The organism is Pyrococcus horikoshii OT3 (assembly GCF_000011105.1).
In the GTDB taxonomy this organism is placed as follows: Archaea; Methanobacteriota_B; Thermococci; order Thermococcales; family Thermococcaceae; genus Pyrococcus; species Pyrococcus horikoshii.
In genome coordinates this window covers 683,688-797,461 of record NC_000961.1, presented here as the reverse complement: position 1 = coordinate 797,461, position 113,774 = coordinate 683,688, and the positions used below count along the sequence as shown (strand labels likewise).

At 41.4% G+C, this 113,774-nt stretch carries 120 protein-coding genes and 1 other RNA gene (2 of these 121 cut by a window edge); 50 read left to right on the top strand and 71 right to left on the bottom strand.

Going from position 1 to position 113,774, the window contains the following annotated elements; genetic code table 11:
• The 3 genes in view from PH_RS04215 to PH_RS04205 are tightly spaced (at most 6 nt apart) and all read left to right on the top strand, a layout consistent with a single transcriptional unit that may run on beyond the window.
• Positions 1–406 carry the 3' end of an aldehyde ferredoxin oxidoreductase family protein gene (locus PH_RS04215; protein WP_231833724.1) on the top strand. Its footprint begins 1,418 nt before the window's first position, so 406 of the gene's 1,824 nt are visible here — the last part of the coding sequence; its start codon lies beyond the left edge, outside the window; it ends in the stop codon at positions 404–406.
• Positions 407–412: 6 nt separating this feature from the next.
• Positions 413–2,158 carry an aldehyde ferredoxin oxidoreductase family protein gene (locus PH_RS04210; protein ID WP_010884983.1) on the top strand — a complete coding sequence of 582 codons (1,746 nt, stop codon included), beginning with the start codon at positions 413–415 and terminating at the stop codon, positions 2,156–2,158.
• Positions 2,155–3,348, top strand: a complete 1,194-nt coding sequence (locus PH_RS04205) for an NAD(P)/FAD-dependent oxidoreductase (protein ID WP_010884982.1) — start codon at positions 2,155–2,157, stop codon at positions 3,346–3,348. Before PH_RS04210 ends, PH_RS04205 begins: the two co-directional genes overlap by 4 nt.
• 27 nt (positions 3,349–3,375) lie before the next feature.
• Here the strand turns inward: PH_RS04205 and PH_RS04200 are convergent, their stop codons facing one another.
• Genes PH_RS04200 through PH_RS04185 form a run of 4 tightly spaced genes read right to left on the bottom strand, consistent with a single transcriptional unit; the run spans position 3,376 to position 6,014 of the window.
• Positions 3,376–3,744 carry a putative zinc-binding protein gene (locus PH_RS04200; protein WP_010884981.1) on the bottom strand — a complete coding sequence of 123 codons (369 nt, stop codon included), beginning with the start codon at positions 3,742–3,744 and terminating at the stop codon, positions 3,376–3,378.
• Between the two features lie 3 nt (positions 3,745–3,747).
• Positions 3,748–4,758, bottom strand: coding sequence for an arsenic resistance protein (locus PH_RS04195; protein WP_231833723.1), 1,011 nt, complete (start codon positions 4,756–4,758; stop codon positions 3,748–3,750).
• A gap of 58 nt (positions 4,759–4,816) precedes the next feature.
• A complete protein-coding gene (locus tag PH_RS04190) occupies positions 4,817–5,131 on the bottom strand; it encodes a hypothetical protein (protein WP_048053251.1) in 315 nt (104 codons plus the stop codon).
• Between the two features lie 40 nt (positions 5,132–5,171).
• Complete coding sequence (locus PH_RS04185) at positions 5,172–6,014, bottom strand: sulfite exporter TauE/SafE family protein (RefSeq protein WP_010884978.1); 843 nt, start codon at positions 6,012–6,014, stop codon at positions 5,172–5,174.
• 138 nt (positions 6,015–6,152) lie between these two features.
• Here PH_RS04185 and PH_RS04180 point away from each other — a divergent pair, with 138 nt between their 5' ends.
• Positions 6,153–6,482: a helix-turn-helix domain-containing protein gene (locus tag PH_RS04180; RefSeq protein ID WP_010884977.1), complete on the top strand. Its 330-nt coding sequence runs from the start codon at positions 6,153–6,155 to the stop codon at positions 6,480–6,482.
• A 133-nt stretch (positions 6,483–6,615) separates the two neighbouring features.
• A complete protein-coding gene (tdt, locus tag PH_RS04175) occupies positions 6,616–7,608 on the top strand; it encodes a tellurite-resistance/dicarboxylate transporter (protein ID WP_010884976.1) in 993 nt (330 codons plus the stop codon).
• A gap of 8 nt (positions 7,609–7,616) precedes the next feature.
• Here the strand turns inward: tdt and PH_RS04170 are convergent, their stop codons facing one another.
• Positions 7,617–8,570 carry a SufB/SufD family protein gene (locus PH_RS04170; RefSeq protein WP_048053250.1) on the bottom strand — a complete coding sequence of 318 codons (954 nt, stop codon included), beginning with the start codon at positions 8,568–8,570 and terminating at the stop codon, positions 7,617–7,619.
• Positions 8,567–9,280, bottom strand: a complete 714-nt coding sequence (locus tag PH_RS04165; RefSeq protein ID WP_010884974.1) for an ABC transporter ATP-binding protein — start codon at positions 9,278–9,280, stop codon at positions 8,567–8,569. The genes PH_RS04170 and PH_RS04165 overlap by 4 nt, the downstream gene beginning before the upstream one ends.
• 136 nt (positions 9,281–9,416) lie before the next feature.
• On the opposite strand from PH_RS04165, the gene PH_RS04160 reads away from it, so the two are divergent.
• Positions 9,417–9,851: a putative zinc-binding protein gene (locus tag PH_RS04160; RefSeq protein WP_052265090.1), complete on the top strand. Its 435-nt coding sequence runs from the start codon at positions 9,417–9,419 to the stop codon at positions 9,849–9,851.
• Positions 9,852–9,936: 85 nt separating this feature from the next.
• Here the strand turns inward: PH_RS04160 and PH_RS04155 are convergent, their stop codons facing one another.
• The 3 genes from PH_RS04155 to PH_RS04145 form a co-directional block, all read right to left on the bottom strand.
• Positions 9,937–10,287 carry a NifB/NifX family molybdenum-iron cluster-binding protein gene (locus PH_RS04155; RefSeq protein ID WP_010884972.1) on the bottom strand — a complete coding sequence of 117 codons (351 nt, stop codon included), beginning with the start codon at positions 10,285–10,287 and terminating at the stop codon, positions 9,937–9,939.
• Positions 10,288–10,399: 112 nt separating this feature from the next.
• Entirely contained in the window at positions 10,400–11,503 is a 1,104-nt protein-coding gene (gene hypD, locus PH_RS04150; protein ID WP_010884971.1) for a hydrogenase formation protein HypD, read from the bottom strand.
• Complete coding sequence (locus PH_RS04145; RefSeq protein ID WP_010884970.1) at positions 11,504–11,731, bottom strand: HypC/HybG/HupF family hydrogenase formation chaperone; 228 nt, start codon at positions 11,729–11,731, stop codon at positions 11,504–11,506. It abuts the gene before it with no gap.
• A 247-nt stretch (positions 11,732–11,978) separates the two neighbouring features.
• Here PH_RS04145 and PH_RS04140 point away from each other — a divergent pair, with 247 nt between their 5' ends.
• The 3 genes from PH_RS04140 to PH_RS04130 are packed head-to-tail and all read left to right on the top strand — an operon-like array spanning position 11,979 to position 15,145.
• Complete coding sequence (locus PH_RS04140; protein ID WP_048053249.1) at positions 11,979–12,827, top strand: sulfide/dihydroorotate dehydrogenase-like FAD/NAD-binding protein; 849 nt, start codon at positions 11,979–11,981, stop codon at positions 12,825–12,827.
• The gene (gltA, locus tag PH_RS04135) at positions 12,828–14,246 is read left to right on the top strand and encodes an NADPH-dependent glutamate synthase (protein WP_010884968.1); all 1,419 of its coding nucleotides are present in this window, start codon (positions 12,828–12,830) and stop codon (positions 14,244–14,246) included.
• Between the two features lie 56 nt (positions 14,247–14,302).
• Positions 14,303–15,145: an MBL fold metallo-hydrolase gene (locus tag PH_RS04130; RefSeq protein ID WP_010884967.1), complete on the top strand. Its 843-nt coding sequence runs from the start codon at positions 14,303–14,305 to the stop codon at positions 15,143–15,145.
• Here PH_RS04130 and PH_RS09990 read toward each other — a convergent pair.
• The 9 genes from PH_RS09990 to PH_RS04080 form a co-directional block, all read right to left on the bottom strand.
• Positions 15,138–17,495: an McrB family protein gene (locus tag PH_RS09990; protein WP_231833722.1), complete on the bottom strand. Its 2,358-nt coding sequence runs from the start codon at positions 17,493–17,495 to the stop codon at positions 15,138–15,140. The genes PH_RS04130 and PH_RS09990 overlap by 8 nt on opposite strands.
• Positions 17,485–18,987, bottom strand: a complete 1,503-nt coding sequence (locus tag PH_RS04120; RefSeq protein WP_010884965.1) for a DUF2357 domain-containing protein — start codon at positions 18,985–18,987, stop codon at positions 17,485–17,487. Before PH_RS04120 ends, PH_RS09990 begins: the two co-directional genes overlap by 11 nt.
• Before the next feature lie 78 nt (positions 18,988–19,065).
• Entirely contained in the window at positions 19,066–19,278 is a 213-nt protein-coding gene (locus PH_RS04115) for a hypothetical protein (protein ID WP_010884964.1), read from the bottom strand.
• Between the two features lie 68 nt (positions 19,279–19,346).
• Entirely contained in the window at positions 19,347–19,709 is a 363-nt protein-coding gene (locus PH_RS04110; RefSeq protein WP_010884963.1) for a hypothetical protein, read from the bottom strand.
• A gap of 12 nt (positions 19,710–19,721) precedes the next feature.
• A complete protein-coding gene (locus PH_RS04105; RefSeq protein ID WP_048053248.1) occupies positions 19,722–19,991 on the bottom strand; it encodes a hypothetical protein in 270 nt (89 codons plus the stop codon).
• 14 nt (positions 19,992–20,005) lie between these two features.
• A complete protein-coding gene (locus PH_RS04100; protein ID WP_010884962.1) occupies positions 20,006–20,242 on the bottom strand; it encodes a hypothetical protein in 237 nt (78 codons plus the stop codon).
• Positions 20,243–20,625: 383 nt separating this feature from the next.
• The gene (locus PH_RS04095; protein WP_010884961.1) at positions 20,626–21,123 is read right to left on the bottom strand and encodes a stage II sporulation protein M; all 498 of its coding nucleotides are present in this window, start codon (positions 21,121–21,123) and stop codon (positions 20,626–20,628) included.
• A gap of 559 nt (positions 21,124–21,682) precedes the next feature.
• Positions 21,683–22,048, bottom strand: a complete 366-nt coding sequence (locus PH_RS04085) for a hypothetical protein (protein WP_048053247.1) — start codon at positions 22,046–22,048, stop codon at positions 21,683–21,685.
• Between the two features lie 44 nt (positions 22,049–22,092).
• Positions 22,093–22,362, bottom strand: coding sequence for a hypothetical protein (locus PH_RS04080; RefSeq protein ID WP_143522650.1), 270 nt, complete (start codon positions 22,360–22,362; stop codon positions 22,093–22,095).
• A 148-nt stretch (positions 22,363–22,510) separates the two neighbouring features.
• Here PH_RS04080 and PH_RS04075 point away from each other — a divergent pair, with 148 nt between their 5' ends.
• A complete protein-coding gene (locus PH_RS04075; protein WP_010884957.1) occupies positions 22,511–23,479 on the top strand; it encodes an ABC transporter permease in 969 nt (322 codons plus the stop codon).
• A 149-nt stretch (positions 23,480–23,628) separates the two neighbouring features.
• Positions 23,629–24,411, top strand: a complete 783-nt coding sequence (locus PH_RS04070; protein ID WP_048053245.1) for a transcription initiation factor IIB — start codon at positions 23,629–23,631, stop codon at positions 24,409–24,411.
• On the opposite strand, the gene PH_RS04065 is transcribed toward PH_RS04070, so the two are convergent.
• The gene (locus PH_RS04065; protein ID WP_048053244.1) at positions 24,412–26,310 is read right to left on the bottom strand and encodes a S9 family peptidase; all 1,899 of its coding nucleotides are present in this window, start codon (positions 26,308–26,310) and stop codon (positions 24,412–24,414) included. It abuts the gene before it with no gap.
• Between the two features lie 114 nt (positions 26,311–26,424).
• Between PH_RS04065 and PH_RS04060 the strand changes: the two genes are divergently transcribed.
• From PH_RS04060 to PH_RS04050, 3 genes are read left to right on the top strand one after another with little or no spacing between them, the layout of a single operon-like run.
• Positions 26,425–26,871, top strand: coding sequence for a hypothetical protein (locus tag PH_RS04060; protein ID WP_010884954.1), 447 nt, complete (start codon positions 26,425–26,427; stop codon positions 26,869–26,871).
• Positions 26,872–26,876: 5 nt separating this feature from the next.
• Entirely contained in the window at positions 26,877–27,341 is a 465-nt protein-coding gene (locus PH_RS04055; protein ID WP_173026576.1) for a hypothetical protein, read from the top strand.
• Complete coding sequence (locus tag PH_RS04050) at positions 27,338–27,562, top strand: hypothetical protein (protein WP_048053243.1); 225 nt, start codon at positions 27,338–27,340, stop codon at positions 27,560–27,562. Before PH_RS04055 ends, PH_RS04050 begins: the two co-directional genes overlap by 4 nt.
• Here the strand turns inward: PH_RS04050 and PH_RS04045 are convergent.
• Positions 27,528–28,193 carry a DUF257 family protein gene (locus tag PH_RS04045; RefSeq protein WP_010884952.1) on the bottom strand — a complete coding sequence of 222 codons (666 nt, stop codon included), beginning with the start codon at positions 28,191–28,193 and terminating at the stop codon, positions 27,528–27,530. The two genes, PH_RS04050 and PH_RS04045, sit on opposite strands and share 35 nt — an antisense overlap.
• Positions 28,194–28,331: 138 nt before the next feature.
• Here PH_RS04045 and PH_RS04040 point away from each other — a divergent pair, with 138 nt between their 5' ends.
• The 5 genes from PH_RS04040 (at position 28,332) to PH_RS04025 (ending at position 33,703) form a co-directional block, all read left to right on the top strand.
• Positions 28,332–30,104, top strand: coding sequence for a ribosome biogenesis/translation initiation ATPase RLI (locus PH_RS04040; protein ID WP_010884951.1), 1,773 nt, complete (start codon positions 28,332–28,334; stop codon positions 30,102–30,104).
• Positions 30,105–30,308: 204 nt separating this feature from the next.
• The gene (locus PH_RS04035) at positions 30,309–31,385 is read left to right on the top strand and encodes an aspartate kinase (RefSeq protein WP_231833721.1); all 1,077 of its coding nucleotides are present in this window, start codon (positions 30,309–30,311) and stop codon (positions 31,383–31,385) included.
• The gene (locus tag PH_RS09805) at positions 31,360–31,503 is read left to right on the top strand and encodes a hypothetical protein (protein WP_158298158.1); all 144 of its coding nucleotides are present in this window, start codon (positions 31,360–31,362) and stop codon (positions 31,501–31,503) included. Before PH_RS04035 ends, PH_RS09805 begins: the two co-directional genes overlap by 26 nt.
• A gap of 267 nt (positions 31,504–31,770) precedes the next feature.
• Positions 31,771–32,955 carry a threonine synthase gene (thrC, locus tag PH_RS04030; protein ID WP_010884949.1) on the top strand — a complete coding sequence of 395 codons (1,185 nt, stop codon included), beginning with the start codon at positions 31,771–31,773 and terminating at the stop codon, positions 32,953–32,955.
• A gap of 229 nt (positions 32,956–33,184) precedes the next feature.
• Entirely contained in the window at positions 33,185–33,703 is a 519-nt protein-coding gene (locus PH_RS04025) for a flavin reductase family protein (protein ID WP_010884948.1), read from the top strand.
• Between the two features lie 127 nt (positions 33,704–33,830).
• Here the strand turns inward: PH_RS04025 and PH_RS04020 are convergent, their stop codons facing one another.
• Positions 33,831–34,769 carry a GNAT family N-acetyltransferase gene (locus PH_RS04020; RefSeq protein WP_010884947.1) on the bottom strand — a complete coding sequence of 313 codons (939 nt, stop codon included), beginning with the start codon at positions 34,767–34,769 and terminating at the stop codon, positions 33,831–33,833.
• 89 nt (positions 34,770–34,858) lie between these two features.
• Between PH_RS04020 and ridA the strand changes: the two genes are divergently transcribed.
• The gene (gene ridA, locus PH_RS04015) at positions 34,859–35,239 is read left to right on the top strand and encodes a 2-iminobutanoate/2-iminopropanoate deaminase (RefSeq protein WP_048053242.1); all 381 of its coding nucleotides are present in this window, start codon (positions 34,859–34,861) and stop codon (positions 35,237–35,239) included.
• On the opposite strand, the gene PH_RS09575 is transcribed toward ridA, so the two are convergent.
• An RNA gene (locus PH_RS09575) (C/D box small nucleolar RNA) lies at positions 35,239–35,294 on the bottom strand. The two genes, ridA and PH_RS09575, sit on opposite strands and share 1 nt — an antisense overlap.
• Positions 35,295–35,925: 631 nt before the next feature.
• Here PH_RS09575 and purB point away from each other — a divergent pair.
• The 3 genes from purB to PH_RS04000 all read left to right on the top strand — a co-directional run bounded on the left by purB (position 35,926) and on the right by PH_RS04000 (position 39,077).
• Positions 35,926–37,278: an adenylosuccinate lyase gene (gene purB / locus PH_RS04010; RefSeq protein WP_010884945.1), complete on the top strand. Its 1,353-nt coding sequence runs from the start codon at positions 35,926–35,928 to the stop codon at positions 37,276–37,278.
• A 70-nt stretch (positions 37,279–37,348) separates the two neighbouring features.
• Positions 37,349–38,701 (top strand): RsmB/NOP family class I SAM-dependent RNA methyltransferase, encoded by a 1,353-nt coding sequence (locus PH_RS04005; protein WP_010884944.1) that lies wholly within the window; start codon positions 37,349–37,351, stop codon positions 38,699–38,701.
• 40 nt (positions 38,702–38,741) lie between these two features.
• Positions 38,742–39,077: a hypothetical protein gene (locus PH_RS04000; protein WP_010884943.1), complete on the top strand. Its 336-nt coding sequence runs from the start codon at positions 38,742–38,744 to the stop codon at positions 39,075–39,077.
• Here the strand turns inward: PH_RS04000 and PH_RS03995 are convergent, their stop codons facing one another.
• Positions 39,078–40,400, bottom strand: coding sequence for a TldD/PmbA family protein (locus tag PH_RS03995; RefSeq protein ID WP_048053241.1), 1,323 nt, complete (start codon positions 40,398–40,400; stop codon positions 39,078–39,080).
• A gap of 10 nt (positions 40,401–40,410) precedes the next feature.
• Complete coding sequence (locus tag PH_RS03990; protein ID WP_048053240.1) at positions 40,411–41,832, bottom strand: TldD/PmbA family protein; 1,422 nt, start codon at positions 41,830–41,832, stop codon at positions 40,411–40,413.
• 124 nt (positions 41,833–41,956) lie between these two features.
• Between PH_RS03990 and PH_RS03985 the strand changes: the two genes are divergently transcribed.
• Entirely contained in the window at positions 41,957–42,820 is an 864-nt protein-coding gene (locus PH_RS03985; protein ID WP_010884940.1) for a dihydrodipicolinate synthase family protein, read from the top strand.
• 137 nt (positions 42,821–42,957) lie between these two features.
• On the opposite strand, the gene PH_RS03980 is transcribed toward PH_RS03985, so the two are convergent.
• The 4 genes from PH_RS03980 to PH_RS09850 all read right to left on the bottom strand — a co-directional run bounded on the left by PH_RS03980 (position 42,958) and on the right by PH_RS09850 (position 45,692).
• The gene (locus PH_RS03980) at positions 42,958–44,328 is read right to left on the bottom strand and encodes an ATP-binding protein (protein WP_010884939.1); all 1,371 of its coding nucleotides are present in this window, start codon (positions 44,326–44,328) and stop codon (positions 42,958–42,960) included.
• A 662-nt stretch (positions 44,329–44,990) separates the two neighbouring features.
• On the bottom strand, positions 44,991–45,140 hold the full coding sequence (locus PH_RS09800) for a hypothetical protein (protein WP_158298157.1): 150 nt from the start codon (positions 45,138–45,140) through the stop codon (positions 44,991–44,993).
• Positions 45,137–45,352, bottom strand: a complete 216-nt coding sequence (locus PH_RS09470) for a DUF234 domain-containing protein (RefSeq protein ID WP_231833720.1) — start codon at positions 45,350–45,352, stop codon at positions 45,137–45,139. The genes PH_RS09800 and PH_RS09470 overlap by 4 nt, the downstream gene beginning before the upstream one ends.
• Positions 45,353–45,374: 22 nt before the next feature.
• On the bottom strand, positions 45,375–45,692 hold the full coding sequence (locus tag PH_RS09850) for an ATP-binding protein (protein ID WP_162465518.1): 318 nt from the start codon (positions 45,690–45,692) through the stop codon (positions 45,375–45,377).
• Between PH_RS09850 and PH_RS03970 the strand changes: the two genes are divergently transcribed.
• The gene (locus PH_RS03970) at positions 45,691–46,092 is read left to right on the top strand and encodes a hypothetical protein (protein WP_010884935.1); all 402 of its coding nucleotides are present in this window, start codon (positions 45,691–45,693) and stop codon (positions 46,090–46,092) included. The two genes, PH_RS09850 and PH_RS03970, sit on opposite strands and share 2 nt — an antisense overlap.
• Here PH_RS03970 and PH_RS10085 read toward each other — a convergent pair.
• From PH_RS10085 to PH_RS03945, 4 genes are all read right to left on the bottom strand, one after another.
• Complete coding sequence (locus tag PH_RS10085; RefSeq protein ID WP_394295103.1) at positions 46,081–47,028, bottom strand: ATP-binding protein; 948 nt, start codon at positions 47,026–47,028, stop codon at positions 46,081–46,083. The genes PH_RS03970 and PH_RS10085 overlap by 12 nt on opposite strands.
• A 71-nt stretch (positions 47,029–47,099) precedes the next feature.
• Positions 47,100–47,453 carry an AAA family ATPase gene (locus PH_RS10105; RefSeq protein WP_010884933.1) on the bottom strand — a complete coding sequence of 118 codons (354 nt, stop codon included), beginning with the start codon at positions 47,451–47,453 and terminating at the stop codon, positions 47,100–47,102.
• A gap of 380 nt (positions 47,454–47,833) precedes the next feature.
• Entirely contained in the window at positions 47,834–49,018 is a 1,185-nt protein-coding gene (locus PH_RS03955; protein ID WP_048053238.1) for an ATP-binding protein, read from the bottom strand.
• 963 nt (positions 49,019–49,981) lie between these two features.
• Positions 49,982–52,552 (bottom strand): alpha-mannosidase, encoded by a 2,571-nt coding sequence (locus PH_RS03945; protein ID WP_010884931.1) that lies wholly within the window; start codon positions 52,550–52,552, stop codon positions 49,982–49,984.
• A 116-nt stretch (positions 52,553–52,668) separates the two neighbouring features.
• Here PH_RS03945 and PH_RS03940 point away from each other — a divergent pair, with 116 nt between their 5' ends.
• From PH_RS03940 to PH_RS03925, 4 genes are all read left to right on the top strand, one after another.
• The gene (locus tag PH_RS03940; protein WP_010884930.1) at positions 52,669–54,384 is read left to right on the top strand and encodes a pyruvate/oxaloacetate carboxyltransferase; all 1,716 of its coding nucleotides are present in this window, start codon (positions 52,669–52,671) and stop codon (positions 54,382–54,384) included.
• Between the two features lie 433 nt (positions 54,385–54,817).
• Positions 54,818–56,179 (top strand): ATPase domain-containing protein, encoded by a 1,362-nt coding sequence (locus PH_RS03935; protein ID WP_143522680.1) that lies wholly within the window; start codon positions 54,818–54,820, stop codon positions 56,177–56,179.
• Entirely contained in the window at positions 56,172–56,471 is a 300-nt protein-coding gene (locus tag PH_RS03930; protein WP_048053236.1) for a NitrOD5 domain-containing protein, read from the top strand. Before PH_RS03935 ends, PH_RS03930 begins: the two co-directional genes overlap by 8 nt.
• Before the next feature lies 1 nt (position 56,472).
• A complete protein-coding gene (locus PH_RS03925; protein ID WP_048053235.1) occupies positions 56,473–57,144 on the top strand; it encodes a hypothetical protein in 672 nt (223 codons plus the stop codon).
• 332 nt (positions 57,145–57,476) lie between these two features.
• Here the strand turns inward: PH_RS03925 and PH_RS03920 are convergent, their stop codons facing one another.
• The 3 genes from PH_RS03920 to PH_RS09880 all read right to left on the bottom strand — a co-directional run bounded on the left by PH_RS03920 (position 57,477) and on the right by PH_RS09880 (position 59,428).
• The gene (locus PH_RS03920) at positions 57,477–58,586 is read right to left on the bottom strand and encodes an ATP-binding protein (RefSeq protein WP_231833719.1); all 1,110 of its coding nucleotides are present in this window, start codon (positions 58,584–58,586) and stop codon (positions 57,477–57,479) included.
• On the bottom strand, positions 58,562–58,846 hold the full coding sequence (locus PH_RS09975) for an AAA family ATPase (protein WP_231833718.1): 285 nt from the start codon (positions 58,844–58,846) through the stop codon (positions 58,562–58,564). Before PH_RS09975 ends, PH_RS03920 begins: the two co-directional genes overlap by 25 nt.
• Positions 58,847–59,281: 435 nt before the next feature.
• Positions 59,282–59,428 carry a hypothetical protein gene (locus tag PH_RS09880; RefSeq protein ID WP_231833717.1) on the bottom strand — a complete coding sequence of 49 codons (147 nt, stop codon included), beginning with the start codon at positions 59,426–59,428 and terminating at the stop codon, positions 59,282–59,284.
• Between the two features lie 291 nt (positions 59,429–59,719).
• On the opposite strand from PH_RS09880, the gene PH_RS03915 reads away from it, so the two are divergent.
• Entirely contained in the window at positions 59,720–60,004 is a 285-nt protein-coding gene (locus PH_RS03915; RefSeq protein WP_143522649.1) for a hypothetical protein, read from the top strand.
• Positions 60,005–60,136: 132 nt separating this feature from the next.
• Here the strand turns inward: PH_RS03915 and PH_RS03910 are convergent, their stop codons facing one another.
• The gene (locus PH_RS03910; RefSeq protein ID WP_010884924.1) at positions 60,137–60,487 is read right to left on the bottom strand and encodes a gamma-glutamylcyclotransferase family protein; all 351 of its coding nucleotides are present in this window, start codon (positions 60,485–60,487) and stop codon (positions 60,137–60,139) included.
• A 638-nt stretch (positions 60,488–61,125) separates the two neighbouring features.
• Positions 61,126–62,781 (bottom strand): radical SAM/SPASM domain-containing protein, encoded by a 1,656-nt coding sequence (locus PH_RS03905; RefSeq protein ID WP_048053233.1) that lies wholly within the window; start codon positions 62,779–62,781, stop codon positions 61,126–61,128.
• 138 nt (positions 62,782–62,919) lie between these two features.
• On the opposite strand from PH_RS03905, the gene PH_RS03900 reads away from it, so the two are divergent.
• Positions 62,920–63,237, top strand: coding sequence for a hypothetical protein (locus PH_RS03900; RefSeq protein WP_010884922.1), 318 nt, complete (start codon positions 62,920–62,922; stop codon positions 63,235–63,237).
• 72 nt (positions 63,238–63,309) lie between these two features.
• On the top strand, positions 63,310–63,777 hold the full coding sequence (locus tag PH_RS03895; RefSeq protein WP_048053232.1) for a GbsR/MarR family transcriptional regulator: 468 nt from the start codon (positions 63,310–63,312) through the stop codon (positions 63,775–63,777).
• Between the two features lie 22 nt (positions 63,778–63,799).
• On the opposite strand, the gene PH_RS03890 is transcribed toward PH_RS03895, so the two are convergent.
• Complete coding sequence (locus tag PH_RS03890) at positions 63,800–64,813, bottom strand: arsenic resistance protein (RefSeq protein WP_048053231.1); 1,014 nt, start codon at positions 64,811–64,813, stop codon at positions 63,800–63,802.
• Positions 64,779–65,282 (bottom strand): universal stress protein, encoded by a 504-nt coding sequence (locus PH_RS03885; protein ID WP_048053230.1) that lies wholly within the window; start codon positions 65,280–65,282, stop codon positions 64,779–64,781. The genes PH_RS03890 and PH_RS03885 overlap by 35 nt, the downstream gene beginning before the upstream one ends.
• Before the next feature lie 168 nt (positions 65,283–65,450).
• On the opposite strand from PH_RS03885, the gene PH_RS03880 reads away from it, so the two are divergent.
• Positions 65,451–65,816 (top strand): NifB/NifX family molybdenum-iron cluster-binding protein, encoded by a 366-nt coding sequence (locus PH_RS03880; protein ID WP_010884918.1) that lies wholly within the window; start codon positions 65,451–65,453, stop codon positions 65,814–65,816.
• Here the strand turns inward: PH_RS03880 and PH_RS03875 are convergent.
• Together PH_RS03875 and PH_RS03870 are read right to left on the bottom strand one after the other, a co-directional pair.
• The gene (locus PH_RS03875; protein ID WP_048053229.1) at positions 65,813–66,553 is read right to left on the bottom strand and encodes an ABC transporter permease; all 741 of its coding nucleotides are present in this window, start codon (positions 66,551–66,553) and stop codon (positions 65,813–65,815) included. The genes PH_RS03880 and PH_RS03875 overlap by 4 nt on opposite strands.
• Positions 66,546–67,475: an ATP-binding cassette domain-containing protein gene (locus PH_RS03870; RefSeq protein WP_048053228.1), complete on the bottom strand. Its 930-nt coding sequence runs from the start codon at positions 67,473–67,475 to the stop codon at positions 66,546–66,548. The genes PH_RS03875 and PH_RS03870 overlap by 8 nt, the downstream gene beginning before the upstream one ends.
• 239 nt (positions 67,476–67,714) lie before the next feature.
• On the opposite strand from PH_RS03870, the gene PH_RS03865 reads away from it, so the two are divergent.
• Positions 67,715–69,085 carry a B12-binding domain-containing radical SAM protein gene (locus PH_RS03865; RefSeq protein ID WP_048053227.1) on the top strand — a complete coding sequence of 457 codons (1,371 nt, stop codon included), beginning with the start codon at positions 67,715–67,717 and terminating at the stop codon, positions 69,083–69,085.
• On the opposite strand, the gene PH_RS03860 is transcribed toward PH_RS03865, so the two are convergent.
• Both PH_RS03860 and PH_RS03855 read right to left on the bottom strand, forming a co-directional pair.
• Positions 69,063–69,485 carry an OsmC family protein gene (locus PH_RS03860; protein WP_048053226.1) on the bottom strand — a complete coding sequence of 141 codons (423 nt, stop codon included), beginning with the start codon at positions 69,483–69,485 and terminating at the stop codon, positions 69,063–69,065. The two genes, PH_RS03865 and PH_RS03860, sit on opposite strands and share 23 nt — an antisense overlap.
• Before the next feature lie 79 nt (positions 69,486–69,564).
• A complete protein-coding gene (locus tag PH_RS03855) occupies positions 69,565–69,813 on the bottom strand; it encodes a hypothetical protein (RefSeq protein WP_010884913.1) in 249 nt (82 codons plus the stop codon).
• Between the two features lie 597 nt (positions 69,814–70,410).
• On the opposite strand from PH_RS03855, the gene PH_RS03850 reads away from it, so the two are divergent.
• The 5 genes from PH_RS03850 (at position 70,411) to PH_RS03830 (ending at position 73,298) form a co-directional block, all read left to right on the top strand.
• Complete coding sequence (locus PH_RS03850) at positions 70,411–70,863, top strand: hypothetical protein (protein ID WP_048053225.1); 453 nt, start codon at positions 70,411–70,413, stop codon at positions 70,861–70,863.
• On the top strand, positions 70,853–71,959 hold the full coding sequence (locus tag PH_RS03845; protein WP_010884911.1) for an anion transporter: 1,107 nt from the start codon (positions 70,853–70,855) through the stop codon (positions 71,957–71,959). Before PH_RS03850 ends, PH_RS03845 begins: the two co-directional genes overlap by 11 nt.
• Positions 71,960–72,022: 63 nt before the next feature.
• Entirely contained in the window at positions 72,023–72,202 is a 180-nt protein-coding gene (locus PH_RS03840; RefSeq protein ID WP_010884910.1) for a hypothetical protein, read from the top strand.
• Positions 72,203–72,207: 5 nt separating this feature from the next.
• Positions 72,208–72,669 (top strand): hypothetical protein, encoded by a 462-nt coding sequence (locus tag PH_RS03835; protein WP_010884909.1) that lies wholly within the window; start codon positions 72,208–72,210, stop codon positions 72,667–72,669.
• 29 nt (positions 72,670–72,698) lie between these two features.
• On the top strand, positions 72,699–73,298 hold the full coding sequence (locus tag PH_RS03830; RefSeq protein ID WP_010884908.1) for an adenosylcobinamide amidohydrolase: 600 nt from the start codon (positions 72,699–72,701) through the stop codon (positions 73,296–73,298).
• 38 nt (positions 73,299–73,336) lie between these two features.
• Here PH_RS03830 and PH_RS03825 read toward each other — a convergent pair whose 3' ends face one another.
• From PH_RS03825 to PH_RS03790, 8 genes are all read right to left on the bottom strand, one after another.
• Positions 73,337–74,500 carry an amidohydrolase gene (locus tag PH_RS03825; RefSeq protein ID WP_048053223.1) on the bottom strand — a complete coding sequence of 388 codons (1,164 nt, stop codon included), beginning with the start codon at positions 74,498–74,500 and terminating at the stop codon, positions 73,337–73,339.
• Positions 74,501–74,505: 5 nt separating this feature from the next.
• A complete protein-coding gene (locus PH_RS03820) occupies positions 74,506–75,651 on the bottom strand; it encodes an amidohydrolase (RefSeq protein ID WP_010884906.1) in 1,146 nt (381 codons plus the stop codon).
• Between the two features lie 11 nt (positions 75,652–75,662).
• Complete coding sequence (locus PH_RS03815; protein WP_010884905.1) at positions 75,663–76,634, bottom strand: ABC transporter ATP-binding protein; 972 nt, start codon at positions 76,632–76,634, stop codon at positions 75,663–75,665.
• Positions 76,631–77,614, bottom strand: coding sequence for an ABC transporter ATP-binding protein (locus tag PH_RS03810; protein WP_010884904.1), 984 nt, complete (start codon positions 77,612–77,614; stop codon positions 76,631–76,633). Before PH_RS03810 ends, PH_RS03815 begins: the two co-directional genes overlap by 4 nt.
• Positions 77,615–78,466 (bottom strand): ABC transporter permease, encoded by an 852-nt coding sequence (locus PH_RS03805; RefSeq protein ID WP_010884903.1) that lies wholly within the window; start codon positions 78,464–78,466, stop codon positions 77,615–77,617.
• Positions 78,467–78,477: 11 nt separating this feature from the next.
• Positions 78,478–79,449 (bottom strand): ABC transporter permease, encoded by a 972-nt coding sequence (locus PH_RS03800; RefSeq protein WP_010884902.1) that lies wholly within the window; start codon positions 79,447–79,449, stop codon positions 78,478–78,480.
• A gap of 41 nt (positions 79,450–79,490) precedes the next feature.
• Complete coding sequence (locus tag PH_RS03795; protein WP_010884901.1) at positions 79,491–81,284, bottom strand: ABC transporter substrate-binding protein; 1,794 nt, start codon at positions 81,282–81,284, stop codon at positions 79,491–79,493.
• A gap of 174 nt (positions 81,285–81,458) precedes the next feature.
• Positions 81,459–81,905 (bottom strand): LEA type 2 family protein, encoded by a 447-nt coding sequence (locus PH_RS03790; protein WP_010884900.1) that lies wholly within the window; start codon positions 81,903–81,905, stop codon positions 81,459–81,461.
• 85 nt (positions 81,906–81,990) lie between these two features.
• Here PH_RS03790 and PH_RS03785 point away from each other — a divergent pair, with 85 nt between their 5' ends.
• Positions 81,991–82,449 carry a hypothetical protein gene (locus PH_RS03785; RefSeq protein ID WP_010884899.1) on the top strand — a complete coding sequence of 153 codons (459 nt, stop codon included), beginning with the start codon at positions 81,991–81,993 and terminating at the stop codon, positions 82,447–82,449.
• Here the strand turns inward: PH_RS03785 and PH_RS03780 are convergent.
• Together PH_RS03780 and PH_RS03775 are read right to left on the bottom strand one after the other, a co-directional pair.
• Positions 82,446–83,273 (bottom strand): helix-turn-helix transcriptional regulator, encoded by an 828-nt coding sequence (locus tag PH_RS03780; protein WP_010884898.1) that lies wholly within the window; start codon positions 83,271–83,273, stop codon positions 82,446–82,448. The genes PH_RS03785 and PH_RS03780 overlap by 4 nt on opposite strands.
• Positions 83,270–83,602 (bottom strand): DUF134 domain-containing protein, encoded by a 333-nt coding sequence (locus tag PH_RS03775; RefSeq protein WP_010884897.1) that lies wholly within the window; start codon positions 83,600–83,602, stop codon positions 83,270–83,272. The genes PH_RS03780 and PH_RS03775 overlap by 4 nt, the downstream gene beginning before the upstream one ends.
• 68 nt (positions 83,603–83,670) lie before the next feature.
• Between PH_RS03775 and PH_RS03770 the strand changes: the two genes are divergently transcribed.
• From PH_RS03770 to trmBL2, 3 genes are all read left to right on the top strand, one after another.
• Positions 83,671–84,090: a PPC domain-containing DNA-binding protein gene (locus PH_RS03770; RefSeq protein WP_048053222.1), complete on the top strand. Its 420-nt coding sequence runs from the start codon at positions 83,671–83,673 to the stop codon at positions 84,088–84,090.
• A 110-nt stretch (positions 84,091–84,200) separates the two neighbouring features.
• Entirely contained in the window at positions 84,201–89,075 is a 4,875-nt protein-coding gene (gene rgy, locus PH_RS03765; protein WP_010884895.1) for a reverse gyrase, read from the top strand.
• 210 nt (positions 89,076–89,285) lie between these two features.
• Positions 89,286–90,080 (top strand): HTH-type transcriptional regulator TrmBL2, encoded by a 795-nt coding sequence (gene trmBL2 / locus PH_RS03760; RefSeq protein WP_048053221.1) that lies wholly within the window; start codon positions 89,286–89,288, stop codon positions 90,078–90,080.
• Between the two features lie 13 nt (positions 90,081–90,093).
• Here the strand turns inward: trmBL2 and PH_RS03755 are convergent, their stop codons facing one another.
• The 12 genes from PH_RS03755 to PH_RS03700 form a co-directional block, all read right to left on the bottom strand.
• The gene (locus tag PH_RS03755; RefSeq protein WP_010884893.1) at positions 90,094–91,044 is read right to left on the bottom strand and encodes a hypothetical protein; all 951 of its coding nucleotides are present in this window, start codon (positions 91,042–91,044) and stop codon (positions 90,094–90,096) included.
• A 7-nt stretch (positions 91,045–91,051) separates the two neighbouring features.
• Positions 91,052–92,716: a hypothetical protein gene (locus tag PH_RS03750; protein WP_010884892.1), complete on the bottom strand. Its 1,665-nt coding sequence runs from the start codon at positions 92,714–92,716 to the stop codon at positions 91,052–91,054.
• Positions 92,701–93,717 carry a DUF4855 domain-containing protein gene (locus tag PH_RS03745; protein WP_010884891.1) on the bottom strand — a complete coding sequence of 339 codons (1,017 nt, stop codon included), beginning with the start codon at positions 93,715–93,717 and terminating at the stop codon, positions 92,701–92,703. Before PH_RS03745 ends, PH_RS03750 begins: the two co-directional genes overlap by 16 nt.
• 647 nt (positions 93,718–94,364) lie before the next feature.
• A complete protein-coding gene (locus PH_RS03740; RefSeq protein WP_010884890.1) occupies positions 94,365–94,577 on the bottom strand; it encodes a hypothetical protein in 213 nt (70 codons plus the stop codon).
• Positions 94,574–94,891 (bottom strand): Sjogren's syndrome/scleroderma autoantigen 1 family protein, encoded by a 318-nt coding sequence (locus PH_RS03735; protein ID WP_010884889.1) that lies wholly within the window; start codon positions 94,889–94,891, stop codon positions 94,574–94,576. Before PH_RS03735 ends, PH_RS03740 begins: the two co-directional genes overlap by 4 nt.
• Positions 94,888–95,601: an arginase family protein gene (locus PH_RS03730; RefSeq protein ID WP_010884888.1), complete on the bottom strand. Its 714-nt coding sequence runs from the start codon at positions 95,599–95,601 to the stop codon at positions 94,888–94,890. The genes PH_RS03735 and PH_RS03730 overlap by 4 nt, the downstream gene beginning before the upstream one ends.
• Positions 95,602–95,625: 24 nt before the next feature.
• Positions 95,626–96,462, bottom strand: a complete 837-nt coding sequence (locus tag PH_RS03725; protein ID WP_010884887.1) for a tRNA(Phe) (4-demethylwyosine(37)-C(7)) aminocarboxypropyltransferase Taw2 — start codon at positions 96,460–96,462, stop codon at positions 95,626–95,628.
• Complete coding sequence (locus PH_RS03720) at positions 96,459–96,977, bottom strand: NTPase (protein ID WP_010884886.1); 519 nt, start codon at positions 96,975–96,977, stop codon at positions 96,459–96,461. Before PH_RS03720 ends, PH_RS03725 begins: the two co-directional genes overlap by 4 nt.
• A 30-nt stretch (positions 96,978–97,007) precedes the next feature.
• Positions 97,008–97,724, bottom strand: a complete 717-nt coding sequence (locus PH_RS03715; RefSeq protein WP_048053219.1) for an ABC transporter ATP-binding protein — start codon at positions 97,722–97,724, stop codon at positions 97,008–97,010.
• Entirely contained in the window at positions 97,717–98,712 is a 996-nt protein-coding gene (locus tag PH_RS03710) for a FecCD family ABC transporter permease (RefSeq protein ID WP_010884884.1), read from the bottom strand. The genes PH_RS03715 and PH_RS03710 overlap by 8 nt, the downstream gene beginning before the upstream one ends.
• Before the next feature lie 19 nt (positions 98,713–98,731).
• Positions 98,732–101,182 (bottom strand): tRNA(Met) cytidine acetyltransferase TmcA, encoded by a 2,451-nt coding sequence (locus PH_RS03705; RefSeq protein ID WP_010884883.1) that lies wholly within the window; start codon positions 101,180–101,182, stop codon positions 98,732–98,734.
• 40 nt (positions 101,183–101,222) lie between these two features.
• Positions 101,223–101,774 (bottom strand): HTH domain-containing protein, encoded by a 552-nt coding sequence (locus PH_RS03700; RefSeq protein WP_010884882.1) that lies wholly within the window; start codon positions 101,772–101,774, stop codon positions 101,223–101,225.
• Between the two features lie 102 nt (positions 101,775–101,876).
• Here PH_RS03700 and PH_RS03695 point away from each other — a divergent pair, with 102 nt between their 5' ends.
• Positions 101,877–102,068: a class III signal peptide-containing protein gene (locus PH_RS03695; protein WP_048053218.1), complete on the top strand. Its 192-nt coding sequence runs from the start codon at positions 101,877–101,879 to the stop codon at positions 102,066–102,068.
• 41 nt (positions 102,069–102,109) lie between these two features.
• Positions 102,110–102,304: a class III signal peptide-containing protein gene (locus PH_RS03690; RefSeq protein WP_010884880.1), complete on the top strand. Its 195-nt coding sequence runs from the start codon at positions 102,110–102,112 to the stop codon at positions 102,302–102,304.
• Here PH_RS03690 and PH_RS03685 read toward each other — a convergent pair.
• From PH_RS03685 to PH_RS03670, 4 genes are all read right to left on the bottom strand, one after another.
• Entirely contained in the window at positions 102,294–104,303 is a 2,010-nt protein-coding gene (locus tag PH_RS03685; RefSeq protein WP_010884879.1) for an ArnT family glycosyltransferase, read from the bottom strand. The genes PH_RS03690 and PH_RS03685 overlap by 11 nt on opposite strands.
• Complete coding sequence (locus PH_RS03680; RefSeq protein ID WP_231833716.1) at positions 104,300–106,327, bottom strand: DUF6541 family protein; 2,028 nt, start codon at positions 106,325–106,327, stop codon at positions 104,300–104,302. The genes PH_RS03685 and PH_RS03680 overlap by 4 nt, the downstream gene beginning before the upstream one ends.
• Before the next feature lie 65 nt (positions 106,328–106,392).
• Positions 106,393–106,683: a MazG nucleotide pyrophosphohydrolase domain-containing protein gene (locus PH_RS03675; protein WP_048053216.1), complete on the bottom strand. Its 291-nt coding sequence runs from the start codon at positions 106,681–106,683 to the stop codon at positions 106,393–106,395.
• A complete protein-coding gene (locus PH_RS03670; RefSeq protein ID WP_048053215.1) occupies positions 106,656–107,498 on the bottom strand; it encodes a DNA-3-methyladenine glycosylase family protein in 843 nt (280 codons plus the stop codon). Before PH_RS03670 ends, PH_RS03675 begins: the two co-directional genes overlap by 28 nt.
• A gap of 114 nt (positions 107,499–107,612) precedes the next feature.
• On the opposite strand from PH_RS03670, the gene PH_RS03665 reads away from it, so the two are divergent.
• Positions 107,613–108,140: a multiprotein bridging factor aMBF1 gene (locus tag PH_RS03665; RefSeq protein WP_048053214.1), complete on the top strand. Its 528-nt coding sequence runs from the start codon at positions 107,613–107,615 to the stop codon at positions 108,138–108,140.
• Here PH_RS03665 and PH_RS03660 read toward each other — a convergent pair whose 3' ends face one another.
• Complete coding sequence (locus PH_RS03660) at positions 108,141–109,514, bottom strand: acetyl ornithine aminotransferase family protein (RefSeq protein ID WP_048053213.1); 1,374 nt, start codon at positions 109,512–109,514, stop codon at positions 108,141–108,143. It abuts the gene before it with no gap.
• 50 nt (positions 109,515–109,564) lie between these two features.
• Complete coding sequence (locus PH_RS03655) at positions 109,565–111,118, bottom strand: alanine/glycine:cation symporter family protein (protein ID WP_048053212.1); 1,554 nt, start codon at positions 111,116–111,118, stop codon at positions 109,565–109,567.
• A gap of 163 nt (positions 111,119–111,281) precedes the next feature.
• On the opposite strand from PH_RS03655, the gene PH_RS03650 reads away from it, so the two are divergent.
• The 4 genes in view from PH_RS03650 to PH_RS03635 are tightly spaced (at most 6 nt apart) and all read left to right on the top strand, a layout consistent with a single transcriptional unit that may run on beyond the window.
• Entirely contained in the window at positions 111,282–112,082 is an 801-nt protein-coding gene (locus PH_RS03650; RefSeq protein ID WP_231833715.1) for a DUF4129 domain-containing protein, read from the top strand.
• Complete coding sequence (locus tag PH_RS03645; protein ID WP_010884869.1) at positions 112,072–112,479, top strand: hypothetical protein; 408 nt, start codon at positions 112,072–112,074, stop codon at positions 112,477–112,479. Before PH_RS03650 ends, PH_RS03645 begins: the two co-directional genes overlap by 11 nt.
• Positions 112,436–113,380 (top strand): AAA family ATPase, encoded by a 945-nt coding sequence (locus PH_RS03640; protein WP_010884868.1) that lies wholly within the window; start codon positions 112,436–112,438, stop codon positions 113,378–113,380. The genes PH_RS03645 and PH_RS03640 overlap by 44 nt, the downstream gene beginning before the upstream one ends.
• Positions 113,381–113,386: 6 nt before the next feature.
• Positions 113,387–113,774 carry the 5' portion of a DUF58 domain-containing protein gene (locus PH_RS03635; protein WP_010884867.1) on the top strand. Its footprint extends 845 nt past the window's final position, so only the first 388 of its 1,233 coding nucleotides appear in the window; the start codon lies at positions 113,387–113,389; the stop codon falls past the right edge of the window.

The window sequence follows — 113,774 nt, the reverse complement described above, 5'->3', positions numbered from 1 at the left end:
CAAGGGAAAGGCTAAACTCGTTGCCTACTTCGAGAACGAACATATCATAGCAGATTCTCTTGGTGTCTGCGATACCCCAATGCTCTCCGTTCCCCTTGAACTGTGGGCCGAGTCCTTTACCGCAGCTACAGGGATAGAGATGAGCCCGGAGAAGCTTCATTTTTATGCCGAGAAGATAAGGACGCTTGAGAGAATGTTCAACGTTAGAAGAGGCGTTAATAGAGAGAAAGACACTCTTTCACCTAGGCTTTTTGAAAGTGTAATTCACTCAGGTCCCTGGAAGGGAGTTAAACTCGATCGGGAGAAGTTCGAGGAAATGAAAGATGAATACTACATGCTGAGGGGTTGGAATGAGAATGGGATCCCAACTGAGGAAACGCTAAAGAAGTATGGGCTTGAGTGGTGATGGAAAATGTTCGGATACACAGGAAAAATTCTCTTTATTGATTTAAGCTCTGGAACTTTTAGAATTGAACCTACCGAGAAGTACGCTAAAAGTTTCCTGGGAGGAAGGGGAATTGCTACGAGGATCCTCTACGAGAATCCCGATGCATTAATTTTCATGACTGGTCCATTGACTTCTTTCGTACCTTCGGGTTCAAGGATGGATGTTGTGGCAGTATCTCCCGTAACTGGATTAATTGGAGGGAGCAGTACTGGAGGAGAATTTCCCTCTGCTTTAAAATTTGCAGGCTATGATGGACTAGTTATTACAGGTAAAGCGGAAAAACCCGTTTACATAAAGATAGAAAATGATGAAGTTTCAATAGAAAGTGCAGAAGAACTTTGGGGCTTAAATGCTTTTGAAACGATAGACTACCTAACGCGTGGGCATTCTGATTTAAAGGTAGCATGCATTGGAAGGGCTGGCGAAAATGGAGTAAAGTTCGCTGGAATAGTATTCTCTCACAGGAATCTTGCCTCAAGGGGAGGTCTTGGAGCTGTTATGGGAGCTAAAAAACTCAAAGCAATACTCATTCATGGTACAAAGGGGGTAAATCCCTACAATCCTATTGAGCTGATGTCAGTCTTTGAGGAGATCCAAGAGAGCATAATAAGTAGTGGTGAGTTCCTCCGCTTCAAAGATTGGCATGTAAACTTCGTCCCAACGATACTGAAGCTTAGAATGCCCTACTTTGGAGACTACGAGAGAGAGTGGGAGAAAGCAGAAGAGGCTGCAATGAAAGCTAAGGAGTTCTTTGAGGAGCATACAATTGGCAGGGCAAGCTGCTTCTCCTGCCCCTTAAGGTGCTGGGGGCTAGTTAATTATGATGGAGAAACCCTGCCGATAAACCTCTGCCAAGGTACGTTTCCAGCGGCAACATTTATTTTAAAAATTGAAGATCCCGAGCTTGCTTGGAGGGTTTATAGAAAGTGCCAAAGTGAAGGCTTAGACATGATGAGCGCAACAGCAGTCATAGCCTATGCCTCACGCCTTGGAAAGGTAAAGCTCGGAAGTGAAGAAATTCTTGACTTCATAGACAAGCTTGTGAAACGTGAAGGAGATGGTGATATCTTTGCAGAAGGAATTAAGAGAGCGAGTGAGCATTTTGGTGTTCCTGCTGTTTACGTTAAAGGAGGAATGGAATCCTGGAGCAGCGACATAAGGCCATTCGTTGGTTCAGCCCTTATAGCAGCGGTTGCAGACTCTGGCAGTGTCAACCGCGCTCTCTACAGCTTCCCTGAGTTCTATTACTACATTAAAAAGGAGCAGGCAGAAATGGTTGCAACAAAATTTGTGGGAGATGTTGAGGCAGCCTATCCATGGAGCTATTCTTCAAGCAAAGTTAAGCTCGCTGTTATATGGGAGAATCTACACATCATAGCAGATTCTCTTGGTGTCTGCGTTATAGCACTGCTAACGACGCCTTTGAAATTGTGGGCAAGAGCATACAAAGCAGTTACGGGCAATAGCATTACAGAAGAAGACTTAATGACAATTGCAGAAAGGATTAGAACAATGGAGAGGAGTTTCAACTTAAAGTATGGAAAAGTAAAAGATGATCTCTCCCCAAGACTTTTTAGTGAGGAACCAAGACTTGACAGAGAAAAACTTGAGGAAATGAAGCGCGTTTACTATTCTTTAAGGGGATGGGATGAAAATGGTGTTCCAACTTCTGAAACTCTTAAAAAACTTGGATTGGGTGATCTGGAATGAGACACGTTATTATAGGTGCTGGAGGTGCTGGCACAGCAGCAGCAGAGACGATAAGGGCCAATTCTGAAGATGAGATCATCGTGATAAATAGAGAGAAAACTCTGCCATATTCTCCGGCTGCCCTTCCCTATTACATCGAGGGGAGCGTGAGAAGGGAAAAGCTCTTCATATGGGATTGGCATTTCATAAGGTCAAACAGTATAGACTACATTATGGGTAGGGAAGTTAAAAGAGTGGATACCGAGAGAAAGAAGGTAATATTAGACAACGGAGAGGAAATAGAATATGATAAGCTCCTAATTTCGAGCGGTGCAAAACCTCGTATAGTGCCTCAGTTTGATAGAGAGAATGTTATTGGGGTTAGAACACTTGAAGATGCTGAGAGGCTAAGGAAGGTTAAGGGAAGGGTCATCATAATTGGGGCTGGCCCAGTTGCCGTTGAAACTGCAATAGCGCTCAAGAAGATCGGAGCGGATCCCATAATAATCTGCCGTTCAAGGATTTTAAGAAGGCTTTTTGACGAGGATATTTCAAACATAATCAGGGATGTCATGATACTTAATGGCGTTAAAGTTCTATTCGAGAAAAGTATCGAGATTATTGGAGACCCAGCGGAGGGGATAAAAGCCCCTTGTGGCGTTATTTATGGAGATTTAATAGTTGCAGCACTCGGTGTTACACCTAACTTAAACTTTCTTGACGGTAAAATAAAACTTGGAGAACATGGAGGAATTCTTACTAATGAAAAAATGGAGACGAATGTGAAGGATGTTTATGCTGCTGGCGATTGTGCAGAAACAAAAGATGTGATAAGTGGACGCTACGGTATATTTGCAATATGGCCACTCGCAAGAGAGCAGGGGAGAGTGGCTGGTTATAACATGCTTGGACACGAAAAGCATTATCGTGGCTCCATAAATATGAATATTATAACGATCTTTGACAAAGTATTCGCTTCAATTGGAACTTTTATGGGGGCTAGAAAGGAGATATGGCATGGTTCTCACATAGCTAAGCTCTTTATAGAGAATGGAAGGCTAAATGGAGCGCAACTCGTTGGAAAATATGCCCTTCAATATGCAGGAACCATTGAGTATCTCGTTAGGACAAGAAGGCCTATCAGGATAGATTCAATTAGTGACACAAAGACCTTTATAAAAGAAGTGTGGAAGGCTATGAAAGGGTCATAGCTATATTTTTCTTATTTATTTTTGAAATTAATAAAGCTTCTCAAGGATCTCTTTAACTCTCTCCACTAAGTGAACTGCGGCTAATCCGATATCATCTATAACATCAACAGAAGGGTTCTTCAAGCAGGGCATTTTAATGCCAAGCTCTTCTTCAAGGTTAAGATATTCGTTGTATTGTATTCCAAGAGTTTCGGCACGCTTTTTACCACATTTGTCGGAGCAAGAGTCCACCACCATTACGTATTTGGCCCTTTTTATTATCTCACTAGTTCCTTTATTCTCCGTTCCTAGGGGGCAAAGAACAACATAATCACTGAGTTCTTTTAAGGCTTCTCTAACAACTAACTCGGAGATGGAATCCTCACAAACAACTATGCACACCTTAGGAATTTCCATTCGTTAGCCACCTGTAATACTTTTTCTTTCATTGTGTATATATTTTTTCCGAATTAACGTAAAGAGCTTGACAAAGAATATCATCAAAAGCATGTCACTAAAAGGCCCTCCTAAAGCAGTACCAACAGCTGCTAGTGGACCAAAGGTTCCTATTGCCATGGCCGTTGCCAGGGTCATGTTCGAGCCGGTGGAATAAACTAGAGAAATGTTCTGCTCAAAGGGAAAGTCAAGAGCTTTTCCGATGAAATATGCTATTGCCGCACGTAAGAGAAAATAGATGTTCATAGTGATAGCTCCTATCAGTATTAACTCTGGTCTTTCGACTATTACCTTAGCATTTATGCCAAAAACTACCACGATCATCCAATACATCCCAATTAGTGAAATACCTATGAGGGGCTTTTTGAGGGATATAAGTGCATCCGTGCCTTTCCAGTGAAGGATGATATACTTGGTTAGCTGGCCTATTATAAGGGGAGTTATTATGTATAGGATGAGGGATTTGAGAAGCATTTCAATGGGTACTTGGATGATGGTATGTAGTATAAGCTTCGCATAGAACGGCATCACAAAGATCGAGAGTAGAAAAGTCCACATGACACCAACGAGGGTCAGCTGAAACCTCCCTCCTGCAAGATTAGTGAAGGCCGGTGATGAACTGGGGAGTGGGGCGAGACCTATGAGTACCATACCTGCAAGAAGCTGTGGTTCAGTATTTGGCATCATCCTAAGCCAGAACTTCAGGAAGATCCAGGTCAGGACCGGAAAGAGCAGAGTGTAAAAGAACGTTAGTAATATTAAGTACTTTGTTTTAACTCTAGTCCTCGTGGTGAACGCTTTCTTTATGTCCATGAAAACCATGGGCTGAAAGAGCATCATGAAAAGAGCTATGGGAAGAGTTACTTTAAGGGATAGGAAAATGCTACGATGGTGAACACCAGCGTAGATTGATGAAAAGATAAGTGTGAACACTATATAAACCATCTTATCTTTCATAAACTCAACAATCTTCATTTCCCTTCCCTTCATATGTTAAATTTTTTATATTTATAGTCCAAAAAATAAAAAAGGCTCAAGCGAGCCAGATAAAGCCAATAACTCTTCCATCTTTCACGAGCTGGACTTTGATTCCCCACTTTCCAAACCAGTAAGCACCTATCTCAACCTCTTTCGGATCAGCATCTTCCCATAGTTCGCCTATTATCTGCCCCTCAAATACTAAAGGGATGTGAAGACTTCCACAGTGACCTCTCCAAGCGATTCCCTTAGTAGTCCTTGAAAGAACCTCTTTAGCTTTGGCCTTTATCTCTTCGTAGTTAGGCTCATTCTCAACGGTGTAGCCGAATTTTCCAACCTTCCACTTCCAGCCGGGAACTCCGAATGGCATCTTAACCACCTCCACAATATCTCCTCAAATAACGAAAGGCTCATGGGGCGGGAAGGGCTTTTCCTTCCTTGAACTTCTTTCCAGTTCCATAGAGGAATGCAAATAAACCAAGTATAACGGTTCCAATACTGAGGATATGGAGAGTTCCAGGGACTTTTGCCGTTACTATCTTCTCGGTTATCTCAACGAATGCAAGGCTGAGTATTGCTACCATTGTATAGCGGACGTAGAGGGGCTTTATCCTATGCATGAAGAATACTCCCGTTATTCCACCCAGGAAACCTGCCGTTGCTATCGTCACAAGAGTTCCAGTTGCTATTGGTATTTTTGGTAATAGGGCTAGATAGGTTACAAGGGTGACGCTTGAAACACCAAGGGCCGCAGCAGCTGTGTTAGCTGAGACTTTCTTTGGGTTACCGAAGAGGTAGGAGAATGCTATGAGAGCTATTGGCGCAGCATCCATGCCTATTAATCCCGCTGTAAAGCCTTCTATTGCTCCAAGGAGGTATATCTTCCACCCATCGCTGTTTTCAATCTTCCCAGATGAAAGCATGCGGTAAAGTGCGAAGAGCAGGAATAAGGCAAATGCAACTAGGATCAGTATCCTGGGAATGTGAATGTTTACATAAGCCCCGAGCGGAACTAGTAGAGCGGCTGGAATGAAGACTTTTGCGACTTTTCTCCACTCAATAAGCCCTTTCTTCCAATTTATGCCAGTCGCCACCGTAAGTTCGGCCGTGTTTTGAGTAAGCCCCAGGAGCATTGCTGCATGAACGCTTAGGCCAAGGGCTATGTAATTTGGTATGAGCACGCCCGCAGCTCCCATGCCAGCTATTGCGAAGATACTCGCGAGGATGTAAGTTAGGATCGCAACACCTATCATCTTTCACCACCCCTATTGCTTTCCCAATTTGTAATATCACAAAAATATTTATAAAGTTTTCTATAATATTCGAGTTAAGCTGAACCAAAATAGGTAATTTTATAAATTTTGGAAGGGTACATAATATGGTGATAGAAGATGCCGAGATGGATGATGGGAGAGATGGTTCCCCTCAAGACCCTTATGATGATTCTTAAGCCTCTTTTAGCGGAACCAAAGAGGAGCATCATAAGAATTTTAAGTGAGGGGGTTAAAGGTACGAATGAAATTTACCAAGCACTTCTGGAGAAAGGGTTAGCAATGCCTCGTTCAACACTCTACTATCATCTTTCAACTCTTGAAGATGCAGGGATAATAGAAATGGCAGGTTATAGAGAAGAAGGTGGTGGAGCACCAGAAAAGCTCTGGAAGCTAAAAGTTAGGAAAATTGGAATAGACCTTGTTACAGGTGAGGTGTTCAGAGAGTAACAAAAAGCGCCAAGCTTTAATTCTTTAAGGTTCCTCCTTAAGTTAGGATTCTATTTCTAACTTGTAAGTTTCACAAAACTAAACGTCCAAAAATGCTTAAAAGCGGTAAACAAGGGAGCTTTCGGGTGGAAAGATGAGGATGGGAGTAAAGGACTTTGCACCAAGTTGGTTTGCAAGTGTCATGGGGACAGGAGCTTTAGCCCTGGTAAGTAAGTCATACTCATTCAAGCTTCCAATATTGGAAGCATTTTCAAAATTTCTTACTTACCTCAATACTATAATTTTCTTCGTTCTTTTAATTCCCTGGCTCTTGAGATGGATCAAATACCCTTCGGAGGCAAAGAAAGACCTATACCATCCCGTAACAAGTCACTTTTACGGAACGATGCCAATAGCAATGACGATTGTAGCTGTGAATCTTGCAATGTTTGGTTATAAAGAAATAGCACTCCCACTCTGGATCCTTGGAAGCATCCTTGTTGTGATTTTTGCCTTTTTAATACCTTATCTGTTCTTTATAAGCGAAGGAGTGGATGTAAAGACGATAACACCTGCGTGGTTTATACCACCTGTTGGACTTATCGTGATCCCTCTCACCTCCCTACCGTTTGTACCGTCCTCGGTGATGTGGAGGGAGGTATTCATCGTATTAAACTACTTTGGTTTTGGTGCTGGCTTTTTCATTTACCTAGCTCTCTTTGCAATAGTTATGAGGCGTTTCATAACTCATGAACTTCTCCCCCCAATAATGGCACCTGCTGTGTGGATAAACCTTGGTCCGCTAGGGGCCGGGGCCGTGGCCCTCCTAAACCTCGCTAAAATAATGCCCATCGCGAAGAGCGCGTTTAAGGCTTTTGCCTTTATCCTTTGGGGTTTTGGACTTTGGTGGCTCATCATGGCGATTTTAATGACTCTACACTACCTAAAAAACCTCCATCTTCCATACAGCCTCGCTTGGTGGGCTTTCATATTTCCACTCGGAGCTTACGTGAGTGCAACCTATAACGTTGGGATAAGCATCGGAATAACAGCAATGATAGAGTTTGGCTTTGCTCTTTACTGGTTCTTACTAGCTCTATGGCTAGTAACTGGAATTAAAACGCTTGTCCACGACTTTTCCTCTTAATCCCCCTTTCAATATTCCCCCAATAATCCTCTAATTATCAACTCCGTTGCTTCCTCATCTGTTAATCCTTTCGCCATCAATTGCATTAGCTGAGCCTCATTTATCCTACCTATAGAGGCTTCATGAGTGAGTTCTGCTTTGTCGTTCTTCACCCTCAAGAGCGGTACCGTCTGAACGTCTGCATTTCCCTTAACTATCTCATGGCACTCAACATGCCCCTTTGCATAATCCCCGAAGCCATAGGCCTCGTTCACAACGTTCGCCCTAGCTTCATCGAAGGCTATAACCGTGCTCTTGAGATTGGCCCTTGAATATGCTCCTTTTAGGTAAGCAACTTCTCTTACCTCAACTGAGTCATCTTTAACGGCCTTGACCTTCGATTCGAGCTCAAGAACTGATCTTTCTCCTAGATTAGCGATCATTTCAAGCTTTAGCTCCTTCGCTCTATGCTTTGTAAGTGAGAACTTCCCAGTATAACGGGCATTTTTGTTAAGCTCAATCTCTGTTTTACTTATCATCCTTACCCCTTCACCGTGAATATGCTCGTCTTCATAGGAAACCCAGGAATTTTCACCTACCTTTATACTTGTTAGTGCTTCATGACTAAAGTCCTTTGCGTACGGGAAAATACAGTGAGAAGTAAACTTTACTATTGAGTTTTTACCAATCTTTATGTTGAAGATAACTTTCTGATAACCCTCACTTCTTAGATAACCTGTACAGAGGTGAATTGGAAACGGAAGCTTCACATTGTCAGCTATTTCTATGTCAGCCTTAACGCCATTCTCTACTTCCTCTCCCCGTATTTTTACTCCAGGAACGCTATTGAGTCCAATGATCTTATCCCCACTTATAATTATAGCCGCTATTCTATTGCCGAAAAGAGAAGTGTCAAGCCCCTCTTTTTTGTAAATTTCGACTAGGGCTTCATACTCTTTAACATGGTTAATCTTTATAGTCATACTTCCATCCTCCCCGTTAAGAAGCACCTTCCGCAGGTCTTCTTATAGTAATCAACAATTTCCCGAGAGAAACCTTTTTTGATGATTCTCCCCGCGCAGACGAAGTATGCAAAGTCGGTTTTGGCCGCTATCTCCTCGTGATGGGTGATTAGAATGACGGTAGTTCCCACCCTTCTAAAGTATTCCAAAACGTTTTCAATAAGTTCTCCAGCAGTTATATCGAGACCAGAATCGGGCTCGTCGAGTATTGCATACCTAGGTCTCAACATGAGGATTGATGCCAGCTCAATCCTCTTTCTTTCACCCCCACTTAGACTTTTATCTACAAATCGATGGGCATAAAGTTCGTAAGGAAGACCTACAAGTTCAAGGATCTCTCTCATCTCATTTTTGTCAACTTTAATCTTTCCCCCCAGGGTAAGATACTTCTCGACGGTTATCCCATCGTAGCGTGCTGGTTCCTGCCAAAGCAAGGTAATTCCAAGTCTTGCCCTCTCAGTAATACTTAAATTAGTTATATCATCCCCATCGAGTAAGACTCTACCCTCGCTCGGCTTCATGACTCCCATTAAAATGTAAGCGATGGTTGACTTTCCGGCCCCATTAGGCCCTAAAATAGAATACGTCATTCCCTCCTTAAAGCGCATATTGATCCTTTCTATTATCCTTCTTCCATCCACCCTATAGGTAACGTTTCTAAGGCATAACATAGCTACCAAAAGGATGTCATGTGAAGGGAATTTAAAATTTTCTGGACAATTTTGCCCTCACACTCTTGGTTGAAAACTAAAACATATGAAAATAATTTTAAATGATTGAATACTAGCCTAGATCGAGGTGAGAAAAATGGTTGAGAAAGTTGATATGGAAAAGCTTCCAAAGTTCTTACCACTTTGTCACAAGGAAGCTGAGAACTTAGATATTATCTTCACCTGCTCTGGAGCTGCAAGCGTTGGGAAGATAGGTCATGAGGTTGGAGTTCTGTTAACTAAAGCTGGTGAAGCTGCAAGGCTTTGTTGTACCACTGCAGTTGCGGCCGGTTCGGAGATGCACCTAGATATAGGAAGAAGGGCTAGAAGGGTAATTGTTATAGATGGTTGTCCAATGAAGTGCGCAACAAAAGTTATACAGAAGGCTGGAATAAAAATAGACTACAGCTTTACCATTACAGATTTTGGAATAGCTAAGCAACCAACGCTTGACATAAGCGAGGAAGACGTTCTTAAAGTTGCCCTAGCAATAGCTGAGAAGGTTGGGATAAAGCTCAATGTTAAATCTTGATGATAAATTGGAATGTATGTAGAGTTTGTAAAAGCCTAGATGGGATTGAAAGTGTGGAAGTCAATGTTTTCCTGAAGATCATCTGCTACTGTAACGAATAACCAGAAGAACTACTTTGAAAAGCCTCAATCACTTCTTTCACACTTTTTCCTTGTTTCACTTTGATAATTTTAACTCCTCCCGCTTCAAGTATTGCTTTTCCTTTAGGACAGTCCATAGGTGTTAAGAGGATGTTCACTCCATTATTAACTAGGAATATGGCAACTTTAGAGCCCGCACCATAAGGCTCATTCTTGTGTGGGTTTTCCACAACTTCTATTCTTTCAATTTTCCCATCTTTTACTTCCACTAACGTAAATGTCTCCGCCCGTACAAGGCTCTCATGAACCTTATCTTCAAGGCCACCTTTTGAAGTTGGGATCGCGATTTTAATCATGATCTCACCTCAGGTTGTTTTTAATTGAGAACATAGAACCAGAATTTTAGATGGCAAATAAGCTTTTTCCATTTATCATTCCGATTTCCTTTTTTATGCATTTTCTGGAACTTCAAAACAGCGCTCCATACTTATAGAATATGTGACAAGTTCCCTCATATGAAACCATGCAGGGTCCTATGGGATGCCTTGGTGTACAGGTCTTCCCGAAGTGTGGGCACTGAGTAGGTAAGGCTAATCCTCTAAGAACCGCACCACACAGGCAACCCTTTTCAAGATCTGGAAGCTTTGGGACATCAGGATCATAATAGTTTCTAATCTCTAGCTCTTTCCATTCCTTTCTAAGCTCTAAACCACTTTTCGGGATTATTCCCAAGGCCCTCCACTTTGCATCTTTAACTTCAAAGAACTTCCGAATTAATTCTTGGGCTTTAACGTTTCCTTCCCACTTTACCGCTCTATTGTATTCATTAACAATCTTAGCTTCCCCTCTCTTCACAAGCCGAATTAAGGTTAGTATCGCTAAAAGTACATCTACCGGCTCAAAGCCGGCAACAACCTGAGGAATTCCAAACTTTTCCGTTAAGTAAACCCATCCCTTCACTCCTATGATCGTAGATACATGTCCTGGAGTAATTAATCCCTGAAATACCGTTCCCGCTTTGAGGAGAGCTTCAACCGCTGGAGGGGTCAACCTGTGGACAGAATAAATCCTGAAGTTTTCTAAACCCTCCTCAACAACAACTTCAAGCATCCCTGCTGTCGGAGCAGTTGTAGTTTCAAACCCAGGAGAGAAGTGAACGACAAGCTTATCTGGATTTTCCTTAGCTATTTTATAGGAGTCATATATTGAATAGACTATCCTCACGTCGTAACCTTGGCTCTTTAGGTCTGCAAAACTTCCCCTTGGAGTTGGAATCTTGTACATATCGCCAAAGGTCGTAAGTATTATCTCTTCCCCCTCTTCCCTTGCAATTTTCATTATCTCCATCATCTTTACTATATCTTCAACGGGAGTTATACATACCGGACATCCTGGGCCGCTCATTATCTTAACGTTCTTTGGTAGTAGGGATCTTATTCCACTCCTCGTTACGGTATCCTCATGCGTTCCACAAACGTGCATGAATCTAACCTCTTCCATTCCCTTGACTTCCTCCTTTATCTTCTCGATGATTCTTTGTGCTACTGCTCTTTCTCTGAATTTCTCAAGCATTCACTCACCTCCAAGGGCTGAGAAAACTTCCTCCCAAGCTTCAAGTATTTCCTTAGCTTTTTCCTCGTCGAGTTTTTCTATTGCAAAACCCGTGTGAACTATAACGTAATCACCAGCTCTTACATCGGTTAGAAGGTCAAGTCTAACCTCCCTTTTCACACCTCCAAAATCAACTATCCCGATGTTTCCTTTAATTTCAAGAACCTTTCCTGGGACGGCAAGACACATTAGCTTCACCATTAAGAAGTGCTTACCAATATTTTTAGACATTTTTAAAACCAAAAGTTTTCAACCTATCCCCTTATCCCAAAAGGGAATGTTGTCGGAGCATTTTCTACTCTACTCCAGGATAAGCATGAAAAACGCTTCCTTTCCTTTTAGAGGGTTTTAAACTAATGGTTTTAAAAACCGCTATAAACCCTGAATTCCAGGCCTATAACGGATAAAATTATTTTAATGAACAAAGGTGGTACACATGGGGTACAAAATCACCGATAAGAGAGATTTGAGCCCAATAGACTTCTTCGTTGAAGTGGAAGCTCCACACATAGCGAAAGCCTGGAAGCCAGGTCAGTTTGTAATCTTCATCCTACACGAGCGCGGAGAAAGAGTTCCAATGTCAGTCTACAAGGCCGAGAATGGTAGAATTGGAATGTTCATAAGGAAGCTCGGTAAAACTAGCCTACAACTCTACTATGAGTTCAACGTGGGAGATGAGTTCTACAGCATGGTAGGTCCACTTGGAAAGCCTATAAAGGTTAAGTATTACGGAAACGTTGTCTTTGCCTCAGATGCAGTCTGCGGTCAAGCAGAAAATTATGCAACGCTTAAAGCCATGAAAGAGGTCGGAAACTATACAATATCGATTCAAACTTTTGAAAATGCCGAGAACGTTTATCCCGAGGAATTCCTAGCTAAACCAGTTGCCGATGAACATTACCTAACGACCGAAGATGGAAGCGTTGGGATAAAGGGGCATTACCTTGACATTGTGAAAGAGTTGATAGAGAAGGATAAAGTTGATATCATATTCGCTGGAGGGAAGTTGGGTAGCTTAGCTAAGCTTGCGGAGCTAACGAGGCCCTACGGAATTCCCACCTACGCAACCGTGAGGCAGATCATGGTTGATGGGACGGGAATGTGCGGTTCTTGCAGAATACTCTACGATGGAGAAGTTAAGTTTGCATGTAGAGACGGACCAGTTTTCGATGCTCACAAAGTGGACTGGGAAGACGTTCTCAGGAGGGCAAACCGCTTCTTAGAGCAAGAGAGGCTCGCCAAGGAGCGTTACCTTGAATACCTCAGAAAGAAGGGGGTGATTTGAATGCCTAAGCTTATTAAGGAGAGAGTTCCAACTCCCGAGAGGCCCGTTGAGGAAAGGATTAAGGATTTCAAGGAGGTGAACTTGGGTTATACCTTTGAGCTTGCCAAGAAGGAAGCAGAGCGTTGCCTCCAGTGTCCACCGGAATATGCCCCCTGTATTAAGGGATGTCCAGTTCACATAAACATTCCGGCTTTTATAGCTAAGATAAAGGAGGGTGACATCAAGGGGGCCCTTAGGATTATTTGGAATGACAACACATTACCCGCTATTACTGGTAGGGTTTGTCCGCAGGAGGATCAGTGTGAGGGTGCTTGTGTAGTTGGTAAGGTTGGTGATCCCGTAAACATCGGAAAACTAGAGAGGTTCGTAGCAGACTACGCAAGAGAACACGGAATAGAGGAAGAATTGCTCCGCGAATTCACTGAGAAGTGTGATGGGAGCAAAGGTAAAGTAGCGGTAGTTGGTGCTGGACCCGCTGGCCTAACATGTGCAGGTGAGCTAGCCAAGATGGGATATAAGGTTACGATCTTTGAGGCCCTTCATAAACCCGGTGGAGTTCTAGCCTACGGAATTCCGGAGTTTAGATTACCCAAGGAGATATTGGATCACGAGCTAAAGAAGCTTAAAATGCTAGGAGTCGAGATAAGGACTGATCACGTAGTAGGAAAGACTGTAACATTGGATGAGTTGCTCCAGGAATACGATGCTGTCTTCATAGGAACTGGAGCAGGAACGCCAAAGCTACTTAACATTCCTGGGATACTCTTAGATAGGATATACTCAGCAAACGAGTTCCTCACGAGGATCAACCTCATGAAGGCCTACGAATTCCCAGAGTATGACACTCCGATAGCTGTGGGGAAGAAGGTAATAGTGATCGGAGCTGGAAACACTGCGATGGATGCAGCTAGATCAGCATTAAGGCTTGGTGCAGAGGTTACAATAGCTTACAGAAGGGGAAGGGAAGACATGACCGCTAGGGAGGAGGAGATAAAGCACGCTGAAGAGGAGGGGGTAAAGTTCGAATTCTTCCTGCAACCCGTCGAATTCATTGGAGATGAGAACGGAAGAGTCAAAGCCGTTAAATTCGAAAGGACAAAGCCACTAGAAGAGCGTGATAGCAAAGGAAAGAGGAAGATAGTCGGAACCGGAGAGTACGTAACGTTAGAAGCCGATACCGTAATAATAGCCATAGGACTTGAGCCGAACAAGATTATAACCGAGGATGGGAGGCTTAAGACTAATCCGGATGGAACGATAGTAGTGGACGAGAATCTTATGACTTCTATTCCTGGGGTTTTCGCTGGTGGTGATGCAATTAGGGGAGAAGCCACGGTAATCCTAGCAATGGGAGATGGAAAGAGAGCGGCTAAAGCAATAGATGAATATATAAGGAGGAAGAGAGGTCAGAATTCCTAATTCCTTTTATCAAAATTTTTTTTACAGTTTTAGCTTATACTAGTAGGGCGAACCTTATGAGGGTGAAGATCTATACCTTGGCCGATGATTACGCTGGATACAACAGCCCCTTCTGGGCTCAGCACGGGGTTTCATTCCTAGTTGAAGTTGAGGGGAAGAAGATACTTTTTGACACGGCATCCTACGCGGAGCCGATACTATTCAACATGAAACTCCTCAACCTCAACCCAAGGGATATAGATATGATAGTGCTATCTCACAACCACTTCGATCACACAGGCGGCCTCCTGGGGATCCTGAGGGAGATAAATAGGAAGGTACCTATATTTGCCCACCCGGAAATCTTCAAGGTAAGCTTTGCTTTGGAGCCCGAGTTCATGTACGCTGGAACGCCAAGGCTTAAGGAGGAGGCCGAGAAGCTCGGAGGGATATGGATCTTAACTAGGGATCCAATAACCTTAATGCCAGGAGTCTTTACCCTGGGCGAGATTAAAGAGGAGGAAAAGGTGGAATTTGAGAAAGGAAGCACGGGGCTTTTCAAGATTGAAGATGGGAGGGTTATCGAAGATAAAGTTGAGGATGAGATCGGGCTCGCAATAAACACAAGGAAAGGTCTCGTTGTTCTAGCAGGATGCGCTCATCCTGGAATCGTAAGCATGGTTAAGAAGGCTATAAAGCTAAGCGGGAACGACAAGGTCTATGCAGTTCTTGGAGGGTTCCACTTGATAAACGCTGAAGACTCTAGGATCGAGAAAACTGTTGAAGCGTTTAAGGAGCTTGAGGTTAAAAAGGTCTACGCAGGGCATTGCACGGGACTTAAAGCTGAGTCAAGATTCGCCCAGGAGCTTGGAGATAGGTTTGAAAAGCTCCACTCTGGAAAAATAATAGAAATTAGCTGAAGCTTGCAAAGCCCACCTCGTAAAGTTGCCTAAGCATGCGGAGAGCTTTCTTACCAGTATGTTTGTATTTGTAATCTTTAACTCTTTTCATTTCCTTTATTACAGCTTTGGTATCTCCGACCTCTGATGCTCCAAATATCTCTTTCCACAGTTCTTCCTCTCCCTTTTCAGCGTCTTCTTCTCTAATTTCTCCAGTCTTAGCAAACTTAAGAACCAAGAGAAGGGGTTTTTCTAGCTTTCTCCTATTACCGTGGAACTTTGGAAGGACTTTCATGAGCAACGCAAGGTCAAAGATCTCGTCCTCATTCTCAAAGCTTACAATACCTTTTTCCCGGCTTTCCTTGGCATTCTTTAGGAATAGAGCTATTTCATCAACGACACGGTAGCCGAAGTGGAGATCATAAGGTTCTAAAACTTCGTTGAGTATCCTAACCTTTGATAAATCCAGCTCTCTAACGGCTTCATTTATTTCATGCTTTGAATAGTTCAGGAACTTTCCATCCCTTCTGAGATCCTCGAGGATTAAATTCCTCAATGCAACCACATGATCTTCGTCGAGTTTCTCTTCTCTGGGAGGATAGTTCTCTAGGTCAACTTCATGGAATTCTATTACAAAGGCCCTATCAAGAACCTTCGGGCTGAACATGTAAGTTGTCTCATCTATGTTTACTGTCCCAACTATGTAAAGGTTGGGAGGTAACTTTATCTCCTTCGGTACTCCTTGCTTCTCTTCCACTTCATCGACATCGTGGAGCTTTATGCTTTCCCTTGTGAACCCTTTTTCATCCCTTCCACTTTCTAGAACGCTCAGGAAGTCGGCAAAGTAGTACTCGACGTGTGCAAGGTTCATCTCGTCGAGGATTATAATGTAAGGCAATGCATTCTCTCCATTATTTTTGTAATCCTCTATAGCTTGCATTATGAAATCTAGAAGTTTCGTTTTGTTGTACTTTCCCGTTATTGGATTGTAGTATCCAAGGAGGAGCTTTGAATCGCGCCAGTCTGGGCGAACCGAGAGGAAAATATATGGCCTACTCCATTTCCTGCACTCCTCTGGGGCTTTAACGTATATAAATCCACTCCGAATTCTTTGGGCATCTTTGGTGGTTAGATTTCTCCCTTCCTCAACGTCAATAAATTCAGAGATTTCAAGGCCACAGGGAATTACTTCTACTACTTTGAGGAATACATCGTGCTCGTTGATGTACCTTTCAATGTCATATCCATACACCTCCTTAGCCCATTCAATCCCTTTTCTCCACTCTTCTGGGATATTCTTGCCGACTATAACGTCTCTCACCACGATCCCGTATGGTACCTTTTTGTAGTATTCGTCGTTTTCATCACTGTCATAAACCCAGAAGATGAAAGGAGGTTTAATTTTACTAATCTTTCCTGGGGGATGCCACCCGTAAACTGCAAATCCATGCCTATTTATTGTTTCTTGTAAGCTCTTGATTTCTCTTTTTGCTACCGTATTTGGACCAGAAGCTGACATTACTTGAGGAAGATCCAATAATTCGCCAAGCTCTTGAGCTATCTTTGTCTTTCCACTTCCCGTCAAACCAGATAGAATTACGAATCCCTTAGTTTTTAGTGCAACATAAAATTGAGAAATCTGGGATTGTGAATATTTGTAACCACTCGCTTCTAAGTAACTTCTAAGGTCATTTTTTAGTTCATTCTTGGGCTTTAAATTATTAATTTCGTATTCATTTTCACCCTTATCTATGTATTTTTTAAGGTAATAGGCCACCTCAAGGAGCGTTTTAATTCCCTGCTCCTCTAGCTCCTTTCTGAAATTCTCTTCATTAAGCTCCTCATAAACTCTAATTATTTTATTTGAATCCCATCCTCCAAATCCCCAATTTTTCTCAAGTGACAGCTCCTCTAAAATAGGATTAAGCCAGTTCCCTAATGGCATAAACATCTTAGGGTTAAAGATCGTCATCCATGATGTTATTATAGCCGGTCCCAAGTCTATAAGCTTCTTTTCATTCTTCTTTTTCTTTATATTTTCGAGGTATCTTGCGATGTTACCTTTTCTCCTAGAAAACTCTTCGTAATCGGTTATTTTGGAAACTTCTTCAAGGAGTCCCCTAAAATCCTCATCTCCCAGGTATTCTATAAGCCTCCTATTGTCATGTTTTAAGTAAAGTACCTTTGATAATTCATTACCACTAATATATCGTTCAAATTCTCCTAGGTATCTGATAACGTCCTTCTTATCTTTTTTCCACGCTTCTTCTACTCTCCTTCTGAATTCCTCAACTTTCTCAATAACTTTCTCGAACTCTATTGAATATTTTTTCATTTCCTTTACGATTTCGATAATCCTTTCAGTATTCATCCTCTTCACCCCCAGGAATAAAACTCAGGTAGCCTATCCCCTCTTTTCCGATAATTTCAGCCAAAGATACCCCATCAATTTTACCTCTTTTAGCATCGAAGAACACGCTTTTACTCCCAGGATAAAGAACAACGGCAAATTTGCATCTTAAAGCATCCCTATACGTATGCATCTTGTATATATCTTCAAGCTTTGCCCACGTTTCAATGCTCGGATTCTCCTCCATTTCCTTGTCTTCGTCAGCAAACCTATCAACATCGACAAGCTCGAGCTTGAACTTTGCGTCAAACACACCAACTACCTTACCTTCCCTAAAGAGGGAGAAGTCTGGCTTTAAGGATACCGAATAGCTGAACTTCCTGGGCCTTAACTTCCTATTGTAGTAAAGTCTCCATTTTCCTTTAAACTCCGCATAGACGTTTCCTTCCTCTGAAAGTCCTCTAGCAGGCTCTATAGTTATTCTGACATTTTTCTCACCTAAAATTTTCTCGAGTTCTTTCACGAGCTTGAAGAAAACCCAGTACTCGTAGAGCCTTGCAATATCCCGGTTATCAATTGCTTCCCTAAGCTTAGCAAAGAATGGCATCCTCACAACGAATTCCTGGTAAAGCCCAAGTAATTCCCTGTACCCTTCTCCCTTGAGAAGAGTTTGCGATGTATAGGGGAATATCTTCATCTTCCCAACTTCTTCCCATAGGGGATCGCTCCTAAGGAATCTTAAATCCTCAATTATATCCCTCACACCACCCACGTTTCTTTGCGCTCTTTCTCCCCACTCGATGAGGAGATCCAGGAAGTACTTAGCAAAGCGATTCTCTGGGGTGTCGAAGCTTTCATACTTTCTAAAGGCTAAAACCTTTGTAGGGCTGAACTTTCGCCCAGGGGTTAAATACTCGGGGTGCTGAGTCATCCAGAGTATTGCATCTGGATTTACATCATCAGCTTCCCAAACATCAACGAGCTCCTCCTTAACCACGAGCTTCCTTTTAATGAACTTCATCAAGGTTTCAAAGGCTCCCAATATTCTCTCCCTGTTTGAACGGAGGTAGTAGTAGGCAAAGAGCTCATTCATCGGTCTATTCGATTCTACAGTTCCAAAGCTAGTGGGTGCATTAACTGAAAAGGGTAACGTGGAAGAAATCTTCCATAGCTCTTTAACTAACGCTTCATAAAACTTTCTGTGGGCCTTTATGATTGTCTCCAGGTTATCTTCTTTGATTCCATATATTCTGGGAACTTTTTTCGAGAGGACCTCCCCCTCTAGAACAATGGTTTTATCTTTGGTCAGTATCTCTATCTTTGTCTTCCCTATATAGTTTTTAAAGGAGAATCTGGCAACGTGCAAGTCTCCGTATCTTTCCACTTTGACATCTTGATTTCCAATCCTGATTTTGAATTTCTCCTTCCCTATTATCCGATATTCAGACCATTCGAAGAAATAATAAAGGTTATCTTTAACTTTGTATTCCCCTTCCAGTTTAAATTTCTCCATTCAACCTCACTCCCTAATCTTAATGAATTCAAACCCCAGGAGTACTACCTTAAACCTTCAAAGCAGGTTGTCAAAAAGTCAGACATTTCTAGCCTTTGGTAAGAGGAACTCAAATATGTATCCGAACTCTGCGTATATCAGTGTGAAAGTAAGTGTTGCTCCGAGAAAGTCCATGATTGATCTGATAGGAAGGATGTCATTAAATACAAGGGTTACACTGATTGCCATTCCTAAACCCATTATGAATCCTACAATAATCAATCCAAAGTACTTCCGCAAAGGTTCCCTCATGTTGACCCCCTTAACCTGAGAAATTTTTGATATTTTTAAGGTTTACATTAATGTGAAATTTTTCTCCATTATCTGAACCACTGGAACTCAATTATTTCCCCAAGGGTTAAGTAGAATAAAGTAAAGGCGAAGGTTACTCCAAAGAAGGCCCTAGTCGAAGGTATTGGAAGTACATCGTTAAAGGCTACTGCAATCGTAAGAGCAGTCACTAGTGCCATAATTATTGCACCTGCAACAATTCTTGCCCGCTTCTTTAGATTATTCTTCCTATTTTCAGCTATATCTTCAAGTATCTCTAACCAGAACAGCACGAAGAGGAAACTCAACCCGAGGAATTTAAGTGAGAGTGTTGGAAATATGTTCAAAGTCATATTAATTGCAAGAGCCATTAAGAGCCCTACAACTACTGCAATTATGAGTTTCTTCACCATGTTCTATCCCCTCTAAGGTAGGATTAAGAATGCTAGGGATGCTATAATCTCTGATATGCCAGCAATCTTCATAACTTTTCTATTTTTTGAATTCAGGTAAAGTATTGTTCCTACAAATAACATTACGATAGGGAATAATGAAAACTTGGAACCAAACCTGAAATAGGACACAGCCCAGTATATAAGCGCTGTTAGAAAAGCTACGGGGAGGGTTTTGTAATCCTCTTGAATTGCTATAAATCCCGCGCCAGCGAGTAACAGGAACCAAGTTATACTACTCATCGTTCTTCCCTCCTTTACTTTAGGAGTATATGCAATCCTCCCAGGATTGAGAGAACTGCCACTGATGCTCCCCCAAATTTTGCTATCATCTTTATGTCTGGCTCTGGTGGTGAAGCCATAAGGTAGAAGTAAAGGAAGAGCGGCGGTATTGTGGCCAATGCATAGAACATCAACCCTTTGATTCTTGTTATTCCTAAGACGTCAAGCAAAGCGAAGACATTGTATATCCAAATCGCAACAATAAAACCCAAAACACGTCCCTCTTGGTGATTTCCATGTTAATTCCCTCCTTATTAAGTAAAGCTAGTACTTCCTTTTCAGCTTCGAATTCTCAAACCTTTTAATCTTACTCCTCCCCACTATAATAATCTATACATTGTTATTATAAAAAGTTTAATATTTGCTCCCACGACTGAATATGTTGTCATCTTTATTTAATCTGTAGCCAAACAGCAGCACCAAGGAGTGAGATTATGGGCAATTCTACAATAAATGTACCAAGGAACATCACGGTTTGATATGAGAATGCTTTCCCAGTTTTATAAATGAAACTTGCTATGCCTTCGCTATTTCTGCTCATCTAATTACCTCCCTACAAACATCAATCCTAACCCCAAATCCTTCTATATTTCAATCACCTTAAGCTCTCAGCTATTTTAACCGTTACCGTGCTTTCAATTAAGGCAGCAATGAAGATTAAGACTATTGAAATTGCTATAAGTTTGAAGAATTCTTTAGCGTCCTCTTCCGTGATTATCTCCTCCTTCCTGCCTAAAGCAAACCTCAACAATTCATAAGGAATTTTAAAGCCTGCCGCTCCTGCAATGATTATAGCAGGGATTTCAAAAACACCGTGAGGGAGTATGAGGAGTATGGTTTTTATCAACCCTATCTGCTCTGCGGTGGTTTTAACGGCTGAGCCTAGGATCATGCCGTTAAATGCTAAATTTAGTAGAGTTGTTCCCCCGAAGGTTAAAGCGCCTGACCAGAGCATAAGAGCGACCTTTACATTATGTCTGAAGAAGAACAAAAATCCTGGATTAGAATTATCAAAAGGATCAAAGCCAAAATAAGCGGAATAATCATGAGTTAAAGCCGAGAAAAAACCAAGGACAATACTAGTTGTAAACATAAGGACAGACAGATAAGAGGAAAAGCAGACCTAAGATTCGCCATTTTATCCCTCACTGCAAGAATTTTGGTAGGAGAAAGTAACCTATGAAAAGTCCTAATATAAGCCCCATAACCGCTATAATATTCCTCCACGAAGGTTTGGTAATTGCCAAGAAGGCTCTAAGAGTGATACTTGCCACAGTACCAAAAACAGCATATTCCGTTAACCTCGCAACTAGCATCAACATAAAAAAGGAACAAGGAACCAAGCAAGCCTCCTTAAAGCATCCATTTCAGACTCACCTCCTTAATATCCAATCGCAGCCCCCACCAAGCCTACAAGACCTCCAAATATACCTACCTTCTCTTAGCCCACTTATTTACGTAGTCAATAACTTTTCCTCCCAACCATCCAGTAGCAGTTCCTTCTTTTTATATTATCTCGGTCTGAGAGTGACAACCTTCCGTCAAAGCCCTAATGTGGGCGGGAGTGGGAGGGCAATCACACCACTCGCAACTGATAGCGGGAACGGATCCAAACTAGGCATACATTTAATTTCTCCTCACTATAATACCAGTTACTTGCCATAATTCCAGTTTTTGATAATCGCGTTTGTGTTTTTTATGATTTCTATTAGGGAGATTGTGAGGAGGCTTATTAAGCCTGCAACTATGACGCTAATTGGATCGTCAAACTTTATCGTAAGCTGGGAAACGGCAACTGAAGCAATTATAAACCCCATACCAAACAACAACCACCTAATCTTAGACTCTCTGTAAACCTTAAACGCCCCATACAAGGAAAACCCTGCAACGCCAAAGAACACCAGCATGACACCGACATGCCTCAAATTAACTGCCGAAACTGAAAAAACAACATAAATCAACGACAACAATGCCACAACACCACCAATCCACAACAAACGCCTCTCCACAGCACCCATACTACACACCTCCTATGCAATTGTAAAAATGTTAAAAATTTAAATCACAGAGCTTGCCCAACCATCCATGCAAGTCCTACTGCAAATCCCAAGCCTGCAGAGGCTATTCCAAAAGCTGTTGACCAAATTAAACCTGCTGTTCCTAGTCCTAAATCTGTCACCAGCGTCGCTTCTGGGGAAGCTCCGTTTTTGGCCATGTAATAAGTTAAATAGCTGTCACCAGTAGCACCTCCTACCACCATTCCAATTGCCATCAATACTAATCCTAATACTAAAGCTTTCCTCCACATTTCAATCCCCTCCTGGTTCTTCATATTACGAATGTTATAGATACTACTTAAAGTTTTCTTCATAATTATTATCGCTGTGTTTTTTCTCTTATAATTTTATTTGAACGAGTGATAATAAACAAAAAGTAATTATTTTAAGCAAATTAATTGCCATTCAAGAACTGGTGATAGTGTGAAGGTTATCAATGTAGGAATGAAGGATTTTGAAGTTGGCATTAGGACGAGAAGATTTCAAGTAATGATAATCCTTTTTACAATAATCTCCCTGGGAATGACTTATAACTTAAAAAGACTTGGAGTAAGCGCAAGCTTATACAAAACGCCTTTCCAAATGCTCTTTCTCTCAAGCTTCTCCAATGCCTTCAATTACTCAGTAGCTTTACTAGGAATTCTCCTTGGGGCTACAACAATAAATGGAGAAAAAGAGCGTGGAACGCTAAGGATAATGGCCTCAAAGCCAATTTATAGGGATCAAATACTTCTCGGAAAGTTCTTGGGAGGTGCTCTAATTCTTGGAGCATCTTTAGGCTTATTCTACATTTTAACGATAGCATTCGCCTTACTCTTAGGGGTTACTCCAAATAAGGACGATGTAGTCATGTTCCTAACGACACTTCCCTTCAGTCTTCTATACGCCTTGTGCTTCTTCAGCTTAGGAATGTTGATCTCCACTATTATAAAGAAGCCCAAAAATGCCATTGTAATGGGGATTTTTATCTTCGCATTCCTCAGCTTTGTCCTACCAATAATTGCGAGCGTTATTGCACTTGCCGTCGTTGGTTTACCACCAATCCCAAGCATTCCAGCGGATGCATCAAATCTTACCGAAGAAGAGCTTCAGGAGTTAATAATCCAAGATCCATCCTATCAGGAATGGCTGAACGAACTCGTAAAAACTACGGAAGGAATCCTGTATATCTCACCAAACTACCATTATCAGGAAATAATTAGAATGATCTTCGGCGGAAAGCCTCAGATAAGTGAAGTGATATCGGCCTTAGCATATGAAGAATCCATCGTCGAGGATAGGTCAATATTAGAAAGCCTACAATTGGCATGGGAGAATATCCTGGTGTTAACCATAGCATCCATGTTATTTATAGGGCTATCATATATGAGATTCGTTAAAATGGATTACTGATATCTCCGAACACATATCTCCCAAGGCTATCACTTCGAAAAGTGGAAGATAATAAAAACAACAGTTTCCTTGAAGTTTAAATTTCAAATTTTTTAGAGAAAGGTATTTAAAGTTTACCTTCCAAGTATATATAATATGGGGGATCCAAGATTAGGTGTCCAGTTTGTGGTTCTTCAAAAATTATTTATGACCCCGAGCATGGTGAGTATTACTGTGCAGAGTGCGGCCACGTAATTAAATCCTTTGATACTAGGGTTAGAACATTTTCTTCTCCCCCTAAGTTTAGGAGTAAGGGAACTTCGGATATGGTTAGGGAAAAGATCCATAGGCTTAAAAGATTGGATAGCTTTGGAAACAAGACAGAAAAGCTTGGAGTTGAAGAGATTAGTAGGATATCCTCCCAGCTTTGCCTTCCCAAACATGTGGAGAGGGAAGCTGTGAGAATTTACAGGAAACTAATTAAAAGTGGAGTCACTAAGGGAAGGAGCATTGAAAGCGTCGCTGCAGCTTGCATCTACATCTCATGTAGGCTATACAAAGTCCCGAGAACGCTAGATGAGATAGCAAAAGTAGCGAAGGAGGATAAGAAGGTTATAGCAAGGGTGTATAGGCTCGTGGTCAAAAAGCTCGGCTTATCATCAAAGGATATGCTAATAAGGCCAGAGTATTACATAGATAAGTTTGCCGACGAACTTGAAGTCAGCGAGAGGGTTAAGCGGAGGGCCCTCAGGTTGTTAAATGAAGCCAAGGATAAGGGTATAACGAGCGGTAAAAATCCCCTCGGTTTAGCGGCCTCGATACTTTACATAGCCTCACTTTTGGAAGGAGAAAGGAGAACCCAGAAAGAGATAGCTAGAGTCGCGGGCATTACTGAAGTAACGATAAGAAATAGATATAAGGAACTCGTTAAAGAATTAAGGATAAGGGTTTAGCTATCCTTTAAGCCATTTCTCCATCCATCCTGCTATTAGTTCAAGTCTTTTAACCCTGTGCTTTGGCTTCCCAGATCTACTTAGGTCATGATTTTCTCCTGGGAATATTGCCAATTCAACTCTCTTCCCCAGGTATTTTAGGGATATGAAGAGTTGCAATGCCTCGGGAAGCCAACACCTGTAGTCTTCGGTAGAGTGGATTATAAGCAGGGGAGTTTCAACGTTGGGAGCGTACTTTAATGGGCTCTTTTCCCAATAACCTTCCAAGTTGCTCCAGGGATCTTTTCCTATTTGATCTGGAGCAAAGTAATAACCTATATCCGTTGTCCCGAAGAAGCTTATCCAATTTGAAATTGATCTCTGGGTTACAGCGGCTTTGAACCTGTTGGTATGTCCGACTATCCAGTTCGTCATGAAGCCACCATAGGAACCCCCGGTAACTCCTAGCCTTTCCCCATCTATGAAGTCAAATCTCCTTAATGCTTCATCGACTACCTCCATTAAATCCTGGTAATCCCTCTCCCCATAGTGTCCCCTTATATCCGCGAACTCCTCTCCGTAGCCATCGCTCCCTCTAGGATTTGAGAATATCACGACGAAGCCTTTAGAGGTTAAAACGTGGAACTCGTGCATAAAAGCGTAACCGTAAGCGGTTTTAGGACCACCGTGGATCTCTAGAATAGCTGGATACTTCTTTCCTTTCCTGAAGTTCACCGGTTTCATTACCCAGGCATCTATTTCAACCCCGTCACTTGCTTTAACCTTAAAGTGTTCAGGTTTTGAAAGGGTGTAACCCTTTATCCATTTGTTAAAGTCGGTAACCTTCTTCTCCTTTCCATCCCTGTATATGTACAGCTCAGTTGGGGTTACAGCATCTTGAGCCGTGAAAGCTATGTAATCCCCTATATCGAAGCTTTCAACGCTTCTATCTCCACCTATTACCCTTTCAATCTTTCCATCTAAGTTGACCCTAAAGAGGTTTGCCCTAGGGCCATCCGTTGCGACATAGTAGATCCACCCCTCCTTGTACACAAGCTCGGCCCTCTGACTTCCTCGAACATCGGAGTTTAAGGAGTTGTAAGCGTTCCTGTCTAAATCCTTTGTGAGCTTCTTAAGTTCTCCTGTCTTGGGATCGTAGTGGTAGATGTGGGCGTTGGTTGGGATTCCCCTTTCTAAAGTGTTAGCCTTAAGTACGAAGCTTCCGTCATCAAGGGGGAGGAAGTCGAGTATCCTCCACTTCCCTGGGGTCAGCTTCCTAACTTTTCTATTCTCGAGGACGTAAAGATCGGATATCAGAGGTTTCCTTTCCCTATCCTCTTGGGCCGTGAAGTATAGTCTACCGTTGTGGAACCTTATCTGATCAACATTTAGGTTCTTTGGAGTTAGTCTCTTTTTCTTCCCGCTCTCAACGTCAACAAGGTAGACAACGTTTCTTTTTCCGTAGATCCAGCCAACTCCATTAAACCAGAATGGTATTTCCCTTATAATGTGAACGTCATCATTCCCTTTTTTCTCAACGTCTATAGGGGTAACCACGGCTATACTTTTCCCATCCTCGGTAAAGCGCAGGTTCTTTATCCCGTATTTGAACTTTGCTAAAAGTCTGGCCTCTCCCCCATCCGTTGGAATCACGTAGAGCTCTGATTCCTTTCCTTCCTTATCCCTCTTTGAGGTAAATGCTATAAGCTTCCCATTTGGAGAGAACCTTGGATTAGAATCCTTGTTCCCTGAGGTGAAGGGTTTTACCCTCTTTCCATCGTAGAGGTAAAGCTTAGAGAAGTAATCATCGTCTTTGAGGCTTATCTCCGTTACTTGAAAGACCGCTTTTCCCTTAAATACATCTACATTACCCACAAGCTTGAACTTCCCTAAATCTTTCTCTGAAAGCCCCTTGCCCATAAAATCACCGGAATTGGATATATGATTCATTCATATAAAAGCGCTTCGATGAAAATCTCGAACTGATCAGAAATGACCAGAAATGATATATGAATTGAGGGACAACTAAAAAATATGCAAGACAGCGATCTAACCATGGAAGTCCAGGAGCTCAAAGAGGCCTTGAAAGCATTGAAGGCTAGCTTTGATATCCTAACCCAAATAGCTCAAGCTTACATAAGGTTACTCTCAATATACGCCGAGTACGGTGGGATAGGAATAGATGTTGCGATCCCGGAAATAAGACAGGATCCTATAGCTAGGGAGATAGTTAAGATACTTTTCGACTTAAAAAGGGCTAATATAAGCCAAATAGCGAGAGAGCTAAAGGGAAGGAGAGGAAAGGCATCTCGGAATACGGTTAGGGCTAAGCTTAATGAATTGGTGAAATTAGGAGTTGTGGTCGAAGTTCCTGGGGAGAGGGGAAAGGTGTATTCCCTATCCAGGGATGTGATCAAAAGGTGGCTAGATATAATCGGAATCCCAATTAATCTTGATCAGATAAAGGAGTATTTGAGGTGATTGAAATGGAGGGTAAGGCGAAGCTTGAGGAGTTGCTTGAGGAACTCATGGAGGAGATAAAGAATGCAAAGACAAAGGAAGAGGTTGAGGTGCTGAAGGAGAAGGTGAAGTCTGTTGAGAAACTTATAGAGGCATATGAGGGGGATAAGGATCTAGATAAGATTGCCATGATGATGGACAAGATTGGACCTATGATTGAAGATATACTCGAGCCTCTTCAGAAACTCCTGGAGGATCTCTATAGCCCGGAAAAGATGCAAGCACTTGGGAAAAGCGTTGCCCAGTTTTATAAGGACTTAGTTGAAGCTGGCATGGATAAAGAGACGGCTACTGAACTTACTAAGGAGTACATGAAAAGCATAAACGTTATGAGAAACCTACTAGAAACGTTTACGAGTATGATCCAGAGGGGAAAGAACTTCCGGGGAATAAAGATAGTAACTGAAAAGGAAGAGGAGGAGAAGGAGTGAGGCTGTTGATCTCTCTCCTTAAGCTTTTATTTTTCGAAATTCCCAGGATAATGTTTGGGATAGCTAAACTGTTTAGAATTAAAAATAAAGGGGAGAGGATGTTTAAAAAGGTTTTAAGGGAGGAAGGCCTACCCGAAGATGTTATCCAGGAATTATACGGATCCTTTGCTATTAAAATTAGGAAACTCATCTATTGGAGGCAATTAGAGTATGAGCATTAACCTTTAGTTCCATTCCATCTAATTCGGGATTTAAGCTCTTAATTACCTTCATCTTTATCTTGTTATCCTCTTTCGTTAACTTAACAACCGTCGTGAATTCCTCCTCCAATAGGGGACCCATAGGTGGGGAAATCTTCTCTAGCAAGTCTACATTTACAAAATAAAAGGCCTTTCTCCTCCTATCTCCAGTTTTTAGGGCCAAGAAATTTGAGAACATAAACTGATCTCTGAAGGGATAAAATGAGAAGATCTTTTCAGTTCCAAGAACTATCGAGATAACGTTTTCCCTTTCTCCGTAAGCCTTCTCCAGGGTGTCTTCTAATGTCTTTTCAAAGGGTCCATACTCGATTATTGAAATTTTCAAAATGATGTTTCCAAGATTCATTCTCCCCCCAATCTTTACGATGTTGGCCCCTTCATACAGCTTATCCTTTATTCCCAGCATCTCAGCTTGCTTCGTGTAAATGGTTAAGGAGTCGAATATATCAAATATTACAAGGGGATATCCTTTCTCTCTGGCCCATTTAATCAATGGATACACAATGAACAGGAGCGGAGTTGTGCTGTTATACTCAAAAAGTATTAACTCCCCAAATTTTGACTTCTCAAACAGGTCTTCCAGTCTCTCCATGCTATCCCCTTAGGGTAATTACCTAAACAAAATTAAAAAATTTTGTAACTTTCCTTATTCCCAAAGCCCAGGTTGCCCAGGAATGTATGAATAATCTATTTAAAACGAGGGAAAGCTCAGTGAAATGGGGGGAAAGTTATGAGGATTGCTGTCATCGATTATGATAAGTGTAACCCAGATAAGTGTGGTCATTTCCTTTGTGAGCGAGTTTGCCCTGTCAATAGGATGGGAGGGGAAGCTATAATAATCGATGAGGAGAACAACAGGCCAATAATTCAGGAGGCAAGCTGTACTGGTTGCGGAATCTGTGTCCATAAGTGTCCTTTCAAGGCTATTAGCATAGTAAACCTCCCAGAGCAACTTGAAGAGGACTGCGTTCACCGCTATGGCGTCAACGCCTTCGTCCTCTATAGACTTCCCGTGGTTAAAGATGGGATGGTTGTTGGAATAGTAGGGCCAAATGGGACTGGAAAAACTACGGCAGTCAAAATACTCGCTGGGCAATTAATACCTAACTTATGTTGCGACAATGATTCCTGGGATGACGTGATAAAAGCATTTAGAGGTAGTGAACTTCAGAACTACTTTGAAAAGCTAAAGAATGGAGAGATAAAACCTGTAGTTAAGCCACAGTACGTGGATTTATTACCTAAGGCCGTTAAGGGTAAAGTTGGAGAGTTATTAAAGAAAGTTGATGAAACCGGAAAGTTTGAGGAAATCGTCAAGGTACTGGAACTAGAGAAAGTTTTGGAGAGGGAGATAGATCAACTTTCAGGTGGGGAGCTTCAGAGGGTTGCGATAGCTGCAGCAATCCTCAGAAAAGCACACTTCTACTTCTTTGATGAGCCTTCAAGTTATCTTGACATAAGGCAGAGACTTAACGTAGCTAGGGTAATAAGGAGGCTTGCGGATGAAGGAAAAGCGGTGCTCGTTGTTGAGCACGATTTAGCAGTTCTCGATTATCTAAGCGATATAGTTCACATAGTCTATGGAGAGCCGGGAGTTTACGGAATATTCTCACAGCCTAAGGGAACTAGAAATGGAATAAACGAATTCCTCCAGGGGTACCTAAAGGATGAAAACGTTCGTTTTAGGCCATACGAGATAAAGTTCACGAAGTTGAGTGAGAGGGTAGAAGTGGAGAGGGAAACCCTAGTTGAGTATCCAAGGTTAGTGAAAGATTACGGGAGCTTTAAACTTGAGGTGGAACCAGGAGAAATCAGGAAGGGAGAAGTCATTGGAATAGTTGGACCCAATGGAATAGGAAAGACAACCTTCGTCAAGATGCTTGCCGGGGTTGAGGAACCTACCGAAGGGAAAGTTGAGTGGGATCTAACGGTTGCTTATAAGCCACAATATATTAAGGCGGAGTACGAGGGGACGGTGTATGACCTCTTGAGTAAGATAGATGCCTCAAAGCTTAACAGCAACTTCTACAAAACTGAGCTTTTGAAGCCCTTGGGGATTATAGATCTGTACGATAAGAACGTTAATGAACTCTCAGGTGGAGAGCTTCAGAGGGTTGCGATAGCCGCTACACTTCTTAGGGATGCCGACATTTATCTACTCGACGAGCCTTCAGCATACCTAGATGTTGAGCAAAGGTTAGCAACTTCAAGGGCCATAAGACACCTCATGGAGAAGAATGAGAAGACTGCTTTGGTTGTGGAGCATGATGTTTTAATGATAGACTACGTCAGCGATAGGCTGATAGTGTTTGAGGGTGAACCAAGTAAATATGGGAAGGCTTTACCTCCAATGGGGATGAGAGAGGGAATGAACAGGTTCTTGGCTTCTGTTGGAATAACGTTCAGAAGGGATCCCGACACTGGAAGACCAAGGGCGAACAAGGAGGGAAGTGTAAAGGATAGGGAGCAGAAAGAGAAAGGCGAATACTACTATACTGACTAATTTTAAGTTTTGTCCTTTTTCTAAGCTTTTCCAAATTGTCAGTGAAGGTTTAGCTGTCATTTATTCAATATATCACCTACAAGTATAGTTGAAATGAGTATAAAATTCAAGAATCTAATGAAGAAATATCAATTAAACAAGAAAAAAATAGAAAGATTTATTATAGCGAAAGGAGGTTAACTCCAGGGGGAATGAACATGGGTGGTGGAGAAACCTGTCGTTATAAAGTTTGGAGGAACTTCAGTAAGGTATGCCTTTGAAGAAGCACTAGAGCTAGTTGCGAAGTTACATGAAAACATGAAAATCATTGTCGTCGTTTCTGCACTTGCAGGAGTTACAGATTGCTTGTTAAGGCTCGCAAAGGGGGATAAATCCGCTCTTCTGGAAATTGATGAAATTCACGAAGAACTATCCCAGGAACTCAACGTTCAGCTTGAGCATTTAATACATCAACTTAAAAAGACGATAAATTCTAAATCAAGTTTCCCCTCAGAAAAGGCATTTATAGACGAAATAGCATCTTTTGGAGAGAGATTTTCTGCCAAACTATTCTCAGAGGGTCTTAAAATACTCGGAATTACCGCCAGGCCTGTTGACTCTAAGGATGTTCTCTTTGTTAAAGGGGAGTTTGGAAATGCAGAAGTGGAGTTTAAGAAGAGTGCTCAGGGAGTAGATGTTCTCTATCGCATGCTTAGGAGAGGAATCGTTCCTGTTGTTACTGGATACTATGGAAATCTGAACGGGTTCCGAGCAACTTTTGGAAGAGGAGGAAGTGATTATTCGGCAACATCTATAGCGAGTCTAGTAAATGCTAAAGCCGTTCTAATAATGAGCGACGTTGAGGGAATTTATACTGCAGATCCAAAGCTAGTGCCTCCTGCAAGACTAATTCATTACATTTCCTACAAAGAAGCAAAAACAGCTGCAAAATTGGGTATGAAGGTTCTTCATCCAAGAGCCATCGATCCAGTAGAAGGAAAGATCCCAGTCATTCTTGGAAAAACTAGGGATCTAAAATTTGGAACGCTAATTTCTCATGAATCCCAGGGAATTCCAATTGTTACCCACAAGTTACTAGAAAATCATGCCGAAATATCTGTTGTATCAGTTAAAACAAATATTCCCTTACCTTACGAAGTTTATGAGGAAGGAGATCTATACTTTAAGATAAAAACTTCCAAGGATCAGTTTCTGGAAGTTTTAAGGGACGTGCACAGGAGAGTTGTTGAAAATGAGAATCTGCACTCCAGCCACGATGGTGAACTTTGGACTTGGGTTTGACATCTCTGGACTAGCTATAGAAGCGTTAGTAACTGCAAAGGAGAGCAAGGATTTCAGAGTAAGGGTAAAGGAATATACTAAAGCTTTATCCAACTCAGCGTATCTATCCTTTTTATAGTGAGGGAGTATACTAAGGTTCGCTCTAGAAGGAAAGAAAAATTCCTGGAAACTCATCGTTCCTCCTTATTCAGGAGATGTTATGAAGAACATAGCACTTTAAAGGAGGATAGTAGGTTGCTAGTTCCTGATTTCCAAGAATGAAGTAGGAAGAAGGGTGATTTAGGACTAGTGGTACTTGTCTTGGAGAAAGGTCATGAAAGACGTCTTTGGGAGTTTTGAAGTTGGGACGGGTAATTGACCAAGAAAAGTTAATGGAGGGTGCAAAATGGTATTGAGATGTGTAGTTTGCGGAAGAGAATACCCTGAGGACGAAGTTAGGTATAGGTGTGATTGCGGAGGATTGCTGGAGGTAGTTATTGACCTTGATAAGGTTGATACCTCCATTTTCAACGGTAGGGATATAAAGTTATGGAAGTATGAGAGCTGGCTTCCCGTAAAAAAGAGGGTAAGCCTAGAGGAGGGTGGAACTCCCCTTTATAGGTTGTCAAACCTCGAAAATGAGCTAAAAGTGAAGGAGCTTTATGCAAAAAATGAAGGAGCAAATCCAACTGGTTCCTTTAAGGATCGTGGAATGACCGTCGGAGTTTCAAAGGCTCTCGAACTGGGAATGGATAAGGTTATATGTGCATCCACGGGCAATACTTCAGCATCACTAGCAGCTTACGCTGCAAAGGCAGGAATAAAAGCGTACGTTCTAATACCCAGCGGAAAGATAGCATTAGGAAAACTTGCTCAGGCGATAATCCATGGAGCCAAGGTAATCCCAATCAAGGGAAACTTCGACGATGCCCTTAGGATAGTTGTTGAGGCAAGTAGAGAGCTTGGGATATACATGTTGAACTCGATAAATCCATTTAGGCTTGAAGGACAGAAGACAATAGCATATGAGATATACGATCAACTAGGGAAAGTTCCAGACAACATTATCCTCCCAGTTGGAAACGCTGGGAACATTTCCGCGATATGGAAGGGGTTCAAGGAAATGTATGAGGCTGGAGTTATAGATGAGCTTCCCAGGATGATTGGAATTCAAGCTGAAGGTGCCTCTCCTTTAGTGAAAGCTTGGAAGGAGAAGAAAAAGTTTCAACCTGAAGAGAACCCAGAGACTGTTGCCTCTGCAATAAGAATAGGGAATCCAGCAAACTGGATAAAGGCATGGAAAGCTGTTGAAGAGTCTGGAGGATTGTTTGAAAGCGTGAGTGATGAAGAGATACTAAGGGCCCAAAGGCTCCTAGCATCTAGAGAGGGATTATTCGTTGAGCCTGCCTCTGCAGCATCTTTGGCTGGCTTGATTAAGCTACTTGAAAGTGGTGAAATAAGCAGAAATGAGAGTTACATCTTAATAACAACTGGACATGGGTTGAAGGATCCGAACATCGTTATAAAGAACTTTCAGATCCCAGAACCTATAGAACCAACATTAGAAGCTTTTAAGGAGGTAATTAAATGAGGGTTGGGAGCATAGTAATAATTCATTTATTTTTGAAGGCGATTTGTTAGTTCTTGTTTTCCCCATAATTTTAATTTGGAGCCCTTCTTATCCCTAAGGGGATATAGTTTCCACACAACCCTCTTTCCTGGTTGTTCGTGCTTCATTGGAGGCATTTTGTGGATGTTCCTACTTCACTAATTGGAGTAATAAATTTAAATATTTTATATTATTTTCATAGGGGAGGAAAATGGAAGGCTACAGGTTGTTATATCCAATGAGGACTTACCTCATAGTGTCTGGTCATGGAGAGGAGACAAACGTCATGGCAGCCGATTGGGTGACTGTCGTATCTTTTGATCCATTCATAGTTGGAGTAGCGGTAGCTCCAAAGAGGACAACGCATAAGCTCATAAAGAAGTATGGAGAATTTGTAATAAGCGTCCCAAGTCTTGATGTGCTTAGGGATGTATGGATCGCTGGAACTAAGAAAGGGCCATCAAAGCTTAAAGAGATGAGCGTGACCTTAATTCCTTCAAAGAAAGTTAAGGTTCCAAGCATAGAAGAGGCGTTGGCTAATATAGAGTGTAGAGTCATAGATGCCAGGAGTTATGGAGATCACACATTCTTCGTTGGGGAGGTAGTAGGTTACACATACAAGGATTACGCATTTGAAAAGGGGAAGCCGAATCTAAAAGCTAAGTTCCTTGCTCACGTTTCTTGGAGTGAGTTTGTCACATTCTCAGAGAAAGTTCATAAGGCAGAGTAACTGTGAAGGGTAGATTTTTCAAAGAATCATTAGGAGATTTCACAAAAATGTAAAGTTTATAGATAGGGTTTTAAGCCCAAATAGAGATTACTGAAGAGGTGAGGAACCTAAACAAGCATACAATGAATCATCTTACTTTTTTCATCAGGAGAACCTCGTGTTCTAAAACCCTGTGAGGATACTTATTCACGATCTCTCGGTACACATTTTCATCTATTAGTAAATGTAGTCTGGTAATTCCTTTCTTCTTAGCGATCCCGAATATCTCATTTAGCACTTGGTTTATACTTGCTATATCCTCAACCCATAAGAATAATTTAGCTGCACTTTTATTATTCCAAAGACCCTTAATTATATAACATGTATTTAGTTCGGGTATACAACCCTCGATACTTGTTCTATTCTTCTCTATGGCATAGCCCCATCTACTTTTTATCCATGCAGCAAAGGATGAATATATCCTAGGGGTTACAAATGTCATATCTTTGATAATATCATAGTTATTAGGAAATGAAGTAGTTGAGTATTGTTCTTGAACCTTAGCACTGATTTCATTAAGGTTTATTTCTACATGAACGATCCTGTATGCGATCTCGGATATACCACATTTTCTATAGAATCCAACAGCTTCTTTAACCGGCCATACGGCCACAGTGTCGCATTCATGCTCTTTAGCTATTTCGACCGCCTTGTTTACAAGTGCTTTACCAACACCTCTTTTTCTATAATCTTTGTGTACTTCCAAAACATCTATATATCCACATTTGCCGAGGAGACTTTTCTCCTCACCTATGTAGAGCTCTAGCTCCCCGACTATTTTACCATTGAGCTCAGCTACTAAGGGGTACTGGTCGTTGATTAGGAGGTTGGTTATATTTATAGCGCAAGTTTCAATACTCATCCAAGGACCTCCGTGACTCCATCGTTCAGCTACAGTGAGGTCATCATATTTAGCTTCGACTTCCTTACCATTGATGTATTTAACCCATTTGCTAACTGAAGAACAGTAAACCTCGACAATGCCTTTAACATCATCAAGAGATGCAATACGTACCTTAATTGACATGTGCCTAAATAAAGTACCGTGTCTTTATAAGCTTAATCCATTTCTAAACATTTATTATGTCTTTCCCCTATTATTTCGTGGTGATCCCTATGAAAGAGGTGATCTTTACTGAAAATGCTCCAAAGCCAATAGGTCCCTATAGTCAAGCCATTAAGGCCGGAAACTTCCTCTTTATCGCAGGCCAAATCCCAATAGATCCAAAAACTGGAGAAATAGTAAAAGGAGATATCAAGGATCAGACAAGACAGGTGTTGGAGAACATAAAGGCTATTTTGGAAGCCGCCGGTTATTCCCTCAATGATGTCATTAAGGTAACCGTTTACCTAAAGGATATGAACGACTTTGCAAAGATGAACGAGGTTTATGCTGAATACTTTGGAGAATCCAAGCCTGCAAGGGTTGCGGTAGAAGTTTCTAGGCTTCCAAAAGATGTGTTAATTGAGATAGAGGCCATAGCATATAAGGAGTAGGCTCAGGAAGCCGTCCACTCCTCATCATTCAGGTGCGGAAGGCTTCATCATCGCCTTCTTTACTTTATTGTTAAAAGTTTATAAGGTAAACTAATAGCATTTAAACAGCTAGAATTTGTAAACTTAAGACTTGTACCATTTATACTGGTGGTTTACTTGAGTACATTTTTATTTGCGGTAAGATGGAAATACGTTCCAAAGGAACTGGCCATGAGGTTAATATTTTAGTATGGTATCTTTATTCCCCCATTCCATAAATGAAATGACTCCCACTTTAAGAGCTGGATCAAGATAAAAGAGGGAATTTCACTTACAGAGAACCTTGCCTCTATAACATATAAGAGAATAAGTGAAGGATTCTGGTAATCGGGCTCTTGTTAGCTTCTTAATTCCTACGTAAAGAGATATGAGGGTATAAGATAAAATAACTTATCTTTCGACGAAAATTCCAAGACTGAAAGAAAATAAAGACAAACTGATAACCCTAAGAAAAATAAGGTAGCTCTTTTCCACTAGCTCAGTTGTGTGGCTACTTAATATCCTTGAATTTAAGCTTCTAGCCCCTAGCTCTTAAGTTGCCTGACTAAATTTTACAAATCCTCAAATGATGAGCCTTTTAGATTTCTACAAATATGTCAAAAACAAACATTTATATTGATTAATTTTACCGTGAAAATGGTGATATAATGGCGGTTCACCCAATAGATTACCGCTACGGTAGTGAGGAGATGAGGAAGATATGGGATGAAAAGAACAAGTTGCAAAAGCTACTTGACGTTGAAGCTGCCCTAGCAAGGGCTCATGCTAAGGTAGGAAACATTCCGGAAGAGAGCGCTAAGGTTATTTCGGAAAGGGCTAATACAAAGTGGGTTAAGCTTGAGAGGGTTAAGGAGATAGAGGCCGAGATCCATCATGATATAATGGCCGTCGTTAAAGCGTTAAGCGAGGTTTGCGGAGAACATGGAAAGTACGTTCATCTTGGGGCAACTTCTAATGATATAATAGATACGGCCAATGCATTGTTAATCAAGGAAAGCCTTGAGATAGTTGAAAGGGATCTTAAAGAGCTTAGATCCATTTTGAAGCAGCTTGCGGAAAAGCATATAGGTACGGTATGCATAGGGAGGACCCATGGCCAACATGCAGTTCCGACGACTTATGGAATGAAGTTCGCCCTGTGGCTTGATGAGATCCAGAGGCATATAGAGAGGTTATACCAGCTTAAGGAGAGGGTTCTCGTTGGTAAGATGAGAGGGGCCGTGGGAACTGCGGCCTCATTTGGAGAAAAAGCCTTTGAAATTGAGAGATTGGTGATGGAAGATCTTGGTCTCAAGCCTGCAAGGATAACGAATCAAATAGTGCAAAGGGATGTCTACGCTGAACTACTTTTCTTCCTGGCTTTAGTGGCTTCAACTCTGGATAAGATGGGGTTGGAGATAAGGAACCTGCAGAGGACTGAAATACTTGAGGTAAGCGAACCCTTCGGGGAGAAGCAAGTAGGTTCATCTACGATGCCCCACAAGAGGAACCCCATAAGAACTGAAAAGGTCTGTGGACTTGCGAGGGTTTTGTACTCCAACGTTATTCCGGCGTTGCTAAATAACCCACTCTGGCATGAGAGGGATTTGACGAATTCTTCCGTTGAGAGGGTTATCCTTCCAGAGAGCTTTGTATTGCTTGATGAGATGCTCAAGACCATGAAGAAGGTTTTAACTGGACTGGAGTTCTTCCCCGAGAACATAAGGAGGAACTTGTATTTAACAAAGAACTTGATCATGGCCGAGCCCCTTATGTTAAAGCTTGCCGAGAAAGGAATGGGAAGACAGGAAGCTCATGAAGTAGTAAGGCAACTTGCAATGAAAGCTTTCCGTGAAAACAGAGACCTCCTGGAAGTTGCAAAGGAAAGTAGAGAAATAACTAAGTATCTAACCGAGAGAGATCTTGAGGAGCTAAAACCAGAAAATTACATTGGCAAAGCAAGGGAAATAGTCAAAAAAGTCATTGAATATGTTGAGGAGATGGAAAGAAGGGGATTATAATCTATCTCTATTTTTTATTGTTGAGATAAAACGTTGAATTTAAAAGAGATTTTTAAGGGATTATATTTCGATGGAAGCAGAGAAAAAGAAGCTTTCAATACCTCCAAAGGGAATAAGGGCCATAATAGAGGCCATAAGATTGGGAGAGATAATAAAGCCGAGTCAATACGCAAAGAGGGAAGCATTTAAAAAGCACGATGTAGAGGAAGCCTGGCTAAATAGAGTCCTAACGATGATATTTTACGATATCATGAAAAAGCAGGGATTAATCGATAAGGTTATAAAAGAGATCGTTGGCGTAACTCCACTAATTTTAGACCCCTGGCTGAGAGCTGCCCTTAGGGTTGCCGTTGATATAGCCCTTTTCCATGATCCAAGCTCTCAAACTATTAAGAATCTCAGATGGAAGGCTTCCGACTTTATCTCTTCAAGAACTCACCCCTACGTTGGAATGTACTTTTGGGATTTGCTAGATAAAATATTTGAATATAAGCCAAATCCAAAGAATGAGCTTGAAGAGCTTGAGTGGAAGTATCTAGCCCCATCTTGGCTCATAGAGAGGGTGAAGGGAATTTTAGGTGATGAAACCGAAGATTTCTTCAGATCCGTTAACAAGAGGCACGAGTGGATAAGCATCAGGGTGAACACCCTTAAGGCAAACGTCGAGGAGGTAATAGGGGAACTAGAGGAAGATGGCGTTGAGGTAGTCAGAAGCGAAAGGGTACCGACGATATTGAAAATTAAAGGGCCCTACAACTTTGACACAAGTAGCGCTTTTAACGAGGGTAAGATTATAGTGCAAGAGGAGGCATCTGCTGTCGCTTCCATAGTCTTGGATCCCAAGCCCGGAGAAACTGTTGTTGATTTAGCAGCGGCCCCAGGAGGAAAAACTACCCATCTAGCTGAACTAATGAAAAATAAGGGGAAGATCTATGCATTTGATGTGGATAAGATGAGAATGAAGAGGCTTAAGGATTTCGTTAAGAGGATGGGAATTAAAATAGTAAAGCCCTTAGTTAAAGATGCTAGGAAGGCCCCCGAAATAATAGGGGAGGAAGTAGCTGATAAGGTTCTCCTAGATGCTCCATGCACATCCTCAGGAACTATAGGGAAGAATCCTGAATTGAGATGGAGGCTTAGGGAGGATAAGATAAATGAAATGAGCCAGCTTCAGAGGGAACTGTTAGAAAGTGCTGCAAGACTAGTTAAGCCTGGCGGTAGATTACTATATACAACTTGCAGCATATTTAAGGAAGAAAATGAGAAGAACATAAGGTGGTTTTTAAACGTTCATCCGGAGTTCAAACTTGTACCCCTAAAATCTCCCTATGATCCAGGATTCCTAGAGGGAACGATGAGAGCTTGGCCCCATAGACACTCAACCATAGGATTCTTCTATGCTCTCCTGGAGAAATCGAAATAATTATATATCTTTTACAACGTAGTAAAAGTGGTGTTCACTGATGCTTGAGATATTCTCATTTATGTTCTTCACCGGAGGAGGCTTAGTGATGCTCTTTATAGCAGCGTTTTCAATAACCTGGGCCCAGAGAATTGCTGCAATCCTAGGAGCAATAGGTTACGGTTTGCTGGGCTTCTTAGTAGTTGAAAGCATGTCAATGGATATAAGAAGAAAGAGGAAGGCCGCAGATAAGAATATAATCCTCGGAATGACATTGGGCTCCTTTGCGCTGAACTATTATGCATTAGCTTCATACTTAAGGGACTACGTCGCTCCTTTACTCCTTGTGGGTCCTGGATTACTCCTGGGACTATGGATATTCCTTAAGGGTAAGTGACTACTTTGTTGCTCTCGTTATTCCTACTTCTTTTACGAGAACGTAAGGCGTCGTGACGGGCCTTGAAACCTCCCACCAGTGAACGTGATAGCTTTCCTTGCTTAGAGCTACAACGTTCTGAAGTATTCTGAGCATGTTGTCACTAACCCTAATGTTCCTGATCGGCTTAAGCTCGCCATTCTCGATCAGGAATATTCCATCTCTGGGTATCGTTGAGAAGTCTCCAGTCATATAGTTTTGGAACCTCGTGTACCAGACGTTCGTTATGTAGATTCCCTTCTTAACCTCTTGGAAGAGCTCATCCTTAGTGTAATCCCCCGGCTCCAGGACGATGTTCCAAGCTCTCGGAGCTATGAGGCCAGCGTTAGCAGTTGTCTCCCTTCCGTACTTTTTAGCTAAACTCGTGTTGAAGAGGTATGTCTTAAGAATTCCCTTGTGTATAAGGATCGTTTCCTTCGTTGGTACGCCCTCATCGTCAAACTTCCTTGTCGCGTAGCCATTCGGAAGGTTTCCAACATCTTTTATGGTAACTATCTCACTTGCAACTTTCTGATCCAGCTTGTTTGCGAAGTAGCTGAAGCCAGCTTCAACTGCAAAGGCCGAGAAGGCCCATCCCATATAGCTTAGCAAGTTTGCAAAGGCCAATGGATCAAAGATGACGTCGAACCTTCCCTCAGGCCCTTGCTCAGGATTTCTCGCAAGTTTCGCTATCTCTCCAGCTTTCCTCCCAGCGCTCTCCGGATCAAACTTCTTGAGAACCCTTACGGAATTTGTCCCGTGACCGCTCTCAAGGTCACCTATGAAGGCCCTCACGCTTATCTCTATTCCAGTACCCTCATCAAAGGCCTCAACGTCATTGCTCGTGGTTAAGTATATCTTGTCGTGATCCGTGTATAGAACCCCGGCAACCCTTTTGGCCCCTTCTTCAAGAGCTGCATTTATAGCGGTTTCAACGTACTCACTGGGATCGTCGAGCTCAATTATAGCTTTGTCGAAGGTTTCGGGGATATCTTTATACTCGAAGGGGCCCTCGGCTATTCCATAGTAATCCTCTTTGGGCTTCATCTTCTCCAAGTTTGCTTTAAGGGTCTTGAGAGTTCTCTCTATGTTTTCTTCACTCAAGTCAGTAATTGAAGTTCCAGCTATCCTCTTCTTCCACTCAACAAAAAGCTCAACCTTCCTCTCGTGCCAATGCTTGGCTACGGTAACTTCGTTGTTCGCAAAGCGAACTTGCCTCCTGTCGGTTTCATAACTTAGAACAACTACATCGCCGAGGCCGAGCTCTTTAGCCTTCTTAAGTATAAGCTCGTTAACCTCAAACATCTCCATCACCTCACGGCCTCCTAAGCGGGATATCCCTCAGCCTTGCATGAGCTCCTCCCATCCAAACTGGGACTCCCTGTCCTGGTTCTCCCTTTCCACAAGTTCCGGCGTAGAATTCAACTTCCTTACCAACGGCATCCACGCTACTCCAAAGGCCCCTAGTCGTTATCTCAAGAATAGGTCTCTTCACTGGATGCTTTATCTCACCGTTCTCTATTAGGTAAGCTTCCCTCCCTATGTACCTCTGTTGGTACCTCCTATCGTCAATGTTCCACTCGTTAAAGCTTACCATGTAAACACCGAGCTTAACATCCTCAATAAGCTCCTCAAAGGAGTAATCTCCTGGGGCTAGATAAGTATTTGCCATCCTTACTATTGGTTCCCTGTTATAGTTTATCGCCCTTGCAGCAGCATTTGACCTAAGGCCGAGCTTTGCAGCGTACTCTCTATTCATTAGGAACTCAGTTATGATCCCGTTCCTTATCAAGTACCTGGGCCTAGCTTTGACTCCCTCATCGTCGTACAAGTAGAAGCCCCAGCTGTTTGGAATCGTGGGGTCGTCTATTACGGTAACTACTTCACTTCCAATCCTCTCTCCAAGCATTTCCGGTTTTACGAAGCTCTCCCCAGCTTGGGCGGCTTCCCTTCCCATTATCCTGTCAAGCTCATATGGATGGCCAACGCTCTCGTGAACCGCTATCCCCGCAACTTCGGGGCTTATAATAACGTCAACCTTCCCTTCTGGAGATCTCTTACCTTCAGTTATTATCTTCCGGAGGGTTTCAACCTCTCTCTTTGCCCTTTCCCAGGGTTCATCCTTCTCTATTAACTCCAAACCTCCGGAGAAAGCCCTTTGAATGAATGGGGCCTGTTCCATTTGACCGTTCTCGAAAACAACCAGGTTATACATTACGGAAACCCTTGGGATCAGGCTCTCTATCTTCGCGTTTTCGCTGTTCATGAATACCTTGTGCCAAACGTGATCGCTATAGGCTATGTACCTCATAGGGACGTTAACGTTTGTTGAGGTGACCTCCTCCTCGATCTTTTTAAGTAGCTCGAGCTTCTCTTCCGGCGAAACATCCCTAAAGTCTTTTTTCATCTTCACTTCATAGTATACGTTATGGAAGTCCTCCTCGCTGAAGGTTATCGGTTCCTTTCTAAGCTTTGAAGCCGCTTTAGCAAGCTTCACGGCCCTTTTCACAGTCTCAGCAATGCTCTCCTTCGTTAGAACGTTAGTACTTGCAAAGCCCATCCCACCGTTTACAAGAACCCTAACCCCAATTCCTTTGTCGGATAGAATCTCCATGCCCTCAGGAATGCCGTTCTTCATAGCTAAGGAAATTCCTTGCTTTTCCTCGAACCTCGCTTCAGCATAACTAGCCCCCAGTTCTAGGGCATTCTCAATGGCGAACTCTAACAGGTCATGCATGTACACCACCCCGTTCAAATGCATAAAATTGTAGATTTAAAACAATAAAAATTTTTTCGCTTCGACTTTCATCTAAATATATAATTAAAGTGCATAGAGCGTTGCTCTATTTTGTGGTGATCCCATGGAAGGCGTAATAGTTCCCCTAATAACACCGTTTAAAGAGGATCATTCCATAGACTTTGAAGCCCTCGAATGGCTCATAAAATTCCTAGAGGAAAAGGGAGTTCATGGAATATTCATCAACTCTACCACTGGAGAGTTTACAAGCTTAAGCCTAGAAGAAAGGAAGATACTAGCTGAAAAGGGAAGGGAAGTCACCTCTAGAACTTACCTAGTTGGTACTGGTTCAACTAGCACGTTTGAAGTAATAGAGTTGACGAAGCATGCGAAGGAGATAGGGGCCGATGGTGTTGTGATAGTTTCACCATATTACTGCAGACTTAAGGAAGATGCCATATTTAAGCACTTTTCAATGGTTGCTGAGAAGGTTGACATCCCAATAATCCTTTATGCGATCCCCTCCTGTGCAAATCCAATAAGCTTAGAAGTTGTAAGGAAGCTAGCTCTTGAATATTCTAATGTAATTGGGGTAAAGGCCAGCGTTGATAGCTTGACGTACCTTAGTGGGTTAATTGAGATAAAAGAAGAGAGAAAGGACTTCAAAGTCTTTACTGGATTAGACCAGTACTTCCTCCCCAATTTAATCCTGGGAGGCGATGGAGGGATAATGGCGTGTGCGAACTTTGTCCCAGAGATCCACTTGGAAGTTTGGAACGCATTTAAGAAGGGTAACCTCGAGAAAGCTATGAATTCTGCAAGAAAGCTTGTCAAGATAACTAAAATCTACAGCATAGCATCCTCCTTTGCCTCAGCGGTAAAGCTTGCAATGGTTGCTAGGGGATTTCCTATAAAACCCATCTTAAGGCCTCCTTACATGATGGATGGGGAAGAGGTTTTCAAAAAGATTAAGGAAATCGTTAGCTAGATAACCCTCTTTTAGTATTTTATTGAAAAATGGGGAGCTGCAGAAATTCTTCCCAAGAAGTTAAAGGAATTGAAAAAGGCGGAGCTTCTCGTTGAGTAGACCGTACAAAATTTAATAAGCCTTTTTAAACTCCTCCATTATAATTTCGGAAAGTACTCAGATAGATCACCGAATTGAGGATTCTGTTTGAATCCATGGGCTATTATATCCTCTAGATCCCACACAAGGTAACCTTCTTCCCGGAGCTTTTCCTTTCCCCTCACGCTCTTTGCTATCAACCCAATATTCTCGATAGGATGAAGCTTTTCGGATTTCTCCTCAAGCTCCCGAAGAACTCTTAGAGCACTCCTCTTACTCAAATCCTTCCACTTTACCTCTATTAGGGTGGTCTTATCCTTCCTGAGGGCAACAATATCTATCTCCTCTCCCCTATACCACCACCTTCCAAGGGTTTCGAACTCTATGGGACGGAATAATGTGAGAAACTCTTTAGCCAGCTCTTCGAAACGGATGGAATAGACCTTGTATAAGCTGTCAAGCTTCGCCGTTCCAGAGCTTATCTCGGCCATCTGTGGATAAGTTAGGGTGAACCACGTGAGGAGCATTGGATCCTTAATGCGATAGAGGCTCACCTTCCTGCTCCCCAGAATGGGGCTTTCCCTCTCCACTAATCCAAGCCTCACAAGCGTATCAACGTAGGGGTAAACGCTCCTCATGGGTAAGCCGATAAAGTTCGCTATCCTCTCGAGTCTTCTGTTTCCTTCTGCTATCGCCCTAAGTATCGAGAAGTACGTCTTCAGTTCTCTAAGCTCCTCTCCGAGAAGGACGTAAGGTTCATCATAAAAAAAGCCGTAGTCACTTAGGAACTCTTCTCTGATGAACTCCTCAACGGTGTTGTAGCGACCCGCGAGCTTAAGGTATGATGGAATCCCACCGACGAGCATATATACTCTTATTCCAAACTCCGGATCGGAGAAGAACTTTAGTGCATTAGGATAATCAAATGGCTTAAGGTTCATGCTCCTTGTTCTCCTACCGTAGAGTGGTGATGCATAGCTCAGCACATCATCCCACATCATGCCAAGGAGGGAACCAGAAATCACAAGCATGACTTTTTTCTCACTTAGGATATCATCCCACGTTCTCTGAAGATCGCTCAATATCTTTCTCTCTGACTTTATGGCATATGTGAACTCATCGAGAACTATGAGGCAATCATCAACTTTCTCTGCAAGGTACCTCAAAAGGTCAAGCCAGTCTCTTGTTTCCAGTTTTCTGGCGAAGTCATCACCTAGAAATTCTGCCATGGTCTTCTTGAACTCTTTCATCTGAACTTCTTTGATCGCTTCAGGAAAGGTGAAGAAGAAGGTTCTTTTATCCTTTGAAAATTCTTTCAGGAGACGGGTTTTTCCTACCCTTCTCCTACCGTAGAGAACAACAAAGGAAGGCCTATTCTCCCACTCCCTTTCAAGGATTTCCATTTCTAGTTCTCGATCGATGAATTTCATCTAATCACCCTTATATATAATCATAATTAGATATAAGTACGTTTCGATTATTATACGTTATTTTTGTAGGTATATAAATGCCATCCATAACAATTCGCCTTCCCACTTTCGATCAAGTCAGCGTTTGGGTAAACGTAGCGGAACCAGAAAGCAAAGTAAGTGTTCAGCATGTAATGCCCCCTTCTGCTCTTCTTGCTCGCTTGTTGTCGTCCTCCTATTCTACCTTGAAGGGATCAACACTTTTGATGATTTCTCTCCTACCTTCTTGGGCAGATTGTTGCAGATGTCTTCCGTGCTGGTGCCTTGACCGGATAGGATCGTCGCCACCTTCACCTCTACATCCAGTTTATCTAGATCGAACTCAGGACAAGGTGTTGCCTTGACGAGATTTGCGAATGAGACCTTGAGAAGTTCTAGGGGGACGACATAGCTTACTGCCAGGTTGTCATAAGACCATCGCTCGTGGTCGGAACCGCCGTGATTGTTACGCTACCCTCATCCTTGCACTGGTCTGAGTCTAATACATACGAGACACTTGAGATCCATCGCTTCCTGAAGCGATGATCTCAAAGCAGGTGACATCAGCGATGAGCAACCACCTTATAAAATCCATAAACCCTTTCGAAACGACCCAATTTCCTGAGCAAATCCAGAGAGCTATCCTAACCGGAACATATCCTTGACGTCGAAAACCAGGTAGCCCTTATCGATGAGCCTTTCCTTTCCCTCGATCCCCTTGCCACCAATCCGAATCTCCTCGGCAGGGTTTTCAGCTTACTCACGAGTTCTGCTTTTCTCTCAAGATCTTTCAAGATCTCCTAGCTTCCCTCTCGCTCAAATCCTTCCACTTGACCTCAAAGAAGTAAGCCATTCCCCTCTTTACTCCAACGACGTCGATCTCCTCCTCCCTACTCCACCACCTCCCAGCGCGCTCGAAGGCGAAGCGCTTCCATAGAAAGTCAAGGGAGGCTTTTTCGAACACCCGACCCATGTAATGGTTGTAGTCCCTCTTTACGAGTTCCAAGGCTTCTTTATAAAGTTCCCTTTCAACTAGTTTCCTGTTGGGATAAACGAAGCGGAACCAGAAGGCGTAGTAGTTGTCGGCAATCTCGTACCGCATGTTCCTCCTTTTTTTCGGGCTCAAAGGCAGGATGAACCTTTCTGATCACCCTTATCCTGGCGAGGTTGTCAAGGTACTTCGAGACGATTCCTCTGTCAAAGCCGGTGTAGTCCACTATCTCCCCGTGCGTTGTCTTCCTGAGTGATATCGCCCTCAGGATCGCAAAGTATCTTGCCGGCTCCCTAAGCTCCTGTCTTAGAAGGAACTCGGCCTCGGCGTAGAGGAAGTTCTCCTTCCTCAGCATGAGGTTTTCGATGTTTTCCCAAAAGCTCACCCCACGTGAGTTCATAAGAAAGGCAATAGACGAAAAGCTCCCGAGGCACGTTGAGGGCTTCATCGAGAGACTTCTAGCCAAGGCCTATGGTCTGAGGCCGGTGAAGGTCGAACTGCCCGACCTTGAGCTGGACGTTGCCCTTCAAGGATTCAAGAGGCTTGAGCTCGTCGGGGAGGTCAAGTGGAGAAAAGGGATAAAGGCCAGCGAAATCCACAGGATCGAGGAGAAGCTGAGCCGCTTCAAATGCAAGAGAGTTCTCGTCGTTCCGAACGAGAGGGTACTTGAAAGAAAGCCGGATGGAATAGAAGTCCTAACACCCTGGGAACTACTGGAGATCGCTGAGGAGAGCCTTGAAACTTCACTGACTTAAAATCTTAAGAGCATCGAAATCTTTCAAGTCCCACACGAGGTAGTTCTCTTCTCTAAGCTTTTCTTTCCTCTCGATGCTCTTCTCTATTAACCCATAGTTCTTATCCCATCCATCGAGACCCACAAGCCCAGCCTTTTTCTCTAGATCCTTCAGGATCCCCTTAACTTCCCTCTCCTTAAGATCCTTCCACTTCACTTCTATAAAGAGGGCTTTCTCCTCATCTTCATTCAAAGCAACTAAGTCAATCTCCTCACCCTTGTACCACCACCTACCGATCTTAGTGAAGCGAAAGGGAAGCTTTCCAGCTTTATTCATCTCCACGAGGAATTCCCTCGAAACGTCCTCGAAGCGGAAGGAAAAAATCCTCTGGAGGATTTTTTCAACCCTCTCGAGCGTTATAGTCCCAAGCTCTATCTCCGTCCTGTTTGGGTAGATGAGCGAGAACCAGCTCATTAGCATTGGGTCGGAAATCCTGTAAAGGCCCCGTTTTTCCTTTCTTGCAATTGGAAGTTCCCTCTCTACGAAACCAAGCCGTATTAGCGTCTCAAGGTAAGGATATATCTTCCTCCCCTCCAGGCCAACTTCGCTGGCTATCTCTGAGGGCCTTCTCCTTCCGGATGACATCGCCGAAAGTATTGAAAAGTAAGTTTTCAGCTCCTTAAGCTCGGAGAGGACTATGTACGGCTCATCGTAGAAGTACCCTTCAGGAGTGAGGAACTCCCTCTCAACGAACTCCCCTACTGTCTCGTAGCGGGAGGCGATGATGAGGTAAGCTGGAATTCCACCGAGGAGCATGTAAAACTTAAGGCCTTCTATGGGGCTCTTGAAGAACCTGAGTGAAGGGAAGAGTCCTAGAGAACGGAGTCTGAAGCCAGCTGTTCTTCTACCGTAGAGGGGAGAAGAATGGCTAAGAACATTATCCTCCATTATCCCCATTAGTGAACCTGAGAGAACAAGCATTACTGGCTTGTAGCTTAACTCGTGATCCCAGACTCTTTGAAGGGCACTTAAGATGCTTCTATCGCTTTTAACTGCATAGGTAAACTCGTCGAATACAAAGAGAGTTTTTCCATCAATTTTCCCGAAAGGTACTTGAACAGAGGGTACCAGTCGGAGAAGCTTAGAAAGATCTCATCATTGAAAAAGTCTACCAGCTCCTTTGCGAGGCTTTTAACCTGACTCTCCTTCGTTCCCTCCATAAAAGTGTAAAAGAAGACCTTCTTTCCCTTGGAAAACTCCACGAGAAGCCGGGTCTTTCCAACCCTTCTCCTTCCATAGATGACTACAAAGGATGGAGTGTTCTTCCATTCCCTTTCGAGGATTGCCAGCTCCCTTTTCCTGTCAATAAATTGACTAATCATGATTAGTATTTAAGGCTTTTTGGATGCTCAATTTCCCAATGACCAGTTTAGGTGAATTGATGAAAGTTTAGTGAATGAGTCGTTCTGCCTATCCAGTACTTTTGAGTAAAAAGTGTAAACATTATCCATTTTCATCGTGGAACCTTCAGGAAACGGAGACTCCCCACATCTTCAAGGTTCTTCTTTACATTCAACCCAACAACACTCGAAATTAAGCTTTTCACATTTTAAAATCTTCAAGAGACCTCAGCTTCCCTGTGATCCGCATAAGGGATAAGCTCATACACGCGCACTTCGCTGTTGACTTTCAAGTTATATTTGTACAACCCTAATAATGGGTGAGACTTTTCAGAGTGTTGAAAAGTCCTCAATCTGTGCTTTTAGCAATCCTCATTATAAAGTTCAATTAGGAAAAATGGAACATCTTCTTTCTCTAAAACTTTCACACCTCTTGGATATTTCCTGTGGGCTTTTCCAGCTTTAACTTCAATCTTCATATCACTAGCGATGATGTCAATTTCATAGCTATTTCTAAAGTAATGAATCTCGCCAAATTTTCTAAATACATGCTCTTGAACAATCCACTCATAAAGGGCATCTTTTCCAATTTCCGTTCCACTCCACAGGGAGAAGAGCTTCGCAAGCAAAGGATCCCTAAAGAAGAACTTCTTTTCCCTTCTGTACATTACCTGATTTCCCTGTTTAAGGTATGCCATTCCCAGGATGTAGAGATCTCTGAAAAATTCAATGTAATCCTGGACTACCTTGTAGGAGTAGCCCGATGTCATTTCTGCTAACGCTCTAAAACTAGTCGCCGAAGGTGCACTTCTTATTAAAGCTGAGAAGATTTCCTTTGCTATCTCCAAGCTTTTTCCAAAGCGAACAAACTCTCCAATATAAGCTCCGAGCAAATCTTCCATGGGAAAACCGTTTATAGATCCAGGAAAGCCTCCCGTTTGGATGTACTTCTCAAAAAGCTTAATGACCTTGCTACCCTCTAGCTTGTGTTTTTTCAGCCCCATTACTCTTGCATACTCTGGGAAGGAGAGGGGCATTACTTCTAAAGTTTTACCCCCTCCTCTTCTCCCTGGGAACAATTCAATGTCTCTCCTAACTCGAAGTGAGCTTGAACCTGTAACGGTAATTACGTCGTTCTCCAAAAGTCCAGAATCGATAAGGGGCTTAACCCCTCTCCACCACCCCTCAAGTGAGGAAGCTTCATCTAGGAAAATGTACCCAGTCTTTATCCCTTCCTCTTTTTTTAATTCTTGAAACTCTCGAATTATGTCTAAAAGCTCCCTATAGGTTGGTAAAATCTCAAGGTTTAAATAAAGGACTGATTCTGGCGGATTCTCCTCTAAGATTTTTTGAATGAGAAGCTTTATGCCAGTAGTTTTCCCTACCTGACGTGGCCCAAGAACGAAATTAAGAGAGAAGGGCTTGAGAGAGATCTCTCTAATCCATTTTGGCTCCCAATGGACTTTTTGCTTTTCCCATTGTTTTACGTGGTAATCTTCTTTTCCTTCCCACCAGGGGTTCATATAGGTTATATCATCCAACTTCATATGCATACCTGAGAAATTTTAGTTCTCAAGTATTTATAAATGTTGAGAATTTATACTTCTCATAAGTGTCTCTAAGTTTTCTGCAAAAATTCTCCAACTATTTCAAATCCCTTTTCTCTCAAGGCTTTTCTGAGCTTTCTGTAATTAATAAAAGGTATGCTAATTCCGCCAGTAGAGAATAATAAAAACCTTCTTTCCTTTTACTTCTGGAAACTTGCTGATAAGCTCAAAGAGTGTTCTGTGATGTTTCCAGTAATAAATTCCGAAACCTAATCCTATTAGATCATATTTGAGTAGTTCTTCTGGCTTTATTTTCCCAGGGTTTAACTAGGTCTGTATTGAGAACCTCTGCAAATCCCTTAGCTAGGATAAACGACGCCTTCTTCAATTTCTGGTTCCGCTTTGTGCTTCCCAGGAGAAGTGAGATAAAAATGAGATTTGACGTAATGGAAGAGATAAAGGAAGAGTTCAGCGATATTTCAGCACATCAAACTTCAACTCCTCTCTTCCAAGTACCCGTTCTTCTTTATTCTTGATAGAATGCCTTCCATGAAAGAGTGCTGAGGAACCCTTTCTCAGCTTTAACAAGATACTGAACTTCATCTATAACAACAACTAACCTTTTAGTGCTCTTTCTAGCTAGCTGACCTCTTCCCCGCCCAAACTTTCGAAGAAAAAAAGTAAGTAAAGAAAACTTCCCAACTCCTAATGGAAGAATTTTCCTTCAGGGATGGATCCTTATAGCTAATCGTGAAGAGAAGCATCCCGTTCTCCTCTGCGAGTCTATTAATTTCCTTCAGGAACCTGCATAAGAAGTACGTCTTTCGATCCTCCATCATAGATAATTATCAGTTTAGCCTTTCTGGAATGGTAATACTCTCTTAGGAAGTTTACTCGTGAGTATCATTTTTAATTTACATTCTATCTCCGGGACTTCACATCACAATCTCAAGAAGCATTAAATCACAACACGGTGATGAGTAAGGTTCTCACTTCATAAGAACCTAGAGATACCTCCACGGAGTTGTCCCTCACAGGGAGCCCCCTGAGAAACCTTTCATCGTGGGTAGCCTCGGCAGCACTCTTAACCTTAACGTTAAATCTTAGAATCGCTTTAAGGCGTTCATCTGTTGGATTGAAGAGTCTTAAAACAAAGCAATCCCCATTTTCGCATGGCTTCACGGTTACAACTTGAAGTTTTTCCTGAGGTTCCACGTTTATAAAGTTCCAGATGGTAGAGCTACTTCCTGATCCCTTTTGAAGGATGTAAAGCGTGTTTAACTCCGTAGCAAGCATTGGAACGTTACCCTTCACGTAATTTCCCTCATGAGGATACACCCACACTGTGGCTATGTGATAACCTCTATCTATCGGAGTTACTTTCTTTTTGTTCCTAAGCTCATTGAAGAGAACCATGAGCCAAATTATTATATTTATAATTTCCCTCTTTAATTTTCCGGACTTTTGGAGCTTAATATCCTGGAACTTCTCCTGGGCCTTCTTATTCATGCGAATGAACTTCATTATGAAGTCAGCTAATGGCTGGGAGGGAGACCTTAACAAGCTAATTCTCAGAACCCCATTGCACCAACTGAACCCGTATTTAGAATCGTTTATTACTGCAACACCATAACTTCCATCGGAGATGTCAACCCACTTATGCCCCAAAACCTCGTATTTCGCCCTCTCCCTAGGATTTTCAGATCTGCAGGCATCAGCTCTCTCAACGATCCCATAGGGGACTTCAAATACCGCTTTGTCTGAATCAATGGCTACTGGAACTAAAAGCTTCAAGAAGCGATGGTGGGTATTCCAGTGAGCTCTAAACCTCACCTCAACGTAAGGTTTATCTGCATAGAGGCCAATTTCAAATTCCATAGTTGAGGCCTTTCCTAGGAACTGCTTATAATGGAATTTAGCTGAGATAGAAGCGTAAAGCGGACCTCTCTCTGAGATAAAAACTTCTTTAGCCCTGAGGTCACGGTGAAAGTACTTATTTATCCCCTCCCTGTAATAAACCTCCCATGCATCAAACATTGAAGCTGGCACAAAGCGACCTCTAAAAGGCATTGGATAATCTAACATAATCCTAGGTCGTATTGGTTCTTTGAGGATTTCTCGCTTGTTCTTCTTATCATAGATGCTCGTTATCCAACCTGTTCTCTTAGACACAGTAACCCTAAGATAGGAGTTCTCAAGTATAAAATCCTTCTCCCTTTCCACAATGTTCACGAAGTCCTCCGGCCTTTCCCCCACCTCTTCATAGCCTTTAAATCCAATCGGGGGTAGTTCTGAAAGGTAAACCAGCTTACTCCCATTTTTAAGCCTTTGATAGAAGCCATTAACGCTTTCCCATGTCCTTATATAGGGGGAAACAGGGAACGAGTTTGGATTAAAGACGATGTAGCGGGCTTTTTCCTTCTCAGCTATAACCTTTAACCCATTTCTGAGGAAGGATAAAAGACCCTTGTACACGTTGGAGCTCCTCCTCATTACGTCATCGTAAACTTCCTTAGTTATAGAAGCAGGTAAGGCATCGTGCCCTTGGGTAAGGAGGATCGCCTTCCAGGAATTAAGGATTCCTTCCCAGGGATATTCAATACCATAGAGAATCTTCAGAAGAGAGTACAGCTTTTCCACTTGAAGGATCAGGTGCTCATTTAGCCTGTTGAACCTTTTTATCCATGCCCCCGTAGTAAAGATGCCTCGATGAAACTCAAGGTAGAGCTCATCCTCGAAGATGGGAAGATCTTTCAGGTAGTGCTCCCTCACATAATCGAAGAACTCATCCATCCCCGATGCAATAAGTTCCAGCCTACCCTTATATTCCTCCATCCACTTTTTAACGTTCTGAACCTCGATTTCTTCCGGTCCTCCCCCATGATCTCCCCTACCAAAGACTTGCATAATAACTGGGATCTCCTGCTTTTCCCTCTGTTGCTCCACGTTCCAGAGTATCCTTTTAATATCCGAAAGATAGTCGCTATAACTTCCTGGAGTGCTGTAAGCTAGAACTTCCTCTCCACTTCTGCTTTTCCACCTAAATATATGGTATGGAAAGGGGTTTGTATCGTTCCAATTAAGCTTACTCGTTGCGAAGTTTTCTATTCCAACCTCACACAGTATTTTAGGTAAGGTTGGAGGGAAGCCGAAGGAGTCCGGAAGGTAAAGGGTTCTAGGCTTTACTCCAAATTTTTCCTCAAGGTACTTAATTCCATATAGAAACTGCCTGATCAGAGACTCTCCAGAGGGGATGTTGGCATCGAACTCTACGTAGGATCCATCTATGATCTTCCACTGCTTCCTATCTACCATTTCCTTTATCTTCCTAAAGATGTTTGGATAATGACTTTCCATAAGTTCATAATAGAAAACTGGCCCGTGAGCAAAGGTAAGGAAGTTATACTTTTCCATAAGTTTGAGAGTATTTTCGAAGGTGAGCTTGCAAATATTAACAGTCTCATCGACTTTCCAGAGCCATTCACTGTCTATGTGAGCGTAACTCACAAGGAAAATTTTCCAGGGGTTAGTCATATCAACACCTTAACGTTGATCAAGAAAAACCTTTTGTAGACATTAAGGGACACCTCTGGTTTAGATACGTTTATAGTGAGGTAATATAAATGGGGTAAAAGAAGGAGGTTGAAATAATGGTTGAAATTATAGACACGACGTTTAGGGATGCTCACCAATCTCTTATAGCCACGAGAATGAGTACGAAGGATATGCTTCCAATTGCTGAGAAGATGGATAAAATAGGCTTCTATTCTATGGAAGTTTGGGGAGGGGCAACTTTTGATGTTTCACTAAGGTTTCTGAGAGAAGATCCATGGGAGAGATTAAAACTCCTAAGGGAACATATAAGGAAGACAAAGCTTCAAATGTTGCTAAGGGGTCAAAATCTAGTAGGATATAGGCACTACCCTGATGATGTCGTGGAAAAATTTGTAGAACTTGCTTATAAAAATGGTATTGACATTTTTAGGGTATTTGATGCCTTGAATGATGTTAGGAACATGAAGACAGCAATTAAGAAAGCCAAGGAAATCGGTGCTGAAGTTCAGGGGGCGATATGCTATACCACCGGTCCAATATTCACAATAGACTACTACTTACAGAAGGTTGACGAGCTTATCGAGCTTGACGTGGATTACATAACAATTAAAGATATGGCCGGATTGGCCGACCCTCAAACAGCTTACGAGCTCGTGAAGGAAATTAAAGAGCGTTATGGAATCAAGGTAAACTTTCATACACATGCAACGAGTGGTTTAGCGGTGGCTACTTATCTTAAAGCAGTTGAAGCTGGAGTCGATTACATTGATACTTCAATTTATCCACTAGCTGGGGGAACTGCTCAGCCCGCGGTTCAAACGATGTACTATGCACTTCCAAAAGGGAAAAGGCCGAAACTTAATATAAAGCTAATTCACGAGATTTCCAAGTACCTGACAAACCTTCTAGAGAAGAAGTACGATCACTTGCTGACCAAAAAGGCCATACATGGAGATCCAAATGTCCTAATCCACCAAATCCCAGGAGGAATGTATTCTAATTTAATAAAGCAGTTAAGCGAGCTCAAAGCCTTAGATAAGTTAGAGGAAGTTCTAGAGGAGGTACCAAGGGTTAGGGAAGATCTAGGCTATCCACCGTTAGTGACCCCAACTTCTCAAATAGTCGGGGTTCAAGCGGTTCTCAATGTTCTCTTTGGAAGGTATAAACAGGTCACCAAGGAGACGAAGGATTACGTTAGGGGACTTTATGGAAGACCTCCTGGGAAGATAAAGGAGGAAATTAAAAAGCTTATCCTTGGTGATGAGGAACCCATAAACGTTAGGCCTGCTGATCTACTTGAACCAATGCTTGAGAAAGCTAAGAAAGAGCTTAAGGAGAAGGGTTACCTTGAAAAAGAGGAAGATGTTGTAACTTATTGCCTCTTTCCTCAAGTAGCTTTGGAATTCTTTGAGCTCAGAAGACAGGGAAGACTTAGACCAGTTGAAGAGAAGCCGAAAGGAAAGCCAATAAAGATTTACATCAACGGGAAGGAATTCGAGGTTTTCGTCGAAGGAATAGAATTTGAGCCTCCTAAGCCCAAGCCCCAAGTTCAAGCTATCCCTTCACAACCTCCCAAGCGGGAGGTAGTAGCCCCTAGCGGGAGCGTTGTTTCTGCTCCTATGCCTGGTAAGGTTTTGAGGGTTCTTGTTCGGGTTGGGGATAGGGTTAGGGTTGGTCAGGGTTTGCTTGTTCTTGAAGCCATGAAGATGGAGAATGAGATTCCATCACCAAGGGATGGTGTTGTCAAGAGAATACTAGTCAAGGAAGGAGAAGCAGTCGACACAGGACAACCACTAATAGAGTTAGAATAGTGAAGTTCTCTCTTTTTAGTACTGCAATAACCTAAATCTACTTCATAAAGCCCTTAAACGTAATTTACTCGATTGACCTCTTGCTTTATATGTCAAACTTTTATATTGAGCCTCGAATTTATTACGATTTAAAATTATTTAGCCATTACTAAAATTTATCGTTATAAATGTAAATTATTTAAAATGTTTGGATATTTGTTATATTTTGGATTAGTTTTAAATTTAAGATGTTATTAATTTAAAATCATTAGTAGTAAAAAACTCGAAATTATTACTAAGTTAATTAATACAATAAAATTTTAATATAAAGTAATATTTCAACACAAAATATAGACTAAACAAAATGCTCTTAATTGTTGGAACTCCTTTTAATCATATCTATGATTTAAGTAAAGATTTAAAATACCCAACAAAAACAAAATTGAGGGGTAAAATGACCAAATTTGGAATTGAATACTTTGACAAGTACATTCTCAGGGGTGGATTCCCTAACGGATCTATGATATTAATTGTAGGAGAGCCTGGAACTGGGAAAACAATACTTTCGGCCACTTATCTCTACAACGGTGCTAAAAAGTTTGGAGAGAAGGGAATGTATATCTCACTTGCGGAGACAAAGTGGGAATTCTATAAAGGCATGAAACAACTTGGAATGGACTTTGAAGAGCTTGAGAATAACGGACTCTTTAAATTTATTGATCTTGTAACGGTGAGTAAAGATGCTGTAGAAAAAGAAATCGAACTCTTAATGAGCGAAATATCAAGTTTTCATCCTAAAAGAATAGTTATCGATTCAATAAGTGTATTTACTCAGCTTTTAGGTGCTGAAAAGACCAGAATATTCCTGCACACGATCCTTGGTAGATTTATAAAAGCCAATGATGCAACGGCACTCTTAATTGCTGAAAAACCTATAGGAAGTAAAACGATTGGGTATGGAGTTGAAGAATTCGTTGTCGATGGAGTAATAATATTGAAGTATAAATCCTTTGGAGAAGTGACAAGAAGGGTAATGGAAATTCCAAAAATGAGAAGGAGAAAAATTGAAAGAGCTGAGTACGAATATGTAATAACTAAAAATGGAATAGAGTTCCTGACGATTCCTGAACTCAAGATAAGCGAGAAGGATTATACATCTGAAAAGATTACAACCGGAATAGAAAGGCTCGATGAGATGCTTGATGGAGGAATATACAAAGGTTCAAGCGTTCTTATAGTTGGTATGACTGGGACTGGAAAAACAACCTTCTCCCTTCACTTCGCCATAGCAAACGCACTCCAAGGAAGAAAGGTTGCTTATATCACTTTTGAGGAACCAATAGATCAGATAATAAGATCTGCTAAAAACTACGGGATGCCAATCGAGGAAGTTTTAGGAAGGAATCTCAAAATCTTTGCATGGGTGCCTGAAAGTAAAACGCCGGTACATACTTACATAAAGATCAAAGAGATAATAGAAGAATTTAAGCCAGAGGCGTTGATAATAGATAGTCTAACGGCTTTAAGAGAGCACTTAGATGAAAAAGAACTAACAAAAATGTTAAGATATCTCCAACTCCTAACAAAGGAAAAGAGGATCACAACTTATTTCACGTTTACTGAGGAGGCTAAGTTTGACGTTGTTCCATTTACGGGAGCTAGCACGATGGTTGATGTCATAATACTACTCAAGTATGAGATAGAAAATGAAAAAATAGAGAAAAGGCTAGCGATTATAAAAGCGAGAGGCTCCAATCACTCAAGAAAAATACACAAGTATGAGATCACGAATAGAGGGGTGGAAATTTATGAGTAAAGGGAGGGATATTTTGACGAAGACTATAATATTAGCCCTTAGGGAGGTTGCCCCTGGGCTGGAAGCAGTGTTAGAGGCCCATCTAAGGGCTACGCTCAATAGCGGAATTGAGCTAGCGTATGACGATCCTCAGAAGTTTAAAGAAGCGGTCTCAAAGCTTTTTGGAGAGTACAGCGCAAGGTTGTTGGAGATGGTAATAATAAGCAAACTCAAGGGGCGCCTCGGAGAGGATATAGAAGCAAACTCCTTGGAGGAACTAGTTAGCGAAATACGAAAGATTTATGGTGAGTAACGTGAATCCGCTGGAGTTAATTGTTGAGTCTTCTAAAAGGGTTACCCCAACGATTTTCAACCATGAAATAGGTAGCGACATTGAGAGCGTACTCTATCATGTGATAAAATCGCTAAAACCAGAGTATAAGGAGTTCGTTATAATATCCTTCAGCGATGCTTACGCTTCAATTATAAGGTACTTGGAGTCCGTGTACGAAGATGCCGATGAGATATTCAAAAAGGGTGCTAAGTTAATCTCAGTAGTCTCTTTCTTTGAAGAGAATCTAGGTCAAGAACTTCTCATCCAAACTAAAGATCCGGAACTCATCGTTGGGAGAATTAAAACGAACTTAGGAACAAAGAATAACACCCTATTCCTAGTTTTAGGCTTGGATATCTTCGGGGTAAGGTACCCAGGAGAGCTTGTCATGCTCCTCCCAGGCCTTATTAGGGTTTTGGGAGGGGGTAAGAATAACAACATCATAATCACCTTTAACTTTAAAGCATTCCCGGAAAACATCACAGAAATCGTGAACAGCTTTGCCCTTAACCTCTTTAAATTCGGAGTGGATGTTAAGGGGAGTGAAATTAAAAGAAAATTAACGGTGATAAGGAGCGTGTTTGTTGAGTACAATCTAAAGTCATGGTACTATACAGTTTACCCAGAGCTTAGGTTCTTTCCAATAGGTTAAGATCTTTCAAGAAGCTTTTTCCAACATTTTTCATCTTATTTATATTTTAAAATCTGTACCAGGAACCCTAAAGGAAATTTGGAACAAAGCAACATCATAACACTTAATGGCTCGATATCCCTATTTATTGGCAAATCCTGGAGACCATTAATAGTGGGGGGTAGAAGGATGCAATCGTAATGCCCTAAGCTTTAGGGTGCATTCCTTTAACTCAATATTACCGAACTTTTGGCAAGATCCTCTACTACCACCACCGTGAGATAAAGTGTGGATAAGGATTTCTGTATAGACTTTAAACCCTCATGCAGTTTCAGGTTAACCTGCTCATTAATTTAGTTAATTAATTCAAAATCTCTTAAATCCCAGGCTAAAAAGCCTTCTTCTCTTAACTCCTCTTTTTCCATGATGCTTTTTGCTATTATTCCATAGGCCTTGTTCCAGTCGTGCAATCCAGTAAGTTCTGCTTTTCTTTTTAGGTCTTTTAAAATTTTATATGCCTCTTTTCTCTCAAGATTTTTCCACTTGACTTCTATAAAGAGGGCTTTCTTCTCATCTTCATTCAAAGCAACTAAGTCAATCTCCTCACCCTTGTACCACCACCTACCGATCTTAGTAAACCTAAACGGGAGCTTTTTCCTCTTGTTCATTTCTATAAGAAACTGACGAGATATCTCCTCAAACACAGGACCAAGGTAGTTGTTAAACTCCTTCTTTATCTCCTCAACGACATCGAACCCCATTTCTATCTCACTTCTCCTGGGAAAGACGAAGCGGAACCAGAAATTGAAAAAGTGCTCATTTATCTTATAAACTGTTTTGCCTCTTCCAACAATGGGCTTCTCCTCTCTTATATATCCCATTTCCTCCAAAACATTGAGATATTTCCCGAGACTTTTTGTTTCGATCCTTGCCGCGTCTGCTATTTGACCAAAGCGTGAGTATCCAAGTGATATTGCCCTTAATATTGAGAAGTATCTTGAGACATCCCTTAACTCCTCCTTAAGTAAATACTTAGGTTCATCATAGTATTTCGCACCTTTGGATAGGACTAGATCCTTTATATTTTCCCAGAAATCTTTCCCAGGATCATAGTCTACCCAATACTGTGGAACTCCACCAAAAACACCGTATATTTTTATAGCTGTCTCTATATCAATTGGATGAAACTTTAGCACGTCAAAAAATGACATTTCTTCTACCTTCCAAGTTCCCGTTCTTCTTCCGTATATTGGGGATTTTCCGGAAAGAATGCCCTCCATAAAGGAAACAAGTGAACCGCAGAGTATGAGCATTATCTTTGTTGATGACAAGTATAGATCCCAGTACTTTTGAAGGGTGCTGAGGAATCCTTTCTCAGCTCTAACAAGATATTGAACGCCATCTATAACTACTACTAATCTTTTAGTACTCTTTCCAGCTAGATACGTGAAGAAAGCCCCCAAGTTCTAATGGGGTTTTCTTTCAGAAAGGGATCCTTGAAGTAGTCTGCCAGTCTTAAGGAGAAATCTTCCAAGTTTGTCTCGTTCTCTTCTGCAAGGAGGTATATTCCATTAGTTTCCTCAAGGAATTTTCGTAGGAGGTATGTTTTTCCGATCCTTCTTCGGCCGTAAATAACTATCAGTTCGGCCTTTCCGGAATGATAATGTTCTCTTAGGAAGTTTAACTCCCTCTCTCTGTCTACAAACTTACTCGTGAGTATCATACTCATAAGTATGTTTTGTTAGTTAATAAGTTTTACCGTTGATTTCAAATAGCCCAGCATTACAGCTATCCACATTTACTGTTTCTAGCGGCCTCCAAGGGATTCCCCAAATCCTACACTAAGTAACCCTCTTTCCTGACTCTTTCCTTTTCTCCACGTTTCTTCCTACGAGGCCTTAGATTAATTTTTCCACTAAAATTAACTTTTTTTATTCTTCTCCTCAACCTCTTGAAGAACTTTTAGGGCCTCCCATCCTACATCATGCTTAGAATACTATCCCACACTCTTTCACTTAATATTTTGCTGCCTATGTAAATTCATTAAGGACTATGGGACAGTCATCAACTTTCTCAGCTAAATACTTTAGAAGGTCAAAACAGTTATCCGTTTTAACTTTCTAATGAATTCATCCCAAGAAAATCTGCCCCTGTATACTTAAATTTTTTCATTTGAATCTCCTCTCCTTTTATTGCCTCGGGGAATATAAAGAAGAAGGTTCTTTTTATCTTTTGAAATTCTCTTAGAAGGCGAGTTTTCTAACTCTTTAAGTTCACTCTCCCTATCTACAAAAGTTATTGGCATGGTATTATACTTTATGTATAACATTCAAACCCTTCACTTGCCGTTGAGCTCGAAGAAAAAGCAATAAAATTAGGAGTTATTCCAGAGTATCACTCAATAACACTTAATAACCTGGGAACTCATTACTACGAGATTGACCGCTTCCAAAAGGCGTTACCAATACTTAAAAAGCTCTAAAGTATGCAAAAACTCCTGAAGAGAGGGGACTTATCTTGCATAATTTGGGACCAACCTATGCCTCTTTGGGAATGAAAAAAAGAAGCTGTTAAATGCATGGTCACTTCAATTTGCTTGCATTACTCAACTCAACATGAATTTGACGATATCTCCTTGTATGATGATGGTATTACCAGGATTATGGAGATGACGGGAGATTATTACACAGATGCTTACGCCCTCAGGATAGCGCTTGACTTTATTGAAGGAAATCTAAAGCCAGAAGAGGCTGAAAAAATGGTAAAGCAAATTGACGGAAGAGAGTGGCCGTTAGCAAGGAGGCTACTCTCAATTCCACAAAAAAAGAGTTATGTACCACCAGCACCATATGGGTGTGAAAAGCTTTTGAAGATGTTTTAGAAAGAGATTAAAAATTTTAATGGGGACTGAGTACCAGGCTGTCAAGCTGTTATGTTATCTTCAAGTGAGTGTGATACTAGTTTCCTACACTGAAAGCTGTAGTACCCATAAACTCACGCGCCTCATCGATACTCATCTAATCTCATCGAAATCACCACTTTTTATCCTTTTTCCTCTAGGTTTACTCCCCCACTCCCACAAGAAAGCCTTGCCAAACTTAGTGCTTACCTCAACTAATCTGTACCCGGTTCCTATTTCAATCTCGTTAATTCTTTCAAATGTTTCCTTGTCAACTTCGTAAACCTCAACCTTGAGCTTTCCTTTTCCCTTGACGGCATAGGGTAAATACTCAAAATATAGCTGATACCCCTCGATCCAGTCCTCGCCCAGGAATTTAGCTCCTTTGAGGTACCAGTGTAACGGTTTTCCTTTTCTTAAAGTTCCATACACAGCTATTCTCACGCTCTTTTCCTTATAAGACATATAAAGAGGTTGGAGCTTAAGTTTATTAAGAGTTCCCTTGATCTGGACATATGGAGTGATATACTGGATAGCGGCTATGATTCAAAACGATATTTAACTTGTTTGCCTTTATCCTACTATTTCTTAGGTAGAATTTGCCTATTTTGCAACTACATTTCTTTAGAAAACTTGTCTATTAGTCTACAGAGCTTAGAAGTGGAGGATCTCTCAGCTGTAGGCTTATTGCTTTCCTTAAAGTACCATTTTTCAGGTTTTCAGTAACGTTTAAGAAAAACCTATTTACACATCTTCTTATATTAGGACTTCTCCAAACGGAAGATTGGTCTCCAGCTATAAACCCATATGCTTTATTCCAAATTTTTGGACTTCTTTATGTTCATTTTTATACATTACTTTAGATATAATCAGCCTTATATCTAAAGTAATGTATAAAAATGAACATCAAAGAGAGGGTAAATTAAGCCCCTTTTCCCGATTATCACGTTATATCGTAATAAGAAAAATGGATAAAGAATGTGGCTTATCTAAAACAAATATTAAATACGATTGAAGGTAGTATAAAAGATGCAATTTTTACTACTTAGAGTATATTAATGGATTAAAGGAAGATTGTAAAAAACTTGAAAATTTTAACACTCTCAAGCATGAACTTTTTCACCTTCCTTTTGAATTAACTTTTCACCAACTTCCTCTACGGCCCTGTAGTACCTTGGGATGTTAAGTATTGGGACACGGAGGACGACGCTTTCATCCACCCAGTTTACTTCACTTAAAGCCCTTGGCTTACCATACTTAACTATGTCTTCCCAAACCCTCTTGTTTATTATACATCCTGGGTCATCCCCCAGGAGATCAAGGGTGTAGTGGTAAGCCCTAGCTCTACATCCACCACAGATATTCCTGTAGGGACACTTCTTACACTGTCCTGTGAAGTTATCCCTATCCCTTAGCAGGTTAAATATTCTGCTGTTTTCCCATATCTCCTTGAAAGGTTTAACTCTCACATTTCCAACAGGTAACGGGAGGAATACGCAGGGAACTACTGTCCCGTCAGGTTCAATACCCGCGTATATTCTTCCAGCACCGCACCCACCTATGAATTCAGCTAGTGTTTTCACGGCAGTATTTTGGCCCACGTAGAAGTGAGCTGGGCTAACATTCTTCCCTTGGGATTCAATTAACGTTACCCTAGCGTACTGTGGTGCAGTCGTTAGGATCTCTAGCTTCCTCTTCTTCATCTGGTGATAAAGTTCCTTCAAGAACTCCTCCCTCTCTTCCGGTGTTAGGTCGACCTTAACCATATCCTCGGCCCTTCCAGTTGGAACTAGGTTGAAGAAGATAACCCTCTTTACCCCAATGCTCTCTGCTAAGTCCAGGATGTCGTCCATTTCCTGGTAAGTTTCCTTGTCCATTATTACGGCCATTCCGTGACTTACTCCGATCTCAACAGCATTTTCCAAAGCTTTAATAGCCCTTTCCCAAGCCCCAGGAATTCCCCTGAATTCATCATGCTTCTCTGGCTTTGCTGAATCAACGCTGATTTCAACGTACTTAAGTCCGGCTTTTACGGCTTCCTCAAGTTTCTCCTTATCTGCGAACGTCCACCCGTTGGTTGCTACTGAGGTATGTATCCCCCTGCTTGAGAGCTCCTTTACTATCCTTAAGAAGTGTGGATGTATCGTCGGTTCTCCACCGCTTAAGGCTACGGCAGCTACTCCGGCCCTATCTAACTGATCAACTAGCATAAGCTTTTCTTCCAGTGAAAGTTCACTTGGTAGTGGCTTATCGGCCCTTTGGTAGCAGTGTTTACACCTGAAGTTGCACATGTTCGTGAAGTTCCAAACTATTAGGAAGGGAGCTGCTAGTTTTTGCGGAACCGTGACTCCGTATTTTGCTATTCCTTCCAATACTACCCATATTCCTCTCCTTATGTGGGGATCTCTGAGTAAGGCCTCCTTTACTGCCTCCTCATCTCCTCTGGCTAGCTTTATACCGAGCTTTAGGAGAAGCTTGAGGACATCGGCTTGAAATCTTAACATTAGAGGACATTTTATAGTTTCCCCTGCATATATGCTAAGGGCCCAGTATAAGGCTGGTAATTCCCTACCGTTTATCTTGTACTTCTTAAGCATTGGTCGCAGTAGGGCCCTGGCCAATGGATTTCCCAGGATTATCTTGAATGCTTTGAGGGCCGTAGTTACTTGACTCCCTCCACTCTTTGAGGATGAGGGCGTTGTGTTCATGGCCTTTGGAAATGGTTCCTCCAAGGCCTCACTTAAGAAGTCCTCCGTCATCATTACCCCCCTGTTTAGCTTGTTCTGTTCCTTGTGATAAACTTTATGGTTGAGATATGTCAGATATTTTTGACATATCTAATATATCCGAAAAATTTAAATAGTATTGGGGAGGAGGTATTATCGAGGTGACCTGAGATGGTTTCCGCAAAGAGTGGAATGTGGACTGCAATCCTTGGTGGGCTGTTGATATTGCTTGACGGAATATTAGTCCTTGCAAACAAAACCTTCTACGGCTGGCACTATGGTGGAGTTTCAGCAGTAGGGTGGATAGAGATAATCCTGAGCTTGACCATTATGGCCCTGGCTTATTACTACAAGAGTAACAAGAAGGCCATTGGGTGGACAATAGTGGTGCTAGCTTTGATAACTATGCCCTTCGATGGCGGCTTTTGGACAATAGGTGCATGGATTTCACTGATAGGTGGAGCAATGATAGCTTATGGGACCTCTTGAGTAATTTTCTTTTTTTCTTTTAATTAAATTTTTAAAATACATCCTTATGCTTTAATTTTTAGGGGGTAAATGATGAGGATGAAGCAGGAGGAGAGGAAGTTTATAGAACTTGTTGAGAGGTTGATGGAAAGATGGGGATACGACAGGACTGGGGGAAAAATATATGCAATTCTTCTTTTAAGTAGTAAACCTCTTACAATATCTGAACTTACAAAAATAACAGGTCTTAGTAGGTCTTCAGTTTCAATGGCCCTTTCAAAGTTATCTAGGGAATATCTTGTCACCTATACTAAGGAGAAAAAGACTAAATACTTCTATGCTGTTCCCGCATTTCTGGAGAAGTTTCTTCAGCAACCAAAGGAAATCCTTGAAAGGGAAATAAAGCCCCTAAAGGAGATAGTAATTAAGCTTTCCGAGAATTCTAATGAAGATGAAAAATCTCGCTTTAAAGATATTCTTTCAGACCTCTCAACCTTGGAATGCGTCCTTAAGAAGATAATAGAATTAGAAGAAAAGGAAAGCGAATGTCTCAAAAGATAATCCTACCCTTTTCTTCTAGTTATCAATCGGGAGTTGCAGTTATCCTACAGTTCCAGAGCCCTGCAATACCCCTCCAGGCTTTGACGTAACCTACAAGGAACGGGATCTGAACCACTGGAGTTATTGCTGGAGCTATGGCCATCAATCCAGTTCCAGCGGTTAGGGCTATAGCCATCGCCGTTCCTTCGTTTTTTCCAACTGAGGTAAAGGTTATGGCCATGTGATCCTTGTAGGGAATTCCAAGGGCCCTGTCAATCAGGGTCATGAAGATCAATGCTGTTGAATAGTATATCACTAGAGGAATGAGGGCTATTCCCACAATACTTGCTTTACTAGCGATGAGCTTGGCCTTCTCCATGAAGATCAGGAAGACTATCGTGTACATTCCCAGGAGAGAGATTGCGGGGAATGCTGGCCTTATCCTTAGGAACCCATCTGGGCCGAGTTTTCTAATTAGGTAGCTCCTGGTTAGGATACCCAGTATCATGGGGGTTATGACAACTATTAGGATTGTCTTAATTAGTAGCCATGCCGATATAGCCACGTGATAACTTGAAGCGAACACCTTCAGCCATCCTGGGACGGTGACTATTGCTAGGGTAAAGCTTAGTGCAACGACTATCGTTGCAAGTTCGAGGTTTCCTTTCGTGAAGCCGGTGTATGCAATGCTCATTGAAGAGCAGGGAACGACAACAGCTAGAAGGAGTCCTAGGGCAAGTGTATGATCTATTGGGTGGAAGAGCTTGACTATCCATATTGCCCCATACATTATTAGGGGGGAGATTATTAGTCCCATAGCTAATGCTACTACCAGTTGCTTTCCAAGCTTTACAGTGTTTTTAAGTTCCTCCACGCGGAGGTTTATCATCATTGGGTAGATCATGCTGATAACGACTAGCATATTTAGGGTTTTGAGGAGGTTGTGGTAGGGTTTAAGGTTTACATGGTTTCCCACGTAGAATCCTAGTAGCATCGAAATCGTAACGTAAACTGGGAGGAATTTATCCAGATGTTCCTTTAGTTTTAGCCAATTCATTTTCATCCACCTCCTTTATTATTAAAACAGGCTTCTTCGTTTTTCTCAAAACACGCATGACAGTTGAGCCCAGGAATTCATGAGATAAGCTTAACTTACCCCTACTCGGAAGAATTATTAAAGAGACGTTCTCCTCTTCAGCAACTTTCACGATTTCATCCCAGGGAATTCCAAATCTAATTATAGTCCTAACATTTTTTGCCCTGAATGCTCTCTTAACTTCTTCAGCCTTCTCTTGAAGCTTTCTTGAGGCCTCCTCCTTGAGCTTTTCCTTGATATCTTTGAGCTCAATCTCTGCATTATCATAAAAGAAAGAGTAACCATCCATGAGCTCCTCTAGGGTACCTTCGTCAATGACGTGGAGGAGTATAACCTCCCCAACTTCCATTTTATTTCTCTTTTCAAATACTTCGACTGCTCTGTATGCTCCCTCACTGAAATCCGTTGGAAATAGAACTTTCCTGAACATGAATATCACCTGACATAATTTTCATTTTACATTTCCTTTATATGTCAGATATATCGAACACATTTAAACTTTACTGGGCAAAAATGTGTAACTAAAGACAAGTTTAAATGACCTAAGTTATGAAAAGGTTTATTTATATGAGCATTTTTTCATAGATTGGGCGATTACATGAGGGTGGCAATTCCGGCGGAAGATGATAGAGGGATCAAGAGCAATGTTTCTAAGCACTTTGGAAGATCCAGGTACTTTGTATTTGTGGATATCGAAGGGGAGGACGTAAAGAATGTTGAAGTCGTTGAAGTTCCCTTTGAAGAACATGGGCCCGGAGATCTGCCAAATTTCATAAAAGATCATGGTGCAAAAATTGTTCTGACATATGGGATTGGTAGGAGGGCTATTGAGTACTTCAATTCCTTAGGGATAAGCGTTGTAACTGGGGTTTACGGAAGGATTAGTGATGTTATCAAGGCGTTCATAGGTGGGAAACTTAAGATAGATTACGACTGGAAGGAAAAGATAGAAAAGGAGCACTAAGTAAATCTCCTCTCTAACACCTTTTTATGAATTGCAACTCCACTTAAAAAGAATAAGATCCCGAAGAGTGCTAGCATTCCAAAATCTATCCATAGAGGTAAGCATCCATCTCCAAGGGAGTTCCTTAGTGCATCTACGTAATAAGTTAAGGGCGAAGCGTATGAAATCCACCGTGCATATTTTGGTAGATCCTTTAAGGGAACGAAGATTCCACTTATAAACAGGAGGGAGAACTTAACAAGTGAGGATAGCATCATGATATCTGCGGGAACATCGGTTGGTGGGTAAGAGGACATTAGAATCGTCATTGCCGAGAAAGTTAATATAGCTAGAATTGTTGCTACTAGAAATATTTGGAGGTTAGGCCTTATTGAAAGTATAAAGATTGCCACGGTTGAGATTATGAAGGTTATAGCCGTTCCAAAGTAAAATGATGCTTGAAGATCTCCGAGTAAGACAGTTGTTAGGGAGACGGGTGCAGTTATTAATCTTTCAAACGTTCGACCACGGCACTCCCAAGGAATTATCGTAGGTCCAACTGCGGTACTCGTGAAGAAAGCCGTCATTGAAATTAAGGCGGTGAAAAGTTGGGCTTTTTCAAGGTTTCTACCAATGAAGAATGCAAGGAAGAGGAAGAAGGGAAAGATGAGTCCCATTATTATTACTGGACCCTTCAGATAGAAGATCAGCATATCCTTCTTGGCTACAGCAAACGATCGTTTTAGCTGTTCAATCATTTTTACCACCTATTATCTCTACGAACACATCTTCGAGACTTGGGGACAAAGTTCTGATACTTACTATCTTTAATTTTCTTTCCTTAGCGTATTCTACGATTTCCTTTACTGTTTTATCTGGATCATTTGTGTAAATTTTTACTTTGTCCCCTAACCTTTCAACTCGGAGTGCTGAACTTAAGACTGATGGGTCAAACATCATTGGCTTAAGTGAAACTTCAACGGAAAGATGCTCCTTAGTAAGTCTTTTCAGGCCCTCTGGGGTATCTATGGCCACGAGCTTCCCTTTCCTAATTATTCCTATCCTCTCGCAGAGCTCATTTGCATCATTCATATTATGAGTCGTTAAGAAGATAGTTTTTCCAGCTTTCTTCTCATCCCTGATTATATCCTTTATTATGCGTGCACTTATTACATCAAGGCCGCTTGTAGGTTCGTCAAGAAAGTATAGTTCGGGATCTGCTATCATGGCCATGGCTAAAACTAACCTTTGTCTCATTCCCTTCGAAAAGCCTCTTACCTTAATATTTCTCTTCTCGTAAAGCTCGAAGAGTTTTAGTAATTCTATACTTCTCTTTTCTATTTCCCACTTCGGCAAACCATAGAGCTCTCCCATGAGCTTAAGGTTCTGCATAGCCGTTAGATCAATATAAGGATTGGCCATTTCTGGAACGATCCCCATTCTCTGCCGAGCTTTAAGTTTTTCAGGCTCGCGAGTCATATCGTATCCCAAGACTCTTACTTGACCGGAGGTAGGTTTTAGCACGCCCGTTAGCATTCTTATAGTTGTGGTCTTCCCGGCCCCATTAGGGCCTAGGAAGCCGAAGACTTCACCTTCATTGACGGAAAAGGTAACCCCCCTAACTGCTGGAAAGTTACCATAATATTTAGTTAGATTTATGGCCTCGATAACGACGTTCATTTTTATCACTCCTCTGCTATACCTTCGGGTATTTATTATCCCCGCATAAATTTTTCGAAATTGAATTCATGTGAAGATATTTTAAGAATTTTGCATTTCCTGGGATCCCATGAATTTCGATAAATCTGGGCTAAGAACAAATTTTTAGATTACCTCTTTGTTATTCAGATCTGTCCAGATAAATTTTATTTACGAATGACATATCAAAACCTAATGAATATTCAGAGAGGGTGAAAGTAATGAAGATCCTCTTAGTTCTACCGCCAACAGAGAGTGCAATAAAGCGAGTTGTTGGAACTACTGGACCTCCCTTGGGGCTTGCCTATCTAGCTTCAATGGTAAGGGAGGAGCATGACGTTAAAATAATCGATGGCCTAGCTGAGGATCTAACGTTCTCTGACATAGCTAAGATAATAAAGAAGTTTGACCCGGACATAGTTGGGATAACTGCTACAACCTCGGCAATGTACGACGCTTACACCGTTGCTAAAATAGCAAAGAACATCAACGAGAACGTTTTTGTCGTTATGGGCGGACCTCACGTCACTTTCACTCCAGAGCTTACAATGAGAGAGTGCCCATGCATTGATGCAGTTGTCAGGGGAGAGGGAGAACTAACATTTAAAGAGCTGGTGGATGCCCTAAGTAAGGGTAGGGAACTCAAGGGTATCCTAGGCCTTTCTTATAAGGAAAATGGGAAGGTGAGAAACGAGCCACCCAGGCCTTTAATCCAGAACGTGGATGAGATCCCAATTCCTTCATACGACTTACTTCCAATGGATAAATACAAAGCCGATGGAGTCCCCTTTGGTGTAGTAATGACCAGTAGAGGATGTCCCTTTAACTGCGTGTTCTGTTCTTCTTCACTACAATTTGGGAAGAGATGGAGGGGGCACAGCGTAGAGAGGGTTATCGAAGAGCTCTCGATACTTCACTATGAATACGGGATCAAAGAAATAGAGTTCTTAGACGATACCTTTACGCTGAACAAGAAGAGGGCCATTGACATATCTCTAAGGATAAAGCAGGAAGGTCTTGATATAAGTTGGACGGCCTCTTCTAGGGTCAATACATTCAATGAGAAGGTTGCCAAAGCTATGAAGGAGGGCGGCTGTCACACAGTGTACTTTGGAATAGAATCAGCATCCCCCAGGATACTTGAGTTTATAGGGAAAGGAATAACTCCACAGCAATCAATTGATGCCGTTAAAACTGCAAAGAAGTTTGGCCTTCACGCTTTGGGATCCTTTATAATAGGGTTCCCGGATGAAACTAGGGAAGAAGTCGAGGCCACGATAAAGTTTGCTAAGAAGCTCGATATAGACTATGCTCAGTTCACGATAGCAACTCCCTATCCTGGAACGAGGCTTTGGGAGTACGCTATAGCCAACAATTTGCTGCTCACAATGAATTGGAGGAAGTACACTACGATCGACCCCGTTATGAAGCTGAAGCATTTCACCTCCGAGCAGATATCTAAGTTATTAAGGAAGGCTTACATCTCCTTCTACTTAAGACCAAAAGTGTTAATCAAGGATATATTTGAGCATCATGGCTTCATAATTAAGAGGGCCATAAGGGGACTACTTAGGGTTTACTATCAGGCCTGACAATTTCAACTTCACCTTTTATCTTTTCCTTCCCTACGGTGTTGAAAACCGTCCCATATTTTTCGGCAAGTTCTTTAACCCTCAAAATTTTCTTTTCCGGCTCGTTTGTAACTATTCTAACCTTGTATCTTATCTCCTTGAGCTGAGGTTCATCTCTGCTTCTCCAACCGGAAACCGTAATCTTCATGCTCTCGACGTTCAGCCTCATCTTCTTAATCAATCTACCCCAATTAACAGTTAGACAACCTCCAAGTGCTGCCAAAAGGTACTCTGTGGGATTAGGTCCTTTATTAAAACCATCTGTATTCGTATCGATTGAGAACTCGAACTCTCTTACTTTAGCTCTACTCCCAACGTTTCCATCCCATGTAAGCTCGGCTTGATATTCGAGCCTTTCCATAGTTATCCCCATATTTGAATTTGGTTTCAAGCCATAAGTTTTACCCTGTTCATAGTTGAACCTCACTTCAACTTTTCTTTTAACTCTCTGATGATCTATCTAGTTGAATTAAGTCCATTAAACCCCAGGAGATTATGGTAATTGCTGGTAGAACTATGACTACAACTGGATCCACTTTCCATCCAGCTTTCCAGAGAATGCTTCCAACTATTAGGTATGCAAGCCCCCTTATTACTTCTTTCTTGTATCTTTTCTCTTCTTCCCAGAGTAGGAGGTTCAAAATTATTAAGGAAGAAATTAAAATTAGTGCTCCGATTCCCGTATTCATATGTTCCCCCTCCTACTATATTCGTTTAATTATTTTGCCAAAATTCTATTAAATAATAGTTTATATTAAATACTTCGTTTTTATTTTGTTATAATAACTACTATTATACCTAGCTATATTGTATTATATGTTAGTTTATTTTTATAGAAATTAAGCTAAGGTAAAAAAAGTTAAGTCTCAGTAAACTTGATCTAAATGACACCCATTTTATCCAACTTGAACTATCGCCGCCTTTAAGAACCGAAGCTTCAAGCTTGGTCTTTTCAAACTTTTTCTTTGCTCAACAAGTATAAAATATCACGAGGGGCTTTCTGTGGGCTCTCTTGGTATAGGTTCATTTTTAAAAGTGTTTCATTTTTGAGAGATTTTTAAGGTAAGATTCTACAATTACATCACCACAATGATAGAGTTGGGCTTCCGATGATACCAGACAGGGGTAATTTGTGCTCATATTTGATGCTCTTGGGTTCTAAAGAGCAAGCATACTTGAGCAGACATTCCTTTTGAAGTACCTAAAGTCCATCTATGTTATTAGGCTAGGTATGCTCAAGCAAGACAAATATATACATTCCCCCACTTAGAAATCTGGTGAAGTACATGCCATTTCCCCCATTTCATAGCAAACCATGCGATAGGGTTGTTGAGGTTGAGAATGCAGAGAAAGCTATTAAACTTGTTAGGAATGCTCTTCCGCTCTTTAGGGTGGGAAAACCACTAATAAAGCCTGATGGAGTTGATGTTCCAATTCTATACTTGAATTTTGCTATTGATAGACTTCACTATGATCCCAAAAAGGAGAGGCCCCTCCCCAAAGGCTGTCCTAGAAGTTCAAGAGCGGGAGAAGTTGGAGAGATTGAAGAGAAAGTGGAAAAAATTCTGGAGGAAGCCAAAATTCTCCCAGCGGCAGAGTTCAGAGAACCTGAAAATTGCTGGATCGTGCCAGTAGCGTGGAAAAGCTTTATAATTCTTCACATCCGTGTCTCCGCAGATGGAAAAGAAATTATACCTGATTATAGACTAACAGAGGAGATAAGGCGCCATGGATTATGAAGGAATTAGAGACTTTGTAAAGAAAGAGTGGTTCCTCTTTACTCTTATTTTTCTTTACTTAATCCTCCTTTTAAGAGATAATTCTCTCCTCCAGAGAACACCTGGTTTGATAGACTGGAGAAATATTTCTTTAATAGCCTCTCTAATACTCGTTTCGAGAGGATTAGAACTGTCAGGAATTTTTACACGTCTCTCATCCTATCTTATCTCTGTATCTGGTGGCTCTGGGAGAAGGCTGGCCTTTATTCTCCTTCTAACAATAGCTTTCTCTTCTAGTATTATAATGAACGATACAGCTATGCTTATTTTCATTCCTCTCATAGTTACCATTTCCAAAGTTTCAGAAGAAGATTTAAGTAGTCTCGTAGTTCTCTCAGCAATAGCGGCCAATATTGGCTCAGCGCTAACTCCCATAGGGAATCCACAGAATATCATAATCTGGAATAGTTATGCAATCCCTTTCCATTCTTTCGTTCTGGAAATGTTACCCTTTGTCCTTCTTTGGCTTCTTCTACTACTATTCCTCGCTTATTTAATATTCAATGACAAAATCGAGAGAAAAGAGCTTCCTCCAGTAAATATCAATACCTCTTTCCTCTGGACTTCTATGATTCTCCTTGTAGGAGATATAACCTTTGCGCAAGGAGGAAAGGCACTCTGGACTTTTCCGATTACCTTTGGAGTGTTCCTATTGATCGGGAGGGAAGTTCTCTTTGGCTTTGACTGGGGACTTCTCCTGATGTTTATATTCATTTTTGTAGATTTTGGAGAGATCGCACATATCCTTTCTTCTTCTGGAGTTTCCTTCCCTAATTCTGGTGTCAAGCTCTTCCTGACCTCTGCCTTTCTAAGTCAGCTAGTCAGCAACGTGCCAGCGACGATTCTCCTTCTCAATGAAGGAAAGGATTGGATATCTTTAGCGGCTGGCGTCAACATCGGAGGAACTGGTCTAATAGTAGGTTCGCTAGCAAATCTCATTGCGATTAGAATAGGAGAGGTAGAAACAGGAAAGTTTCATCGTTATTCTGTTCCATACTTCCTGTTAACACTTATTTTATCTATTTTCATTTTGCATCTCTCTATTTCAGGATCCTAAATTGGGAGGGTTAAAACAAAAAGCTTAATTTGAGGTAAGGTAATTCCTTCCGGTGAAAACCAAATGGAAGAAAGAAAACACCTAAAGTGTCCGCTCTGTGGAGGAACTAAGTTTAGAATTGAAGAGGGAAAGCTTGATAGTAAATGGGGCTTCACGGCCCATAAGGTTAAAATAGTAATTTGCGAAAATTGTGGATATGTAATGCTATTTTATAAAGGAAGAACGATATGGGACTTTGACTAGGGGGGATGAAGATGGAGGAACCTTACTACGTGGTCGTAAAGATAAGATCCAAGAAGGACGATGAGAACGTTAAAAAGGCTCTAATTGTGTACTTGGGGCACTACGATAGTGTCAATAGTCCTGTTCTAAATGACTTTAAGACAATGTTAAAGATTGAGAATAAGATTGAGGATATAATGAGAACGGTTGAAGAGCTTCAGGGAATTAACGGGCAAGAAAAGCTTACAATAGACCAGATATCAAGACTGATTAAACTTAGAGATTTGATAAGGGAACTTGAGGAAATTGGAGAAGAAATGGGTAACTTTACAATATTCTTCGTTCTCAGGATTTATGGTTTCATAAAAACCTTGACGCTAAACTTTACAGAGGAATACGATTGGTCTTGGGAGGTGTTCCCAAGCAGTGAATGGGATAATGTAATTGATTCATTAAATGAGGAGGAGTATGAAGTGCTTATATGGTGATTTTTTTACTTTTTTAGGGGAAACAAACAATGAACGAGAATGAGAGTTTTGTCAGGGTTTTTGATAAAGAGTTAATAGCTCTCAGTAACGCCCCTCATAGAGGAGGGCTAACTCGAGCAAGGGGTTTCTTTTTCATGAAAGTTGATAAAGACTATTCTGGGGACTATAAGAAGGATTGCCTAGAATTCGAGAGAAACATGGGATTGAAGAATTTTGTCGGCTTTATGACAGCAGTTGATGTAGGGAAGGTACTCTCAATTAAAAAGGTTTGGAGGGTTGAAGCCTATGTAACTGCGGGAATATCGAATCCAGCCATAGCTGGAGATTACCCTGACAAATGGAAGATGGGAACGATAAACATAGCTTTAGTTATAGATAAAGGGCTGACCGTTGGGGCAATGGTTAACGCTGTGATGACGGCCACCGAAGCAAAAACTTATACTTTGCTAAGACTTGGCTACAATGCGACTGGGACAACAAGCGATGGAATTGGAATATTTGCAAGAGAGGGAGAAGTTGAATGGTCTGGAACTGCAACAAAGCTAGGGATCAGCATTGGAAAGGCCGTTAGGAGTGCACTAGAGGAAAGCATAAAAAAGTGGGAGATAATTAAGAATGCAGAAAGTTAGGGAGATCTTAGCATGTCATAGTGGAGAGATAAGGGAAGCTAATCCGCTTTATATACCTCCCTTCCTCTCCCAAATACAATTTCAATTTTGGAGGTTGGCTTTATTGGATGATCTGAGGATATGACTATATCTGCGTCTTTTCCTGGCTCAAGACTCCCTACAAATCTATCAATCCCTAGAGCTTTAGCTGGGTTTATTGTGATCAGCTTCAGAGCATCATCTAGTGATAAACCATTTCTAGCAACTACAGCAGCTAATAAGCGTAAGTGCTTCTCGGGTAATACTGGATGATCTGTCATTATTGAGACGTTGACCCCTTTTTTGAAGAGTAATACTGGCGCTTTATCATCTACGTACCTAAAGAAGGATGCGATTCTAGTTATCATAGGTGGTCCATATATAACTGGGATGCCCTCCCTGCTGAGCATATCAGCTACAAGTTGACTTCCAAAGGCATGGTCTATAGTTGCATTTAAGTTGAATTCCTTAATTATCCTGATAGCTGCATATATCTCATCTGGAGATGTTGAAAGGTGTATTTTAACTTGGATCTCCCTTTTCAAAGCCCTTGCAAGTAACCTCAACATTTCAATTTCTTCTTCATCTATGTTGTCAGTCTTAATTTTTCCTTCCATAAACTCTCTCGCGCGCTTAAACCAGGTTCTCATGAGTGCTACAGTTCCCATTCTAGTGGTTGGATATGGATATTTACTCTTATATTCCCTGGGTCTCTTTGGACCTAAAGCCATCTTTATAAAGGCTTCAGGTTTAATAATTTTCTCAAATCCCTCTTCATAAGTTTTTGCCAGGAGTCCAATTCCCCCCATAACGTTAGCGCTCCCTGGGCCCGTAGCAACCGTTGTTACTCCCCCAGCTATTGCCTCTTTAAAGGCTTCATCGTATGGATCGAAACCATCCACTGCTCTTAAGTGCGGAGCTATGGGGCTGTAAAAATCGTTTGCTTCTTGGAATTCCCATTCAAGACCATCTGGGATCATGCCAATATGACTGTGAGCATCAACAAATCCTGGAGAAATATACTTTCCGGGAGCCTCTATAATTTCCGCATCTTCTGGGATTGTGACTTCTTCTTTTTTGCCAACGGCAACTATCTTTCCCGATTCTTCATCAAATAGAAGAACCCCATTTTTAATTGGGGGACTAGAAACTGGCAGAATAATTCCTCCAACTAGGGCTTTCATATTAATCACCTCTCATAAACTACCTCTCCATCTATTATCGTGTACATAACCTTGCTCTCAGGGTTTAACGGATCACCATCAAACAGGACTATATCTGCGTCTTTTCCTGGCTCAAGACTCCCTACAAATCTATCAATCCCAAGTATTTTTGCAGGATTAATTGTTATGCTCTTAAGGGCTTCCTCATAGGGTAAACCTTCCCCAACGCAAGCTGCGGCAACTAAAGTTAGGTACTGAATCGGAAGTGCTGGATGATCCGTTGTGAGGGCGAACATCATGCCTGAATTGTAAAGTTGAAAAGCCAGTTTTGAGGAGAGTTCCCTTAATTCAACGCCTCTCCTTGGAAATATCACGGGACCCAGGATTACAGGTATCCCATTCTCTTTCAAAACATCTGAAATCTTGTAGGCTTCTGTTCCATGCTCTATGATTATGTTTTTAATATCAAATTCCTTTAGTAACCGGATTATCGAAAGCATATCCCTAGAAAGATGAGCATGAACTCTTGCGACGGTTTCATTCTTTAATAGAGTCGCAAGAGCTTCAAGCTTTGGATCATATTGCTTATCCTCTTTTTCGAGGTATTCTTTCGCTTTGTGCAGTATCATTCTTATCATGGCAAATATTCCCATCCTCGTAGTCGGAGTTAATTTGAGTTCTTCAAGGAACTTCCTCACATGACCTCCTACCGCTATCTTTATCCCGGCTTCTTCTTTTATTATCCTACCATTTGTTTTTAGAATTGCTGATTGACCGGGCATAATAGTTGTTTTCTCGTAGCTGGCCCAGGAGAGGGGAGCGCCTGGTTCCACTGATACTGTTGTAACACCACCCGCTATTGCATCCTTGAACCCTGGATCGAATATATCAAGGCCATCAATTACCTTAAAATGAGGTGTTATTGGGTCGGACTTTTCGGTACCATGATCCCCATACTCCCATTCTAAGGAATAAACTCCAAGATGAGTGTGTGGATCTATTAGGCCGGGTAAAGCTATAAGTCCTTCTCCATCAACCACTGTTTTTCCCTCTAGTGGCGGGAGCTCCTGGGTTACGTCAACTATCTTTCCGTCCTTTACTATGATATTCGCTTTTTCAACTACCCCAATATTGCTCATTGTGTAGGCCTTAACTCCTTTTATTACGAGCATTTAATCACCTCCTAATAAAGCCAACAAGCAACGTAGTGATCCTTTTTAACTTCAACAAGAGGAGGTTCTTCTTTTTTGCATTTCTCAAATGCATATGGGCACCTTGGGAAAAATCTACAATATCCAGTCTCAAAAACTGGCTTAGGTTCTCCTTTTACCTTTGGTTCTTTTAGTGAGGCATCTGGATCTATTGGGAGGTTTGCCTCAAGTAATGCCTGAGTATATGGGTGCAAGGGATTCTTAAGAACTTCCTTACTTTCTCCGATCTCGACTATTTTGCCTAAGTACATAACGGCTATCCTGTCAGCTATGTAATAAGCTGATGGTAAGTCGTGGGTTATAAAGAGCCAACTTGTGTGAAGCTCTTTTCTGAGCTTTTTTATCAAATTCAGTATTCCAGAACGAAGGGAGGCATCCAACATTGAAGTTGGTTCATCCGCAACTATAAATTCAGGCTCAAGTGCAATGGCCCTAGCTATAGAGGCCCTCTGAAGTTGCCCTCCACTAAGTTCATGCGGATATCTCATTAGGAAGTCTTCGGGTGGAGTTAAGCCCACATCTTCAAAATATTGCATTGCCAATGTTAGGGCTTCTTCCTTGTTAAGAGCTAGCTTATGAGTATATAGCGGCTCTGCAATGTTCTCAAATAGCGTTAACCTTGGATCAAAAGACGTATAAGGGTTCTGGAAGACCATTTGAACACTTTTTCTGTACTCTTTTAACTTCTTTCCTCTCAATTTATAAATATCCTGACCCTTGAATAAAACAGTTCCAGACGTTGGTTCCAGTAGGCGAACTAGTAGCTTTCCAAGGGTTGATTTCCCGCATCCTGACTCACCAACAAGCCCTAGTATCTCGTTCTTTTTGATTTCAAAACTAACATTATCAACGGCCCTTATTGAGATCTTTTTCCCAAGAATTGAACTGGTAACTGGAAATAACTTCGTTAGATTCTTTACCTCGATTAACGTATCTGACGTCATAAAGAATTCACCTCCTTATTAAAGGACGTTGCATAATGACAAGCAGAGAAATGCCCCTCTTCAATTTCCACAAGTTTTGGTTCTTCTTTTCTACAGAGATCTGTAGCGTATGGACACCTTGGATGGAATACACAGCCAGATGGAGGGTTACGTAAGTCTGGAGGCGAACCTGGAATTTCATAGAGCTTTTCTTTTCCCATTTCAGGATAGGATCTAAGGAGTAAATAGGTGTAGGGATGGTGGGAGTTCTTAAATACTCTCTTTATGTCCCCATACTCCAGGACTTTACCCGCATAAAGGACAAGAACATCCGTACTAAGGGCTGCAACCACAGAAACATCGTGAGTTATTAAAAGTAGAGTTATACCCAGATCTTTTTGAATTTCCTTTAACCTATTTAGGATCTGGTACTGAGTAACAACATCAAGCCCCGTCGTTGGCTCATCTGCAATGACTATCTCTGGATCAGCTAAAAGTGCCATTCCAATAGCAACTCTCTGTCTTTGCCCTCCGCTGAGCTCATGTGGATACTTCTTGAGAACACTCTCGTCTATATTGGCAATTCTTAGTTTTTCCTTTATTATTTCTAAAAGCTCATTCCTTGATTTGTTTGGGAAGCATTTCCTTGCAACGTCTAAAAGTTGATCTTGAATCCTATGAACTGGACTAAACGCGTTCATAGAATTTTGGAATATCATTGAAATTTTTTTCCATCTAAATTCCCTCCTAAACACTTCCTCATCTATCTCTAAAAGATCACTTCCCTCGAACATTATTTTCCCACTTTCTATTCTTGCATTTTCTGGAAGCGTTCTAAGAATTGTATGACCAAGAGTGGATTTTCCACTACCTGACTCACCGATTATTCCAACTATGGAACCCTTTTTAACACTAAATGAGACGTTAGAAAGTGCATGAACTGTTCCATATCTTGTCTTATATTTAACAGTTAAACCTTCGATCTCAAGAATTGAGTTCATTTAACTCACCCCAATCGCTCTTCTAAGCTTTGGATTAAGTAAAGTTAAGAGCCCATCTCCAAGCAGGTTCAAAGCTAACACCGTTAGAACCAGGAATACTCCTGGGAATATAGGTACCCACCAGTAAGTAGTGATGTATATCTGCCCCTCATATATCATTTTCCCCCAGCTCACTACGTTTGGATCTCCAAGCCCTATGAAGCTAAGTCCAGCTTCGGTAATTATGGCCCCCGCCATTTGGAGGAAAGTATTTGCTATTATCGGCTGTATTCCATTTGGTATTATATGCCTAAGAACTATCCTCAGGTCACTCACGCCGGCAACTCTAAGGGCTTGAATAAATTCTCTTTCCTTTAATGAAAGGGCTTGAGCCCTCATAAGCCTTGCATTTGAGGGCCAAATTAATAGGCCAAGGACTATCATAATGTTAAGCAAGCTACTTCCAAAAATTGAAACCACAAGGAGAGCTAGGAAAAATCCTGGTATTACCAGGAATATTTCAGTTATCCTACTTAGGATGTCATCTATCGTTCCCCCATAGTAACCCGCAACCCCTCCGACTAGAACTCCTATTATAGCCGATAAACCCGCCGCTACTAAACCCACCAATAGGGAAGTCCTTGTCCCCCATAGAACCCTACTAAAGATATCTCTACCGAGGTTATCTGTTCCCATCGGGTGATCCTTTGAGGGTGGCAAAAAGGGCTGAAAATCAGTGGATTGTGGATCTGGTAATGGGAGTAATGGCGTTATTAACGCTATAACTACTAATACTAACAGCAGAATTAACCCTATGAGACCTGTTTTTGTATATTTAATCTCAGACAATGCTCTAAAAACTTTATTCACCATTTTTATCCCTCCTAATACCTTATCCTAGGATCGAGAACCGCATACAATAGATCTGTGATGAATATCGCAACGGCTACACTAACTGCAATCACTAGATAAATTCCCATTATCAAAGGATAATCCCTTGCAAATGCAGCATCTAGCAATAGTCTTCCCATTCCTGGCCATCCAAAAACTATTTCAACTAGGGCAGCACCAGAAAACGCATAACCGAGCCTAAGACCTAGAATGGTAACTGGAGGTAAGATGGCGTTTCTGAATATGTATTTATTGAAAATGTGCTTCTTTGAAAACCCTACCGCATCAAAGGTTTTCACATAATCCTCTGTAGACTGTTCAATTATGGCTCCCCTAGTAATCCTAAAGTATGCTGGAATCTGAATTAGCATGAGCGTCGTAACTGGGAGGACCATATGTTTTAATATATCAAATGCCTTATCCCAAGAGCTTGAGTAAACGGCCCTAATATTAGTCATTCCCGCTATTGGCAAAATTCCAAGTTTAACTCCAAATACTAAGATTAAAAGCAGGCCAAGCCAAAATGAAGGCATTGAGTAAAATATCAAAGTTATTATAGAGAGCGATACATCAAGCTTACCTCCAGGCTTCCTCGCTGCTATTCTTGCAAGCCATACTCCAACTAGAAATGCCAAAATTATACTTGGAACTGTGAGAAGTAGGGTTTTTCCAATTCTCTCCATTATAAGTTTTGAAACTGGTTCAAGATATCTATAAGAATATCCTAAATCCCCATGCAGGAGGTTTTTCATGTATATCAAGAATCTAATGTGAATAGGTTTATCTAATCCCCATCGGGCTTCTATTGCCTTAATATATTCCTCTGTACTATACTCTCCAGCCATGAGTTGAGCGGGATTACCAGGAGCGGCATTTATTATTATAAAATTTAAGAACAAGACGAAGAATATTACCAGGATGAGTTGAATACTCCTCTTTATAATATAAACCTTCATTGATCCCATTCTCTCACCTCCAACAAAGAAAAGGGGAATAAAAATAAAAATCAAGAAGAAAATCTACGTTTCAATCTAAAGACTACTGGAATTATGATCAAGCTGAGGATACTTGCCGGTCCACAGACTCCCTTCTCTTTAGTGGCTGTTTGAGTTGGCGACGCACTCGAGATGGAAGTTTTTGTCTCTGAAGTAGGTTTATTAGTAGTTTCTTCTATCGGCTTTCCTTTCTCCCACCATACCATAGCATAACTTCCAATTCCGACTTTCCCTACTGCTTCGTCTTCCCAGGGCATTCCATGGAATTCACTTCTCCATACTGAAATTGCCACAAGATCCACGAGAGGTAAATACGGAAGATCCTTAGCGAGAATCTCCTGAGCTTTCCAGTATAGCTCCTTTCTCTTTTCTGTATCTGTGGTCTTAGCAGCTTCTTCGAGGAGTTTGTCAAACTCTGTATTGTTATATCCAGCAAAATTTATATATGCCGTTGATTTAAATCTTATTTCCATGTTTGCAGGGTCAGGACCCTGGAATCCATCTACGAGGGCTAAATCGAAGTCTCTTTCTTTAACAACTTTTTGTTCCCATGTTGCTATCTCGTAACTTTCAAGCTTAACCTTCAATCCTACCTTTGCTAGTTGCTCCTTGATTAAAGTACATATGGCATTTGTATCGCTTCCAGTAAAGTAAAGCAGTCTAAGTTCAAGAGGCTTTCCATCAGGAGTTTCCCTAAACCCATCTCCGTTGATATCTTTAAATCCTGCCTCATCTAATAATTGTTTTGCCTTCTCTGGATTATATTCAGGTAATTTAGCGTTTGGATTATAGGCCCACTTAATTGCAGGTACATATGTTCCCTCTGCTGGGTAACCGAGTCCATTCTCAGCTTTTTCTACTAGCTCTTTTCTATTTATTGCATATGCTATTGCCAGTCTAACCCTTACATCTTGGAGATATGGGCGTTTGAGGTTAAACCCTAGATACCACCTGCTAGGAACTGGCCTTATCGAGACAGATACACCAGGAGTGGACTTCAATCTTGGAATTTCGGTTAGAGGAGGTCTTTGACCAAGGACGTCTCCTTCACCAGCTAAGAAAGCCTGCAATGCTGCGGAAGCGTCAGGTATTATCTTGTAAATGATCTTGTCAATTCCCGGTCTTCCCCTGAAGTAATTTTCGTTAGCGACTAGTGTTATGTGATCTCCCTTTACCCACTCAACGAACTTGAAGGGCCCACATCCAATGGGCTTGTTTAAGTAGGGGTTCTTTGGATCTAACCAGTCACTATATTTCTCATAAATGTGCTTTGGTAGTATAAACGTTCCATACCATGCTAGGAATGACAAGAATGGTGCAAAGGGCTCCTTTAGATAAAAGCGCACTGTATAGTTGTCAACTACCTCGATTTTCTCTATGTTATCGGCATGGATTATTCCATAGGCGATCCCCTTGTACTTTTTTATGGCCTCAAAAGTCCATTTTACATCTTCAGCTGTCACCGGAACGCCATCATGCCATGTTGCATTTGGGTTAAGATAGAATGTATAAACCTTGCCGTCGTCACTAATTTCCCATTTATAAGCGAGATCTGGAATTACGTTGTAGTCCCTATCTAAGGTCACGAGCTTACAGAATATCTGATTCGCTATTCCATATCCTGCATCGTCTACCTGTGCATCTGGATTGAAGCTCTTTGGATCGCCCCAATAAAGAACTATTAGTGTTCCTCCGATTCTTTTGACACCTGGAAATACCTTCACTTCTGAGGCCTTGGCAATTCCTAATTGGCTAACTACTAAAACGAGAAAGAGTGTTATTACAAACAAACTTCTCTTTTTCATCTAAGATTACCCCCAATTTTAAATCTTAAAACTATGTACGTCGAAGCGTATATTTAATTTTTATGGATCGGAATTTGGCATTGAAGATCATAGATTCTCAAGATTGCATTAGTGATATGTTAAAATTTAACCCTATATTTTTGAATAAATTTGTCGAATTGAAAGTCCAAAACTTCAATTTCTCCAATTAAATGATATAGTAATATTTTTATCTTCAAGCTTAGCATATAGTTTCCCCTTAAGATACCAATTAATTCTATCTGTTGCTTCTAATTCTCCCCATATTGCCTTTAACGTTCCATATCTCATTTTAACTACAAGATCGAGATATTCAACGCTTTCACCCGGGATTACGATAGATTTTGTTATATTTTCCTTCGAGATCATCACTCCATCATCACAATATAATGCGTATTCAATTCCCGTAATTGTAATTGGAGTAGGATTAGGGTTGTAAATCTTGAGGGTTACAACAAGAGAAGAGTTTACGAGTCCCCCTATCTGGATCTTCATGCTCGAAACACTAACTTTGGGTACAATTATCATGTTCTCGCTTAGGAAGAAGCTGATGGATAATACAATAACAATACCTACTACTATTACCCAGGATTTCAATCTCATGATTTTTAGGTTATCTCTAGAGAATTTAAGCTTATGGTAACCTATTTAAGGGCGAACAAAGCTATTAAACAGGGGGTGAAACTAGGTGGGAAGAGGAGCTAGAATTGGAATTGCAATAGTATTGCTGCTTACTCTTCTAGTTGCTCCAGTAGTAAGAATCGAAATGCATGGTAAGATCATTGAAGTAGGATACGGTCCAGTATCCTTTGCTACGGGAACTTACCTTCTAGGAACTATTATAGGTAAACAAAGATTAGTTTCAAGCGATCTCATCTCCATGTTAGAGGAATTCGATAGGAGCGGAGAACTACCAATGGAAGTGAACTTACTATCTCTCCTAATGGCAACCATCGTTGGGCTAATATTTGCAGTCCCAATAGGGGCAATTCTTGCCCTATTTTCAAGGTCAGGGTTTGCATTAGCTCTCATTGGAAGTATATTCCTGTTTTTAATTTTAATGGGAGCAAAAACGATTGTACCAGACTATGGTATATTCCTGATAATGATCCTTTCGATCATAGGATTAGTTCTAGGAAGGCCTTAACCTTTTATTTTAACCCTTAGCTCAACATGTGTTTCATTGTTAATCTTTAAAAGCCTTACAAGGCCATTCTTTTCAAGCCTCTTTAGAATCCTCCAAGTTGTAGTTCTCGGGATGCCTAAATCGTTCCTTATATCCGCCTGTCTTACTCTCCCACCTTGCTCCAGTATATAAAGCAAAACATCCTGCTCTTCCTTGTTTAAATTATACTTTCTAGCTAGATCATCTAGTGTGACCCCTCTACTAAATAAAATTCGAATTTTACTTCCATAAGCGCCTAAAATAAGACCAAGAGCGAATGACGTCAAGGTTAAAATTCCTTCTAAGGTTAAATCTACATTATTACCAGTGGAACTGGAGGTGGCAATGTGGGGGGTTATATATTCTATATACTGTTCTCCCTTGGGCATGATTACAGCATTATCCCTTATGGAAATAGGGATCCCCGAGAGACCAACTATTACCGCATCGTTTGGTAAGACAACTTCTTTAGTATCATTGAAAGGGAGAATAACTTTCCATGTCTTTCCATGCTTTTCAGTTAACTCGGGGGTTATGTAAGTAACTTCAAGGGTTCCATCGCCACTTGAGTAAACTACTATTTTATTCTCCCCCAGGATGAAAGGGATCTCTTTTCCATTTAACGTTACGCTTAAGTTCGAAAATTCATAGAATGGAAGGGAAATAGAAACGTTTTCCCCTTTAGTAACGTTAATCTTGACTGAAACTTTAACATATCCATCCGGAAATACAGTTAGCTTAACATTTTCAGCATATGCAAAGCTTGCAAAAAGCGTCAAAAGGAGCAAGGCAATGATCCTTCTCATTTCTCATCACGAACTATCTCATTTCCCTGGGGAAGGATTATTAGCTCCCTCCCTTCCACTAGCATTTGTGCAACTTTCTTTCGAGCTGAAGTTAAGGCCCTCCAAACTGTTCCCCTAGAAATACCCATTCTTCTCCCGGCTTCTTCCTGGGTTAATCCTTCATAGTCAACTAGCCTAAGGGCTTCAAATTCTTCATAGGTCATTATTATTGGAGGTTTTGGAGGCCCCACTGATGGGATTGCTGGATAGAAGTGTCTAACTTGAGGGGGAAATCTTATCATCCTCATCTTCCTTCTTCTTCCCCTTCCTCTTCCCCATCCGAATGGCATGGTTATCAAACTTAACTTTACCCTAACGTTTTATATGCTTTATTTGATAATGGGAAGTGGTGACTGGGATGTTCTCGCTCGGTAGGACATACCTCTTTAGGGTGCCTGAGGGGGAGGAGTTGCTAACCTACATCAAAAACTTCTGCAAGAAGGAAGGTATAGAAACGGCCATCATAAATGGAATTGGGACACTCAAGAACCCTAAAATAGGATATTTCTTAGAGGAAAAGAAGGAATATAAGGTGATACCCCTTAAAGGAAGTTATGAACTGATATCCCTAATCGGGAACGTAAGCCTTAAGGATGGGGAACCTTTTGTACATGCCCACGTCTCATTAGGGAACGAGGAGGGAATAGTATTCGGAGGCCATCTAGTTGAAGGAGAAGTGTTTGTCGCGGAAATTTTCCTTCAGGAACTAAAGGGAGAAAAGATCGAGAGAAAGCCCACTAAATATGGTCTAGCACTTTGGGAAGAATTAAAACTTTAGAATTTCCTTATTTTTATAACTTTGTCTATTAAGGATTATTTTTTGATTTAAAGCGTTAAGAAATCTTTTTAAGAGTTGAGCTAGGGAAATAATGATAAGAGGGAACCGAAATGAAGGCGATTTATAGGGGAATGTGCCCCAACTGTAGAGGGGCAATAACTGATGAGAGACTTTCGAATAAAAATCCCTGTGAAGGTTGTCTTAGTGAGCCTATTCTATCTGAGGATTATAATGAGTTGATCGTTGCCGTTAGAAATGCCCTAAAGCTTAGAGGCACCTTGAAGGACTGGGAGGAGCTTTATAGATTAAATAAGGAAGTTAGTGAGATAGAGGAGTTATTTGAAAAGTCAACTGGATTTAAGTTCTGGAGCGCTCAGAGGACTTGGGTAAAGAGGATCATAAGGGGAAAAAGCTTCTCAATAATAGCTCCAACAGGAATGGGAAAAAGTACATTTGGGGCTTTTATTTCGATTTATTTTGCGACGAAAGGAAAAAAGAGCTACATAGTTGTTCCAACAACTCCTTTAGTAATTCAAACCGTTAAAAAAATAGAGAGCATGCTTGAAAAAGCAAACGTTTCCGTGAGGCTTGTATACTATCACGGGAACTTAAGGAAGAAAGAAAAGGAGGAAGCCCTAGAAAAGATAAGGAATGGAGATTTTGACATATTAATTACATCAAGCCAATTCTTGGCAACTAGATTCAAAGAGTTACTTAAAGACAAGAAGTTCGATTTAATCTTCGTTGATGACGTTGATGCATTCTTAAAAGCGAGTAAGAATATAGACAGATCTTTAATAATGCTTGGATTCAGTGAGGAGATAATAGGTAGGGCATGGGAAGTTATAAAGCTAAAGAAACAACTTGCAAAACTCCTTCAAAATGAGAAAAAGAACGAAGAGGAAATAGAGAAACTTAACAAAGAGATAGAAAAGATAGAGGATGAAATCGAGGAGTACAAAAGGAGGAATAAGATAGGGATCCTAATCGTAGCTTCAGCAACTGGTAGCGCAAAGGGAGATAGGATTAAACTTTACAGGGAACTCCTGGGATTTGAAGTTGGAAGTGGGAGGAGCGTTCTTAGGAACATAGTCGATACTTATTTGCTACCTGAAAAACCCATTGAGGAGCACGTTGTCGAACTGCTTAGGAAGCTTGGAAAGGGAGGATTAATCTTCGTTCCAATAGATAAGGGAATTGAGTATGCCGAGGAATTAACGGACTATCTTAAATCTCAGGGATTTAAAGTGGAGCTAGTGTCTGCTAAAAACAAGAAAGGCCTAGAGCTATTTGAAAAAGGTGAGATTGACTATTTAGTTGGAGTTGCCACTTATTACGGAACCCTTGTTAGGGGGCTTGATCTACCTCACCTCATCAGGTTTGCTATATTTACAGGAGTTCCAAAGTTCAGATTCTCTATGGATCTCGAGCAACCGACAATATACAGGGTTCTCGGTTTAATGAGCGAAATACTTGAGTTTTTACCTGAGGAGAAAAAGAGCGAAGGAGAAAAACTCTACGCTAGGCTGAGAAGGCTTATAAGGAATATTCCTCAGTACGAATTAATGAAAATAGAGGAAGCTCTGGCAGAAGGACTCGAGCTTGAAGGGTTTCACAATCACGTACTTGAGGTCTTTAAGCAATCCGTTGAGTTCTTGAGGGAAGTCCTCAAGGATGAAGAAGTCATAAAAAAGATCGCTGAGAATCCATTTTTAAGCTTAAAAGAGATAGAAGGGAAGCTTTACATTGAGATACCAGATGTAAGGACATACATCCAGGCCAGCGGTAGAACTTCCAGGCTATTTGCTGGGGGAATAACGAAGGGGCTTAGCGTGATTATAGTTGACGATCAGAAAGTTTTCAACGGTTTAATAAGGCAGATGCGCTGGCGCTTTGTCGAATTTGATATTAAGAAATTTGAGGAGGTAAACCTCAAAGAAGTTCTTAAGGAGATCGACAGGGATAGAGAGAAGGTTAAGCTCGTAATTGAGGGGAAGATAAGCGAGCAGGTAAAAGATCTAGTTAAATCAGCCCTTATGATAGTGGAGAGCCCCAATAAGGCTAGAACGATTGCAAGCTTCTTTGGGCAACCGAGCAAGAGAAAAATTGGAGATCTAACGGCATATGAAGTTAGCATAGGTGACAAGATGCTAACTATTTTAGCGAGCGGTGGGCACATGTTCGATCTGGTGACCAATGAAGGCTACCATGGAGTCTTAATACTGAAGAACAATGGAAAGCCGTACTTCGTCCCAGTTTATGACACTATAAAGAGGTGTAGGGATTGCGGTCACCAGTTCGTGGACTGGGAACAGAAAGGGGTTTGTCCAAGGTGCGGCAGCAGAAACGTTCATGATGCTTTAGAGAACGTTAAAGCAATGAGAGAACTAGCCCTCGAAGTTGATGAGATACTTATAGGAACGGATCCAGATACAGAGGGAGAAAAAATAGCCTGGGATATAAGGAACGTGCTAGCTCCATACGCTCCTAACATAAAGAGGATAGAGTTCCATGAAGTTACGAGACCAGCGATACTCAGAGCGATAAGGGAAGCCAGGGATATAAATGAAGACAGGGTAAATGCCCAGCTAGTAAGGAGGATCGAAGATAGGTGGATAGGGTTTGAATTAAGCCAGAAACTATGGGAAGTCTTTGAGAATAGGAACCTTTCAGCTGGAAGGGTTCAAACGCCAGTTCTAGGTTGGATAGTTCAGAGATATAAAGAATTCACCGAAAGCGAAACTGACTTCCTTGGAATAATACTTGAGAACGGAATAAACGTGACAATAGAGAATGCGAAAGGTGAAGTTAGGGAAGTAGAAGTTAAAGACGTAATAATAGAGGAGAAGGATGTAAATCCCCTTCCTCCCTATACAACCGATACCATGTTGCAGGATGCCTCTAGATTCCTGGGATTCTCAGCAACTAAGACTATGCAACTAGCCCAGGATCTGTTTGAGGCCGGTCTCTGTGTAACTCCCGATACACTCGTCAGCCTTTCTGATGGTAGGATTATAGAGATAAGAGAAGCGGTTGAAAACTCTGAGGAAAGTTTACTTGGTATAAACGGTCTCAAGCCGAAAGAGGCAAAGGCCCTTAAGTTCTGGGAGATAGATTGGGATGGTCCAATAAAAGTCATTAAACTGAAGAATGGACATGAAATTAAAGCAACCCCCGATCACGGACTTCTCGTAATGAGGGATGGCAAAATTGGATGGGTTTCCGCTAAGAACATCAGAGAGGGAGACTACGTCGCCTTTATCTATAATCTCGGCCACCGTGGTGGGAAGAAATATACCCTACCTCAACTTCTGAAGGAGCTCGGAATAAGTGAGTATGAGAATTCCTCCTCCCAGGAATTGAATAATCGTGAACAAGAGATGGACTCAAAGCAAATATCAATCGAGCTAGACGAGAGGTTCTGGTATATCTTCGGTGTAATCCTTGGGAAAGGAACCCTGAAAGGTGATAAAGTCGTAATATTCCAGAAGGATGTCAAACCAGTTATTGAAGAAGCCCTCCCCTTTGTTCGTATCTTTGAGTCTGCAGATCATATTGGCTTCTCACATCTGATCCTAGCCGAAGTCTTCAGGAGACTGGGTGTTGGAGAGGGGAAGCTCCATTCGCTGGTGTTTGGGTTACGCGAGGAGTATATCAATGCAATGATTGCGGGCTATTTTGATGCGAGTGGAACATTCTTAAGGAGAGCAGTATTGACATCAAAGAGAGGCGACATCCTTAGGATGCTTAGCGTTTATCTGTACCAGATTGGAATAGTTAACAACCTTAGAAGGGATGAACACGCGGGAGTTTGGGAGTTGATAATAAGTGACCTAGAGAAGTTTAGGGAGAAGATTTATCCATACCTAAGGATTAAAAAGTCCCAATTTGATAAAGTCTACTCGATATCGAAGAATGAGGGAGATTTCCTACCCGTTGCTTCCATCTTCAGAAAGCTAAAGTTTAGGGATGGCTTTAAGAACAGAATTTTAGACGAGGAAATTCCAAGGGATGAAGTTGCTAAAGTCCTTGAATACGCTGAAGATAGCCCTGAAAAGGAGTTTCTCAACTCTCTAGTTGAAGCGAGGGTTACCTGGGTTAGAGTAGAGAAAATTGAAGAGAGGCACTATACAGGAAAGCTCTACGACTTTACGACGACCACGGAGAACTTCATCTCGAATGGAATTGTTTCCCACAACTGCACTTACCATAGAACCGACAGCATACACGTGAGTAATACGGGAATAGAGGTAGCAAAGGAATACATAACCCAGGAAATTGGGGAGGAATACTTTACCCCAAGGAAGTGGGGTGAAGAAGGAGCTCACGAGGCGATAAGACCTACGAGGCCGATAGATACGGGAAGGTTGATACAGCTCATAAGGGATGGGATAATAACTATACCCAAGAACCTAACTAGGGATCACTTCAGGCTGTATGATTTAATATTTAGAAGGTTCATGGCAAGCCAGATGAAGCCTGCAAAGATACTTTATGAGAAAGCTATTATTTCAACACCATTTAAGGATGTAGAGGTTGAAGGCTACATAGATGTGCTTTACGATGGTTGGTCCAAGATAAAGTCCCTTCCGCTTAGACAGATACCCAAACTTGAGAAGGGTCAGAGACTAAGGGTTAAAGAGGTAAAACAGTGGAGGGCTCCCAAGGTCTCCCTCTACACTCAGGGAGATGTGATAGCGCTTATGAAGGAGAGGGGAATAGGAAGGCCATCAACGTATGCAAAAATAGTTCAAACCCTACTCCAGAGGGGATACGTCATAGAGACGAAGGGGAAGAAGAAGCTCGTTCCAACTGAGAAGGGGATAAAGGTATACCAGTATTTAATTACCAAATATAAGGATCTTGTTAGTGAGGAGAGGACGAGACAACTCGAGAAAATCATGGATATGGTGGAAGAAGCCAAGGCCGATTATCAAGATGTTCTAAATGAGCTTTATGAGGAGATTAAAAGATACGTAAGGTAAGATCTTCTCCTCTTTATTTTTGTACCTTTTAGTATATGGAAAATCTTATTAAGGAAGTAATGAATATGCATTATGATGCAATTTTAGTATAAATGGACCAAGTATTTACTCAGAACATTAGATAAAGTTATAACTTTAATTCAATTATGGGAAAAGTTTATATAACAAGAGATCTTTCATTATATTGACAAGTCCTTGACGGTGGTAAAAATGAGCAAAGAAAGAATGGTAGAACTATTACAGGAACACTTTGAATTAAACTTATATGAGGCAAGAGCATATGTTGCCTTGGTAGCATTTGGAGTACTTACCCCTGCTGAGTTGGCAAGTGTTTCCGAAGTGCCAGCTCCAAGAACTTACGATGTGCTTAGGAGCCTAGAGAAGAAAGGATTTGCAATGAACCAACCAGGTAAGACGAACAAGTACAGGCCAGTTCACCCGGCTAACGTTCTTGAGAAGTTCATACAAGACTGGCAGGAGAGAGTTAAAGAAGAATTAGAAGCCAAGAAGAAGGCTAAGGAAGAACTACTAGAGCTTATGGCCCCACTTATCGAGACCGAAGTTCCGAAGTATGGAGTTGAGAGGGTATGGGTAGTAAGGGGAATTAAGAACTCAACGCTGAAAACGAAGGAGATGCTGGAAGAAGTCCAGAGGGAAATTCTATTAGCTGACGATGGATTTATCGCCATAAACCTCGAGGATGATATCATAAAAGCTGTCGACAGGGGAGTAAAGACAAGGATAATTTTAACGAAGAACTTACTAGCTAGAATAAAGACGTCAAAGATCGTCCAGTACGCAAAAGAAGGAAAGCTCGAGCTGAAGGTTTTGGACAAATTTGACCTTCCAATGCTAGTCTGCGATGAGGAAGTGTTCTTCGCCCTGGAAGACTTAGCGGCCAGATACTTCAACTACGAGACCCAAGTCTGGATCAAGGATCACAGGGTTGTTGACTTGTTCAAGAAGAGGTTTGAGGAGTACTGGGAGAAGGCAGAAAATGCCTGATCTCTTCTTTCCCTCACCTCCTTCTTTTTGTCAATGTTAGGGCTACTGTGAGGAGAAGGATTAATCCGGGTCCGCACACTTTTGAACCTGTAATAGTGTTCTCCTCCTCTGACTTGGAGGTAGTATTCCCTTCAATTTTCGTACCCTGCTCCTCCTTACATACTGTCACGTTAGCTATCTTGACATCCTCCGGTAGATAACCACCCCTGACAATGTCGGTAATGTTAAGGTAAAATAGGGTAATGTTTTTCCTCACTCTATGTCTACTGAGAATGAAATAAACTGGGAATTGAGTCCAATTCACGGTCAATGTAGGGATGTGCTTAAAGACCTGGTTATAAGCTGGGCCGTAAATAGGATCGTTTAGGAGGCTGGTATTAGTGAGAATTATGAAGTGGGCCGAGTTGTGGGAGCTAGAGTGCCAGTATTCTCCGCTATAGAATATCTTTGGTATTTCAATCCACAACCCGTTAATAGTATGCTTCCACTCTGGAGATGTTAAATTGGTCGGCTCAATACAGAAATTCTTAGTGTCTAGAATATACATACCACCAAAACGGTATATACCACCAACTGGATAATAGCTAATGTTCACGTACCAGGAGCCATTCCAGTACAGTTCCGGATATAAATAAATGAGGTCGTAACTTATGTTTTCTGGGCCAAAGGAAGGAGGTAATAACTCCAGTAGGGCTGGTGTAAAGTTCAGGAAATACAACTGGGAGCCGTTGTAAAAGAACAAATAGTGATATGCTCGGCCCACTTCTGGCCAACATACCATCTCCATCCCACAGGTCACTTGAAGATCTGCAACTTCAGTGCTTATTAGGGCTGCAGTACCGTTAGAGTAGATATTATAGTAAACCTCAACGACATCTCCTCCAACTGGTATTAGGGGCTTACTCGCTAGGGCTGGGAAAGATAGGAGGGTTAATAAGAGAAGAGGAACTATCCACCGAGACATTTCGACCTCATCTCCTTCTAATCCTTGAGATGATTATAGATATGAGAGGTAACAACACAATAACTCCTGGTTCGCAGATTTTGTGTTTTTCTTTTGGTGTGGGGGAGGTAGTAGAAGTAGTGGAGGAAGTAGTAGTTTCATTTTTCTCCTTACTCGTACTTTCTCTTCTCTCACTTTTTGACTGCTGGCAGAATGGTATATCAACAGGTATAATATCCTTAGAAAGCTTGTAGTCAGCACTTGTTGAATTCATTTCAAAGTAAGCCATTGTAATGTTTCTCTCTGTCTCACTTCTTTCAAGTATGAATTGAATTGGAATTTTAACAAATTTTTGAATTATCAGGCTTTTACAGGGGTAATTTAACTTAATTGCCTCTTTAAAAGGAGATGCACAGACAGTATAAATGGGAGCTAACCCCCACCTATCCGAACTCTGCTGGTCAAAGGTAACTATCCTCCATCCATTGATTGTGTTAATATTCTTGCTTTCCTCCAGGAGCCTTGACCAATTAACGTTTACAGGTTTAATGCAAAAATCACGCGAATTAAATTGGTATATTTTATCCACAAATCTTAAATTACTCCTGTTGAAGAAAGTTATGTTTAAGTACCAGGAGCCATTGACAAAAACTGCTCCGTTATAACTTTCAATGACGGTATTATAGGGCTTTAAGAAGTTCAATAAATAAAGTTTTGAATCGTTGAAATAGAGGAGATATTCACCTCCACCCATGATGGTGACTTCACTCGTATTACTGCAATTATAGCCACTTGCAACAAGGTGTGGAGGGCAGTAAGGAGAAAGAACTGATATTGAAAGGTAAATTATTGCATCCTTTCCACTTGAAACTATTGAATATTGAGCGTTCAAAACTTTGACGTTCCAGAAGGGAACGTGAAGTTCCCCTTTGGGGCCAATCCTAATTACCTTGATATTTTCTGGAAACCAATAGCCAGATATTCCAGTCACTCGTCTTGAGCCGTACTCGATCCAAGATACAGGAGTAGTGTTTATGTAAACTAATGTAATGTTTCTAATTCGATTCCCCTTCCTTAGAAGGAAGTACACTGGGAACTTTGGAGAGGTCGTCAAGACAACTCTTTTAGAGTTATTGAGGAGATTAGCGTTCTCTTTACTGTTAATAACAATAATATCCACAGTTGTAGGAAAGCTTGAGTTCGTTGAAAGATTAGGAATAACTATTTTCCAACCATTAATTTCATTAACGCTTTGACTATTCCATACAAGTCTAGACCAGCTAGTATTCACCTTCTTGAAAGAAAAATTTGCCAGGTTTAAACTATAGACTGAGCTAGTAATCTCATCGCATGAATCTTTATATGTTGAAATCTCTACATACCAACTACCATTAACAAATGCAACTCTGAGAGGATGAGCAAGTGCATACGTGAAGTTCAAGAGATAAAGTTGTGAGCCGTCATAGTAGAGGAGATAATACCACTCACCAAATTTTGCTATTGAGCTATTTGGACAACAAAGAAAATCATATTGAAAAACTGATAGAGGTATTAAAACCACTGTTCCATTTGAAACAACGGAGTATTTTACTTCATATATCACTCCAGGAGCTTTGATTGTATGAATAGCTGAAGCTATAGGAGTTAGGAATAAAAATATAGTGAGAAAAGATACAATCACCATTCTGGACATTTTGACCTCACCTTGTCAACTACTTTAAAGTCAGTGCCAAAGTAGTAGGCTCTATGAGGAAAGAGCCTGTTAACTACAGTTTCCGGCGATAAAGGTGGGCGGTGGAATAACTCCCAATATGCTTCTAATATACCACTTATATAATCGCAGGCACGTTCTAGACATTTTGCGTTATTACAGTAAACAGGTTCATTATTTGCATACTCGCACTCAGCACAGTGCCCACGTTTACCCTCGAGAACCGCGCAGTCAGCTTCCATCTCTATTGAGAGTGATTCTTCATATATCCATTTGATTTTTTCAACAAGTTTGTTGAAGGTATATTGTGAGTTATATTGATAATAATTTAATTGAACAAAAACACGGTCGAAATATCCAGCTAGAGTGGGTATCCCACTATTATTTTTTAAATACGTAGCATCTCTGGTTCCAGTCGCTGGAATCCAAATTAATTCCAGTCCATGACTGTGAATGTAATCACTCATTTCCTGGAGGAACTCAATGTATTTACTCTCGTACTCTTTAATCTCATCTTCCTTTTTAAGATTAAGTTTCTTCTTAGGAACTGGGTCATTGATTGTTCCTTGTAGGCAGCTTTCGTAGCTCCAGTAGAAGCCGAGTCTGTTGTCATCATCAACCCCGAGGACTCCGTCAATCCAACTCCTCCAGTAAGAGTTTTCGAACCCATTGGCAGGGTTATCCCTAAGCTCACCACTACCATAGGAGAATGGTATTGTGATGTAATAATCTATTGAGGTGATGTGAGTCCTAATCCACAGTGCTAGGTAACGAGCATCCGCAAACCCATTCCCAGTGTAGTTGATTCCCCTCCCCTCCTCACCTAGGAAGACTACCCTATCAAAACCCCTCTCCTTAAACAACTGGACCTCATCATAATACGTTCCTGGACTCCTCCCACCAAGAGTCATCCTAGACTCATAACCACCCAGAGTATCATTCCACCTTATCCACCACAAGCCAATCCCCAACACAAGAATCACCAAATTTAACTAATTCCTATAGTACATAAAAACCTTATGGATAAATAAAGTGAGTCCAGAGTAGTAGAATAATAACACTTACCATTAAAATAAAAAATTACAATAACACATTACAACACATTTTGCACAATATTATATACCTGAGATATAGTTAACACCCGTAGGGTTTGTCGTAGCATTCTCCGAGCAAGTTCCTGACTATAATTTCTTCTCAAAAAAGTTCTTGCCATCTTCCAGAATATGAGGACTCCATATTGAGGAATTACCATATATAATATCCCAGTTATTATCCCTCCAAGTGCCTTAGGTCTCTCTAGCTGAGGAATACCCTGCTAAAGAGATATTTTACCTTTCATCCTCCCTCTAGTTGTCGATGAACCTGTACTTGCAGGATGCTGGATGAAGTCAAGCCCAGGAATTGTTAAAACTTTCTTTCAGAAGGCATAAAGGAAAGGGCACTCTTCCTTCATTGACTTTCTTGTAAAGAGATTAAACATGAACATAGTATGCAGAAACTCTTAGAATAACCACTAATCCAACAATAACAAGAAGAAGCCATACATATGGAGAGTCTTCGTTTAGAGAATTAGTTTAAGCTTAATTTCAACCAATGCTAAATTGTTGAAGGAGAAATTAGAGGAGCAAGGTTACACGTACTTGAACTCTTCCTCGAGCTCATCTTTCTCCTTCAGCTTCCAAAATACCTTCCCATCCTTTTGAAAGCTTTCAACCTTTCCCTGCTCTGCAAACCTAAGGAGATACCTCCTCACTTCCATGTCTCTAATTCCCGTCTCCTTTACGATCTCTTCAACAGTTTTTGGACCATTTTCAAGAACCTTCAAAACTTTTGTATTCTTCATCTTCTCCCCTCCAGTTTTTTGTATTTCTCCAACACTTCAATTATCTTCTCCATTACCCTTAAGTGTTTCTCAAGTTCATCAATGTCATCGGGAAGGGAATTTGCCAATTGAGTTAACTTCTCCATTAGCCTTTCTTCAACCCCCTTAACCATCTCTTTTTTCTGTTTTTCCCTGTATTCACAAACTGGACAAAACACCCTTCCATCCTTTTCAAAGAGAGGTGAACCACACTTTGGACAATGCTTATCCAGCATTTTCGCTCCAGAGAGAAGAAGAGGTGCAATGACTTTCCTAATCTCTTCATCCGTTATCATTCAAACACCTCCTTTAGGGAGGAAAACGCTTCAATTATAGCCCTCCTTCCATATTTTGACTTTGCAACTCTGTAAGAGATTTCAGCTATGTCAAACGCTATAATATCGAAGTTCTCCTTAATTTTATCTATCAAATCGAGAAGCTCTTTAAGGGTAAGTTCTCCATGCTGGAATCGAGCTATCCTATATTCTGGACTTAGGATGTCTAAGTCTATTGACAGATATATTTCCTTCCCAAGGAATTCCTTGGCCTCTTTAATAACCGCTTTAACTCCATGTTGCTTAAGGTTAATGTAAGCTTTCCATTTACCCCTTACTTTTCTAGTCCTTGGTAATGCTGGGAATATCTTTACCCTTCTCGTCCAGAGCTTAGTTCCAGAAGTTGTTGGTATCATTAGAACTGCACCAATTACCGAGGCCCTCTCTATAACGTTATCTTTCAACGCATAGGCCAGCCAAGAAGCGTGATCAAAGTAATCCTGCATTAAATCTGTATGAGCATCTAAACTTATCATGGCCTTTGGCCTTATCTTTTTTAATATAAAGTACGTCCCGGAGTGATCCCCAAGAACGTAAGAATTATCTAGAGGAATTTCATCTAACGTGGCGAAGTTTATATCTCTCACAAGTCCTTCCCTTTTCAGTAGCTTGGCCACGTATCTAACTCCCTCTTGATTCGGCTCCTCTCCATTGGGAATGAACACCGTCATGCTATCACCTCTCAAGTAAGGAAATCAACTCTTGAAAACTCTGAGATCCAGAACGACGTGCCAAACTCCTGGGGCGTATCTCTTTATCTTCAACTCGTTCAGCTTCTCCACATCATATCCGTATTCTTTCGTAATTCTTTTGAACGTCTCAAATGGTTCTCTTGGCATTAGTTTCTCTGGAACTGTGTTGTGATAGTGAATTATTGCCCCATCCTTTGCTATGCTTAAGGCCTTCGGTATGAACTCGTGGGTTCTAACTACATATCCCATTAAGATCCTATCAGCTATATTTTCCCCAGGAAAATCCCTGTTATCCATGTTATAAGCCGACATCCTGTCCTCAACTTTGTTTAGGTGAATGTTCTCAACTAAGAATTTGAATGTGTAGGGGTCTTTCTCTATAGCTATAACTTTAGCCTTTCCGTAAACCGCTATTGGAAGGCTTAAGTGACCTATACCAGCGAACATGTCAACCACTAGTTCATCTGGTTTCGCAACCTTAGCCATTCTAACCCTCTCTTTAACATTCGCGGGAGAGAACATTATCTTAGCCACATCTAGCTTATATTTAATCCCGTTCTCTACGTGAACCGTTACAGTGTCACTTCCATAGAGGAGCTCATAGTCGGGTTTTCTAGTTTCCCCGTGAATATGCCCCTTCCGCAGAACCGTTTTAACCCCAAGAACCTCCGCGTAAACCTCCGCTATCCTATGCTTATAAGGCTCCAACTCCGGCCTTAGTGGAAGCAAGAGAACATCCCCTATCCTAACCCATCTTTTAGGAAGTAATTTCACTAGCTCTTCAGGAAGCTCCTTTGAGAGTATCTCCCTAATCCTGGGTTTTATTCCCTGAGTCCTCATTTCTCCTTAAGCAATCCTTTTATCCTTCCCAATATCTCGGAAAACACAGCATTCCTATTTTCTGGAGTTAGCCAATAGTACTCACCTAGTGGCCTATACCTATCAACTAACCTTCTGTGAACCGTTGCCAGTAGGTGCTTTTCGCTCTTGAGTACTAGGCCGAGGGCTTTAAGGAACTCATTGCTTTTAAATTCCATCGGGCCTATCTCATCTATAACTATTAAATCAGCACCCCTAAGGGCCCTGGAGAGTGCTGGAATTGCCACCCTTTCAAAGCCTTCAACGTCGATAACGTACTTTCCAAGCCTTGGATAGCCATAACCAACGTACGCTAACCTTCCTATTTCCCCAGTATCTAGGGCTATTACCCTAAAGCCTGTTCTTTTCCCTCCTTCCCTAATTTCCTCAGTTATTATACCCCCAACTTTAAATCCCTCTCTCCTAACTTCATCGGCTATCCTTTTTGCTAAAGTCGTCTTTCCAACTCCCGGCATTCCACTTACAAAGAACCTCATGAGTTAAGCTACCTTTAGTGGTTAATAAAGTTAAGGTAGTATTGTCTTCACCCCATCAACCTCGAGGAACTTTGGCACTATTCCATATACCTTTCCTATTACCTCCAGGGGAAGAGAATTAGGATCACCAAGCCATGCAACCTCTCCATTCTTAAGAACTAATAACTCATCAGAATAGTTAATTGCAAGATTTAGATCATGAAAAACGGCAATTATAAGCTTTTCTTTTTTTAACTCCTGGAGGATCTCAATGACCTTCTTCGTGTGATTTATGTCTAGGTGACTCGTTGGCTCATCCAGGAGCATGACCTCACTTCCCTGGGCAAGGGCCCTGGCTATAAGGGCTAGCTGATACTCACCACCACTAAGTCTTGTGATGAGCTCATGCCTTTTTTCAACGAGCCCAACTCTCTTTAGGGCATCTTCAATGTCGCCTCCCCTTGCATAAGTTCCAAGCTCTACGAATTCCTCAACGGTGAAAGAGAACTGTGGAAATGAGGACTGTGGGACGTATGAAACTATCTTAGCCCTCTCCTTGGGTTTAAGATTTAATAGATTTATACCATCGTACACTATCTTACCTCTAGGCTTTAGTATACCAGCTATGCACTTGAGCAAAGTTGATTTTCCAGATCCGTTAGGGCCTATTATAGCTAAGAGTTCTCCTTTTTTCGCCTTAAACTTGACATCCCTTAGGGCTTCAAAATTACCGTAGGAAAATGATATATCCACCTCAAGTTCAGGCATAAAGCTCACCTCTCTTCTTTCTAATTAAAAGGTAAGCGAAGAAAGGAGCTCCAAATAGAGATGTCATTATTCCTATTGGAATCTCAACCGGGGCAACTAAAGTTCTTGAGAGAACGTCTGAGGTAACGAGTAGAATCCCACCAAACATAGCAGCGGTTGGTAAAAGCCTCTTGTGATTAGGGCCCACGATCATCCTCATTATGTGGGGGCTAACCAAACCAACAAATCCTATTATCCCGCTTTCGGCCACGGCCACTCCAGTTAGAAGTGAGATCGCCACTATTATTAATTTCCTGTACAGATTAACGTCGAGGCCTAATGCTATGCTCTCCTCACCGAGCAAGAGAAGGTTTAACTCCTTCCAGGTTAAGAATAACATGCTAGATCCTATGATCGTGCCTATGAGCATCAGTAAAACCTTAGCCCAGGTAGCTAAGGCAAACGTTCCAAACAGCCATACCAACCCCTCGTGTATCCTATCCTTGTTCATATAGAGTATGTAGGAGGTTATTGCATGGGAGAAAAAGCCAACCGCAATCCCAGCTAAGAGAAGTACATCGACAGGTATGTGACCGTTCACCTTTGAGATCGAGTAAACGAGGTAAACAGCGGCTATAGCCCCGATAAAGGCGAACAGCTCAATGTACCTCGGATTGTAAGCTAGAGCTAAAGCCGCCCCTATTGAAGCCCCCCCACTTATCCCTAAGATATAGGGATCGGCCAAGGAATTCCGGAATAATGCTTGACTCGCTGTTCCAGCTAAGGCTAGAGAAAAGCCGACTAAATATGCTAGGATTATCCTAGGTAACCTAACGTCGAGGATAATAAATTTAGAGCCAGAGAGGTTTCCTTTCCTATAGAGGGATATCGAAGTCGGAGAAAGAGATGATATTACTTCCTTAATCGGTATTTTAACTGAACCGAGAGATAATGCTAAAAATATTGAGGCGACTGAGAGCACTATTAGCAGGGTCGTTACCTTCTTCACGATTTGGATAAATATGCCACTATTTTATATCTTTTTCCTCATTAAGGATATGCTTATAGTAGTACCAGAGTCCCCTTATAACATCCCTAAGTTCCACCATTGTGTAAACCTCAGTCCTATTCAACAATTTCGCAGTTTCCTTCCAGTCGTGGGCTTGGAGAACTCTATGAATTAAGAGCACGATCTGCCTATCATCTAAGTAAGGTCTCATCCATCCGTCGAGGAAGTAAAGTTTTACCAAGGGCTTAACGGCATCAACGACTGTGTCATAAGTGAGTACCCTTTTTATGAACATCTCCAGTCTCTTTCTCTGCACTTTAGTCAGGTATATGGGATAATCCACGGACTCCCCGAATGGGGTCTCAAAGAGCCATTTAGCTATTTCAGGTTCTAAATCCCTATGGGTGTCACCCAACCATTCGGTAAGCCTCAGCCTAAATTCACTGTTCGCCTTCTTCACGATCTCTTTAGCTCTCTCGCTTATCGGCTTGATAACTATTGCCGTGTACTCACCACTGACCGGATTTCTCGTAGGGCTAAGATGAACGACAGCAAATCCGTTCCTAACCCAGAACCTTATTAGCTCTTCACTTGCACCAAAACCAGAACCAACCCAATCAAGGCCTCTCTCCTCGGCCTCCTTTACGAGTAATTCTAGAGCCTTACTTCCAAGGCCAAGATCCATGGCATCTGGATGGGTAGCTATTCTAACAATTCTATACCCCTTCAGCTTGGCAAACTCCTTAGCGTAGTGGTGCTTTACCATCATATCTGGAATTATATTTCCTGGGGGTTTGTATCCCTTAGCCATCTTATCAATTACGGCCTTTGGAATACCTCCCTCCCTAGCTATTTGTATCGCGGTAACTATCTTTCCATTCTTAAGCCTCAAAACCCTAGCTTCATGGTGAGGGGCATCGGCTAAAAGGGCTACGTCGCTTGGCCTGTTCCTGTAATGAGCTAACACGTAAATACCGACGAAGTGCCTTAAATCTTCCCTATCATTCTCGAACCAATCATCCAAGTCGGGCTCCTCTAAATAAACATCCATCTTCCTAATTAGCTCGTAATCCTCTTCAGTGAGTTCCACAGGTTCTGCATCCAGGAGGAGGACATCAAAGAGCCACCTCTCTATGGGATCTCCCTCAGCATATCTTATTGGAACGGAAAGATGAATTTCCTTGTAGTTTCTTTTTTCCTTAGCTTTCTTCAGAAACTTAACAGAAAATCCCCTACCGGCCCCCTCATATCCATGTATAGTGGAGGAAAAGACTACCCTTTCTTTTTCAAGGTACTTGTGAAGTATCGGAACGTGTATACCAGCGGCTTCATCGATTATATAGAGATCTGCCCTTTGCTTATATCCCTTGGTCGGTGGGTAATATCTGATCCCTATCCCCTTAGCGTACACTTCCTTTATCAAACCGTTCTCCCTAACAATCTTAGTCTTGTACCCCAGAGTCTTAAGGCTCTTCTCCGCGAACTTCAATAAACTCTGGACATTCTCAATTTCTGGAGCGGTAACCACAATTCTAAAATTCTTTTTCTTACTTTTCACGGCCAAACCTATGGAGGCTATACCGACGGAGACGCTCTTTCCCCTTCCCCTATCCGCAGTTAAAACTATCATCCCAGGGTTGTCTATTAGATCCTCAAAGGCCCTGAGAACTTCCACTTGACCCCTAGTTAAGCATAACTCATAGAGCTCCTTGGGAAACCTTATATCTTCTGGTATCTCAACTTTTTCCCTTTCAGGGAGTCTTGCTTGACTCTTATTCTTCCTGGGCCTCCTTTCTATCTTCTTCTTATCAGCATTAACTATGTATATCCCCCTATGCTCGGTAAACTTCCTTATTAACCTCCTATTGAATCTCTTCTTCACATCATCTATAGTGTAAGGCGGAGTCACAAGACTCTTATGGAAGCCAGTCCACATGTCTTTCCACTTCTCAAAAGGATTCGTAAGGATGAATACTACACCACCACCCCTAACCGTTTCTATTATCCTACCAAGGTCATTTGGGGAATAGTCATAACTTAAGTCTAACACTAAAACATCAAACGTCCTACCCAGGATATCCCTGCTGTATTTAAACGTCACGGAAGTTAATTCAGTGTTAGGGGCTAGGATTGAGAAGTGCTTTCTAAACTCCTCGAACCTCTTCCTCCCATAAGTTTCTTCCCCTAACGCATCCGTCGCATATAGAACCTCAATTTTATCCTCATCCCTAAGCTTCCTCTCTAAAAATTCGGGAATATATTCGGATAGGACCCTTGCAACTCCACCAGCTAAAATTCCAGCGAGCTTCGCCTTCTCGAGGGTATCTCCCTGGAGGATAATCATCCTACGATGAAAGTTAGAGATAGCCTCAGCTAATGCGGTTTCAGCTAACCTAATGAATGATTCTTTAACATTTTCCTTCCTCGCATACTCGCGGATATCCTTGGGAAACCTAACCTTGATCGTCATTTTAAACCCCAATAAAAGAGCAAATTTATGCCTTAAAAACTTAAACTTTATCAACGTTTTTTATTATTTGCTGAATATCGTTGTAAATCGTATCTCTGGAAACGCCAAACATCCTAGCAAGCTCAGAAATGTTTAGGGCCTTGATGTTATAATTCAAAAGCTCAAGAACTTTAGCTAGAATCTTTCTCCTATTCTGGAGCATGAAATCTTTAGTGTTAGCTTTCCTGGGCTTGTTGTAAACTAAAACTCCAATTGCATATGTTCTTCTTGTTACAGGAGTAGTATAAGTCTCTATTTGAAAGTCAAACACTTCTATCTCCGGAGTTACATAAGAGTTAAGCTTCTCCTGAAGATCTTCAAGGGCTTTATCTTTACTTCCTGATACCGAATATTCAACCGCTATCCCTGGTTTATAGGGTTGAGCTAGATCAACGATTAAGGCTAGATTAACGGAAAGGAAAGCTCCTGTCGATATCTTTATTTTTGAACTAGTTATTTTACCTTGTTGAGGTAATCTATTTTTGCTCATTCTAATTAGCGTTCTAATACAATCACGAACACTAGCACCCTCGCTGTGTAACAAAATAAGCATCCCACCACCCCTGCAAAAATGATTGCAACCTAGACAAATTTGAGGATCAAGGTATATATAGGATTTTTGTCTTAAATATATGGAAATAAGGAGGTGGAAGAGATGAGGAAGGCCCAAGGAGCAATTGAGTATCTGTTCATGATTGCAGCAGCGTTGATCATAATTGCAGTGGTAATCAAGTACCTTAGAGGTGCAGGGCAGAGCGCAGGACAACAAGCAAATAGCACGATCAGCGAAGCAGGAAAGATGATCTCTGAAGCTATAAGCAAAGAGATCAAGAATGCCTCAGGCTGAGGAGTTTAACTTTCTTTTTTTATTTTCGGGGGTAGCTGAGATTGAGAAGAGCACAGTCCGCTGTGGAATATCTGCTAATTCTTGGAATAACGATCATTATTGTCTTTCTCGTGATTGGCTACGTGGTCAGGTCTAATCATGGAATGACCTCAACGGCCGTTGCAACGTTCAACAATTCAACAGAGGCAATCAAGCAGGGTATAACGAACATAACAAAGAAAGAAATTAATGGGTAATCTCCAATTCGCCCCTTACTTTTATTAAGGTGTCAGAGATCCTAGACATGTTTCCTTTCACGATCCCTATTTCAAAATCTTTGTAGCGGATTCTATTCTCCCCAATTATACATACAGGAGCAGGGAACTCTATATACACGGGATCTGATATCTCTATCCTATTCCCAATCACCTTCAGATAAATAGTCCGACTATTATTTCCAGATGTATATAGCAGGTAATAATGACTGGAGATCTGTTTAACCAAAATTTTCCTAGTATCGTTGCTCGGTTTTATCTTAAATATAAGGGAACCGTTGTAATGTACATCTAAAGCTTTGGAACTTATAAAAAACGAGATTCCAGAATTTCTAGCTAGAGAATACACTAAAAGCTTTTCAGTATCGGTGTAGGCTAAGCCGTAAACAAGGGTACCGTTCTCAACTAGATACTTTATTATCTCCCCATATTCCGCACTAAGCACTGGGGAATTATCCATTATCGCAAATACCCATGTACTTAAAACTACATAGGAAGTATTGAGAGACTCTAAAAACCTCTTTGGGTCTTCCCCTTTAAGGTAGAGTATCCCAAAGTTGTCAATGTAAAACCTGGGCTCATCTATATTGAATAGGTAAGCATCCATCGGATTCATAGCATATCCTTCCCTAATGTTCTCCAGGATAACCCTGCTTTCCTCTCTTATTTCCTTTGTATGAGTAGCGAAGGGTATCGCAAGCTCTCCCTTTGGAACCTTTGCAACCATTGTAACTGAGAGGATAAATATTAGGGAGAATACTAAAGCGATATTAACTTTATTTTGAGGGAGCGCCGAAGCGAGGTAAATTATAATAAGGAGAAGGATTGGATATAAAAACCTTGCAACGGGCTGAATTGGAAAAATAAAGTACATAAGAGCAGTCATTAATGCTAAGGCACCAACTTTAGAACTTCCCCTCCCTCCCCTTATTAGCAGGATAAAAGTGAGGATTAAAATTGAATAGTATGGATAGAGAAGTTCTAGTTTTCCTTCTCGGATTACCCTGAGTATATCGGCAAAGAGGTTGGGGATGTTAAGGAAAGGTACATACCTCGAAGAGTTAGCCATGTAGACCATTGAAAAATAGTATTTCGAAACCATCAAACCGAGGGGGATCTCGAGTAGACCCCTACCAAGAATGAATGCCAAAAGCATCAACAGAGCAACCTTAAGCTTAACCATTTTGATAATCTTGGTAAATGAGAACGTGCTAAACGCCCTTAAAGTGAACAGGAAGAATATCAGGAACAGTAATACGGGAAGGAAGCTACCGATGATTTCACCCTTTTTAATCCCAGGTAGAATTAGGAGGTTCCTAGACAATTGGTTAGGGTAAGCAACTATTAGCAAAGTTTCTACGATCAACAAGAAGGTATAAGCCAAAAAGAATGCCCTAACTACCTTCTTTTTATCAATTTTGATCTCGCTGAATTCCGAACTCCTGAAGAGAAGAAATGCTAAAGCATATGGGAGAAGTGTATGCTTCACCGTTGAAAGGATACCCAGAATGAAGGCCGTAATTAGATCAGAGGTACCCCTCAACCATAGGTAGATCGTTAGCAAAACGGAAAACTCTATTAGGGTTAAGTGATAAACGCTTGCATTGTAAAAGATAAGGAAGGGATCAAGGGTTAAAATTCCAGCTAGGAGGAGCCCTGTATCCTCTCCCCCTAGCTTACTTCCAATAGAATATCCCAGGAAAACCGAAAGGATCCCAATGAACATAGAGAGTAATCTTCCAGCAATCAGAGAGTCTCCAAATATCCTAAGCCATAGGGCTAATAGATAGTAGAAAAGGGGGGGATGAACTGCAAAAATATCCCTATATGGTAAGTACCCCTGGTTTATGCTCCTCGCAATTAAAAGGTATGTTCCCTCATCATAATCGCTAAACTCATCCATTGAAAAAAGGAAGGGCACCCTCAAGATTATGTAAACTCCTAATACCCCTAATAGAATAAAAATTGTCCTCCTTTTCATGGGCCTTCCCTCTTAAGCATGATCTCCTTTACTCCTATTGGGATTTTATAAGTTGTATTCGGAGAGTACAATATTAGATAGTGCATTCCCGGATCTACACGTACTTTTAGAACTATTCTTTCATCTCCATATTCGGTCTTGAATTCATACCTTTTAATGAACTCTCCATCAAGGTAAATTTCAAGCGCTCTCCCTTTTTTTCCCGATATCCTTATCTCTATTCTATCGAAACTTTCTGAAGTTGAAAAAAGAATTGAGGAGGTATTAACTATCATAATTGCATAGGGGAAGCCCTTAAGCCTCAACTTCATCGTTGCATAATTTTTATTGACCCATCCATAAACGAACCATTTGGTATCTTTTATGTAGCTAATTGTTCCGTTTGTATGATAATAGCTCAGAACATCTCCAGTGGGCTTCCCATGCTTATTCAAATCAAGGAGCCAAAGGCCATCTCTAAACAGAACAACTCTCCTGTCAAGGAAGTTTACTATGTTTATTGGATATACTTCAATCTCCCCCGCTCCTCTTGTATCCACATATAGGTATCTCGCTTCTGAAATGTTTTTTGAATAGCAAACTATTGGGGTTTCTGTGAGAATTGGAATCCATCTTCCTGAATCAAATTCACAAGCCGTCATCACCGTTTCATTTCCAGCGATCCTTGAGACTTCCTTTATGAAATCTACAACCTCAGGGTCAAGAAGGTAAGAAGACTCACTCGCAAGATGCTCAATTCTCAAGTAAGGATAAGAGATCATCATTCCTACAACTAGGAAAATGGCTGCTAGTTCTTTCTTTACCTTAAATATATAGTTTAACCCAATTCCCTCCAGAATTGGGATGAGTGGCGTGGTCAACATGAAAGCCCTTTCTGAGTTCCACACTGCCGATAAGTAAGGAATCCTAATGTTCAGGTAAGTTTTATCAAGCATCATGAAGATTATCAATAAAAAAGACAAGGAAAGTCCCTTTTCAATTGAACCTCCCCTCATCAGGGATAGAATTAAAGCGAGAATTAAAGAAAGCCCAAAGAGTATTTGCCCATTGTCAACAAAGGAGTACCTTAGAATTGAGATTAAAAAATTGGGATTATCCTTGTTTGAAAATCTAGGATTCATTAATATTCCTTTTACTGCATATTCCGTAGAGAATGGCGTAAATACCAGGAAAACACTCGCACTAAGGATAAGCTGAGTTAAAAACACCTTCCTATTTTTGGATAATATCGTCGTGAAAAATGCTGTTGCTTGGAAAAGTATGTACTGATAAGGGTGAACCACGGCCATGATTCCCGATGTAATTCCAAGCATTATGCTGATTTTAATTCCCCTATCCCTCATGGCAACTTCCAGGAAGTAAACTGAAAGCAGGAAAATCATGTAGTTAGTGAAGGCCGGGAGGAGTGCATATTGGACAAAGTAATAATAGAGGGCCGAGAAATTCGTTAAAAGGGCGGCAAATATTCCGATTTCCCTCCTTATTTCCCTTCCTACCAAGTATGCTAAAGCTGGGAGGTACAGTATCTCAAAAATCCTTAGAGAGTTCATGCCATATATTATATTTTCCCCCTTGAATCCAGAGAGAAGGGCTATTAAAGCGTGGTACCCTGGAGGGTACTTAATTATTTGAGCTGAAAAATATCCTGGAACGTGGGAAAAATAAACCGTTCCAGTTGAAATTATCATTTTAACTTTGGAAGCATGGAACCAAGTATCCGCTGCCCTGTAATCTGGAAGAAGAAAGTAAAAGCTCCTAACTACAAGGCCAAGAAGGGATGATATTGCAATCATCCCGAAGTCAAGAATCTTCTCTCTTTCAATTTTCCCCTTTATATCTACTTTAATCCCTAGCAATAAAGCAAGAGCAGCTATTATTATCCTCGAAAATGATACGTCAATTCCAACTCGACTTATCGCTAATACTGTGAGGGTTGAGATTACAATACCAAGACCGGGTCCACTTAGCAAGGGCTCAACATCAAGTCGATGAGCAATTAAATACCCGAAAATTAGAAGGCCCAATAGAATAGCGTAGGGGCTTGAAGTGAAAATTAAAATTACTGAAATGATCGCCAGTATTAGCCCCCTCAATCCTCTTCACACTCACAAGGTTTCTTCCCACAATATGGGCAAACCCCAGGGTACTTCTTTTTAGCGGCTTCCTCAAGATCTATATCAACTAAGTTAGCTAAGCTGGCGAGCCAAGCAAGGACGTCAGCAAATTCCTCCTCCATAGATTCCCTATCCCCCTTCCTTAAGGCTTCAGCAAGTTCTCCAACCTCTTCGATGAACCAGAAAAAAGTCCTCTCCACCCCCCTCCTTCTGTCTTTGTGATAGTAAATCTCCCTGATCATCTCTTGGAATTCTCTGATTTCCACTTTCTCACCTCCATTTCAGTTTTTCTATCGTAACATAAAATGTAAAATGCGAGTAAACTCTTCCATCTTCCGTAAGGTTCAATGATCTCCCTAACTATCCTCTCAGTTACCTTCTTCAAGCTTAAGTTAAATATCTTTGCTATTCCCCTTCTCAAGCCTAAGTCTCCAGCGGGATATACGTTCTTCCTTAGCCCATACATTAGGAAGAGCTCTGCGCTCCACTTTCCAATTCCTCGGAATCTCGTTAGATATCTAATGGCCTCCTTTTCGTCCATGTCCCTTAGATCCAGCTTAAGCCTTCCCTTTAGGTATTCCTCGGTAACTGATAGAATGTAATTACCCCTATACCCAAGTTTAGCCTCCTTAATTTTTTCACCAAGCCTAATTATATCCTGGGGCCCAGGGAATAGGTAGAGGTCATTGATCTTTTTTCCAGATAGGATTACCAGGTTCTTTATTGCCTTTTGGGCAAATTCGAAGCTGACCTGTTGCTGTGCTATAACCTCAACTATAGCTTGATAAACGTTCGGTGCAGCTGGGATAGTTAATCCATAGAACTCGTCTATGAGAAAAGAAAACTTTGAATCACTGATCTCGGAATAAAAAGAGTCCAGATCAGTATCTAGGCCAAGAATAAACTTTATCTTCTCCTTTACTAACTTTCTATCTCTTTTATTTAGTTCATCTGGGAGGATGAAGTTTTCTCCATCGTATCCAACTATTCCTTGAGGCAAGGCTTGCCAAAATGTTCCCTTTTCATATTTCCAAGTTCCGTTCTTGATCATTTCGTTTGTTGTCTTAGCTAGGTCTATCATTCCGATCACCGCTCAGCAAGGCCCTGTCATCACTTTTCAGTGCAGTTCGCTCTCATCATCGCAGACCGTAGCCTTTTTAATAAAGCTACCTTAAAAGGCTTAGTGGGGAAACTTATGGCAAAGGCAAAGCCCAAGTACTGTGAGCTTTGTGGAAGGGAAATTAAAGGGGAAGGGCATATAATAAGGATAGAGGGTGCTGAACTTTTAGTTTGTGATGATTGTTATAGGAAATATGGAAGAAAGCCGGGAACCTTTAGCATTATGCCCAGGAGGGAGCCGAGGAGAAGAATTACCTCCTCAAAACCGAGGGTACCAAGTGTTAGAAGGGAGAAACCCCTGATTACTGAGGATATAGTTGAAGATTATGCCGAAAGGGTTATGGAGGCCATTAGAAAGAGTGGGCTCAGCTATGAGGAGCTCTCCCATAAAGTTGGCCTTTCAGTTAACCTCTTAAGGAGAATAGCTCATGGAGAGTATACACCAACGATAGAGGAAGCAAGAAAGCTTGAAAGATTCTTTAAGATAAAGCTCGTCGAGAAAGTCGAAGCCGACTTCGAGCAGAAGCCTGTGATACCTAGGGATTATGAACCAACTTTAGGAGACATCGCCAGGATAAAGGTAAAGAAGAAAAAGAAGAAGTGATCAGTGCCAAGTTACTACTTTCCTCTCTACCTTCCCAGTTAAGGTATCCTTGATTGCCCTCTCTATAATTTCAAGAGCTTTCTCCGCGACCTCTTTTGTAAGAACTAGTGGGGGCGTTATTCTGATCACGTTCCCGAACATTCCATAACTCGGAAGTATCAAGCCAAGCTCGAATGCCCTCCAGCATATCTTACCAGTCATCTCGGGATCCGGCCTTCCATTCTCCTTGACTATCTCAACTCCTATCATCAAACCCTTGCCTCTTACATCTCCAATTATCTCAAACCGCTCTTTGATTTCCTTTAGCCTCCCCATTATAAATTCTCCAACCTCAAGGGCATTCTTGAGAAGATTTTCCTCCTCGATTATCTCGAGGGTAGCTTCTGCTGCAGCTGAAATTACCGGATTTGCAGCTGGAGTTAACAGAGCTGAACCACTCGTTATATCCATGATCTCTTTTCTCCCTATAACTCCGCTCAGTCCCATTCCACTCGCTACTCCCTTCCCAAATATTATCATGTCTGGCTTTACATTGAACCATTCGCTTGCGAACCACTTTCCAGTTCTCCCTATCCCCGTTTGAACTTCATCCATTACAAGTAGTATCCCATATTCCTCAAGTAGCTTCTTTAGCTCTTTAAAGAAGTTCTCTGGAGGGACAACGATCCCTGCATCTCCCTGGATTGGTTCAGCAAATAATGCCGCGACTTCATCTGGAGGAACAACGTGAGAAAAGACGTAATACTCTAGGTAATCTAGAACCCTATTTATCAATTCATCTGGCTCCTCGTAACCGTTTATGCCCCAGATGTTTCTAAACGGATTTGGATAAGGTATCCAGAAAACGTTCGGCATCAATGGGGAGTAGCCCCTCTTTTGGGAAACTTGGAATGATGCTACTGAAGTGGCCCCTAGAGTTTGTCCATGATAGGCCCCTATGAAGGCGAGTATCCAAGGTCTCCTAGTTGAGAACTTTGAAACCTTTATAGCCATATCAACAGCATCGCTACCGCTCAATCCAAAAATCACCTTAGAATTTTCGATTGGAGAGATTTCCACGAGTTTTTCAGCAACCCTTATCGCTCTTTCACTATGAGTATAACCTATCATTGAATGCTGGATAAGTTCCACCTGCTCTTTAACGGCCTTAACAAGTTTTGGATGAGCATATCCTGTGGATGCAGCGGCGGCCCCAGCTAGGAAGTCTATGAAAACGTTGCCATCTACATCTTCTATAAAAGGCCCAAAGCCTCTCTTTGGAACCAATGGAAATAGCTTCACTCCAATTCCCGTAGATAATACTTTCTTTTCCCTCTCAATCAACTCTTTAGCCCTTGGCCCAGGAGGTTTAACAACTATCTTTGGGTACTCCATTAGAATCACCTCCAAAGAAAAAGGGTAATAAGAAAAGGGTAGAAAAGGCATTATGGATTCTTTGCAATGAACTCTTCAGTGTACTGCTTGATTATTGGATAGAGGACTATTAATGCTATCAGGTTAGGTATTGCCATGAGTCCATTCATCATGTCTGAGAAGTTCCATACATCCTCGAGGGGCTTAACTGCACCTATGTAGATGAAGATAACGAAGAGCAAGTTGTAAACTAGGTGGAGCTTTGGATAGAGGTTTGCAAACTTCTTTGGATCCTGAGTTACCCACTTACCAAGGTACATGACGTTCTGCCTTCCGTAGAAGGACCATGCAAGTATCGTTGAATATGCGAAGAGGATAATACCTATAGCAACCATGATCTCTCCCATATGACCAAAGGCCTGAGCGAAGGCTGCCTGGGTCAATGGTGCACCGTTAAGATCCGGGAACTTAGTGTAGGCTTCTGTAACGACTATGCTTACTCCAGTTAATGAACAGATTATCAGTGTATCAATGAATGGGCCTAGCATAGCAACGTGAGCTTGTCTTGCTGGGTGATCGGTTCTAGCTGCAGCGTGGGCAAGGGTTGCCGTTCCCAAACCTGCCTCATTAGAGAATAGACCTCTCTTTACACCCCAGATTATCACCTGACCAACGGCCCCACCTGCAACGGCCTTTCCTGTAAATGCATCCTTAACTATTATTGCTATTGCATGTGGTATCTGACCTGCGAACTTAATCCAGACACCTATTGCAAATAAGAAGTATATTATTGCCATGAATGGAACGAGCATCTCCGCTACTTCACCGATTCTCTTTATACCACCTATGACTACGATGAAGGTCAATATCGCCAAAGCTAACCCCGTTATCCATTCCGGAATTCCAAAGGCCGTTTTAAGTGCATCTGCAACAGAGTTAGCCTGGGTCATATTTCCAATACCGAATGCAGCTATTGAGGCAAATAGAGCGAATAATATAGCTAATATCTTCCCAATAGCTGGGAGGTAATCTTCTTTAAGCAATGCAAGACCCAATATTGCAAAGAGTATCGCAATCGCAAATGCAAGAGCCCTGAGTCCTCCACTGAGACCAAGACCATCTTTTGCTATGAATATAGCAAACAGGATAGTTAGCAATGAAGCTATCGTTCTACTAACGCCAGTTCCCTTCACCTGAGAAAAGCCTTTCTCTAAATTATGGAACGATCCTCCTATCATTGTTCCATCTGGAAGTTTATCTCTGAATGCGACTCCAAGTAGACCTTCTGAATACCTCGTTGCCATTCCGAATAGTGCGGTGATCCACATCCAGAACAGTGCCCCAGGGCCTCCAAAGTGAATAGCCGTTGCAACTCCAGCGATATTACCAATTCCAACGGTTCCAGAGATCGTTGCCATCAAAGCTTGGAAGGGTGTTATATCTCCTTCACCAGTTTTCTTCCTTCCCTCAAATAGGGTATACTTTATGGACCAACCCAACCTTGTGAACTGGATTCCCTTGAGAATTATGGTCAATAGCAGCCCTGTACCTAGGAGAAGCACTATCATTGGTGGTCCCCAAACTTCACCATCAAGCCAGTTCACGAAGTCCATTATACCGCCCATTGCTGATCCCCCATGTAGACTATTCACCTTTTAGTATAGCTTAATGAACTATTTAAGGCTTTCCTGCTCAAAATTTGAAATTTATGAAAGATTTTTTACATTATATAAAGCTTTTAATCTGCTGAGCTAGATAATTGTCTGAAAGACAAATGAGGTGTCCCCTGTGAAGCTCAAAATATTAATAACCTTCATTGGCATATTGTTTATACTCGGATTAATGCTCGGGGCCGAATTTAACAATAAAAGTGGTAGTGAGAGGATCCTCGAGCTCTTCCTAACACTCTTCATCTTTGGGTACATATTCATTGCAATGTTATTCTTATTGTTGGCGATCCTAAATATGGAGAAAATTAAAGGACGCCACTCAAAGGCAGGCCCACTGGGGAATATAATCTTGATAGTAGTCTCCTCCCTCATGTTAGCGACGTATTTTCTAGTGATAATAAAATTACTTCCCCATTTAGGAAGAGTAAAAGAGATAGCGAACACTTCTCAGATCCCACCCCAAAACCCTCTCGTTATTCCCTCAACTTTTACAAGGAAGGGAACTGAGTTGGGACTTGCTTTCTATGTTCCGGTAATAATTTTCATGATAGCCCTGTTCCTCCTTTCAGTCTCTGCATCTAAGAGCATTTCGACCATAGCTGAAAAAAGGAGGATAAAAAAGGAACTTCAAAAATTCGATGCTAGCCTTGAAGAGAGAGGGATAGATATGTTTTCAAACCCTAGAGAAGCAGTAATTGAGCTATATAAAAAAGCAGTATTATGGCTAGAAGTTCTCGGGATCCCTTACAGGGAAAGTTGGACCCATTGGGAACATGCAAGTAAGGTCACATACAAGAGAAAAGCGTATGTCGAATTGGCAAAGTTATTTGAGAAAGCAAAATATGCACCCGAGAAGGTAACTATAAATGATGCAGAGAGAGCATATAAGCTTTACATGGTGATAAAGGGTGAGGAGTAAATACATAATCCCCCTAATCTTTGCCTTGGGGGCCGTACTTTTCAGAAACTACTTAGTTAGATGGATATCGGCCCTCCTAACGGCTATGATACTATTCGCGTACTCCCTAGAAGGATGGGAACCAAAACTTCCAAATATATCCTTTAGAACCAGTATGAAGGATGAAATTGAAAGGCTTGCTAGAATCGTTAAGAGGGCAAACACTAGTCCTATATCCCGAAAAATAATCCTTGAACATGTTAGGGATATATACAACATATTAGGCCTCGAATTTAGAGAGGATGAATTTCGTTGGGAGGGAGACTCCATTAGGGATCTTGAGAGGATCCTTACAAAAGTGGAGGAGGATATAAATGGACGTTCAAAAGAAAGCACAAATGGTTATAGAGGAAGTTAAAAAGGCAATAGTTGGGAAAGATAATGTCTTAAAGCTAGTTCTAGCTACAATACTTGCCGATGGCCATATACTAATCGAAGACCTTCCTGGACTCGCAAAAACGCTTATGGCTAAAAGTTTTGCTAAAGCTTTAGGATTGGAATTCAAAAGGGTTCAATTCACCCCAGATCTCTTACCTAGTGATATCCTGGGAGTTAACGTCTTTAATCAGAAAACTCTCGAGTTTGAATTTAAAAAAGGCCCCGTGTTCACTAACATACTTTTAGCTGATGAGATAAATAGGGCCCCTCCAAAGACTCAATCCGCTCTACTGGAAGCGATGCAGGAGAGACAAGTTACCATAGAGGGTGTCACGTACAAGCTTCCTAAACCTTTCATAGTTATAGCAACCCAGAATCCTATAGAGCAGGAAGGAACTTACCCCTTACCGGAAGCTCAGTTAGATAGGTTCTTGGTTAGGCTTAGAATGGGATATCCAAGTAAGGATGAGGAGAAAGAAATATTAAGGAGAAGAATAGAGAGAAAGCAAGATGAGGTGGAAATTGAAACGGTGCTATCTCCTAAGGATGTCTTAAAAATGCAGAGGGAAGTCGAGGATGTCTACGTTAGCGATGCCATAATTGAATATATAACTTCCCTCGTGTGGGCTACCAGGGAAGACAAGAGGGATATCGAGATCGGCGTTTCTCCTAGGGGTAGTCTAGCCCTGCTAAAACTTTCCAGGGCCTATGCTGCTATAGAAGGAAGGGATTATGTAATCCCAGACGATGTTAAGGCCGTAGCAATTCCAGCTTTAAGCCATAGAATAATCCTGAAAAGGGAGTTATGGTACACTAGGGTTAGTCAAGAAAGCGTAATAGAAAAGATCCTGGAAAGGGTTCCCGTACCGAAGTTTGAGTGAGGAGAAATGAAGGCAACGGGAAAAGCATACTCACTATTAACCATTATCTGGATAATCGTTATATCCTCATATCTCCTATTGAGATGGGAAGGGATTGTACTTACCCTTCCAGTTCTCTTCGTTTTCCTATTCTCAGCACTTTTCTTTAAGCCCGCAATCGAGGTAAAAGTATCAAGGGAGATAAGAAGGCACAGGCTAATAGAGGGAGAAGAAACTGAGATCACAATAAGGGTAGTCTCAGGAGCGAACATTAAATCCCTCTATATCCAGGATTTAACGCCTCCCTCATTGAAAGTTATTGATAGGAACTATTGGATAACATCCCTGAGGAGGAGTGAGGAGAGAGTATTTAGGTATAAAGTTAGAGTTTCAAGAGGAAAACACGAATTTCCTG

Bases quoted from the DNA above. Each gene is read 5' to 3' on its own strand.
- PH_RS03855 (WP_010884913.1), bottom strand. From the start codon at position 69,813: ATGAATACGGGAATCGGAGCACTAATTTTAATTTCTTCCTTAATAATT.
- PH_RS04140 (WP_048053249.1), top strand. From the start codon at position 11,979: ATGGGGTACAAAATCACCGATAAGAGAGATTTGAGCCCAATAGACTTC.
- PH_RS04115 (WP_010884964.1), bottom strand. From the start codon at position 19,278: ATGAGGGAACCTTTGCGGAAGTACTTTGGATTGATTATTGTAGGATTC.
- PH_RS03860 (WP_048053226.1), bottom strand. From the start codon at position 69,485: ATGGAAAGGCTCGAATATCAAGCCGAGCTTACATGGGATGGAAACGTT.
- PH_RS03735 (WP_010884889.1), bottom strand. From the start codon at position 94,891: ATGATAACGGATGAAGAGATTAGGAAAGTCATTGCACCTCTTCTTCTC.
- PH_RS04185 (WP_010884978.1), bottom strand. From the start codon at position 6,014: ATGATAGGTGTTGCGATCCTAACTTACATCCTCGCGAGTATCTTCGCA.
- ridA (WP_048053242.1), top strand. From the start codon at position 34,859: ATGAAAGAGGTGATCTTTACTGAAAATGCTCCAAAGCCAATAGGTCCC.
- PH_RS03945 (WP_010884931.1), bottom strand. From the start codon at position 52,552: ATGACTAACCCCTGGAAAATTTTCCTTGTGAGTTACGCTCACATAGAC.
- PH_RS09975 (WP_231833718.1), bottom strand. From the start codon at position 58,846: ATGATACTCACGAGTAAGTTTGTAGACAGAGAGAGGGAGTTAAACTTC.
- PH_RS04190 (WP_048053251.1), bottom strand. From the start codon at position 5,131: ATGCCATTCGGAGTTCCCGGCTGGAAGTGGAAGGTTGGAAAATTCGGC.
- PH_RS03670 (WP_048053215.1), bottom strand. From the start codon at position 107,498: ATGATAGACCTAGCTAAGACAACAAACGAAATGATCAAGAACGGAACT.
- PH_RS04085 (WP_048053247.1), bottom strand. From the start codon at position 22,048: ATGGGTGCTGTGGAGAGGCGTTTGTTGTGGATTGGTGGTGTTGTGGCA.
- PH_RS04025 (WP_010884948.1), top strand. From the start codon at position 33,185: ATGGAAGGCTACAGGTTGTTATATCCAATGAGGACTTACCTCATAGTG.
- PH_RS04165 (WP_010884974.1), bottom strand. From the start codon at position 9,280: ATGTTATGCCTTAGAAACGTTACCTATAGGGTGGATGGAAGAAGGATA.
- PH_RS03995 (WP_048053241.1), bottom strand. From the start codon at position 40,400: ATGTTTGAGGTTAACGAGCTTATACTTAAGAAGGCTAAAGAGCTCGGC.
- PH_RS03905 (WP_048053233.1), bottom strand. From the start codon at position 62,781: ATGACGGAGGACTTCTTAAGTGAGGCCTTGGAGGAACCATTTCCAAAG.
- PH_RS03865 (WP_048053227.1), top strand. From the start codon at position 67,715: ATGAAGATCCTCTTAGTTCTACCGCCAACAGAGAGTGCAATAAAGCGA.
- PH_RS04080 (WP_143522650.1), bottom strand. From the start codon at position 22,362: ATGAAGAACCAGGAGGGGATTGAAATGTGGAGGAAAGCTTTAGTATTA.
- PH_RS03970 (WP_010884935.1), top strand. From the start codon at position 45,691: ATGAGGTTTTCGATGTTTTCCCAAAAGCTCACCCCACGTGAGTTCATA.
- PH_RS03830 (WP_010884908.1), top strand. From the start codon at position 72,699: ATGAACGAGAATGAGAGTTTTGTCAGGGTTTTTGATAAAGAGTTAATA.
- PH_RS03770 (WP_048053222.1), top strand. From the start codon at position 83,671: ATGTTCTCGCTCGGTAGGACATACCTCTTTAGGGTGCCTGAGGGGGAG.
- PH_RS03880 (WP_010884918.1), top strand. From the start codon at position 65,451: ATGAGGGTGGCAATTCCGGCGGAAGATGATAGAGGGATCAAGAGCAAT.
- PH_RS04060 (WP_010884954.1), top strand. From the start codon at position 26,425: ATGCAAGACAGCGATCTAACCATGGAAGTCCAGGAGCTCAAAGAGGCC.
- PH_RS04155 (WP_010884972.1), bottom strand. From the start codon at position 10,287: ATGATTAAAATCGCGATCCCAACTTCAAAAGGTGGCCTTGAAGATAAG.
- PH_RS04180 (WP_010884977.1), top strand. From the start codon at position 6,153: ATGCCGAGATGGATGATGGGAGAGATGGTTCCCCTCAAGACCCTTATG.
- PH_RS04045 (WP_010884952.1), bottom strand. From the start codon at position 28,193: ATGGAGAGACTGGAAGACCTGTTTGAGAAGTCAAAATTTGGGGAGTTA.
- PH_RS03720 (WP_010884886.1), bottom strand. From the start codon at position 96,977: ATGAGGTTCTTTGTAAGTGGAATGCCGGGAGTTGGAAAGACGACTTTA.
- PH_RS03705 (WP_010884883.1), bottom strand. From the start codon at position 101,182: ATGACGATCAAGGTTAGGTTTCCCAAGGATATCCGCGAGTATGCGAGG.
- purB (WP_010884945.1), top strand. From the start codon at position 35,926: ATGGCGGTTCACCCAATAGATTACCGCTACGGTAGTGAGGAGATGAGG.
- PH_RS03935 (WP_143522680.1), top strand. From the start codon at position 54,818: ATGACCAAATTTGGAATTGAATACTTTGACAAGTACATTCTCAGGGGT.
- PH_RS03895 (WP_048053232.1), top strand. From the start codon at position 63,310: ATGAGGATGAAGCAGGAGGAGAGGAAGTTTATAGAACTTGTTGAGAGG.
- PH_RS03725 (WP_010884887.1), bottom strand. From the start codon at position 96,462: ATGAGGACTCAGGGAATAAAACCCAGGATTAGGGAGATACTCTCAAAG.
- PH_RS03700 (WP_010884882.1), bottom strand. From the start codon at position 101,774: ATGCTTATTTTGTTACACAGCGAGGGTGCTAGTGTTCGTGATTGTATT.
- PH_RS03660 (WP_048053213.1), bottom strand. From the start codon at position 109,514: ATGGAGTACCCAAAGATAGTTGTTAAACCTCCTGGGCCAAGGGCTAAA.
- tdt (WP_010884976.1), top strand. From the start codon at position 6,616: ATGAGGATGGGAGTAAAGGACTTTGCACCAAGTTGGTTTGCAAGTGTC.
- PH_RS09850 (WP_162465518.1), bottom strand. From the start codon at position 45,692: ATGCTGAGGAAGGAGAACTTCCTCTACGCCGAGGCCGAGTTCCTTCTA.
- PH_RS03665 (WP_048053214.1), top strand. From the start codon at position 107,613: ATGGCAAAGGCAAAGCCCAAGTACTGTGAGCTTTGTGGAAGGGAAATT.
- PH_RS03875 (WP_048053229.1), bottom strand. From the start codon at position 66,553: ATGATTGAACAGCTAAAACGATCGTTTGCTGTAGCCAAGAAGGATATG.
- PH_RS04160 (WP_052265090.1), top strand. From the start codon at position 9,417: ATGGTTGAGAAAGTTGATATGGAAAAGCTTCCAAAGTTCTTACCACTT.
- PH_RS03755 (WP_010884893.1), bottom strand. From the start codon at position 91,044: ATGTCTCGGTGGATAGTTCCTCTTCTCTTATTAACCCTCCTATCTTTC.
- PH_RS09805 (WP_158298158.1), top strand. From the start codon at position 31,360: ATGGTGAACTTTGGACTTGGGTTTGACATCTCTGGACTAGCTATAGAA.
- PH_RS04210 (WP_010884983.1), top strand. From the start codon at position 413: ATGTTCGGATACACAGGAAAAATTCTCTTTATTGATTTAAGCTCTGGA.
- PH_RS03985 (WP_010884940.1), top strand. From the start codon at position 41,957: ATGGAAGGCGTAATAGTTCCCCTAATAACACCGTTTAAAGAGGATCAT.
- PH_RS03955 (WP_048053238.1), bottom strand. From the start codon at position 49,018: ATGAAGTTGGATGATATAACCTATATGAACCCCTGGTGGGAAGGAAAA.
- gltA (WP_010884968.1), top strand. From the start codon at position 12,828: ATGCCTAAGCTTATTAAGGAGAGAGTTCCAACTCCCGAGAGGCCCGTT.
- PH_RS03910 (WP_010884924.1), bottom strand. From the start codon at position 60,487: ATGTCTTATAAGGAAAAGAGCGTGAGAATAGCTGTGTATGGAACTTTA.
- PH_RS04110 (WP_010884963.1), bottom strand. From the start codon at position 19,709: ATGGTGAAGAAACTCATAATTGCAGTAGTTGTAGGGCTCTTAATGGCT.
- PH_RS04195 (WP_231833723.1), bottom strand. From the start codon at position 4,758: ATGAAGATTGTTGAGTTTATGAAAGATAAGATGGTTTATATAGTGTTC.
- PH_RS03715 (WP_048053219.1), bottom strand. From the start codon at position 97,724: ATGCCTGAACTTGAGGTGGATATATCATTTTCCTACGGTAATTTTGAA.
- PH_RS04105 (WP_048053248.1), bottom strand. From the start codon at position 19,991: ATGAGTAGTATAACTTGGTTCCTGTTACTCGCTGGCGCGGGATTTATA.
- PH_RS04020 (WP_010884947.1), bottom strand. From the start codon at position 34,769: ATGTCAATTAAGGTACGTATTGCATCTCTTGATGATGTTAAAGGCATT.
- PH_RS03795 (WP_010884901.1), bottom strand. From the start codon at position 81,284: ATGAAAAAGAGAAGTTTGTTTGTAATAACACTCTTTCTCGTTTTAGTA.
- PH_RS03980 (WP_010884939.1), bottom strand. From the start codon at position 44,328: ATGAAATTCATCGATCGAGAACTAGAAATGGAAATCCTTGAAAGGGAG.
- PH_RS04200 (WP_010884981.1), bottom strand. From the start codon at position 3,744: ATGGAAATTCCTAAGGTGTGCATAGTTGTTTGTGAGGATTCCATCTCC.
- trmBL2 (WP_048053221.1), top strand. From the start codon at position 89,286: ATGAGCAAAGAAAGAATGGTAGAACTATTACAGGAACACTTTGAATTA.
- PH_RS03655 (WP_048053212.1), bottom strand. From the start codon at position 111,118: ATGGGCGGTATAATGGACTTCGTGAACTGGCTTGATGGTGAAGTTTGG.
- thrC (WP_010884949.1), top strand. From the start codon at position 31,771: ATGGTATTGAGATGTGTAGTTTGCGGAAGAGAATACCCTGAGGACGAA.
- PH_RS03775 (WP_010884897.1), bottom strand. From the start codon at position 83,602: ATGCCATTCGGATGGGGAAGAGGAAGGGGAAGAAGAAGGAAGATGAGG.
- PH_RS09990 (WP_231833722.1), bottom strand. From the start codon at position 17,495: ATGAATACTGAAAGGATTATCGAAATCGTAAAGGAAATGAAAAAATAT.
- PH_RS03890 (WP_048053231.1), bottom strand. From the start codon at position 64,813: ATGAATTGGCTAAAACTAAAGGAACATCTGGATAAATTCCTCCCAGTT.
- PH_RS03810 (WP_010884904.1), bottom strand. From the start codon at position 77,614: ATGAACTCAATTCTTGAGATCGAAGGTTTAACTGTTAAATATAAGACA.
- rgy (WP_010884895.1), top strand. From the start codon at position 84,201: ATGAAGGCGATTTATAGGGGAATGTGCCCCAACTGTAGAGGGGCAATA.
- PH_RS09880 (WP_231833717.1), bottom strand. From the start codon at position 59,428: ATGCCAATAACTTTTGTAGATAGGGAGAGTGAACTTAAAGAGTTAGAA.
- PH_RS04120 (WP_010884965.1), bottom strand. From the start codon at position 18,987: ATGGAGAAATTTAAACTGGAAGGGGAATACAAAGTTAAAGATAACCTT.
- PH_RS03730 (WP_010884888.1), bottom strand. From the start codon at position 95,601: ATGACGGTGTTCATTCCCAATGGAGAGGAGCCGAATCAAGAGGGAGTT.
- PH_RS03835 (WP_010884909.1), top strand. From the start codon at position 72,208: ATGAAGATGGAGGAACCTTACTACGTGGTCGTAAAGATAAGATCCAAG.
- PH_RS03695 (WP_048053218.1), top strand. From the start codon at position 101,877: ATGAGGAAGGCCCAAGGAGCAATTGAGTATCTGTTCATGATTGCAGCA.
- hypD (WP_010884971.1), bottom strand. From the start codon at position 11,503: ATGCTTGAGAAATTCAGAGAAAGAGCAGTAGCACAAAGAATCATCGAG.
- PH_RS03790 (WP_010884900.1), bottom strand. From the start codon at position 81,905: ATGAGATTGAAATCCTGGGTAATAGTAGTAGGTATTGTTATTGTATTA.
- PH_RS03900 (WP_010884922.1), top strand. From the start codon at position 62,920: ATGGTTTCCGCAAAGAGTGGAATGTGGACTGCAATCCTTGGTGGGCTG.
- PH_RS03815 (WP_010884905.1), bottom strand. From the start codon at position 76,634: ATGACGTCAGATACGTTAATCGAGGTAAAGAATCTAACGAAGTTATTT.
- PH_RS03845 (WP_010884911.1), top strand. From the start codon at position 70,853: ATGGATTATGAAGGAATTAGAGACTTTGTAAAGAAAGAGTGGTTCCTC.
- PH_RS03750 (WP_010884892.1), bottom strand. From the start codon at position 92,716: ATGTCCAGAATGGTGATTGTATCTTTTCTCACTATATTTTTATTCCTA.
- PH_RS04130 (WP_010884967.1), top strand. From the start codon at position 14,303: ATGAGGGTGAAGATCTATACCTTGGCCGATGATTACGCTGGATACAAC.
- PH_RS03685 (WP_010884879.1), bottom strand. From the start codon at position 104,303: ATGAAAAGGAGGACAATTTTTATTCTATTAGGGGTATTAGGAGTTTAC.
- PH_RS03800 (WP_010884902.1), bottom strand. From the start codon at position 79,449: ATGGGATCAATGAAGGTTTATATTATAAAGAGGAGTATTCAACTCATC.
- PH_RS03840 (WP_010884910.1), top strand. From the start codon at position 72,023: ATGGAAGAAAGAAAACACCTAAAGTGTCCGCTCTGTGGAGGAACTAAG.
- PH_RS04000 (WP_010884943.1), top strand. From the start codon at position 38,742: ATGCTTGAGATATTCTCATTTATGTTCTTCACCGGAGGAGGCTTAGTG.
- PH_RS03805 (WP_010884903.1), bottom strand. From the start codon at position 78,466: ATGGTGAATAAAGTTTTTAGAGCATTGTCTGAGATTAAATATACAAAA.
- PH_RS10105 (WP_010884933.1), bottom strand. From the start codon at position 47,453: ATGATTAGTCAATTTATTGACAGGAAAAGGGAGCTGGCAATCCTCGAA.
- PH_RS03930 (WP_048053236.1), top strand. From the start codon at position 56,172: ATGAGTAAAGGGAGGGATATTTTGACGAAGACTATAATATTAGCCCTT.
- PH_RS03990 (WP_048053240.1), bottom strand. From the start codon at position 41,832: ATGCATGACCTGTTAGAGTTCGCCATTGAGAATGCCCTAGAACTGGGG.
- PH_RS04005 (WP_010884944.1), top strand. From the start codon at position 37,349: ATGGAAGCAGAGAAAAAGAAGCTTTCAATACCTCCAAAGGGAATAAGG.
- PH_RS04145 (WP_010884970.1), bottom strand. From the start codon at position 11,731: ATGTGTCTTGCCGTCCCAGGAAAGGTTCTTGAAATTAAAGGAAACATC.
- PH_RS03870 (WP_048053228.1), bottom strand. From the start codon at position 67,475: ATGAACGTCGTTATCGAGGCCATAAATCTAACTAAATATTATGGTAAC.
- PH_RS04095 (WP_010884961.1), bottom strand. From the start codon at position 21,123: ATGTTTACAACTAGTATTGTCCTTGGTTTTTTCTCGGCTTTAACTCAT.
- PH_RS03885 (WP_048053230.1), bottom strand. From the start codon at position 65,282: ATGTTCAGGAAAGTTCTATTTCCAACGGATTTCAGTGAGGGAGCATAC.
- PH_RS03850 (WP_048053225.1), top strand. From the start codon at position 70,411: ATGCCATTTCCCCCATTTCATAGCAAACCATGCGATAGGGTTGTTGAG.
- PH_RS04055 (WP_173026576.1), top strand. From the start codon at position 26,877: ATGGAGGGTAAGGCGAAGCTTGAGGAGTTGCTTGAGGAACTCATGGAG.
- PH_RS03825 (WP_048053223.1), bottom strand. From the start codon at position 74,500: ATGAAAGCCCTAGTTGGAGGAATTATTCTGCCAGTTTCTAGTCCCCCA.
- PH_RS04170 (WP_048053250.1), bottom strand. From the start codon at position 8,570: ATGACTATAAAGATTAACCATGTTAAAGAGTATGAAGCCCTAGTCGAA.
- PH_RS03740 (WP_010884890.1), bottom strand. From the start codon at position 94,577: ATGAAGAATACAAAAGTTTTGAAGGTTCTTGAAAATGGTCCAAAAACT.
- PH_RS03780 (WP_010884898.1), bottom strand. From the start codon at position 83,273: ATGAGAAGGATCATTGCCTTGCTCCTTTTGACGCTTTTTGCAAGCTTT.
- PH_RS03820 (WP_010884906.1), bottom strand. From the start codon at position 75,651: ATGCTCGTAATAAAAGGAGTTAAGGCCTACACAATGAGCAATATTGGG.
- PH_RS04205 (WP_010884982.1), top strand. From the start codon at position 2,155: ATGAGACACGTTATTATAGGTGCTGGAGGTGCTGGCACAGCAGCAGCA.
- PH_RS04065 (WP_048053244.1), bottom strand. From the start codon at position 26,310: ATGGGCAAGGGGCTTTCAGAGAAAGATTTAGGGAAGTTCAAGCTTGTG.
- PH_RS10085 (WP_394295103.1), bottom strand. From the start codon at position 47,028: ATGGGGATAATGGAGGATAATGTTCTTAGCCATTCTTCTCCCCTCTAC.
- PH_RS03640 (WP_010884868.1), top strand. From the start codon at position 112,436: ATGGACGTTCAAAAGAAAGCACAAATGGTTATAGAGGAAGTTAAAAAG.
- PH_RS03940 (WP_010884930.1), top strand. From the start codon at position 52,669: ATGGTTGAAATTATAGACACGACGTTTAGGGATGCTCACCAATCTCTT.
- PH_RS04040 (WP_010884951.1), top strand. From the start codon at position 28,332: ATGAGGATTGCTGTCATCGATTATGATAAGTGTAACCCAGATAAGTGT.